General features: G+C 69.0%; 100 protein-coding genes, 1 rRNA gene and 1 pseudogene. 60 read left to right on the top strand and 42 right to left on the bottom strand.

Features of this window, described 5'->3' with window-relative positions; genetic code table 11:
- Nucleotides 1-2: 2 nt before the first annotated feature.
- From rrf to GVY39_RS14215, 3 genes are all read left to right on the top strand, one after another.
- Nucleotides 3-119, top strand: a 5S ribosomal RNA gene (rrf, locus tag GVY39_RS14225).
- A gap of 114 nt (nucleotides 120-233) precedes the next feature.
- Complete coding sequence (gene nucS, locus GVY39_RS14220) at nucleotides 234-923, top strand: endonuclease NucS (protein ID WP_159924411.1); 690 nt, start codon at nucleotides 234-236, stop codon at nucleotides 921-923.
- Between the two features lie 48 nt (nucleotides 924-971).
- A complete protein-coding gene (locus GVY39_RS14215; protein ID WP_159924409.1) occupies nucleotides 972-1,280 on the top strand; it encodes an ATP/GTP-binding protein in 309 nt (102 codons plus the stop codon).
- 184 nt (nucleotides 1,281-1,464) lie between these two features.
- Here GVY39_RS14215 and GVY39_RS14210 read toward each other — a convergent pair whose 3' ends face one another.
- Nucleotides 1,465-2,466 (bottom strand): hypothetical protein, encoded by a 1,002-nt coding sequence (locus GVY39_RS14210; protein ID WP_159924407.1) that lies wholly within the window; start codon nucleotides 2,464-2,466, stop codon nucleotides 1,465-1,467.
- A gap of 86 nt (nucleotides 2,467-2,552) precedes the next feature.
- Nucleotides 2,553-3,026 (bottom strand): methylmalonyl-CoA epimerase, encoded by a 474-nt coding sequence (gene mce / locus GVY39_RS14205; protein ID WP_249644899.1) that lies wholly within the window; start codon nucleotides 3,024-3,026, stop codon nucleotides 2,553-2,555.
- 139 nt (nucleotides 3,027-3,165) lie between these two features.
- On the opposite strand from mce, the gene GVY39_RS14200 reads away from it, so the two are divergent.
- The 3 genes from GVY39_RS14200 (at nucleotide 3,166) to GVY39_RS14190 (ending at nucleotide 5,973) form a co-directional block, all read left to right on the top strand.
- The gene (locus GVY39_RS14200; protein ID WP_159924403.1) at nucleotides 3,166-4,344 is read left to right on the top strand and encodes an acetyl-CoA C-acetyltransferase; all 1,179 of its coding nucleotides are present in this window, start codon (nucleotides 3,166-3,168) and stop codon (nucleotides 4,342-4,344) included.
- A gap of 350 nt (nucleotides 4,345-4,694) precedes the next feature.
- Nucleotides 4,695-5,063, top strand: a complete 369-nt coding sequence (locus GVY39_RS14195; RefSeq protein WP_321210005.1) for a DUF3817 domain-containing protein — start codon at nucleotides 4,695-4,697, stop codon at nucleotides 5,061-5,063.
- A gap of 61 nt (nucleotides 5,064-5,124) precedes the next feature.
- Nucleotides 5,125-5,973, top strand: a complete 849-nt coding sequence (locus tag GVY39_RS14190; protein ID WP_159924451.1) for a tetratricopeptide repeat protein — start codon at nucleotides 5,125-5,127, stop codon at nucleotides 5,971-5,973.
- A gap of 84 nt (nucleotides 5,974-6,057) precedes the next feature.
- Here the strand turns inward: GVY39_RS14190 and glgB are convergent, their stop codons facing one another.
- The 4 genes from glgB to GVY39_RS14170 form a co-directional block, all read right to left on the bottom strand.
- Nucleotides 6,058-8,211 carry a 1,4-alpha-glucan branching protein GlgB gene (gene glgB / locus GVY39_RS14185; protein WP_159924399.1) on the bottom strand — a complete coding sequence of 718 codons (2,154 nt, stop codon included), beginning with the start codon at nucleotides 8,209-8,211 and terminating at the stop codon, nucleotides 6,058-6,060.
- Nucleotides 8,208-10,211, bottom strand: coding sequence for an alpha-1,4-glucan--maltose-1-phosphate maltosyltransferase (locus GVY39_RS14180; protein WP_159924397.1), 2,004 nt, complete (start codon nucleotides 10,209-10,211; stop codon nucleotides 8,208-8,210). Before GVY39_RS14180 ends, glgB begins: the two co-directional genes overlap by 4 nt.
- Before the next feature lie 99 nt (nucleotides 10,212-10,310).
- The gene (locus GVY39_RS14175) at nucleotides 10,311-10,952 is read right to left on the bottom strand and encodes a LysE family translocator (RefSeq protein ID WP_159924395.1); all 642 of its coding nucleotides are present in this window, start codon (nucleotides 10,950-10,952) and stop codon (nucleotides 10,311-10,313) included.
- Between the two features lie 152 nt (nucleotides 10,953-11,104).
- Nucleotides 11,105-11,491: a hypothetical protein gene (locus GVY39_RS14170; protein WP_159924393.1), complete on the bottom strand. Its 387-nt coding sequence runs from the start codon at nucleotides 11,489-11,491 to the stop codon at nucleotides 11,105-11,107.
- 351 nt (nucleotides 11,492-11,842) lie between these two features.
- Here GVY39_RS14170 and glgP point away from each other — a divergent pair, with 351 nt between their 5' ends.
- From glgP to GVY39_RS14150, 4 genes are all read left to right on the top strand, one after another.
- Nucleotides 11,843-14,416, top strand: coding sequence for an alpha-glucan family phosphorylase (glgP, locus tag GVY39_RS14165; protein WP_159924391.1), 2,574 nt, complete (start codon nucleotides 11,843-11,845; stop codon nucleotides 14,414-14,416).
- Nucleotides 14,417-14,523: 107 nt separating this feature from the next.
- Nucleotides 14,524-15,885 carry an NCS2 family permease gene (locus tag GVY39_RS14160; protein WP_159924389.1) on the top strand — a complete coding sequence of 454 codons (1,362 nt, stop codon included), beginning with the start codon at nucleotides 14,524-14,526 and terminating at the stop codon, nucleotides 15,883-15,885.
- 162 nt (nucleotides 15,886-16,047) lie between these two features.
- A complete protein-coding gene (locus GVY39_RS14155) occupies nucleotides 16,048-16,581 on the top strand; it encodes a DoxX family protein (RefSeq protein WP_159924387.1) in 534 nt (177 codons plus the stop codon).
- A 141-nt stretch (nucleotides 16,582-16,722) separates the two neighbouring features.
- On the top strand, nucleotides 16,723-17,118 hold the full coding sequence (locus GVY39_RS14150) for a RidA family protein (protein WP_159924385.1): 396 nt from the start codon (nucleotides 16,723-16,725) through the stop codon (nucleotides 17,116-17,118).
- Nucleotides 17,119-17,280: 162 nt separating this feature from the next.
- On the opposite strand, the gene GVY39_RS14145 is transcribed toward GVY39_RS14150, so the two are convergent.
- The 3 genes from GVY39_RS14145 to GVY39_RS14135 form a co-directional block, all read right to left on the bottom strand.
- A complete protein-coding gene (locus GVY39_RS14145; protein WP_159924383.1) occupies nucleotides 17,281-19,329 on the bottom strand; it encodes an ATP-dependent DNA helicase in 2,049 nt (682 codons plus the stop codon).
- Nucleotides 19,330-19,386: 57 nt separating this feature from the next.
- Nucleotides 19,387-19,953 carry an isochorismatase family protein gene (locus tag GVY39_RS14140; protein WP_159924381.1) on the bottom strand — a complete coding sequence of 189 codons (567 nt, stop codon included), beginning with the start codon at nucleotides 19,951-19,953 and terminating at the stop codon, nucleotides 19,387-19,389.
- A 230-nt stretch (nucleotides 19,954-20,183) separates the two neighbouring features.
- Nucleotides 20,184-21,494: a nicotinate phosphoribosyltransferase gene (locus tag GVY39_RS14135; protein WP_159924379.1), complete on the bottom strand. Its 1,311-nt coding sequence runs from the start codon at nucleotides 21,492-21,494 to the stop codon at nucleotides 20,184-20,186.
- 122 nt (nucleotides 21,495-21,616) lie between these two features.
- Between GVY39_RS14135 and clpS the strand changes: the two genes are divergently transcribed.
- The 10 genes from clpS to rdgB all read left to right on the top strand — a co-directional run bounded on the left by clpS (nucleotide 21,617) and on the right by rdgB (nucleotide 28,727).
- Nucleotides 21,617-21,967: an ATP-dependent Clp protease adapter ClpS gene (gene clpS / locus GVY39_RS14130; RefSeq protein WP_159924377.1), complete on the top strand. Its 351-nt coding sequence runs from the start codon at nucleotides 21,617-21,619 to the stop codon at nucleotides 21,965-21,967.
- A 22-nt stretch (nucleotides 21,968-21,989) separates the two neighbouring features.
- On the top strand, nucleotides 21,990-22,559 hold the full coding sequence (locus GVY39_RS14125; RefSeq protein WP_159924375.1) for a DUF2017 domain-containing protein: 570 nt from the start codon (nucleotides 21,990-21,992) through the stop codon (nucleotides 22,557-22,559).
- A 61-nt stretch (nucleotides 22,560-22,620) separates the two neighbouring features.
- A complete protein-coding gene (locus GVY39_RS14120; protein WP_159924373.1) occupies nucleotides 22,621-23,685 on the top strand; it encodes a P1 family peptidase in 1,065 nt (354 codons plus the stop codon).
- 152 nt (nucleotides 23,686-23,837) lie between these two features.
- Nucleotides 23,838-24,257 carry a Mov34/MPN/PAD-1 family protein gene (locus tag GVY39_RS14115; RefSeq protein WP_159924371.1) on the top strand — a complete coding sequence of 140 codons (420 nt, stop codon included), beginning with the start codon at nucleotides 23,838-23,840 and terminating at the stop codon, nucleotides 24,255-24,257.
- Between the two features lie 33 nt (nucleotides 24,258-24,290).
- Nucleotides 24,291-24,563 carry a MoaD/ThiS family protein gene (locus GVY39_RS14110; RefSeq protein WP_159924369.1) on the top strand — a complete coding sequence of 91 codons (273 nt, stop codon included), beginning with the start codon at nucleotides 24,291-24,293 and terminating at the stop codon, nucleotides 24,561-24,563.
- A gap of 8 nt (nucleotides 24,564-24,571) precedes the next feature.
- Nucleotides 24,572-25,534 (top strand): cysteine synthase, encoded by a 963-nt coding sequence (locus tag GVY39_RS14105; protein WP_159924367.1) that lies wholly within the window; start codon nucleotides 24,572-24,574, stop codon nucleotides 25,532-25,534.
- A gap of 59 nt (nucleotides 25,535-25,593) precedes the next feature.
- Complete coding sequence (locus GVY39_RS14100) at nucleotides 25,594-26,325, top strand: rhomboid family intramembrane serine protease (protein WP_370523789.1); 732 nt, start codon at nucleotides 25,594-25,596, stop codon at nucleotides 26,323-26,325.
- Nucleotides 26,326-26,393: 68 nt separating this feature from the next.
- Nucleotides 26,394-27,158 (top strand): cyclic nucleotide-degrading phosphodiesterase, encoded by a 765-nt coding sequence (locus GVY39_RS14095; protein WP_159924363.1) that lies wholly within the window; start codon nucleotides 26,394-26,396, stop codon nucleotides 27,156-27,158.
- 187 nt (nucleotides 27,159-27,345) lie between these two features.
- Nucleotides 27,346-28,116, top strand: a complete 771-nt coding sequence (gene rph / locus GVY39_RS14090) for a ribonuclease PH (protein WP_159924361.1) — start codon at nucleotides 27,346-27,348, stop codon at nucleotides 28,114-28,116.
- Nucleotides 28,116-28,727, top strand: coding sequence for an RdgB/HAM1 family non-canonical purine NTP pyrophosphatase (rdgB, locus tag GVY39_RS14085; protein WP_159924359.1), 612 nt, complete (start codon nucleotides 28,116-28,118; stop codon nucleotides 28,725-28,727). Before rph ends, rdgB begins: the two co-directional genes overlap by 1 nt.
- Nucleotides 28,728-28,741: 14 nt before the next feature.
- Here the strand turns inward: rdgB and GVY39_RS14080 are convergent, their stop codons facing one another.
- The 3 genes from GVY39_RS14080 to GVY39_RS14070 form a co-directional block, all read right to left on the bottom strand.
- A complete protein-coding gene (locus tag GVY39_RS14080) occupies nucleotides 28,742-29,041 on the bottom strand; it encodes a DUF3817 domain-containing protein (RefSeq protein ID WP_223522154.1) in 300 nt (99 codons plus the stop codon).
- 71 nt (nucleotides 29,042-29,112) lie between these two features.
- A complete protein-coding gene (locus tag GVY39_RS14075; protein WP_159924355.1) occupies nucleotides 29,113-29,571 on the bottom strand; it encodes a transcriptional regulator in 459 nt (152 codons plus the stop codon).
- A 274-nt stretch (nucleotides 29,572-29,845) separates the two neighbouring features.
- Complete coding sequence (locus GVY39_RS14070) at nucleotides 29,846-30,721, bottom strand: oxidoreductase (protein ID WP_159924353.1); 876 nt, start codon at nucleotides 30,719-30,721, stop codon at nucleotides 29,846-29,848.
- A 264-nt stretch (nucleotides 30,722-30,985) separates the two neighbouring features.
- On the opposite strand from GVY39_RS14070, the gene GVY39_RS14065 reads away from it, so the two are divergent.
- Nucleotides 30,986-31,627, top strand: a complete 642-nt coding sequence (locus GVY39_RS14065; protein WP_223518389.1) for a TetR/AcrR family transcriptional regulator — start codon at nucleotides 30,986-30,988, stop codon at nucleotides 31,625-31,627.
- Here GVY39_RS14065 and GVY39_RS14060 read toward each other — a convergent pair.
- Nucleotides 31,624-32,262 (bottom strand): TetR/AcrR family transcriptional regulator, encoded by a 639-nt coding sequence (locus GVY39_RS14060; protein WP_159924349.1) that lies wholly within the window; start codon nucleotides 32,260-32,262, stop codon nucleotides 31,624-31,626. The genes GVY39_RS14065 and GVY39_RS14060 overlap by 4 nt on opposite strands.
- A gap of 100 nt (nucleotides 32,263-32,362) precedes the next feature.
- On the opposite strand from GVY39_RS14060, the gene GVY39_RS14055 reads away from it, so the two are divergent.
- From GVY39_RS14055 to GVY39_RS14030, 6 genes are all read left to right on the top strand, one after another.
- Nucleotides 32,363-32,671, top strand: a complete 309-nt coding sequence (locus GVY39_RS14055; RefSeq protein WP_159924347.1) for a hypothetical protein — start codon at nucleotides 32,363-32,365, stop codon at nucleotides 32,669-32,671.
- 73 nt (nucleotides 32,672-32,744) lie between these two features.
- Nucleotides 32,745-33,692: a sigma-70 family RNA polymerase sigma factor gene (locus tag GVY39_RS14050; RefSeq protein WP_159924345.1), complete on the top strand. Its 948-nt coding sequence runs from the start codon at nucleotides 32,745-32,747 to the stop codon at nucleotides 33,690-33,692.
- A gap of 55 nt (nucleotides 33,693-33,747) precedes the next feature.
- Nucleotides 33,748-35,781 (top strand): DHA2 family efflux MFS transporter permease subunit, encoded by a 2,034-nt coding sequence (locus tag GVY39_RS14045; RefSeq protein ID WP_369412152.1) that lies wholly within the window; start codon nucleotides 33,748-33,750, stop codon nucleotides 35,779-35,781.
- Between the two features lie 58 nt (nucleotides 35,782-35,839).
- The gene (locus GVY39_RS14040; RefSeq protein ID WP_159924343.1) at nucleotides 35,840-36,484 is read left to right on the top strand and encodes a PadR family transcriptional regulator; all 645 of its coding nucleotides are present in this window, start codon (nucleotides 35,840-35,842) and stop codon (nucleotides 36,482-36,484) included.
- 184 nt (nucleotides 36,485-36,668) lie between these two features.
- The gene (locus GVY39_RS14035; RefSeq protein ID WP_159924341.1) at nucleotides 36,669-37,871 is read left to right on the top strand and encodes an NAD(P)/FAD-dependent oxidoreductase; all 1,203 of its coding nucleotides are present in this window, start codon (nucleotides 36,669-36,671) and stop codon (nucleotides 37,869-37,871) included.
- Between the two features lie 88 nt (nucleotides 37,872-37,959).
- Nucleotides 37,960-38,883 carry a LysR family transcriptional regulator gene (locus tag GVY39_RS14030; protein WP_159924339.1) on the top strand — a complete coding sequence of 308 codons (924 nt, stop codon included), beginning with the start codon at nucleotides 37,960-37,962 and terminating at the stop codon, nucleotides 38,881-38,883.
- Nucleotides 38,884-38,895: 12 nt separating this feature from the next.
- Here the strand turns inward: GVY39_RS14030 and GVY39_RS14025 are convergent, their stop codons facing one another.
- Entirely contained in the window at nucleotides 38,896-39,687 is a 792-nt protein-coding gene (locus GVY39_RS14025) for a helix-turn-helix domain-containing protein (RefSeq protein ID WP_159924337.1), read from the bottom strand.
- An 85-nt stretch (nucleotides 39,688-39,772) separates the two neighbouring features.
- On the opposite strand from GVY39_RS14025, the gene GVY39_RS14020 reads away from it, so the two are divergent.
- The gene (locus GVY39_RS14020; protein WP_159924336.1) at nucleotides 39,773-40,216 is read left to right on the top strand and encodes a hypothetical protein; all 444 of its coding nucleotides are present in this window, start codon (nucleotides 39,773-39,775) and stop codon (nucleotides 40,214-40,216) included.
- 104 nt (nucleotides 40,217-40,320) lie between these two features.
- Here GVY39_RS14020 and GVY39_RS14015 read toward each other — a convergent pair whose 3' ends face one another.
- Nucleotides 40,321-41,043: an HNH endonuclease family protein gene (locus GVY39_RS14015; protein WP_159924334.1), complete on the bottom strand. Its 723-nt coding sequence runs from the start codon at nucleotides 41,041-41,043 to the stop codon at nucleotides 40,321-40,323.
- 668 nt (nucleotides 41,044-41,711) lie between these two features.
- Here GVY39_RS14015 and GVY39_RS14010 point away from each other — a divergent pair.
- Both GVY39_RS14010 and GVY39_RS14005 read left to right on the top strand, forming a co-directional pair.
- Entirely contained in the window at nucleotides 41,712-42,584 is an 873-nt protein-coding gene (locus tag GVY39_RS14010; protein WP_159924332.1) for a haloalkane dehalogenase, read from the top strand.
- Between the two features lie 64 nt (nucleotides 42,585-42,648).
- Nucleotides 42,649-43,509, top strand: coding sequence for an RNA polymerase sigma factor (locus tag GVY39_RS14005; RefSeq protein WP_159924330.1), 861 nt, complete (start codon nucleotides 42,649-42,651; stop codon nucleotides 43,507-43,509).
- A gap of 18 nt (nucleotides 43,510-43,527) precedes the next feature.
- Here the strand turns inward: GVY39_RS14005 and GVY39_RS14000 are convergent, their stop codons facing one another.
- Nucleotides 43,528-44,187: a PhoU domain-containing protein gene (locus tag GVY39_RS14000; protein ID WP_236565449.1), complete on the bottom strand. Its 660-nt coding sequence runs from the start codon at nucleotides 44,185-44,187 to the stop codon at nucleotides 43,528-43,530.
- 510 nt (nucleotides 44,188-44,697) lie between these two features.
- On the opposite strand from GVY39_RS14000, the gene GVY39_RS13995 reads away from it, so the two are divergent.
- On the top strand, nucleotides 44,698-45,093 hold the full coding sequence (locus tag GVY39_RS13995; protein ID WP_159924328.1) for a nitroreductase/quinone reductase family protein: 396 nt from the start codon (nucleotides 44,698-44,700) through the stop codon (nucleotides 45,091-45,093).
- Nucleotides 45,094-45,163: 70 nt separating this feature from the next.
- Nucleotides 45,164-46,255 carry a calcium:proton antiporter gene (locus GVY39_RS13990; protein ID WP_201295220.1) on the top strand — a complete coding sequence of 364 codons (1,092 nt, stop codon included), beginning with the start codon at nucleotides 45,164-45,166 and terminating at the stop codon, nucleotides 46,253-46,255.
- A gap of 41 nt (nucleotides 46,256-46,296) precedes the next feature.
- Here GVY39_RS13990 and GVY39_RS13985 read toward each other — a convergent pair whose 3' ends face one another.
- Together GVY39_RS13985 and GVY39_RS13980 are read right to left on the bottom strand one after the other, a co-directional pair.
- Entirely contained in the window at nucleotides 46,297-46,677 is a 381-nt protein-coding gene (locus tag GVY39_RS13985) for a DUF5313 family protein (protein WP_159924324.1), read from the bottom strand.
- On the bottom strand, nucleotides 46,674-47,165 hold the full coding sequence (locus tag GVY39_RS13980; RefSeq protein ID WP_159924322.1) for a MarR family winged helix-turn-helix transcriptional regulator: 492 nt from the start codon (nucleotides 47,163-47,165) through the stop codon (nucleotides 46,674-46,676). Before GVY39_RS13980 ends, GVY39_RS13985 begins: the two co-directional genes overlap by 4 nt.
- Before the next feature lie 119 nt (nucleotides 47,166-47,284).
- Between GVY39_RS13980 and GVY39_RS13975 the strand changes: the two genes are divergently transcribed.
- Nucleotides 47,285-48,286: a DUF418 domain-containing protein gene (locus tag GVY39_RS13975; RefSeq protein WP_159924320.1), complete on the top strand. Its 1,002-nt coding sequence runs from the start codon at nucleotides 47,285-47,287 to the stop codon at nucleotides 48,284-48,286.
- Nucleotides 48,287-48,442: 156 nt separating this feature from the next.
- Here the strand turns inward: GVY39_RS13975 and GVY39_RS13970 are convergent, their stop codons facing one another.
- Complete coding sequence (locus tag GVY39_RS13970; protein ID WP_159924318.1) at nucleotides 48,443-48,892, bottom strand: hypothetical protein; 450 nt, start codon at nucleotides 48,890-48,892, stop codon at nucleotides 48,443-48,445.
- A gap of 626 nt (nucleotides 48,893-49,518) precedes the next feature.
- Nucleotides 49,519-49,713: a hypothetical protein gene (locus GVY39_RS13965; protein ID WP_159924316.1), complete on the bottom strand. Its 195-nt coding sequence runs from the start codon at nucleotides 49,711-49,713 to the stop codon at nucleotides 49,519-49,521.
- A 113-nt stretch (nucleotides 49,714-49,826) separates the two neighbouring features.
- Between GVY39_RS13965 and GVY39_RS13960 the strand changes: the two genes are divergently transcribed.
- Genes GVY39_RS13960 through GVY39_RS13955 form a run of 3 tightly spaced genes read left to right on the top strand, consistent with a single transcriptional unit; the run spans nucleotide 49,827 to nucleotide 50,627 of the window.
- A complete protein-coding gene (locus GVY39_RS13960) occupies nucleotides 49,827-50,264 on the top strand; it encodes a hypothetical protein (protein ID WP_159924314.1) in 438 nt (145 codons plus the stop codon).
- Between the two features lie 22 nt (nucleotides 50,265-50,286).
- Nucleotides 50,287-50,442, top strand: a complete 156-nt coding sequence (locus tag GVY39_RS33900; protein WP_085994835.1) for a DUF6131 family protein — start codon at nucleotides 50,287-50,289, stop codon at nucleotides 50,440-50,442.
- 11 nt (nucleotides 50,443-50,453) lie between these two features.
- Nucleotides 50,454-50,627: a CsbD family protein gene (locus GVY39_RS13955; protein WP_159924312.1), complete on the top strand. Its 174-nt coding sequence runs from the start codon at nucleotides 50,454-50,456 to the stop codon at nucleotides 50,625-50,627.
- Between the two features lie 100 nt (nucleotides 50,628-50,727).
- Here the strand turns inward: GVY39_RS13955 and GVY39_RS13950 are convergent, their stop codons facing one another.
- The 3 genes from GVY39_RS13950 to GVY39_RS13940 all read right to left on the bottom strand — a co-directional run bounded on the left by GVY39_RS13950 (nucleotide 50,728) and on the right by GVY39_RS13940 (nucleotide 52,352).
- Nucleotides 50,728-51,456, bottom strand: coding sequence for a VIT family protein (locus GVY39_RS13950; RefSeq protein WP_159924310.1), 729 nt, complete (start codon nucleotides 51,454-51,456; stop codon nucleotides 50,728-50,730).
- 67 nt (nucleotides 51,457-51,523) lie between these two features.
- A complete protein-coding gene (locus GVY39_RS13945; RefSeq protein ID WP_159924308.1) occupies nucleotides 51,524-51,898 on the bottom strand; it encodes a hypothetical protein in 375 nt (124 codons plus the stop codon).
- Nucleotides 51,899-51,962: 64 nt separating this feature from the next.
- Nucleotides 51,963-52,352, bottom strand: a complete 390-nt coding sequence (locus GVY39_RS13940) for a PPOX class F420-dependent oxidoreductase (protein ID WP_159924306.1) — start codon at nucleotides 52,350-52,352, stop codon at nucleotides 51,963-51,965.
- A 158-nt stretch (nucleotides 52,353-52,510) separates the two neighbouring features.
- Here GVY39_RS13940 and GVY39_RS13935 point away from each other — a divergent pair, with 158 nt between their 5' ends.
- Entirely contained in the window at nucleotides 52,511-53,494 is a 984-nt protein-coding gene (locus tag GVY39_RS13935; RefSeq protein WP_159924304.1) for a sigma-70 family RNA polymerase sigma factor, read from the top strand.
- A gap of 72 nt (nucleotides 53,495-53,566) precedes the next feature.
- Here the strand turns inward: GVY39_RS13935 and GVY39_RS13930 are convergent, their stop codons facing one another.
- Nucleotides 53,567-55,516 carry a UvrD-helicase domain-containing protein gene (locus GVY39_RS13930; RefSeq protein WP_159924302.1) on the bottom strand — a complete coding sequence of 650 codons (1,950 nt, stop codon included), beginning with the start codon at nucleotides 55,514-55,516 and terminating at the stop codon, nucleotides 53,567-53,569.
- Between the two features lie 135 nt (nucleotides 55,517-55,651).
- Nucleotides 55,652-56,725, bottom strand: a complete 1,074-nt coding sequence (locus GVY39_RS13925) for an AraC family transcriptional regulator (protein ID WP_236565448.1) — start codon at nucleotides 56,723-56,725, stop codon at nucleotides 55,652-55,654.
- Nucleotides 56,726-56,758: 33 nt separating this feature from the next.
- On the opposite strand from GVY39_RS13925, the gene GVY39_RS13920 reads away from it, so the two are divergent.
- Nucleotides 56,759-58,264 (top strand): NAD(P)/FAD-dependent oxidoreductase, encoded by a 1,506-nt coding sequence (locus GVY39_RS13920; protein WP_159924300.1) that lies wholly within the window; start codon nucleotides 56,759-56,761, stop codon nucleotides 58,262-58,264.
- A gap of 33 nt (nucleotides 58,265-58,297) precedes the next feature.
- On the opposite strand, the gene GVY39_RS13915 is transcribed toward GVY39_RS13920, so the two are convergent.
- Nucleotides 58,298-59,110, bottom strand: a complete 813-nt coding sequence (locus GVY39_RS13915) for a DUF1460 domain-containing protein (RefSeq protein ID WP_159924298.1) — start codon at nucleotides 59,108-59,110, stop codon at nucleotides 58,298-58,300.
- A gap of 135 nt (nucleotides 59,111-59,245) precedes the next feature.
- On the opposite strand from GVY39_RS13915, the gene GVY39_RS13910 reads away from it, so the two are divergent.
- Nucleotides 59,246-59,656 (top strand): nitroreductase family deazaflavin-dependent oxidoreductase, encoded by a 411-nt coding sequence (locus GVY39_RS13910; RefSeq protein WP_159924296.1) that lies wholly within the window; start codon nucleotides 59,246-59,248, stop codon nucleotides 59,654-59,656.
- A 108-nt stretch (nucleotides 59,657-59,764) separates the two neighbouring features.
- Here the strand turns inward: GVY39_RS13910 and GVY39_RS13905 are convergent, their stop codons facing one another.
- The 4 genes from GVY39_RS13905 to GVY39_RS13890 all read right to left on the bottom strand — a co-directional run bounded on the left by GVY39_RS13905 (nucleotide 59,765) and on the right by GVY39_RS13890 (nucleotide 63,474).
- A complete protein-coding gene (locus tag GVY39_RS13905; protein WP_159924294.1) occupies nucleotides 59,765-60,703 on the bottom strand; it encodes an alpha/beta hydrolase family protein in 939 nt (312 codons plus the stop codon).
- Nucleotides 60,704-60,870: 167 nt separating this feature from the next.
- Nucleotides 60,871-61,851, bottom strand: a complete 981-nt coding sequence (locus GVY39_RS13900; protein WP_159924292.1) for a hypothetical protein — start codon at nucleotides 61,849-61,851, stop codon at nucleotides 60,871-60,873.
- Nucleotides 61,838-63,154, bottom strand: a complete 1,317-nt coding sequence (locus GVY39_RS13895) for a hypothetical protein (RefSeq protein WP_159924290.1) — start codon at nucleotides 63,152-63,154, stop codon at nucleotides 61,838-61,840. Before GVY39_RS13895 ends, GVY39_RS13900 begins: the two co-directional genes overlap by 14 nt.
- The gene (locus GVY39_RS13890; protein ID WP_159924288.1) at nucleotides 63,151-63,474 is read right to left on the bottom strand and encodes a hypothetical protein; all 324 of its coding nucleotides are present in this window, start codon (nucleotides 63,472-63,474) and stop codon (nucleotides 63,151-63,153) included. The genes GVY39_RS13895 and GVY39_RS13890 overlap by 4 nt, the downstream gene beginning before the upstream one ends.
- 414 nt (nucleotides 63,475-63,888) lie before the next feature.
- Here GVY39_RS13890 and GVY39_RS13885 point away from each other — a divergent pair, with 414 nt between their 5' ends.
- Nucleotides 63,889-64,083, top strand: coding sequence for a hypothetical protein (locus GVY39_RS13885; protein WP_159924286.1), 195 nt, complete (start codon nucleotides 63,889-63,891; stop codon nucleotides 64,081-64,083).
- A 264-nt stretch (nucleotides 64,084-64,347) separates the two neighbouring features.
- The gene (locus GVY39_RS13875) at nucleotides 64,348-65,574 is read left to right on the top strand and encodes an ROK family transcriptional regulator (protein ID WP_159924284.1); all 1,227 of its coding nucleotides are present in this window, start codon (nucleotides 64,348-64,350) and stop codon (nucleotides 65,572-65,574) included.
- Here the strand turns inward: GVY39_RS13875 and GVY39_RS13870 are convergent.
- Nucleotides 65,552-66,799, bottom strand: a complete 1,248-nt coding sequence (locus GVY39_RS13870) for an acyltransferase (protein ID WP_159924282.1) — start codon at nucleotides 66,797-66,799, stop codon at nucleotides 65,552-65,554. The genes GVY39_RS13875 and GVY39_RS13870 overlap by 23 nt on opposite strands.
- 227 nt (nucleotides 66,800-67,026) lie before the next feature.
- Here GVY39_RS13870 and GVY39_RS13865 point away from each other — a divergent pair, with 227 nt between their 5' ends.
- From GVY39_RS13865 to GVY39_RS13835, 7 genes are all read left to right on the top strand, one after another.
- Entirely contained in the window at nucleotides 67,027-67,713 is a 687-nt protein-coding gene (locus GVY39_RS13865) for a crotonase/enoyl-CoA hydratase family protein (RefSeq protein ID WP_159924280.1), read from the top strand.
- Between the two features lie 6 nt (nucleotides 67,714-67,719).
- A complete protein-coding gene (locus tag GVY39_RS13860) occupies nucleotides 67,720-68,301 on the top strand; it encodes a TetR/AcrR family transcriptional regulator (RefSeq protein WP_159924278.1) in 582 nt (193 codons plus the stop codon).
- 317 nt (nucleotides 68,302-68,618) lie between these two features.
- Nucleotides 68,619-69,971, top strand: a complete 1,353-nt coding sequence (locus tag GVY39_RS13855; RefSeq protein ID WP_159924276.1) for an FAD-dependent oxidoreductase — start codon at nucleotides 68,619-68,621, stop codon at nucleotides 69,969-69,971.
- Nucleotides 69,972-70,029: 58 nt separating this feature from the next.
- Entirely contained in the window at nucleotides 70,030-70,479 is a 450-nt protein-coding gene (locus GVY39_RS34365) for a universal stress protein (protein WP_159924274.1), read from the top strand.
- Between the two features lie 61 nt (nucleotides 70,480-70,540).
- Nucleotides 70,541-71,029: a CrcB family protein gene (locus GVY39_RS34360; RefSeq protein ID WP_369412151.1), complete on the top strand. Its 489-nt coding sequence runs from the start codon at nucleotides 70,541-70,543 to the stop codon at nucleotides 71,027-71,029.
- Nucleotides 71,026-71,394 (top strand): fluoride efflux transporter CrcB, encoded by a 369-nt coding sequence (gene crcB / locus GVY39_RS13840; protein ID WP_159924270.1) that lies wholly within the window; start codon nucleotides 71,026-71,028, stop codon nucleotides 71,392-71,394. Before GVY39_RS34360 ends, crcB begins: the two co-directional genes overlap by 4 nt.
- Nucleotides 71,395-71,532: 138 nt before the next feature.
- The gene (locus GVY39_RS13835; protein ID WP_201295219.1) at nucleotides 71,533-72,540 is read left to right on the top strand and encodes a cation diffusion facilitator family transporter; all 1,008 of its coding nucleotides are present in this window, start codon (nucleotides 71,533-71,535) and stop codon (nucleotides 72,538-72,540) included.
- A gap of 1 nt (nucleotide 72,541) precedes the next feature.
- Here GVY39_RS13835 and GVY39_RS13830 read toward each other — a convergent pair whose 3' ends face one another.
- Both GVY39_RS13830 and GVY39_RS13825 read right to left on the bottom strand, forming a co-directional pair.
- Nucleotides 72,542-73,351, bottom strand: a complete 810-nt coding sequence (locus GVY39_RS13830) for a class I SAM-dependent methyltransferase (protein ID WP_159924268.1) — start codon at nucleotides 73,349-73,351, stop codon at nucleotides 72,542-72,544.
- 85 nt (nucleotides 73,352-73,436) lie between these two features.
- Nucleotides 73,437-74,855: an amidase gene (locus GVY39_RS13825; RefSeq protein ID WP_159924266.1), complete on the bottom strand. Its 1,419-nt coding sequence runs from the start codon at nucleotides 74,853-74,855 to the stop codon at nucleotides 73,437-73,439.
- Nucleotides 74,856-75,144: 289 nt separating this feature from the next.
- Between GVY39_RS13825 and GVY39_RS35255 the strand changes: the two are divergent.
- From GVY39_RS35255 to GVY39_RS34975, 4 genes and pseudogenes are all read left to right on the top strand, one after another.
- Nucleotides 75,145-76,254 (top strand): annotated as a pseudogene (locus tag GVY39_RS35255) (FUSC family protein); the annotation flags it as partial.
- 399 nt (nucleotides 76,255-76,653) lie between these two features.
- The gene (locus GVY39_RS35250; protein WP_159924439.1) at nucleotides 76,654-77,106 is read left to right on the top strand and encodes an SRPBCC family protein; all 453 of its coding nucleotides are present in this window, start codon (nucleotides 76,654-76,656) and stop codon (nucleotides 77,104-77,106) included.
- A gap of 46 nt (nucleotides 77,107-77,152) precedes the next feature.
- Nucleotides 77,153-77,464: an SDR family NAD(P)-dependent oxidoreductase gene (locus GVY39_RS34980; RefSeq protein ID WP_255466156.1), complete on the top strand. Its 312-nt coding sequence runs from the start codon at nucleotides 77,153-77,155 to the stop codon at nucleotides 77,462-77,464.
- A gap of 32 nt (nucleotides 77,465-77,496) precedes the next feature.
- Nucleotides 77,497-77,805, top strand: a complete 309-nt coding sequence (locus GVY39_RS34975; protein WP_255466155.1) for an SDR family oxidoreductase — start codon at nucleotides 77,497-77,499, stop codon at nucleotides 77,803-77,805.
- A gap of 9 nt (nucleotides 77,806-77,814) precedes the next feature.
- Here the strand turns inward: GVY39_RS34975 and GVY39_RS13805 are convergent, their stop codons facing one another.
- Entirely contained in the window at nucleotides 77,815-79,068 is a 1,254-nt protein-coding gene (locus GVY39_RS13805) for a cytochrome P450 (RefSeq protein WP_159924264.1), read from the bottom strand.
- A 104-nt stretch (nucleotides 79,069-79,172) separates the two neighbouring features.
- Between GVY39_RS13805 and GVY39_RS13800 the strand changes: the two genes are divergently transcribed.
- Entirely contained in the window at nucleotides 79,173-79,643 is a 471-nt protein-coding gene (locus GVY39_RS13800) for a helix-turn-helix domain-containing protein (protein ID WP_159924262.1), read from the top strand.
- A gap of 85 nt (nucleotides 79,644-79,728) precedes the next feature.
- Here GVY39_RS13800 and GVY39_RS13795 read toward each other — a convergent pair whose 3' ends face one another.
- A complete protein-coding gene (locus tag GVY39_RS13795) occupies nucleotides 79,729-81,297 on the bottom strand; it encodes a serine/threonine-protein kinase (protein ID WP_159924260.1) in 1,569 nt (522 codons plus the stop codon).
- A gap of 435 nt (nucleotides 81,298-81,732) precedes the next feature.
- Here GVY39_RS13795 and GVY39_RS13790 point away from each other — a divergent pair, with 435 nt between their 5' ends.
- The 3 genes from GVY39_RS13790 to GVY39_RS13780 are packed head-to-tail and all read left to right on the top strand — an operon-like array spanning nucleotide 81,733 to nucleotide 84,295.
- Entirely contained in the window at nucleotides 81,733-82,029 is a 297-nt protein-coding gene (locus tag GVY39_RS13790; RefSeq protein WP_159924258.1) for a DUF6285 domain-containing protein, read from the top strand.
- Nucleotides 82,026-83,024: a phosphotransferase family protein gene (locus GVY39_RS13785; protein WP_159924256.1), complete on the top strand. Its 999-nt coding sequence runs from the start codon at nucleotides 82,026-82,028 to the stop codon at nucleotides 83,022-83,024. The genes GVY39_RS13790 and GVY39_RS13785 overlap by 4 nt, the downstream gene beginning before the upstream one ends.
- Before the next feature lie 8 nt (nucleotides 83,025-83,032).
- The gene (locus tag GVY39_RS13780) at nucleotides 83,033-84,295 is read left to right on the top strand and encodes an acyl-CoA dehydrogenase family protein (protein ID WP_159924254.1); all 1,263 of its coding nucleotides are present in this window, start codon (nucleotides 83,033-83,035) and stop codon (nucleotides 84,293-84,295) included.
- Nucleotides 84,296-84,305: 10 nt separating this feature from the next.
- Here the strand turns inward: GVY39_RS13780 and GVY39_RS13775 are convergent, their stop codons facing one another.
- A complete protein-coding gene (locus GVY39_RS13775; protein ID WP_159924252.1) occupies nucleotides 84,306-84,980 on the bottom strand; it encodes a class I SAM-dependent methyltransferase in 675 nt (224 codons plus the stop codon).
- Nucleotides 84,981-85,118: 138 nt separating this feature from the next.
- On the opposite strand from GVY39_RS13775, the gene GVY39_RS33895 reads away from it, so the two are divergent.
- Entirely contained in the window at nucleotides 85,119-85,283 is a 165-nt protein-coding gene (locus GVY39_RS33895; protein WP_195071544.1) for a hypothetical protein, read from the top strand.
- 47 nt (nucleotides 85,284-85,330) lie between these two features.
- Here the strand turns inward: GVY39_RS33895 and glpD are convergent, their stop codons facing one another.
- The 3 genes from glpD to GVY39_RS13760 are packed head-to-tail and all read right to left on the bottom strand — an operon-like array spanning nucleotide 85,331 to nucleotide 89,432.
- On the bottom strand, nucleotides 85,331-87,010 hold the full coding sequence (gene glpD, locus GVY39_RS13770) for a glycerol-3-phosphate dehydrogenase (RefSeq protein WP_159924250.1): 1,680 nt from the start codon (nucleotides 87,008-87,010) through the stop codon (nucleotides 85,331-85,333).
- A gap of 49 nt (nucleotides 87,011-87,059) precedes the next feature.
- Nucleotides 87,060-88,580, bottom strand: a complete 1,521-nt coding sequence (gene glpK / locus GVY39_RS13765; protein WP_159924248.1) for a glycerol kinase GlpK — start codon at nucleotides 88,578-88,580, stop codon at nucleotides 87,060-87,062.
- Nucleotides 88,581-88,616: 36 nt separating this feature from the next.
- Nucleotides 88,617-89,432 carry an MIP/aquaporin family protein gene (locus tag GVY39_RS13760; protein ID WP_159924246.1) on the bottom strand — a complete coding sequence of 272 codons (816 nt, stop codon included), beginning with the start codon at nucleotides 89,430-89,432 and terminating at the stop codon, nucleotides 88,617-88,619.
- A gap of 260 nt (nucleotides 89,433-89,692) precedes the next feature.
- Here GVY39_RS13760 and GVY39_RS13755 point away from each other — a divergent pair, with 260 nt between their 5' ends.
- From GVY39_RS13755 to GVY39_RS13745, 3 genes are all read left to right on the top strand, one after another.
- Complete coding sequence (locus GVY39_RS13755; RefSeq protein ID WP_159924244.1) at nucleotides 89,693-90,457, top strand: IclR family transcriptional regulator; 765 nt, start codon at nucleotides 89,693-89,695, stop codon at nucleotides 90,455-90,457.
- 48 nt (nucleotides 90,458-90,505) lie between these two features.
- On the top strand, nucleotides 90,506-92,023 hold the full coding sequence (gene glpK, locus GVY39_RS13750; RefSeq protein WP_159924242.1) for a glycerol kinase GlpK: 1,518 nt from the start codon (nucleotides 90,506-90,508) through the stop codon (nucleotides 92,021-92,023).
- Between the two features lie 75 nt (nucleotides 92,024-92,098).
- Complete coding sequence (locus tag GVY39_RS13745; protein WP_236565446.1) at nucleotides 92,099-92,938, top strand: DUF72 domain-containing protein; 840 nt, start codon at nucleotides 92,099-92,101, stop codon at nucleotides 92,936-92,938.
- A gap of 52 nt (nucleotides 92,939-92,990) precedes the next feature.
- Here the strand turns inward: GVY39_RS13745 and GVY39_RS13740 are convergent, their stop codons facing one another.
- The 3 genes from GVY39_RS13740 to GVY39_RS13730 form a co-directional block, all read right to left on the bottom strand.
- The gene (locus GVY39_RS13740; RefSeq protein WP_159924240.1) at nucleotides 92,991-93,539 is read right to left on the bottom strand and encodes a YceI family protein; all 549 of its coding nucleotides are present in this window, start codon (nucleotides 93,537-93,539) and stop codon (nucleotides 92,991-92,993) included.
- A gap of 69 nt (nucleotides 93,540-93,608) precedes the next feature.
- A complete protein-coding gene (locus GVY39_RS13735; protein ID WP_159924238.1) occupies nucleotides 93,609-94,214 on the bottom strand; it encodes an FMN reductase in 606 nt (201 codons plus the stop codon).
- Nucleotides 94,211-95,305 carry an LLM class flavin-dependent oxidoreductase gene (locus tag GVY39_RS13730; protein ID WP_159924236.1) on the bottom strand — a complete coding sequence of 365 codons (1,095 nt, stop codon included), beginning with the start codon at nucleotides 95,303-95,305 and terminating at the stop codon, nucleotides 94,211-94,213. The genes GVY39_RS13735 and GVY39_RS13730 overlap by 4 nt, the downstream gene beginning before the upstream one ends.
- Between the last annotated feature and the right edge of the window lie 39 nt (nucleotides 95,306-95,344).

The raw sequence follows: 95,344 nt of genomic DNA, 5'->3' as shown, positions 1-95,344 counted from the left end.
GTTACGGCGGCCATAGCGGTAGGGAAACGCCCGGTCCCATTCCGAACCCGGAAGCTAAGCCTGCCAGCGCCGATGGTACTGCACTCGACAGGGTGTGGGAGAGTAGGACACCGCCGGAACATCCTTCACGAAAGGCCCTCAACACTGTTGAGGGCCTTTCGTCGTTTCTAGGTAAGAAACGCAATTGATGGGCTGATCGCATCCGTCGTGCGGCGCTCGCCTACAGTGCTTGGGTGCGCCTAGTGATTGCTCGCTGTCAGGTCGACTACGTGGGGCGACTCACCGCCCATCTCCCGATGGCCCGCAGGCTACTGCTGATGAAAGCGGACGGCTCGGTGCTCGTGCACTCCGACGGCGGCTCGTACAAGCCGCTGAACTGGATGAGCCCGCCGTGCTGGTTGGAGGAACGCAACGGCGACTCGCAGCTCCCCGACGGAGCGAAGGGGCTGTGGGTCGTCACCAACAAGGCCGGCGAAGAACTCCGCATCACCATCGAGGACATCGAGCACGACTCCTCTCACGAGCTGGGCGTCGACCCGGGGCTGGTGAAAGACGGAGTGGAGGCCCATCTGCAAGAGCTGCTCGCCGAGCACGTGCACACGCTCGGCGCGGGCTATACACTCATCCGCCGCGAGTACATGACCGCGATCGGGCCCGTCGACCTGCTGTGCCGGGACGCCACGGGAGCGACGGTGGCGGTGGAGATCAAGCGGCGCGGCGAGATCGACGGCGTCGAACAGCTCACGCGCTACCTCGAGTTGCTGAACCGGGATCCGCTGCTGGCCCCGGTCGCGGGGGTGTTCGCCGCCCAGCAGATCAAGCCGCAGGCTCGTACGCTCGCCGAGGATCGCGGCATCCGCTGCCTGACACTGGATTACGACGCCCTACGTGGCACGGAGAGCAACGAATTCCGCTTGTTCTGACCATCGGGGCCATGCGTGCCGCGCAGGGGCGAGTAATAGGCTTGTCGAATGCCCCGCCGTAAGCCGCGTACGGGTCGGCCCGCTGATCGCTCACGAGCGGGTGGCTACCCGCTCACGGACGTCTTCGGCCGGACCGATTCCGGACCGCATGGTGACGAGACGTATGTGGTTCGCGCCATCCCGGGCAGCCGCGCGGTCAAGACCTACCGCTGCCCCGGCTGTGACCACGAGATCCCGCCCGGGATTCCCCACATCGTCGCCTGGCCCGCTTACGGAGGAGAGGACGACCGCAGGCACTGGCACAGCGGATGCTGGAACGGCCGCCACACCCGCAGAATCACGCGTCGGTGGTCCTGACCTACGCGGTCGCGTCATCGGGCGTAGTTGGATGCCCCTGCAAGGCCTCTAGGGGCCGGACGTCTACGTTGGATCTTCTACGCAGTAGGCGTCTTCAGGGCCAGAATTAAGGAAGGCCGCCCTGATGGGGCGGCCTTCGGTGAATCGGTTCAGGTATTGCTCGCAGTCGCCGTGGGGCCCGACGTCAGTTGCTGATGTCGGCGCTCTCGCGCTCGTCCGAGTCGATGTCCTCGTCATCGGTGGCGACCTCGGGGATCGCCTTCTGGCGCGAACCGGCGACGGACTTGGTGTTGCCGCCGATCGACTTGCGCTGATCGGGAACCCCGTCGAGCAATTCGCTTTCCCGGTTGACCGCGGCGAGCATCGCGGGCACCGAGTCGAGCTGACCGCGGATACCGAGCAGTTGGGCGAGCACGCGGCCGCGCAGCACGCGCATCTCCTCGGCCAGTTCCTTCGCGTGCGCGATCTTGCGCTCGGAGGTCTGGGTGGCGGAGGTGATGAGGCGGTTGGCCTCGTCGGTCGCGTCCTTGATCCGCTGGGCGGCTTCGGCGCGGCTGGTGGCTTCCAGCTCTTCCATGGCGCGGGTGAGCTTGGTGCGACGCTCGGCCATGGTGGCCTCGAAGTCCTGCTGGGTGGCCTTGCGCTTCGCGTCGGCTTCCTTCGCGATGCGGTCGGCCTCGGCCTGGGCGGCCTCGATGATCTTGGCGGACTCGGTGCGTGCGTTCGCGAGGGTCTGCTCGAATTCGATCTCGAGCGCCTCGCGCTTCTCCTTGGTCTCCGCGAGCAGCGACTCGTACTTGCCACGCATCTCGGTGGCCTGCTGCTCGGCGATCGACACCATCTCCGCTGCCTCGGCCTGAGCCAGGGCACGGACCTCGGACGCCTCGTCGGAGGCGAGCCGGAGCATGCGGGAAATGCGGTCGGACATGCCTTCCGCGGTGGTCGGCGGCACCGAGAGTCGGTCGACCTCCTTACGGAGTTCGTCGATCTCGTCGCGCGCGTCTTCCAGCTGACTGGCGAGGTTACGTGCTTGTGCCGCAGCGGCATCGCGGTCGGTGGCGGTGACTCTCAGTTCCGCGTCGAAGCGGTCGAAGTAATTACGCACCTCGTCTTGCGCATAACCCTTGCGCACAACGGTGAAGGGCAGTGCAACGAAGCGATTGCGATCGGACTCGGGTGACGACATGGCACACAAACTACAGCCTGAAGACAGCCGATGGTGACTCGACTGCGAATGTCATTCCAACGAGTTTTCCCGACTTGACGTCGATACTAGTGCGTAACATGAGCGCTCGGTTCGACCAACTCGATCAGCACACCTCCAGCATCCTTCGGGTGGATGAAATTGATGCGGGAATCCGCCGTTCCATGCCGTGGAGCCTCGTACAGCAAACGCAGACCCTTGGCGCGCAGGTACGCGGAGACGGCCTCGATGTCGGTCACCCGGTAGGCCAGTTGCTGCAAGCCGGGACCGCTGCGGTCGATGAACTTCGCGATGGTCGACTCCGCGTCGAGCGGGGCCAGCAACTGCAGGGCTGTGGCGCGATCCGGTGCGCCGGGCAGCGACAGCATCGCCTCGTGCACGCCTTGTGCCTCGTTGACCTCGCGGTGGGTCTCGACCATGCCCAGGTTCTCGGCGTACCAGGCCACCGCCGCGTCCAGGTCCGGCACCGCGATGCCGACATGGTCGACCGCGGTCACGTAGTCCGCGGGGATGAAAGGTGACTGTTCGATAACATTGCTCACCATTCGAAAGTAGCGCGACCTGGCACGGGGTGCGCGGGCCGCACCCGCTACCGTTGAGTAGAACACCTGCTCTCGCGCTGCCCCTGGCTGCCCTCGGCGTCGGCGCGGGCAGGTCCGATCTACGAATGCGAGGCTCGTCGTGACCACTTCCGTGATCGTTTCCGGTGCGCGAACCCCGGTCGGCAGGCTGCTCGGAGGTCTGAAGGACTTCAGCGGCTCCGATCTGGGCGGGTTCGCCATCAAGGCGGCGCTGGAGAAGGGCGGTGTCGCGCCCGACCAGGTCGAGTACGTGATCATGGGCCAGGTGCTCACCGCGGGCGCGGGGCAGATCCCGGCCCGTCAGGCGGCGGTCGCCGCGGGTATCCCGATGGACGTGCCCGCGTTGACGCTGAACAAGGTCTGCCTGTCCGGCATCAACGCGATCGCCCTCGCCGACCAGCTGATCCGGGCGGGCGAGTACGAGATCGTCGTCGCGGGCGGTCAGGAATCCATGAGCCAGGCGCCGCACCTGCTCGAGAAGAGCAGGGAAGGCTTCAAGTACGGCGATGTGACCTTGCGTGATCACATGGCCTACGACGGTCTGCACGACATCTTCACCGATCAGCCGATGGGCGCGCTCACCGAGCAGCGCAACGAGACCGACCGGGTCAGCCGGGAGGACCAGGACGCGTTCGCGGCGGCTTCGCACCAGCGTGCGGCGGCGGCGTGGAAGAACGGCGTTTTCGACGACGAAGTGGTCCCGGTCGCGGTGCCGCAGCGCAAGGGCGATCCGGTGCTGGTGAGCACCGATGAGGGGATTCGCGCCGACACCACGGCGGAGTCGCTGGCCAAGCTGCGGCCCGCGTTCCGCAAGGACGGCACGATCACCGCGGGCACCGCCTCGCAGATCTCCGACGGCGCCGCCGCGGTCGTGGTGATGAGCAAGGCGAAGGCGCAGGCGCTGGGTCTGAGCTGGATCGCCGAGATCGGCGCCGCCGGTGTGGTCGCCGGTCCGGACTCCACACTGCAGGACCAGCCCGCCAACGCGATCGCCAAAGCCTGCGCGCGCGAGGGTATCTCGCCCGCCGACTTGGACCTGGTGGAGATCAACGAGGCGTTCGCCGCGGTCGGCGTCGCGTCCACCCGCAAGTTGGGCATCGACCCGGAAAAGGTGAATGTCAACGGCGGCGCCATCGCCATCGGCCACCCGCTGGGCATGTCCGGTGCGCGCATCCTGCTGCACCTGGCCCTGGAACTGAAGCGCCGCGGCGGCGGCGTGGGCGCTGCCGCGCTCTGCGGTGGCGGCGGCCAGGGCGACGCGCTGATCGTCCGAGTCTGACCGTAGGCGGGCGACACCCGCACCGAACACCGACCGATGGCCGTCTCGAGTGGGCGGCCATCGGTCGTTCCCGACGCCCCTGCGCCTGCCCGGACGAACACGCGACGACGTCGGCGTGGCCGCCGTGCCACCGGCGTTCGGCCGCGACGGTGATCTCGCGTGCTCTCGGTCTGTGGCGTTGTAGCTCGCGTGACCACTTCGGCGCAACACCCGGTTCGAGCGAAGCGAGACCGAGCATCGCTCCGTTCGCGGCGAGCCACCACGGGGGCGCGAGCACGCCGCGCCGCAGGCGCGGCAATTAGACACAGCTCACTACGACAGGTTGTAGTGCATCCGGCACAATGGGGCGCATGGGCAATGTCTTCGACCTGAGCACGGTGGCCAAGCGGTTTCGTTTCATCGCGGTGCTCGAGGCGATCTCGTGGGTTCTGCTGATCATCGGCATGGTGTTCAAGCGGATTCCCGAACCGGTGATGTGGCCGGTCAAGGTGTTCGGCATGACGCACGGCATCGTGTTCGTGCTGTTCGTGATCAGCGCGATCGTGGCGGCGCGCGAGCTGGGCTGGAACGCCAAGACCACCGGTCTCGCGCTGCTGTCCAGCCTGCCGCCGTTCTGCACGGTGCTGTTCGAGATCTGGGCGGTGCGCACGGGGCAGCTGGGTGAGCTGAGCAACGCCGATTCGGCCGAGTCCGGGGCGCCCGCATCCGCTACGTCGTGACAAACTGGAAGTCGTGAATCGACCAGCCGCACGCCGTCCTTCGCCCGCTGTCGCCGCCGCCATGTCCGGGGCGGTCGATCTGTCCAGTCTGAAGCAGCCCGCCGGGAGTGCCGGCGGTGCGGCCGGTGGCGATCATGCGGTGTCGGAGGCCGAGTTCGAGACCAAGGTGCTGCGTCGTTCGATGCAGGTGCCCGTGGTGGTGGTGCTGTACTCGCAGCGCAGCCCGGGCAGTATCGAATTGGTCCGGACGCTGGAGCGTCTGGTGGCCGCCGACGGCGGCGCCTGGGACCTGGCCACGGTGGAAGCCGAGGCCAATATGCGTATCGCGCAGGCGCTGCGGGTGCAGGGTATCCCGACGGTCATCGCGATCGCGGCCGGGCAGCCGCTGGCCGATTTCGAGGGCGCCCAGCCGGAGCCGCAGGTGCGGCAGTGGCTGAACGCGGTGGTAGACGCGGTGGCGGGCAAGCTCGAGGGCGGCGGGCAGCCGCAGCAGCCTGCCGAGGACCCGCGTTTCGCGGCGGCGGAGGCGGCGCTGGAGCAGGGCGATCTGGCCGGAGCCGAGGCCGCCTACCAAGCGATCATCGACGCCGAGCCGACGAATGAGGAGGCCAAGGGCGCGCTGCGGCAGCTCCGCTTCCTGGCTCGGGCCCAGGACCTTCCGGAGTCGGCCATCGCGACCGCCGACGCCGACCCGTCGAATGTCGACGCCGCGATCGATGCCGCCGACCTCGAACTGTTCCAGCAGCGGCCCGAAGCGGCATTCGACCGGCTGATCGACGTCGTCAAGCGGACCTCCGGTGACGAGCGCACCAAAGCACGCACCCGTTTGCTGGAACTGTTCGAGTTGTTCGACCAAGCCGAGCCGTTCGTCGTGGCCGCGCGCCGCAAGCTCGCCGCCGCGCTGTACTGATCGCACCGCGTGGCGCGGCCGCGAACCGGGGCGTGACGCCCGCCCCGGGCCATGCGGTCGGGTCGCCTCGAGCGGCCAGGTTCGCTAGGCGGGACGCAGCCAGACCGCGCCGTGCGGGGCCAGGGTCACCGTGGCCGAGGCGGGACGATCGTGCCACGGCTCGTCGGTCGCCGTCAGCTCGCCCAGATTGCCGAGGCCGGAGCCGCCGTAGTCCACGGCGTCGGTGTTGAGGATCTCGAGCCAGCGGCCGGCGTGCGGCAGGCCGACTCGGTACGCGTCGTGCGTCGCCCCGGAGAAGTTGTAGACGCAGGCCACCACGGAGCCGTCGGAGCCGTAGCGTAGGAACGCCAGCACGTTGTTCGTGTGGTCGTTCGCCTCGATCCAGGCGTGGCCGCCCGGGGTGGTGTCCTGGCTCCACAGGGCGGGATGGGCGCGGTAGACCGCGTTCAGGTCGCGCACCAGCGTGCTGATGCCCTGGTGCAGCGGATTGTCCCGTTCGTGCCAGTCCAGGCCGCGATCGTGCGACCACTCCCGGTACTGGCCGAAATCCTGGCCCATGAACAGCAGTTGCTTACCGGGATGGGCCCACATGTAGGCCAGCAGCGCCCGTACGCCGGCGGCTCTGGCGAAATCGTCGCCCGGCATCCTGGTCCAGAGCGTTCCTTTACCGTGCACGACCTCGTCGTGGCTGATCGGCAGCACGTAATTCTCGCTCCAGGCATACACCAGCGAGAAGGTGATCTCGTTGTGGTGCCAGGAGCGGTGCACGGGGTCGCGGCCCAGGAACCCCAGGGTGTCGTGCATCCAGCCCATGTTCCACTTCATGGTGAAGCCGAGACCGCCGACATCGGTGCCGCGGGTGACGCCGGGCCAGGTGGTCGACTCCTCGGCGATCGTCACGACGTCGGGGTGGTGCCGGTGCAGGGTCTCGTTGAGCTCCTGCAGGAAGTCGACGGCCTCCAGGTTTTCCCGGCCGCCGTGCACGTTGGGTTCCCACGAACCTTCGGTGCGGGAATAGTCCAGGTAGAGCATGGAGGCGACCGCGTCGACGCGCAGGCCGTCGATATGGAATTCCTCGATCCAGTAGCGGGCGTTGGCGACGAGGAAGTTGCGCACCTCGTGCCTGCCGAAGTCGAACACGTAGGTGCCCCAGTCGAGTTGCTCGCCGCGGCGGGGGTCTGGGTGTTCGTAGAGCGGGGTGCCGTCGAATCGGGCCAGCGCCCACTCGTCGCGCGGGAAGTGCGCGGGCACCCAGTCCAGCAGGACGCCGATGCCCGCCGCGTGCATGTGGTCGACGAAGGCGCGGAAATCGTCCGGGGAACCGAATCGAGCTGTCGGCGCGTAATAGGAGGTGACCTGGTACCCCCACGAGCCGCCGAACGGATGCTCGGCGACGGGGAGCAGTTCGATGTGGGTGTATCCGGCCGCCTGCACGTACTCGGCGAGCTGCTCGGCCATATCGCGGTACCCGAGGCCGGGCCGCCACGAACCGAGATGCACCTCGTAGACGCTCATAGGTGCGCGGGTCGGGTCGGTGGCCGCGCGCGTGTCCAGCCATGCGCGGTCATTCCACACGTGATGGCTCTCGGTGACCACCGACGCCGTCGCCGGGGGTTTCTCGGTGGCGAAAGCCAACGGGTCGGCGTGATCGACGGTTCGCCCGTCGGCGCCGTGCACGCGGTATTTGTACTTGGTACCCGGCACGACACCCGGCACGAAGACTTCCCAGATCCCGGACGACCCCAGCGCGCGCATCGGCGCGGTATTGCCGCTCCAACCGTCGAAATCGCCTATCACGGTGACGCCGCGCGCGTTGGGCGCCCACACCGCGAACGACGTGCCCGTCACGTCACCGTCGAGGGTGGCGTAGCGGCGGGGGTGGGCGCCGAGCACCTCCCACAGGCGCTCGTGACGGCCTTCGCCGATGAGGTGCAGATCGAGTTCGCCGAGCGTGGGCAGGAAGCGGTAACCGTCGGCACCGATGATCGTCTGGCCGCCGGGATAGGCCGTCACGACGCGGTAGTCCATGATCTCCGGATACGGCAGCGCCGCGGCGAAGACGCCGTGCCCCAGGGGCTCGAGCGCATGGTCGACGCCGCCGACCCGCACCGACACGGTTTCCGCGTGCGGGCGCAGGACCCGGACGGCCGTGCCGTCGGGATGGGGATGCGCGCCGAGCACGGTGTGCGGGTCGGGGTGGGTGCCTGCCGCGAGCAGCATGAGGTCGCGTCGTTTCATCGCAGCGTCCTGCGGTAGGCCAGCTCGGTGCGCGCCTGCTGTGACACCGGGGGCAAGGTGATGATGTGCGCGACGGCGTGTGCGGGGTCCAATCGCACGTAATTGGTTTGGGCCCAGTGGTATTCCTCGCCGCTGACCTCGTCGTACACCACAGGATGGTCGTGCCATTCGCGGCCGATCGCGGGCAGGTCGAGCGAGAGCATGCCCCACTCGGCGCCGAACGGGTTGAGATTCACCACGACCAGCACCGCGTCACCACTGGCGGGGTCGATCTTGGAGTAGGCGAGCAACGCGTCGTTGTCCACGTGATGGAAATGCAGGCAGCGCAACTGTTGCAACGCCGGGTGCGCCCGGCGGATCTCGTTGAGCCGGGTCAGCCACGGCTCCAGCGACTCTCCGCGCGCGAGCGCCTCGGCGAACGGACGCGGGCGCAGCTCGTACTTCTCCGAATCGAGGTACTCCTCGCTGTCCGGTCGCACCGCCTGGTGCTCGAACAGCTCGAAACCGGAGTAGACGCCCCAGGTCGGCGCGAGGGTCGCGGCCAGGACGGCGCGGATGGCGAACATTCCCGGTCCGCCGTGCTGAAGACTCTCGTGCAGGATGTCCGGGGTGTTGACGAACAGATTCGGGCGGGCCTCGTCGGCCTTCGCGGCCAGTTCGTTGCCGAACTCGGTGAGTTCCCACTTGGCCACTCGCCAGGTGAAATACGTATAGGACTGGCTGAATCCGCGCCGGGCGAGCCCGTAGAGCCGCGCCGGGCGGGTGAACGCCTCGGACAGGAAGATGACGTCCGGGTCGGTGCGCCGCACGTTCGCGATCAGCCACTCCCAGAAGTCGGCGGGCTTGGTGTGCGGGTTGTCGACACGGAAGATGTAGACGCCCAGCCCGATCCAGTGCCGAACCACGCGCAGCACTTCGGCGTAGAGACCGTCGGGATCGTTGTCGAAGTTGACCGGGTAGATGTCCTGGTACTTCTTCGGCGGGTTCTCCGCATAGGCGATGGTGCCGTCGGGCAGGGTCGTGAACCACTCGGGATGCGCCGACACCCACGGATGATCGGGCGCGCATTGCAAGGCGAGGTCGAGCGCCACCTCCAGGCCGAGTCGCCGCGCCTGCGCGACGAACTCGGCGAAATCGGCTTCGGTGCCCAACTCCGGGTGCACGGCATCGTGCCCGCCGTGCTTCGAGCCGATCGCCCACGGGGAGCCGACGTCGCCCGGCTCCGCGGTGAGCGCGTTGTTGCGGCCTTTGCGGTTGACCTCGCCGATCGGGTGGATGGGTGGCAGGTAGACCACGTCGAAGCCCATGGCGGCGATGCGCGGCAGTTCCTCGGCCGCGGTGGCGAAGGTGCCGTGCACCGGCTTGCCGGTCGCGTCGCGACCGCCGGTCGAGCGGGGGAAGAACTCGTACCAGGAGCCGTAGAGGGCGCGTTGCCGCTCGACCTGGACGGTGTGCTGCGGGCCGCGGGTGACCAGGTCACGCAACGGCGCGGCCCGCAGGATCTCGGCGACCTCCTCGGCGAAGGCCGGGGCCACCCGTGCGGGCAGTTGCTCGTCGCCGCGCAGCGCCGCCGCGACCGCGCGCAGGCGCTCGAACTGTTTTTTCGGTACGGCTTGGGCCGCGCGCTCGAACAGGCGGGCGCCCAGCTCCAGGTCGTTGGCCAGATCGGCGGCGCTCTGCCCGACGGCCAGCTTCGCCTCGATCGCCGAGCGCCAGGTCGCGATCGGGTCGCTCCAGCCTTCGATCCGGTAGGTCCACGCTCCCGGCGCGTTCGGGGTGAACGTCGCGTTGAAGACGTCGGGCTCGTAATCCGGCGTCATGCGGATGCGGGTCGGTCGCGACACACCCGGGGCGCGGACGACGAGTGTGGCGGCGACGGCCTCGTGCCCCTCCCGCCACACCACGGTGCGCACGGGAAAAACCTCGCCGACCACCGCTTTGGCGGGCCGGCCGCCGGGGATGGACGGTGCAGTGTCATCGATAGCGATGCGGCCGGTCACGGGACCAACCTACCGGTAGCCGGCCGTCCGGACCGGATCGGCGGAGTTTTCCTCCGCCGTCCCGGCTCGGCGCGGCGGCGGCTGAGCTGGGCTGATCGGTCAGCGTGCGTCGGCGGCGAGGCCGAGGCCCAGCGCGACCAGCACCGCGCCGAGCGCCCGTTCCACCCGCTGCCGGATGCCGCTGCGGCGCAGCCACGCACCCGCGTGGTCGGCGGCCAGCACCACGCCGACGCACCACGCGGTGTCGATCACCAACTGGATCAGCGCCAGGATCACCACGGTCGGCAGCACCGGCCCGCTGGACGGAAGGAACTGGGGAAGGATCGTCAACCCGAAGACGGCCGCCTTGGGGTTGGCCGCGATCGAGAGCAGCGAGGCGCGGAAGGCGGCGGCGGGCGAGCGGCCCGCCGGAAGCATCTTCGTCATCGCACTGCCGAACTCGTCGCCACCCCGTGCGCCCCGCCAGGCCTGCACGCCGAGCCAGATCAGCACCAGCGCCCCGACGATGTGCACCGCCGTGTTCATGGCCCGGTTCGCGACGAGCAGGACCGACAGCCCCGCTCCACCCGCCAAGGTCCAGCCGAGCACGCCGATCTCGTTTCCGGCTACCGCCGCCAAACCCGCGGTGCGGCCGTCACGCACGGCGCGCTGCAGGAACAGCGCGGTCGCAGGCCCGGGTAGCGCGGCGAGGAGCAGGCAGGCGAGCAGGAATTGCGGCAGAACATCGACCCAGTGCGGCATCCGCCGATGCTGTCACCTCTACGCGGCTCCGGCTACGGATTTCCCGGTCCGCGAGGGGGCCGAGAGGTGCCCAGGAGGCCACGACCAGGAATCCATGGCAGTGGCCGCCCGGGCGCTCACCTGACACTCCGGATGCGCGAAGAGCGCGGCGCTTACGGCAGAACCACGCACCCGACGCCGAGGTTGATCCCGTTGTCCACGTTCATCACCGGTGAAGTCCAAGCGGGACCGGCGGCGCCCTGTGTAGCCGAGATGGTGTGCGGCCCGGTCGCGTCAGGTACCCACGTGGTGGTGGCCTGGTTGCCGACCACCGGTGCGGGATTCGGCGTGAAGCTTCCGCCCGCGCTGTCGACGAACTGGACGGCGTCGGACGAAGGAACGTTGTCCACCGTGGCCGTCACCCGGTATTGGCAGTTGGTTCCGTAGTTTCCGAACCCGAGACTCATTCCTTGGGCCGTTGCCGTCGCCGTTGTGACCGCGGCCCCGGCGGCGGGTGCGACGAGAACGAGAGCCGCCGTGCAAGCTACGAACCCCGTCATCGCCGATCCGGCGCGCGACCAGCGCCGATCGCGGGCGCGATTTGGGTGTGCTTTCATCCACATCTCGATCACTCCCGTACTGATTCGGTTGGTGCGGCCGGTTGGTCCGCACAGCTTGTGGGTTTGCCCCGCGTTCGGGAGTTCACAAGGAAACGGGGGTCTCGATCGGGTAGCGGGCCAGGGGGCTCGGTGCGCGTGATGTGTTCGTTCTGTGACGGTAGAGGGCGTTACGCGAGTGCGCGCGCAGGGTGCGCGCCACCGAGCCACGTCACGAAAGACGCAGGTCGGAAGGTTGTTCCGGCTCGTAGGCGCGCACGGCGCGAGCGGTGGGCTCCGTGTAGTTTCTACCCAATGAAGGCATTGCGTCGTTTCACCGTCCGTGCCCATCTGCCCGAGCGCCTGGCGGCCCTGGGCGAGCTCGCCACGAATCTGCGCTGGTCGTGGCACCCGCCGACACAGGACCTGTTCGCCGCGCTCGATCCGCGGCGGTGGCAGGAGATGGGCCACGATCCGGTCCGGATGCTCGGCGAGGTACCCGCGGCGCGGCTGGACGAGCTGGCCGCCGACCCCGCCTATGTCGCCCGCGTCGACGCCGCGGCGGCGGATCTGCGGGAATACCTCGCGGCGCCGGGCTGGTTCCAGCGCCGGGCAGGTGAGGAGGGCGTGCGGGGCATCGCCTACTTCTCGATGGAGTTCGGCGTCACCGAGGTGTTGCCGAACTATTCGGGTGGTCTGGGCATCCTGGCCGGCGACCACCTCAAGGCCGCTTCCGACCTGGGTCTGCCGCTGATCGGCGTGGGCCTTCTCTACCGCTCGGGCTACTTCCGGCAGTCCCTGACGGCGGACGGCTGGCAGGCCGAGCACTACCCGGCGCTGGACCCGCAGGGCTTGCCGCTGCGGGCGCTCACCTCGGACGGGTCGCCGGTGCTCATCCACGTGGCGATGCCCGACCGCAGGGTGCTGCGCGCGCGGGTGTGGATCGCGCAGGTCGGCCGGGTTCCGCTGTTGCTGCTGGACTCGGATATCGCCGAGAACGACCCGGAGCTGCGCGCGGTCACCGACCGGCTCTACGGCGGCGACCAGGAACATCGCATCCGCCAGGAGATCCTGGCGGGCATCGGCGGCGTGCGCGCGGTGCGCGCGTATACGGCGTCGGCCGGCCTGCCCGATCCCGACGTGTTCCACATGAACGAAGGGCACGCGGGCTTCCTCGGTGTCGAGCGCATCCGCGAATTCGTCGCGGAGGGGCGGGATTTCGATTCCGCGCTCGCCGCTGTGCGGGCGGGCACGGTGTTCACCACACACACACCGGTCCCGGCGGGCATCGACCGTTTCCCGATGCCGATGGTGCGCCGTTACTTCGGCGGTGCGCACGGCGAATCCGAATCCGCCCTGCTGCCAGGACTTCCCGTGGACCGGATCGTGGCGCTCGGACGAGAAGCCGATCCCGCTGTATTCAACATGGCGCACATGGGGCTGCGCCTGGCGCAGCGCGCCAACGGCGTCTCGCGCCTGCACGGCGAGGTGAGCCGGTCCATGTTCGCCTCGTTGTGGCCGGGCTTCGACCCGGCGGAGGTGCCGATCGGTTCGGTCACCAACGGTGTGCACGCCACGACCTGGGCCGCGCGGGAATGGGTGGACAAGGCGCGCGAGCACATCGGCGCGGAACTGGTCGAGGAGGGGCGCGGCTGGGAACGACTGCGTGAGATCGACCTCACCGAGCTGTGGTCGACGCGCAACACCCTGCGCGGCATTCTCGTCGACGAGGTGCGCCGCAGGGTGCGCGCGTCATGGTTGCAGCGCGGCGCCGCGGAGGCCGAACTCGGCTGGGTGAACGGCGTTTTCGATCCGAATGTGCTGACCGTCGGTTTCGCGCGCCGGGTGCCGACCTACAAGCGCCTCACCCTCATGCTGCGCGACCCGCAGCGGCTGCGCGCCCTGCTGCTGGACCCGCGCCGGCCGATGCAGTTGGTCGTCGCGGGCAAGAGCCACCCCGCCGACGACGGAGGCAAGGCGCTCATCCAGCAGGTGGTCCGCTTCGCCGACGATCCCGAGGTGCGGCACCGGATCGTCTTCCTGCCCGACTACGACATGTCGATGGCCCGCTACCTGTACTGGGGCTGCGATGTCTGGCTGAACAACCCGCTGCGACCGTTGGAGGCGTGCGGCACCTCCGGCATGAAATCCGCGCTGAACGGCGGGCTCAATCTCTCCATCCGGGACGGCTGGTGGGACGAGATGTACGACGGCGAGAACGGGTGGGCCATCCCGACCGCAGAGGGCGTCCGGGACGAGCATCGCCGCGACGACCTGGAGGCCACCGCGCTCTACGACCTGTTCGAGCGCACGGTGGCGCCCCGCTTCTACGAACGCGACGCGTCCGGGATGCCGGTGCGCTGGGTCGAGATGGTCCGCCACACCCTCCAGACCTTGGGGCCGAAGGTGCTGGCTTCCCGCATGGTCCGCGACTACGCGGTGGAGTACTACGCTCCCGCCGCCGCGGCGTATCAGCGGGCGACGGCCGACGAGTTCGCGGTGGCGCGCGCCATCGCCGAGTACCGTCACCGGGTCGAGTCGGCGTGGCCCTCGGTCAAGGTGATCCAGGTGGACAGCGCGGGTCTGCCGGATACGCCGGTCATCGGGGCGCGGCTGTCGCTCACCGCGCGGGTCGAGCTCGGCGGATTGAGCGTGTCGGACGTGGTGGTGCAGGCGGTGCTCGGCCGGGTGTCGGCGTCCGACGACCTCTCCGACACCACGGCGGTCCCGATGACGCACAGCGGGTCGGACGGCGGGGCCGAGCTGTTCACCGTCGACACCCCCGTGCCGCTGTCCGGAGCGGTCGGCTACACGGTGCGCGTGCTGCCGCACAACGACCTGCTGGCCTCCGACGCCGAGCTGGGCCTGGTCTCCGCCCCCAACGCCTAGCCGGGTGGCGCTGGTCACGGTGGGGCCGCCGCGAGTTGCCCCGGCCGGTGAATCGTCGGCTACCGTGCCTGGCAGCCCGAGCATTGTTTCCCCGACTGGAGTCACCCATGGTCACCGACGTTCTGAACCGGACCCGAGGACGCCTCGACGGGTACTTCGGGGTCCGGTCGACCGGCTCGACCGTCCGGCGGGAACTCATGGCGGGAACGATCACGTTCCTCGCCATGTCGTACGTCCTCGCGGTGAACCCCGCGATACTCGGCGACCAGGGCGCGCTGGGTGACAAGGGCATCCCGATGCAGGCGGTGTTCACCGCCACCGCCGTCGCCGCGGTGTTCGGCACGTTGGTCATGGGGCTGTGGGCACGGTATCCGATCGCGCTCGCGCCGGGTATGGGACTCAACGCGTTCTTCGCCTACACCGTGGTGCTCGGCATGGGCATTCCATGGCAGGTCGCGCTCTCGGGCACGTTGCTGTCGGGCGTCATCTTCTTCGTCCTGGCCGTGACGAAGATCCGGGAACGCATCCTCGACGCGATCCCGATGCAGTTGAAGCTCGCGGTCGGCGCGGGCATCGGACTGTTCGTGGCCTTCCTCGGCCTGAAGAACGCCGGGATCGTGGTGAACAGCGAGGCGACCCTGGTCGCGCTGGGCGACTTCACCGAGGGCACCACGTTGCTCGCGCTGTTCGGGTTGCTGGTGACCGTGGTGTTCCTCGCGCGGGGCTGGCACGGAGCGGTGCTCTACGGCATCGTGCTGACCACGATCGTGGGCATCGTCAGCGGTTTGGTCGACCTGCCCAAGGGGGTGTTCGCCGCGCCGAAGGGCCTCGAGCACACCTTCGGCCAGGCGATCATCCATCTGCCCGACGCCTTCACCGGCCAGATGGCTGTGGTGGTGCTGACCATGCTGTTCGTCGACTTCTTCGACGCCTCGGGAACCCTGATCGGCGTCGCGAACCAAGCCGGTCTGCTGGACGAGGACGGCAAGCTGCCGCGCGCGTCGAGCGCGCTGGCGGCGGACTCGGTGGGCACCATGGCGGGCGCCGTCATCGGCACCTCGACCACCACCGCCTACGTGGAATCGACCGCGGGCGTCTCGGCGGGCGGCCGGACCGGCCTGACCGCCGTCACCACGGCGGGCTGGTTCCTGCTCGCGATGTTCTGCTATCCGATCTTCGCGGTGGTCGCGGGCTCCGGCGAGGTGACCGCCGCTGCGCTCATCGTGGTCGGCATCCTGATGGCCCGCTCGCTCGGGCAGATCGACTGGAACCGCCTGGAGTACTCGGTGCCCGCGTTCGTCACCATCGTGATGATGCCGCTGACTTACTCCATTGCCAACGGCCTGGCCATGGGCATGCTGCTGTATCCGATCGTCATGGCGGCCAAGGGCCGGATCAAGGACGTACACCCGGCGATGTGGGCGCTGATGCTGGTGTTCCTCGGCTACTTCTTCTTCCTCGCGGAGTAACTTCCCGCTCGCCTTCGCGCTGAACCTTCCTTGCCTGCCGGTCGTGGAATAGGACCGAGGGGTTGGACAGTTGAGCTCTTCATGCGAGAATCGGACCGTAGTCCGGTTATTCGCCGAGGTAACGAACATACCGAAGACGACAGCGCAGGGATGAGGACCAGCATGACCATCAAATCCGTACTCGAACGAAACGGCGCCACTACCGAACTGGACGGAATCGCCACCGACATCGGCCTGCTGATCCTCCGGGTCGTCTTCGGCGGCTTGCTCGCGGCACACGGCGCGCAGAAACTGTTCGGCTGGTGGGGCGGACCGGGCCTACAGGCCAACGCGGACAGCTTCGAGCAGATGGGCTACAACCCGGGCAAGCTGTTCGGGACGCTGGCCGGCCTGACCGAACTCGGCGGTGGCCTGCTGCTGCTGCTCGGTCTGCTGACGCCGCTGGCCGGGGCGATCGTGGTGGGCACGATGATCAACGCGATCAACGTCACCTGGTCCGGTGGACTGTTGGGCGGTTGGGAGATGGGCCTGCTGTTCGCGGTGGTCGGCGCGGCGCTTCCCTTCACCGGACCCGGCAAGTTCTCGTTGGACGCCGGGCGGCCGTGGGGGCGTCACGGCTTCGTGTGGGGTGTCGGTGCGCTGATCGTGGCGGTCGTGGCGGGCGTGCTCACGCTGATCCTGAAGTGGGTGCTCTGACTTTGCGGCACAGCCGGATTCGCGGCGCGGTGGCCTCGGCCGCCGCGCCGCGGTCGTTTGTGGGCATCGTCATGTCACAGTGTGGCATTCCGGATCGTCGTCGTGGTGTTGCAGCGCGTGACGATCGAGCAAGGAGAAACCATGGCCGTCGAAATCAGCAATCCCGGTGCACTGCACGATCCGACCGGGTTCGGCTACAGCCACGTGGCGGTGGCGCGTGGAGAACTGGTGTTCATCGCCGGGCAGTACGACTCGGACGGGCAAGGGCACACCACGAGCACGGAATTCGCCGTGCAGGTGGACAATGCGTTCGCCAACCTGGGCATCGCGCTGCGCTCGGCGGGAGTGGACTTCGGCGATGTCGCGCAGTTGCGGACGCACATCGTCGACCACGACCTCGACAAGTTGGCGGTGCTGGGCAAGAAGATCGCGGAGATCTGGGGTGACCGCCCGCCCGCGCAGACACTGACCGGGGTGGCGGCGCTCGCGCTGCCGGGCATGCTGTTCGAGGTCGACGCGGTGGCCGTGCGCGGCTGAGTAGCCGCTGTGCGGAGTTGAATTCGGTGAGGTCCCCGCGCCGCGTGCAGGGCTTGGCGCGGGGACGAGCCGATACATTCGGTGTGGGAATTGGGGGTCACCGAAGTACCGACCAACAATCTACTTCCGAATGGAATTAGATGCCGAGCGGTGTGTTCGGTATCACACCGTGGCCGCTGCGGCCAGTCGGTGCAACGCCTTCACCACGACCTCCGGGTCCGCGGTCTCCCAGTACGGCGGCAGCGACGCGCGCAGGTACCCGCCGTAGCGTGCGGTGGCCAGGCGGGAATCGAGGATGGCGACCACGCCGCGATCGTCGACGCTGCGCAGCAGGCGCCCGGTACCCTGCGCGAGCAGGAGAGCCGCGTGATTGGCGGCGACGGTCATGAACCCGTTTCCGCCCCGCATCTCCACCGCGCGTTGCCTGGCGGCCAGCAGCGGATCGTCCGGGCGCGGAAACGGGATGCGATCGAGAATCACCAGGCTCAGCGACGGCCCCGGCACGTCGACGCCCTGCCACAGCGACAAGGTGCCGAACAGGGAAGTCTCCGGGTCGTCGGCGAACTTGCGGACCAGCGCGCCCGTCGCGTCGTCACCCTGGCACAGCACGGGCGTTCGCAACCGGTCGCGCAGGGCGTCGGTGGCCGCGCGGGCCGCGCGCATGGAGGAGAACAAACCGAGGGTGCGCCCACCCGCCGCCGTGATGAGCCGTTCGATCTCGTCCAGATAGGCCGGTGCGAGCCCGTCCCGGCCCGGCGGGGGCAGGTGTTTGGCGACGTAGAGGATGCCGGACTTGGCGTGGTCGAACGGTGATCCGACGTCGAGCGAACTCCAGCGCACGGTGTCGGCGTCCGACGGCGCCTCCGCGCCGTTCGCGGTGGCCGCATCGGTGCGACTGCCCGACTGCGCGGGCAGGCCCCAGGTGACCGCGAGGCCGTCGAACGAGCCGCCGATCTGCAACGTCGCGGAGGTCAGCACGACGGTGGCGGTGCCGAAAAGCCTGCTGCGCAGCAGGCCACCCACCGACAGCGGCGCCATCCGCAGCGATCGGCGCACGACACCGCGGATCTCGTCGGCGGCCAGCCAGATGACGTCGCGCCGGGCGGCCGGGTCGGGCTCGTCGAAGGCCGTCAGCGCGCGGACCGCGCTGTCATGCACCTCATCGATCGCGGCCAACGCCATGGTGCGGGCGGCGGCGTTCTCCGGGTCGCCCTGCGCGGTGGTGCTGCCCGGTGGCGCCAGCGCGGTGCGCGCGTTCCACGCGGCGTCGCGGATCAGAGCCAGCACCGGGGCGACGCCGTCGGGCAGTCTGTCCCACCGGGCGGCGGGCAGTTCCTCCAGCACCTCGTGCCATGCCTCGGCGGCGCCCTCCAGACGGTCCAGCTCCTGCTCGTCGACCAGCTTGGCGCAGCGCCGTGCGGCCGCGCTGATCGCGGCGGAAGCCAGTTCGGCGGTGGCCACGCCGGTGACCCGGTCGACCAGCTCGTGCGCCTCGTCGATGACCACCACGTCGTGTTCGGGCAGCACCTGGATGCCGCTGATGGCGTCGATGGCCAGCAGCGCGTGGTTGGTCACCACCACATCGGCCTGCGCGGACTCGGTCCTGGCGCGCTCGGCGAAGCAGTCCTGGCCGAAGGAGCAGCGCGACTTGCCGAGGCATTCCCGCGACGACACGCTGACCTGCCGCCAGGCGCGGTCGCTCACCCCGGGGGCGAGTTCGTCGCGGTCGCCGGTCTCGGTGTCGGAGGCCCAGTCGTTGAGCCGTTGCACTTCGCGCCCTAGGCGGGAGATCGCGAACGCGTCGAACAGCTCCGCTTCGGCGGGCTCGTCCGGAACGGCGCTGTTGATCTTGTTCAAGCACAGATAGTTGTTGCGTCCCTTGAGGATCGCGAACTTCGGGGTGCGCCCCAGCGGTGCGCTCAGCGCCTCGGCCAGCCGGGGGAGGTCACGGTCGACCAGCTGACGCTGCAGCGCGATCGTCGCCGTGGAGACCACGACCGTACGGCCGGTGCGCACCGCGTGACGCAGGCTGGGCACCAGATAGGCCAGCGACTTGCCGGTACCCGTCCCGGCCTGCACCGCGAGGTGCTCCTTGGTGTCGATCGCGTGGTCCACCGCCGCGGCCATCGTCACCTGCCCGGCGCGCTCCTTGCCGCCGAGCGCCTGCACGGCGGTGGCCAAAAGGTCGGAAACGGGCGGCAGTTCGGGCACGCGAGCAGCCTACTCGGCACCGCCGACAAGGCAGGACGGTCGCCGAGACCGGACGGTCTACCGGCTGATGCTGCCCTCGAGATCGACGCCCGCTCCGCGCATACGGTCCAGCGCGGCGGTGATGGTGTCGGGCGCGACACCGGCGGTGAGGTCGAGCAGGACGCGGGTGTCGAAACCCTCGATGCGCGCGTCCAGCGCGGTAGCGCGCACGCAGTGGTCGGTCGCGATGCCGACGACGTCGACGGCGTCGACGCCGCGGTCACGCAGCCAGTCGGCCAGCGCGGCTCCCTCGTCGGTCGTGCCCTCGAACCCGGAGTAGGCCGCCGAGTACGTCCCCTTGGAGAAGATCGCCTGAATGGGTCCGGTGGACAGCGCGGGGTGGAAATCGGCGCCCGGCGTGCCGACCCGGCAGTGTGGCGGCCAGCTGTCGATGTAGTCGGGCTCGTCGGAGAAGTGCGCACCGGGATCGATGTGATAGTCGCGAGTCGCGACGATCGCGCCGTAGTTCGTCGCCACGAGGTGCTCGCTGATCCGGGCCGCCACGGCGGCGCCGCCGGTGACCGCGAGTGAACCGCCCTCGCAGAAATCGTTCTGGACGTCGACGATGATCAGTGCCCGGGTCATGGCGACCTCCCGCGGTGTGGCTGGATGACTGCCCCAGATTCTGCCGCCCGGTCGGACACTCGGTTCACCGACTCGCGGGAAATCAGTCGCCCGCGATGTAAACGCGGACACCGCCCACGGTGATTACCGAGTGCCCCTTCGCTTCCCGGCCGAGTTCGCCGCCTTCTCGCGCTGCTTTTCGCCGCCGGACTGCTGCTGGTCTGCCGGGTCGATGAGCGTAGGCACCACCCTCAGACGAACGTGGTCACCACGGCCGGCTCACCTGCCGACAGCTTGAGACCCTCCCAAGGCAGGCTGATCAGTCCGCGCGCGACCAGGTCGCGGCTCTCGGCGAGGGTCGGCAAGTCCTCGACCTGCTCACCGCGGCGCAGCAGCGGGACCAGCGGCTCACGGGCTTGGAAGCCGTTGGCGGGCGGCACCGGCCCGGCCGCCGGATAGACGATCTCCTCGACGATGGTGCCGGTCTCCCGGGCCAAGCGGATCACCTTCTTGGTGCCGCCGCGGGACTGCTTGTGGCTGCTGCGTTTGGCGACCGGCACCCCGTCGACCTCGACCAGCTTGTAGACCATGCCCGCCGTGGGCGCCCCCGAGCCGGTGACCAGTGCGGTGCCGACGCCGTAGACGTCGACCGGCTCGGCGCGCAACGCGGCGATGGCGTACTCGTCGAGATCGCCGGAGACCACGATGCGGGTCTTGGTGGCGCCGAGCGCGTCGAGCTGGTCGCGCACCTGCCTGGCCAGGACGCCGAGATCACCGGAGTCGATCCGCACCCCGCCCAGCTCGGTGCCCGCCACCTCGATGGCGGTCGCGACGCCCGCGGCGATGTCGAAGGTGTCCACCAGCAGTGTTGTCCCGACCCCGAGCGTCTGCACCTGGCTGCGGAACGCTTCGGCTTCGTGCGCACCGTCGGGGCCGCTGTGCAGCAGGACGAACGCGTGTGCGCTGGTACCCGCGCCCGGGATCCCGTAGCGGCGCACCGCCTCCAGATTCGAGGTGGCGTCGAAACCGGCCAGATACGCGGCGCGGGCGCAGTCGGGGGCGGCCAGCTCGTGGGTGCGCCGGGAACCCATCTCGATCATCCGCCGCCCACTCGCGGCGCTGACCATGCGTGCGGCGGCGGCCGCGATCGCGCTGTCGTGGTTGAGGATCGACAGGATCAGCGTCTCCAGGACGACGCATTCGGCGAAGCTGCCCCGCACCGAGAGGATGGGGGAGCCGGGAAAGTACAGCTCGCCTTCGGCGTAGCCGTCGATATCGCCGGTGAATCGGTAGTCGCGCAGCCAATCGAGCGTGCGCCGATCCGAGAACGAGGCGGCCACGGCGAGTTCCGCCTCGCCGAACCGGAACTGCCGCAGCGCGTCGAGCAGCCTGCCGGTACCCCCCACGACACCGTAACGACGACCATTTGGCAAACGTCTAGCAAACACCTCGAACGTGCATTGCCGATGCGCCGAACCGTCGGCCAGCGCCGCGGCGAGCATGGTCAGTTCGTACTGGTCGGTCAGCAGCGCCGTGCTGGAGACGCCGTCACGCAGATTCACGCAGTCACTGTAGACAGGACGGCTCGTCCACGGCGGCCGGCATCGGTCCGGTGAACCGGGGAATCGCGAATCGGGGCTGCGTGGGTGTTGTTTATCGGGAGTCGAGTCGTACCCTTGACCCTATGGCCTTGTGCAACATCGTCCGGGGTGACGTCGTTATGGACGCCGCGAACGCGACATTGTCGGCGGCACAGGCGACACCCGAAGCGGTCGAATACACCGAGATCCTGGAGGCGGAGGACCGCCCTTGGGTGACCGTGGTCTGGGACGATCCGGTCAACCTCATGCACTACGTCACCTACATCTTCCAGAAGCTGTTCGGCTACAGCAAAGCGAAGGCGACCGAACTGATGCTGAAGGTCCACAACGAAGGCAAGGCGGTGGTGTCGTCCGGTTCCCGGGACAAGATGGAACACGATGTCCAACGGCTGCATGCCGCTGGCCTGTGGGCCACCATGCAGCGGGACGACTGACCAGGACGACTACCCTGACGCCGTGCGCAAGTGGAGCAGGAAGAACTCGCTGAGCGGTCTCAAACTGCGATCCGAAATGGACGCACGTGAGGCCGATGTGCTTCGGTCGCTGGTGGGCGCGGTTTCCGGGCTGCTCACCGAGCGCGCCGAGTCCGCACCCGACGACGACTTGGCCGCCCTCACCGGCTTGCGATCCGGCAACACCGTGCCCCCGGACGACCCGAGGCTGCGCAGACTCCTTCCGGACTTCCACCGCAGCGAGCCCGGCTCGCCGGATGCCGAGCGCGCCGACCTCAACAGCGCGCTGCGCGGCCTGCACGAGCCCGACATCATCGACGCCAAGCTGGCGGCGGGTTCGGTCGTGCTGGACACCGTGCCGAGCGCGGGCGGCAAGATCGTCCTCACGCCCGAGCAGGCCGACGCGTGGCTGACCGCGCTCACCGACGTGCGGCTGGCGCTGGGCACGGTGCTCGACATCGACGCCGACACGCCCGACCAGCTCGCCCCCGACGACCCGCGCGCACCGCACCTGGACGTGTACCACTGGCTGACCTGGATGCAGGACTCACTGCTGCAGGCGCTGGCTCCCTGATCGGCCGCGATGCGAAGATCGGCGCGAGCCGACCCGCGGTTCCGCGTCGTGAGGAGTAGAGATGGCGAATGCCACCCCGGGGCAAGGTAATTCACTCACCGACGTGCCCGGAGTGCTGGTCGGTCATCACCACGTCCTCGACCCGGGTGCCACACTCGGCTCCGGGGCGGCGACGGGATGCACGGTCGTGCGCGTGCCGGGCGGTGCGGTGGCGGCCGTCGACGTGCGCGGCGGCGGACCGGGTACCCGCGAGACCGACCTGCTCGATCCGGCGAACACCGTACGCCAGATCGACGCGATCCTGCTCACCGGCGGCAGCGCTTTCGGTCTCGCCGCGGCCGACGGCGTGATGCGCTGGCTGGAGGAGAACGGCGCGGGCATCGTCATGGACCCGGCCGACGCGACCCGGGTGGTGCCCATCGTCCCCGGCGCGGTGATCTTCGATCTGCCCGTCGGCGCGTGGGACATCCGTCCCACCGCCGAGTTCGGCTATCGAGCGGCGGAGGCGGCGGGCGTCGACTTCGCCCGCGGTTCGGTGGGCGCGGGCGTCGGCGCACGCGCCGGATCGATCAAAGGCGGGGTGGGCACCGCGAGCATCGTGCTCGGCGAAGGCGCCGCCGCGGGAATCACCGTCGCCGCCCTGATCGTGGCGAATCCCGTCGGCTCGGTGTTCGATCCGCGCACCGGCTTGCCGTGGGGATGCGGCACCGACGGACCCGAATTCTTCGGTCTACGGCCGCCGACCGAAGCGCAGTTGGCGGCGGCGAACGAGCTGCCGGTGAAAGGCACCGTGCTCAATACCACGATCGGCGTCGTGGCCACCGACGCCCCGCTCGATCCGGCGGGATGCCGGCGGGTCGCGGCCACCGCGCACGACGGCTTGGCCCGTGCGATCCGCCCCGCGCACTCGCCGCTGGACGGGGACACGCTCTTCGCGCTCGCCACCGGGACGGCGGAGGAGGGCGCGGACCTGCCGCTGCCGCCCGCTTTCCCCGCCGATCTGCTCGTCTTGGACGCGATCTGCACGGCCGCCGCCGTCTGCGTCGAGCGCGCCATCGTCGATGCGATCCGCTCGGCGCGCGCGGTAGCGGGCATCCCGGCCTATTACGACCTCTTCGGTGTTTGACTTCCGGCCCTGCTGTGCCTCGTGTGCGAGTCGCCGCCACTCGATCTCCGGGCCGGCTCCGGGGGACCGGGCGGTGTCGTCGTGGGAATAGCCGAATATTCTGGCTCGTTGTCGACTGAGATGGGTCGGCGTTGTGGAAAGGTGTGCGACTCGTGCTGGTGATCAGGGCCGACCTCGTGAAGGCGATGGTGGCGCACGCGCGCGCCGATCACCCGGATGAGGCCTGCGGTGTCATCGCGGGGCCGGAGGGCTCGGATCGTCCGGAGCGCTTCATCGCCATGGTCAACGCCGAACGTTCGCCCACTTTCTACCGCTTCGACTCGGGTGAGCAGTTGAAGGTGTGGCGTGAAATGGACGATGCCGACGAGACGCCGGTGGTGATCTACCACTCGCACACCGCCACCGAGGCCTATCCGAGCCGGACCGACGTGTCCTACGCCTCCGAGCCGTTCGCGCACTACGTGCTGATCTCCACCCGGGATCCGGAGCAGCACGAGCTGCGCAGCTACCGGATCGTCGACGGCGAGGTCACCGAAGAGCCGGTGCGGATCGTCGACGCCTACGAGAACTAGACCGATGCCTGTTCGCGAAACCGAGGAGTACCCATGCCGGTAACCGTGTCCATCCCGACCATCATGCGCGGCCTCACCGGAGGTGAGAAGCGTGTGCAGGCCGAGGGCGCCACGCTGTCGGCGCTGATCGATGATCTGGAAGCCAACCACCCCGGGCTCGCCGAGCGCCTGCTGAAGGACGGCAAGCTGAACCGTTACGTCAACATCTACGTCGACGACGAGGACGTGCGTTTCGCCGGCGGGCTCGAGGCCGAGGTGCCGCAGGACGCCAGCGTCACGATCCTGCCCGCCGTGGCCGGAGGCTGACCCGTCCCGTGGCGCGTTACGAATCGCTGATCGCGACCCTCGGCAACACCCCGCTGGTCGGTCTGCGCACCTTGTCGCCCCAGTGGGACGGTGACAGTCACGTGCGGCTGTGGGCCAAGCTGGAGGATCGCAACCCGACCGGCTCGATCAAGGATCGGCCCGCCCTGCGGATGATCGAACAGGCCGAGGCCGACGGGTTGCTGCGACCCGGCTGCACCATCCTGGAGCCGACCAGCGGGAACACCGGCATTTCGCTGGCTATGGCCGCGAAGCTGAAGGGGTACCAGCTGATCTGCGTGATGCCGGAGAACACCTCGGTGGAGCGTCGGCAGCTGCTCACCATGTTCGGGGCGCGGATCATCGATTCGCCCGCGGCGGGCGGCTCCAATCAGGCCGTCGCGCTGGCCAAACAGATCGCGGCGCAGAACCCGGACTGGGTGATGCTCTACCAGTACGGCAATCCGGCGAACGCGGCGGCGCACTACGAGACGACCGGTCCGGAGATCCTGGCCGACCTGCCCGAGATCACGCATTTCGTCGCGGGCCTCGGCACCACGGGCACGCTGATGGGTACGGGCCGTTTCCTGCGCGAGAAGGTGCCCGGCATCGAGATCGTCGCCGCCGAGCCGCGCTACGGCGAACTGGTCTACGGCCTGCGCAACATCGATGAGGGATTCATCCCCGAGTTGTACGACGAGAGCGTGCTGACCACCCGTTTCTCGGTGGGTCCGTACGACGCGGTGAAACGCACCCGCGAACTGGTGCTCGAAGAAGGCATCTTCGCCGGGATCTCCACCGGAGCCATCCTGCACGCCGCGCTCGGCGTCGCCCGTAAGGCGGTGAAGGCGGGCACCCGCGCCGACATCGCGTTCGTGGTCGCCGACGGCGGATGGAAGTACCTGTCCACCGGGGCCTACGACGGCACCCTCGAAGAGGCGGAAGAGCGGCTCGACGGCCAGCTCTGGGCCTGATTCCCGGCCGCGCCGGTACCCTCGGTGAGGCGGGGCCACGCCCCCGCAACGGCGAGGAGGTGGCCATGACCGGCGCGGGAACCGGGTCGTCGTTCGACCCTGATCGGATCGCTGCGATCCGTGCGCGCCTGGGCAAGCCCGTCAGCGCGCCGGGGCCGTCCACGCCGCCCAACACCGCGGGTTTCGCCGCGGTCAAACAGTTGTGGCTGCGCGCGGGGATGCTGATCGTCTGCTTCGTCGCGGCGCTCTACGGGCTCGAAGGGGTCGACTCCGTGGTCGGCGGACGGCTCGACTACGCAGGCATCGAGCCGCGCCGCGCCGACGGCCTGTCCGGCATCCTGTTCGCGCCGTTGCTGCACGGCGGCTGGGGGCACCTGATCGGCAATACGCTTCCGGTGCTGGTGCTCGGTTTCCTCGTGCTGCTGGCGGGGATCGGCCGGGGGCTGGCCGCGACCGCGATCATCTGGCTGCTGGCCGGGCTCGGCGTCTGGCTCACCGGAGCGGCCGGCAGCGTGCATCTCGGTGCGTCCTCGCTGGTATTCGGCTGGTTGACCTTCCTGATCTCCCGTGGCTGGTTCGCCAAGAACGTGGGGCAGATCGCGCTCGGCCTCGTGGTGCTGGCCCTGTACGGATCGCTGCTGTGGGGGGTGCTGCCGGGACAGGACCGAATCTCTTGGCAGGGGCATCTATTCGGCGCGTTGAGTGGATTGCTGGCCGCCTGGGTACTCTCTGGAGATGCACGACGAAACCGCCGCGGGGACCGAGCCGGAATCGGCGCTTCGCCGCGGTGACGCGCGGCCCGCGGGAGAATGTGGGGGATCCTTTCTTGAGTGAGAATTCCGCGTGGCAGCATGGGGGAATGCGCCTTACCGTCCTCGGGTGCTCGGGCAGTGTGTCCGGCCCGGACTCTCCTGCGTCGGGTTATCTGCTGACCGGCCCGGACATGCGGCCGACGGTCATCGATTTCGGTCCGGGAGTGCTCGGCGCGTTGCAACGCCACGCCGACCCTGGTGAAGTCGACATCTTCCTGACCCATCTGCACGCGGACCACTGTCTGGACCTGCCCGGTTTGCTGGTGTGGCGTCGCTACCATCCGACTCCGCCCGAGGGCAAGGCGGTCGTGCGCGGCCCGTCGGACACGTCGTTGCGTATCGGCAACGCCTCCGCCGAGGTCGGCGGCGAATGCGACGACTGGTCCGACGTGATCGACATGCGGCCCTGGGCCGAAGGCGAGCCGATCTCGTTCGGGCCCGGGCACACGGTGACCGCACGCCGCATGTACCACCCGCCGGAGTCCTACGGGCTGCGGATCGTCACCGCCGCCGGACGCACCTTCGTCTACACCGGTGATACCGCGTTGTGCTCCCAGGTCCACGAGCTCGCGCAGGGCGCCGACGTCCTGATGGCGGAGGCGTCCTGGACGCATGACCCGGCGAACAGGCCACCGGGCATTCACCTTTCGGGTACCGAGGCAGGCCAGATCGCCGCCGAGGCGGGGGTGAAGGAACTGCTGCTCACTCACATCCCCCCGTGGACTTCCCGCGAGGACGTGATCGCCGAGGCCAAAGCCCAGTTCGCGGGTCCGGTACATGCTGTGGCCCCGGGCGAGACCTTCGATCTCTGATCGCATCCGGATCCGCCACCACCGGCGCGAACCGCCACCGCACTCGAGACTCGAGACGTCGAACCCTTGTGTGGCACCCGAGCGAAGCGAGACCGAGCATCCGCCGTTCGCGGCCCGCGAGCCACAAGGGGGGCCGCGAACACGCCGCGCGAAGGCGCGGCCGATCGGACACAGTAGGCTGTGCCCCGTGTCGAGACGAGCCGATGGCAGGGCGGACGATGAGCTCCGCGAGGTCCGGATCACCCGGGGATTCACCACGCATCCAGCCGGTTCGGTGCTGGTGGAGTTCGGTCAGACGCGGGTGATGTGCACCGCGAGCGTCACCGAGGGAGTGCCGCCGTGGCGGCGTGACTCCGGGTTGGGCTGGCTCACCGCCGAATACGCGATGTTGCCCGCCGCGACGCACACCCGCAGCGGGCGTGAATCGGTGAAGGGCAGAGTCGGCGGACGGACCCAGGAGATCAGCCGACTGGTCGGCCGTTCGCTGCGCGCCTGCATCGACCTGGCCGCGATCGGTGAGAACACCATCGCGATCGACTGCGATGTGCTCCAAGCCGATGGTGGTACCAGGACGGCCGCCATCACCGGCGCCTACGTGGCGCTGGCGGATGCCGTGACCTATCTCGGCGCGGCAGGCGCGCTGGCCGACCCGCAGCCGATCTCGTGCGCGATCGCCGCGGTGAGTGTGGGCGTGGTCGACGGCCGGGTGCGCTTGGACCTGCCCTACGAGGAGGATTCGCGCGCCGAGGTCGACATGAACGTGGTCGCGACCGACACCGGGACATTGGTGGAGATCCAGGGCACCGGCGAGGGCGCCACCTTCCCGCGCTCCACGCTGGACAAGTTGCTCGATTCCGCGCTCGCGGGCTGTGAGCAGCTGTTCGTCGTGCAGAAAGAGGCGCTGGCGCTGCCGTATCCCGGTGTGCTTCCGGAGCCGGCCGAGGCGAAGAAGAAGTGATGACCCGCCGTCTGCTGGTGGCCAGCCGCAACGCCAAGAAATTGAACGAGCTGCGCCGCATTCTCGATTCGGCGGGTATCACCGGTATCGAGATCGTCGGGTTGAACGACGTTCCCCCGTACGACGAAGCACCCGAAACCGGCGCGACGTTCGAGGAGAACGCACTGGCCAAAGCGCGCGACGGCGCCGCGGCCACCGGGTTGGCCTGTGTCGCCGACGACTCCGGTCTCGAGGTGGACGCGTTGAACGGGATGCCCGGCGTGCTGTCGGCGCGCTGGTCCGGCAAGCACGGCGACGACGCGACCAACAACGTGCTGCTGCTGGCACAACTGGCCGATGTGCCGGACGAGCGCCGCGGCGGGCGGTTCGTGTCGACCTGTGCGCTGGTTGTGCCCGGCGGCGTGGAGACCGTGGTGCGCGGCGAATGGCCCGGCGTGATCGGGCGGAAGCCGGTGGGCGACGGCGGTTTCGGCTACGACCCACTGTTCGTCCCGGAGGGCGGCGATGTCACCGCGGCCCAGTTGACGCCCGCGCAGAAGGACGCGATGTCGCATCGCGGCCGGGCGCTGGCCCAGTTGACGCCCGCGCTGGCTGCGCTGGCCGACGGCTGAGCGCGGGCCTGGGGTCAGACGCCGAAGTCCTGCTTGACCTGCTTGGCGTTGACGTGCTCGACGAAGAACGACAGCAGGGGGATGGTGCCCGCGAGCAGAGTGCCGACGGTGCGCAGGACCGGCCAGCGGACCTTGACCGCGAGGTCGGCGGTGAACAGCAGGTAGACGAAATACACCCAGCCGTGCACGACGGCGATCCAGCTGGGGGTCTGCACGTCGAAGCCGTACTTGGCGATCATCTCGCCGGTGAGCAGCAGCAGCCAGAGTCCGGTGATCCAGGCCAGCGCCCGGTAGCGCAGGAGCGCCGGACCGATTTTGGCGGCGTTCCCGGCAGCGGCCGGGGTCTCGGTGGTCTGGCTGGTCTCGGTGGAATTCTCGCTGGTGGTCAACCGGCGCTCCTCTCGCGGGTGGGCAGGCCTGCCGAACGGACCTGCTCATCGATGTCGTTGGCGTGCAGTTCGGCGAGGTACCGGTTGTACTCGGCGAGCACCGGGTCCTCGTCCCGAACGGCCTTGGGGCGCTCGGGCAGCAGACCCGCGGGCAGTTCTGTGGGAGCGATCGGTTTCGCGGCGCGCCCGGCTGCGGTGGGAGTGCGCCGGGGGGTCTCGTCCTCCGTTTCGTTCGCTTCACGCTCGAGCCGGACGAACCGGAAGTAGGCGAAGACGGCGAATCCCGCGAACAGCGGCCACTGCAGCGCGTATCCGAGATTCTGGCCGGTGCCGCTGGAGGACTCGTACCGTTCCCACTGCCACCAGGCCAGCGCCAGGCAGCCCAGCGCGGCCACGATCACCAACGCGATCAGGGCCGGGCGGTTGTGTGCCGAGCGGCGGGGTGAGGCGGACACGGCTTCTACGGTACCCGTTCTACTACGCGGGCCGTAGAACCAGGTACGTCGTCTCGCGCGCGCTGTGGCCACGATCATCGCGACGCGCGAGCGGACTGCGTCGGAGCAGGTCTTCAGCCGGTGCCGTCGAGCGCGCCACGCGCGGCGCTCACGCTCAGGAGTTCGGGCGTGCACAGCGGGCCGGGCACACGGTTGACGGGCACGGCAGCCTCCGTCGGCCTGGATGCCCGCGCCGGACGGGTCGAGTCCGGACCGCGCCCGAGCGGCGTCCGGCTCAGAACGAGTAGACGACGCCGGTCTTGCGTTCGGACTCGGCCCACAGTCGCTGCCAGAGCTCCCTGTTCTGCGACAGGCGGGTGGACGGCGCGGCCTTGACCGGCCCTTGGGTTCCGAACAGCCAGGTGGGCCCCCAGTAGACCTCGGGGTCGGCATCGGGCATGGTCGCGGCGAACAGCGTCGAGTGCGCTGCCTTGGCGGGTGAGTGTCCGATCAGCCGGATGAACGGTTTGGAGATGTAGTCGAGCGGGGTCTCGGTGTGGGCGAAGAGGTCGGTGGCCGAGACGCCGGGGTGCACACCGTAGGAGCGCTTGCGCGAGCCGGATTCGGCCAGTCGGCGCTGTAGTTCCCGCGCGAACATCAGATTGCACAGCTTGGACTGGGCGTAGGCGAGATTGCGCTGGTAGCGGCGGTTCTGGTAGTCGAGGTCGTCGATCCGCAGCTTCGGGGTCTGCTTGTGCGCGATGCTGGAGAGCGTGACCACCCGATCGGTGATCCGGTCCAGCAGCAGTCCGGTGAGCGCGAAGTGTCCGAGGTGGTTGACGCCCCATTGGGTTTCGAAACCGTCCTTGGTCCGCGAGAACGGGAGGTTCATCAGGCCCGCGTTGTTGACCAGGACGTCGATCTCGTCGCTGTCGTCGGCGAACTTGCGCACCGAGGCCAGGTCGGCCAGGTCCAGTTCGGCCACCCGGACGTCGCCGTCGATGGCCCCGGCGACCTCTTTCGCCTTGACCGGGTTGCGGCAGGCCATGATCACGGTCGCGCCCTTGGACGCCAGGACTTTCGTGGCGACGGCGCCCAGGCCGCCGTTCGCGCCGGTGATGACAAAGGTGCGTCCCGTCTGATCCGGGATCTCACTTGGTTTCCACGCCATGGGCCAACCTTACTTTGGAGTAAGTTTCGGGGGAAGGTTTCGACGGCATTCGGCATCGATCGTCTCAGACGCGAGAGTTCACGCCCCGGAACGCAGCCGCGACACGAGCTTCGCATCGTGCTCTGAGCCGCATATGTGATCCCTGTCGGTCTCAGATTTGCCATAAGTATGCGGGGTCCTGGTGGAGACCGCAAGAACGAAGTCGTTCGGTCTCCGCCTATGGGAATAGTCCGTGGTCGCCGGGATTTCGCTACGGTGAGAGATGTGACGGCGACAGCGGGTAGACAGTACGGCGGGCGTGCTGTCGCGGAGCGGAAGGCCGAGCGGCGCCTGCGGTTCCTCGACGCGGCCACCCGGATCTTCGCCGAACGCGGCTACGCGAACTGCTCGCTGGCCGACGTCTGCGCGGCCGCGGGCCTGTCCAAGCGGCAGTTCTACGAGGAGTTCCAGACCAGGGAAGACGTTCTGGTCGCCGCGTACGACCGGATCCAGGACGAGGCCGCCGCCGCCGTGCTCGCCCGGATCGGTGAACTCGACCCGCGGTTCGACCTGCCCGCCGCGATGACCGCCGTGGTGACGGCCTACCTCGAATCGATCGGTTCCGATCCCTATCGCGCGAAGGTCGCCTTCATCGAAGTGGTCGGGGTGAGCGACGGGATGGAGCGCCACCGTCGCGAACGCCGCCACGGCTGGGCGTCGGTGCTGGAGTCTCATGTGGTGCCGGTCGTAGCGCCGGGCTCGAGGGTGCGCGGCGCGCCGGGGTGGGGTGCGAGCGCTTTGATCGGCGCGATCAACGGCTTGGCGCACGAGTGGGTACTCGCCGATCCGCGTCCGACGGCGGCCGAGCTCGTCGATCTGCTCGTCCCGATCGCCATGGCGTTGATCGAGCGGCCGCGGGAGAGCTAATCGCGGACGGCGTAGTCGCCGATCGCTTGCTCCAGCGTGTCGAACGCGCTGCCGATGTATTCGGTGAGGGCGGTGGCGATGCGGTCGCCGGATTCGCCGTCGAGCGTGCGGCGCAGGGTCTCATCGAACAGGACGCGATGCACGCCGCCGAGCAGCGCGGCCGCGACGCGAGGTGTGATGTCGGTGGCCGCGGCGCTCGTTTCCGCCGCGAGGGTGGTGGCCAGCGCCTGTTCACGCTCGTCGTGGAACTCGCGCAGCCGGGCCGTCAGCGCGGGGCTGTCGGTGATCATGCGGGCGAATTCGGGCCCGGAGAAGCCCACCACCGGATCTTGCCGGGCCACGGCGGCCAGGTAGTCCCGCCGTAGCGCGGCGAGCGCCGACTCGCCGGACGCGCGCTCGCGCACGACGCGGGCGAGCTGGTCGACGAACACCTCGTGCAGGTCCAGTGCGAGATCTTCCTTGCGAGGGAAGTAGTTGGTGACCGTCATCTTCGCGACCTGCGCGGCGGCGGCGACGTCGGCGATCGTCACCTTGTCGAAGCCGTGTTCCAGGAACAGCGCGGTCGCGTGATGGGAGATGTTCTCCCTGGTCTGCTGCTTTTTCTTGGCCCGGAGCCCGAGGTCGGCTGTGCTCATGTCATCACCATAGCTGAATCCGACATAAAAATGCTCTTGACATATTTTTATGCTCATTCTAAGTTTGTGTTCGTCATCGGAACGAAGGAGCGGCAGCACCATGAACCACGGACTTGTCGAAGCGACCCCGACCCGCATCAGCTCCACCCTCGACCGAAAGGGATCAGCCACCATGGCCGACAAGACCACCGCGCATTCCGTCCTCGAAACCGCGATTCGCCTGCTCCGCACCGAAGGGGACGACATGAGCGGTGCTGCCCGCGACGTGGCCGCGGCCCGCGTCACCCCGCCCGTTCGGCCCTACCCGAGCGCAGTGCGCCGAGGGCGACGGGACACCGAGCCGATTCGGTCCACCACGGGTTATCGCGCCAAGCCGCAACGCCCGCTGCGCATCCCGGGGCGCGGCTGACCTCCCCTCATCCCCGTTCGGCGGCGTGTTCGCCGCGCCGCCGAACGGTCCGCTTCACCAGGAAGGACGTTCCGTGACCGAACTGTGCACCCGCCCTACCCGCTTCCCCGGCGCCGTCAGCGCCGACCCGATCAAGGATTACCTGCGGCTCATCGGCCGCACCCCACTGCTCACCGCCGCGCAGGAGTTCGAGCTCGGCGAGCGGATCGAGGCCGGCGAGCAAGCCGCTGCGCGCCTGGCGGCCGGTACCGAGGTCGATGCGCTGGAGCGCGGCCGATTGCGTCGCCGGATCGCGGACGGCGAACGCGCCAGAGCGCACATGGTCGAGGCCAACTTGCGCTTGGTCGTCTCGATCGCCAAGCGGTATCCGACGCCCACGGGCATGTCGCTGCTGGACTTGGTGCAGGAAGGCACGCTCGGCATGATGCGCGCGGTGGAGAAGTTCGACCACCGGCGCGGGCTGAAGTTCTCCACGTACGCGACCTGGTGGATCAAGCAGTCGATCGGTCGAGCACTGGCCGATCAGAGTCGCACGATCCGGATACCGGTGCACGTCGTCGAGATGCTCAACCGGCTGAACCGCACGCAGCGGGCGCTGGCTCAGCGGCTGGGGCGCGCGGGGACGGTCGCGGAGCTCGCCGCGGAGCTGGAACTGCCGGCGGGAAAGGTGCGCGACCTGCTCGACCTCGCCCGCGAACCGCTGTCGCTGCACACCCCGATCGGCGACGATGCCACCGAGTTCGGTGAGCTCATCGCCGACACCGCGCCGGACCCCTCCGATTCGGTGGCCGCGTCGGCGCTGCGCGCCCAGCTCGACCGGGCGCTCGGCACGTTGACGGCACGGGAGGCCGAAGTGCTCGCGTCGCGCTACGGCCTGGCCGGCGCGGAACCGAAGACACTCGAAGAGGTCGGCAAGACCTACGGCGTGTCTCGCGAACGTGCTCGGCAAATCGAGGCCAAGGGCCTGGCGAAACTGCGGCAGCCTGCGCGGCTCGAGGCGCTGGAGGGCCTTCTCGGCTGATTCGCTGTTGTGTCGCTGGATATCCATCCAAGCGGCAGAGTCCCATACTGGGCTGATGGCTGGTTCGGTAGCTGTGGCCGCGGACCCGGTTGCCCCGATGGGCAGGGCCAAGACCAACATCGTCTTCGGCACGATCGTGCTCGGCATGCTGATGGCGGCGTTGGACCAGACCATCGTGTCCACCGCGCTGCCCACCATCGTGGCCGATCTCGGCGGTGCGGGGCACATGGCCTGGGTGGTCACGTCGTATCTGCTCGCCGAGGCGGTGGCGACGGCGCTGGCGGGCAAGCTCGGCGATCTGTTCGGCCGCAAGCTGGTATTCCAGGTCAGCGCGGTGATCTTCATCGTCGGGTCGATGATCGCGGGCTTGGCGAACGGCATGCTGTTGCTGGTCGCCGCCCGCGGCATCCAGGGCTTCGGCGCCGGTGGACTGATGGTCACCTCGATGGCGCTGATCGCCGACATCATTCCGCTGCGGCAGCGTGGCAAGTACCAGGGCGCACTCGGGGCGGTGTTCGGCGTGACCACGGTGATCGGTCCGACGCTGGGCGGCCTGTTCACCGACCACGCCAGTTGGCGCTGGTGCTTCTACATCAACGTGCCGGTCGCCGTTGTCATGATCGCGTTGGCGGCGCGCACCATCCCCCGGGTGCGGGCCGCGGCCAGGCCGATCATCGACTACGCGGGCATCGGTCTGGTGGCGCTGGGCGTCTCCTGCTTGATCCTCGGATTGGAATGGGGTGGGGAGCAATACGCGTGGGGTTCGCCGACAATCATCGGCCTGTTCGCCGGGGCGGTGATCCTGCTGGCCGGGTTCGTGGCGGTGGAGTCGCGAGCCGCCGAACCGATGCTGCCGATGGGGTTGTTCCGCAGCCGGGTATTCACGGTGTGCTCGATCCTCAGCTTCATCGTCGGCTTCGCGATGCTCGGCTCGCTGACCTACCTACCCGCCTATCTGCAATACGTGGACGGGGTTTCGGCCACCATGTCCGGCGTGCGCACCCTGCCGCTGGTGGCAGGCCTGTTCGCCACGTCGATCCTGTCCGGACAGGTGGTCGGCAAGACCGGACGCTACCGGTACTTCCCGATCGCGGGCACGCTGGTCATGGCACTCGGGCTGTACCTGATGTCGACCATGGGCCGGACCACCAGCACCTGGCTGGAGTCGCTGTACATGCTGATCCTGGGTCTCGGCATCGGCCTGGCCATGCAGGTGCTCACCATCGTCGTGCAGAACACCGTGCCCTACGCCCAGCTGGGCACCGCCACCTCCGGGGTCACCTTCTTCCGCACGCTCGGGAGCGCCTTCGGCACAGCCGTTTTCGGCACCCTGTACAGCAACGAGATCGGTCCCGCGCTCGCCGATGCCCTGACTCGCTCGCGTGTGGTGCCGCCGGAGGTCGCGGCGGACCCGCAGGCGTTGCGCGCACTGCCCGCCGAGCAGTCGGCTCCCCTCATCGACGCGTACGCGGACTCCATCGCTCACGTGTTCTTCTGGGTCGTACCGGTCGCGCTGGCCGGATTCGTGATCGCGTGGCTGCTGCCCGAAGTGCCGCTGCGCGACAGCGCGCGAGCGGGCGCGGGCGATGTGGGCGAAGGGTTCTCGGTGCCCGACTCACCGGATCGGTTGGTGCAACTGGAACGGGCTATCGCGGGCACCATGCGCGGGGCGGGAGCCGAGCACCCGATCGGCCCGCGCATCCTCGCCGAGGCCGACAGCGACCTGACGCGTGGGGAGGCATGGGCGCTGGGACAGGTGTATCTGCGCGACCGGGTGATCGGTGCGGCGACGCTGGCCGAGATAGCGCGGGCGCACCGGTTGCCCGACGAGGTGATCGAACCGATCTACGACCAGGTCGGCGCGGAGGGGTATCTGACGCGCGAGGGCGAACGGTTGCGGCTCACCGACTCCGGCGCGGCCGAGATCGATCGGATCAAGACCGCTTGGCGGCGCTGGCTCGACAGCAGGCTCGACGATTGGAACGAAGCCGATCCCGCCGACCGCGCCCTGCTGGAACAGGCGCTGACGAACATCGCCACGAAATTGCTGGAAGACCACACGCGCGAGCAGGAAACGGTGCCCGCCTGAGCGCTTGCGCCCGAATACTCGCACACGTATATTCGTGAACGAGTAGGGAGGCGCCGCTATGAAGAAACGCAAGGTGGACAACCTGCTGGCGCTCGCGGTGCTGTCGGTGATCATCGAGCGTCCGATGCACCGCTACGAGATCGCGCAGACCTTGCGCGAGCGGGGCAAGGACCAGGACATGGCGATCAAGTGGGGCTCGCTCTACACGGTCGTGCAGAACATGGCCAAGGTCGGTTTCCTCGAAGTGGTCGGCAGCGAACGGGCCGGTGCGCGGCCGGAGCGGGTGATCTACCGGATCACCGACGCGGGCCGCGCCGAGATGGCCGATTGGACCAGGGAACTGCTGTCGACTCCCGAGCAGGAACATCATCGGTTCGTCGCGGGCCTGTCCATTCTCGCGGTGCTCCCGCCCGCCGAAGTGGTCGACCTGCTCGGCACGCGCCTCGAAGCGCTGAAACGGACGATCGAGCGCCTGCGCGGTGAACTCGACGGCTTGGCGGGCACGCTGCCTCGCCTGTTCATCGTCGAGTCCGAGTTCGCGCTCACGATGCTGGAAGCCGAGGCGGCATGGACGCGTTCGCTGCGCGACGAGCTGACCGGGGGCACCTTCCCGGGGCTGGAGCAGTGGCGCGCGTGGCACGACCGCGGCATGCCGCCATCCGAGGTCACCGAACTGGTGGAGAGGGGGATGGCCGAGAACTAATCCCGGAAATCGGGCCCGGGGAGGTGCGGCAACACCGCCGCCGGGCCCGATCGAAACAGTCTCGAACCGCGCCCGCGAACGCGCACCCGGCTACAAGGCTGGCAACCACAGGATAACCGGGTGGGTGACGCGCGCGTCGGTTCGGGAACCGAAACCCCGTATCGCACGAATCCTGGAGACACCCATGTCCGAAACACGTACCGCCCTGGTGATCGGTGGCGGAATCGCCGGCCCCGTGGTCGCGACCGCCCTGCGCAAAGCGGGCATCGAAGCTCGCGTCTACGAGGCTTATCCCGGCCCTTCCTATGGCATAGGCAGCGGACTCGCCCTCGCGCCCAACGGCATCGCCGCCCTCGACATCATCGGAGCGGGCGACCCCGTCCGTGCGATCGCGCAACCGGTGTCGCAGATGAACATGGCGGTTGGAGACAAGGTGCTCGCATTGCCCGGCCTCGCCGATGTGCCTCCCCTGCAACTGGTCGATCGCAGCGAATTGCACCAAACGCTGCATCGGCACGCGGTCGCCGCGGGGGTGCCGTTCGAGTACGACAAGCGCCTGGTCGATGTAGGTGAGCGGGAGACGGGCATCGTCGCCCGGTTCGCCGACGGCAGCACGGCCACCGCCGACGTGCTGATCGGCGCGGACGGCATCCGCTCGACGGTGCGCACGTTGATCGACCCGGACGCGCCGGGCCCCGCCTACACCGGCATGCTGGGTTTCGGTGCGATCACCGAGTGCGCCGCAGACCTCGCGCCCGACACGATGACTTTCGCGTTCGGCAAGCGGGCGTACTACCTGTACTGGCCGGTCGGCGACGGCCGTGTCGCGTGGGGAGCGAACCTGCCGTACAAGGAGTATCTGTCGCTCACCGCGGCGCGGGCGATCCCGAACACACACTGGTTGGAGATCCTGCGCGCGACCTACCGCGATGACACCCCTGGCGGCGAGTTGGCCCGCCGTACCACCGAGGAAGAGCTGGAAGTGACCGGCGCGCTGCACATCATGCCGCCGGTGCCGCACTGGTATCGCGGACGGATGGTACTGGTGGGCGACGCGGTGCACGCCCCGTCCAACAGTTCCGGCCAAGGCGCGTCGCTGGCGATCGAGAGCGCCGTGCAGCTGGCCCGCTGCCTGCGTGATCTGCCCGCCCCGGAGGCGTTCGCCGTCTACGAGCGCTTGCGGCGCGACCGTGTGGAGGGTATCGCCGCTCGCGCCGCGAAGATCAATCACAGCAAGACGCCGGGGCCGGTGGCGCGCAGAGTAATGCGGCTGCTCATGCCGCTCATGGCCAAGACCGTGATGAAACCGGAGAAGACCATGGGACCCGAGCAGCGCTACCGCATCGATTGGGACGCGCCGGCCGACAGCGAGCTCGCGGCGGCCTAGGAGCACCGAGAACGCCCGCCGGTCCGGCCGATCGGCTGGACGGCCCGTTCCTGCGCGACTCGCATCAGCGGAAGAATAGAATTTCGCTGTGAGCGATAGGGATTCCGATGGGAATGTCGATCTGAACCAACTGCGCACGTTCTTGGCCGTACACCGGGCCGGATCGATCACCGCGGGAGCGCGGCTGGTCGGGCTGTCCCAGCCGACGGTAACCGGGCAATTGCAGGCGTTGGAGAAGCGGCTCGGCGCGCGACTGTTCGAGCGACTGCCGCGCGGCGTGTCGCCGACCGCGGCGGCGACCGAGTTGGCGGCGCGCGTCGCCGCGCCCCTGGACGCGCTGGACACCGTAGCGGGCCCGGACCACCGTGCCGAGCCCACGCCCCAGCCCGCCGTGCGGCTGGCCGGGCCCGCCGAGTTCCTCGCGGTCCACGCGCTCCCGGCGCTCGCGCCGCTGGTCGATCGGGGCGTGCGGCTGGCGGTCGCCGCCGGGCTGTCCGACGATCTGCTCGGCGGCCTGCGCGCGGGACACTTCGACCTGGTGGTGTCGACCGTCCGCCCTCGAGGCCGGACAGTGGTCGCCGAACCACTGTGCGACGAGGAATTCGTGCTCGTCGCCGCGCCGCCGATCGCCGCGCGAGTAGACGGCGAGCTGTCGCGGGCCAGGGTCTCGGCCGCACTGTCCGGTATCCCACTGGTCAGCTACGCCCCAGACCTGCCGATCCTGCGGCGGTACTGGCGGCACGTCTTCGGTGTCCGGCTCGTCGCCGAGGCCGCGGTCGTCGTCTCCGACCTACGCGCGGTGGCTTCGGCGGTCGCGGCGGGCGCGGGGATCAGCGTGCTGCCGCGCTATCTCTGTGCCGCCGAACTGGATTCCGGAGCGCTTGTCACGCTGCTGCAACCGGACGACCCGCCGATCAACACGGCGTTCCTGGTGCGTCGTCCCGGTCCCACCGCCCGCTCGCACGTCGAGCTGGTCTATCGCCGGCTGCTCGCGGCGGCGCGGGGCTGGTGAGCGCCATCCCGCTCAGCGCCGTGCCGCGCGGTCGCGCAGGATGCGCGCGGTCTGCTCGTCACCGGGCAGGAACGCCTCGAGCTGCAACTCCGCGAGCGTGACGTCGACGGCGGTCGCGAACGAAGTGAGTGTGGTGATCAAACGCAATTCGCCTTCAGCGCAGCGCAGGCGCAACGGCACCGCGAAACCGAGGTGGTCCGGACCGGGATCGGCCTGCGGAAGATAGGTTTCCAGCTCTTCGACGAGTTCGTCCAAGGCTGGATCGGGGCTGCGTGCCATCCGGTTGCGCAGCGCCTCGGTGATGTGTTTCCCCCATTCCGGCAGGTTCAGCACGCGGGCGGCCAAGCCGTCCGGGTGCAGCGCGAGCCGGAGCACGTTGACCGGCGGCTCCAGCAACCAGGGGGCGGCCCCCTCGGTCAGCACGTCGAAGGCGGCGTTGGCGGCGACCAGGATGCCGTAGGGCTGTACGACCAGCGCCGGGTAGGGCTGATGGCCGTCCAGGATGGCGCGCAACGCCTCCAGAACCGGCGCCAATTCCCGGGTGTCGAGTTCCGTTTCGGGAAAGATCGGCGCGAATCCCGCGGCCAGCAATAGTCCGTTGCGCTCACGCAGCGACAACTCCAGTGATTCGGCCAGTCGCACCACCATGGTGCGTCCCGGACGTGAGCGGCCCTGCTCCAGGAAGCTCAGATGCCGCTGCGTGGTGTCGGCGCGGATCGCGAGGTCGAGCTGGCTGACCCGGCGCAGCGTCCGCCAATGCTTGAGCTGCCGGGCGAACCCGGTGGACTCGGTCGCCGTCGTCATAGCAGCAGTATCGGGCGCTGCGCTGTCGCTCGCCATACCCTGCGGGGAATCGCACACGCTTCGGACGAGGACGAAACTCTGCCGCATGAGCAATGAACTCGATGAGCAGGAACTCGCGCGTTTCGCCGAACAGTACGTCGCGTTGTGGAACGAGCCCGACGCCGCGGCCAGGCGCGAGCGGATCCGGCGGCTGTGGTCCGAAGACGGGGCGCAAGTACTGGTGGACCCACCGGAGGCGATGCGTGAGGCGCTGGCCGCGCTGTCCTTCCCGATCCCGACCGTGGAGATCCGGGGTCACGAGGCGCTCGCCAAGCGCGTCGACCGCGCGTACGACGAGTTCGTCGCCCCCGGCGAGCACCTGTTCGCGTCGAAGGAGCCTGCGGTGCTGCTGTCGGTGAACCTGATCGGGCTCTCCTGGCACATGGTGACCCATGCCGACGGCGCCGTCGTCGGCGGTGGTTACGACGTCATCGCGCTCGACGACGACGGCCGGATCCGATGGGACCACCAGTACATCGGCGTCGCGTGACGAACGCCGTCACTTACCGTTCGGAGCCGTGACGTCGCAAATCCGTGCGGCCGGGCGCGTACGGCATGATCCGTTCGGAAGGTGGCGTTCGAGTTCCGTGCGGCTCAGGGGCAGGCGGTCAGAACTCGCACCATGGCGTCTTTCTCCGCCGGGGTGACCCAGAGCTGGTAGGCCGCCTTCACCTGGATTTGCCTCGTCAGATACGCGCAGTGGTAACCCTTGACCGGTGGCAGCCACTCGGCCGCGTCGGAGTCGCTCTTGGACTGGTTGGTGGGCCCGTCGACGGCTTGCAGGTTCAGCGGATCGTTGGCCAGGTCACGGCGGCGCTCGGCGGAAAGTTGTTGTGCGCCTTTCTGCCAGGCGTCCGAGAGCGCGACGACGTGATCGATCTGCACGTCGTCGGAAGACCTTGTGCCGCGCTTGAAGTTGATGGTCTTACCGGTATAGGGGTCGGCGAGCGTACCGGTGGAGACGATGCACTTGCCCGATTTGAAGGTCACGTCGGTGAGGTCGCGCTGGAGAATGTCGTTGCGGGTGTCGCAGCCGTTGTTGCCCCCGGGCACCGACACATTGTCCGACCAGGGCGGCCCGAATTCGTCGCGGCTGTAGCCGGTTCTGGGCGCGCGCTCGGCGACGCGCAGGGAGTTCAAGAGGGCGAGGGCGTCGCGACCGGGGATCGGGGCGGGCGCGTCGGCGCAGGCCCGGCCGCCGGGACCACATTCCACCGCCGTCGATTCGCTGGGCCGAATGGAAGAGCAGGAGAGCAGTCCGACGGAAGCCGCGACCGTTACGCCGATCAGAGCCAACCGCTGCGCTGTGGACTTCATCGCACTTCCTAACGCCGAACCCCAGTGAAACTGTAACCGGCGTCAACGTATCCAGTGCCGGGGTTCGCACAACCGAACGGCGCGTATGAGATTCGGCACAGCTGTGGGATAGCGGGCGGTAGGCCGGGGCTGGTGGGCAGAAGAGTGGGGCCGCCCCCGAATCGCCGTGCCGGCGCCGATTCGGGGGCGGTTTATCACGAGGAGGCCTGGGGAGCCGCGCGGTTGTGCGGATGGTTGTCCACTCCGAAAACCGCACTGGGACGACACCACGGGGCTGATGAGGGGGAGGTCCCGAGGTGTCGAGCCGCGCCTGCTCCGGACTCACTCGTGATGATCAGGGGTGATCGGGATCCGGTCCCGGTGACCAGGGGAGATCCCTCTCCGTGGACGTCGGCACGAGTCTCGATCACGCTTGGTTCTACGTATCAGAACAGTAGATATGTGCGGTGTAGATTGGCAAGTTCGTTCCCAGGGTCCGGAAAATTTCTCAGCCGATCTTCAGTTTCGGCCATGCAACTACTGCATGAGTACGGATGTTTCCGTGGGATGACGGCGCGGTCGGGACCGAAAGATGTGACCATGCTCACGGGGGGACCGGTCACAGGCAGCGGAGATCGCGTGTCGAAACGGATACAGGCGAGCAATCCGCCACCCGAAAGGACCGCATCATGCCCACCGTCGACGTACTCGACTCGTTCCTCAGCTACCGCGACACCGGCGTGGGGGAGACCCCCGTGGTGTTCCTGCACGGCAATCCGACCTCGTCCTATCTATGGCGCAATGTGATTCCGCATGTCGCGGACCGGACCAGAGCACTGGCGCCGGACCTGATCGGGATGGGGGAGTCGGGTAAGCCGGACAGCGGCTACCGATTTACCGATCACGCCGCCTACCTGGACGGCTGGTTCGACGCGCTCGGCTTGGACCAGGTGGTGCTGGTCGGGCACGACTGGGGCGGCGCGCTCGGCATGGATTGGGCCGCTCGGCATCCGGATCGCGTGCGCGGCATCGCGCTGATCGAGACGTTCCTGCGGCCGATGCGCTGGGAGGAGTTGCCTTCGCTGGGCGCCGAACTGTTCCGGAAGTTCCGCTCCGCCGAAGGAGAGCGAATGATATTGGAGGAGAACACTTTCATCGAGTTCAACCTGCCGAAGGGCGTCGCCGACCTGGCGGCCGAGGACCACGACGTGTACCGGGCGCCGTATCCGACTCCGGCATCGCGCAAGCCGCTGCTGGTATGGCCGCGGGAGTTCCCCCTGGACGGAGAACCCGCCGACGTGGTGGCACTGGTCCGGAACTACGGCGTGTGGGCCGCCGCGACACCGGACGTGCCCAAACTGTTGATGGCGCTGGAGAACGGCGTAGGGCTGGGATCGGCGGAAGTGATCGACTGGGCCGCGAACGCCTTCGCGAGCGCCGAGGTCGCGCCGATCGGCCCGGCGGGCCACCACGCGCCGGAGGACCGGCCGGAGGAGATCGGCCGGGCGGTCGCGCGGTGGCTCGACCGGCACGCCCTGATCGCAGCGGCTGCCCGGTCGTGACCGCGCCCGCGGTGTGACCCGGCGGCGCTTGCGCCGACCGTGACGCGGGCCGAATGATGGCCGGATGAGCACTGAGCACGACCGGGTCGCGGCGGAGGAGAAGGCCATGGTCGCCCGCGCGGTCGCGGGCGACCGGGACGCCGTCACCCAGGTGGTGCGCCTGCTACAGGACCCGCTCTACCGGCTGGCCCTGCGCATGGTCTGGCGGCCCGCGGAGGCCGAGGACGCGACGCAGGACATCATGGTGCGCGTCCTCGACCATCTGCACACCTGGCGCGCCGAGGCTCGGCTGCTCACCTGGGCCTACCGCATCGGCGTCAACTATCTGCTGAATCTGCGGCGGCAGACCCCGCAGGAGGCCGCGCAACTGAGCCTGGACGCCTACCGGGACGGGCTGGCGGACGGATTGTCCGAGGCGGACTATCGCGGACCGGAAGCGGTGCTTCTGACCGCCGAGGTGCGGCTCACCTGTAGTCAGGGCATGCTGCAATGCCTGGCCCGCGACGAACGGATCGCCTTCGTGCTCGGCGACGTGTTCGAACTGAGCTCGACCGAAGCCGCCTGGATCCTCGGCATCACCTCCGCCGCCTATCGAAAGCGATTGCAGCGAGCGAAGAAACGACTCGGGAACTTCCTGAACGCGACCTGCGGCCTGGTCGACCCGGCGGCGTTCTGCCGCTGTTCGCGCCGAGTGGACCGAGCACTCGCTCTCGGGCGCGTCGACCGGCCTACACCGGTGTACGCGCGCCATCCGGTCAGCGTGGGCGGCCGCACCGCGGCCGAGGCAGAACAGCAGATGATCCGGTTGCACGACGCCGCTTCGGTGCTGCGTGCCCATCCGGATTACGCCGCACCGCAGGCGAAGATGGACGCGATCGCGGGGCTGCTCGGTTCCGGACGCTTCCCCTTGCTCGACGGGGCCTGACCCGCGCTCGGCTGCGGCTCATTCCTCGTCGGCGGGCTGGGCGGTCGGGGGAATTCCGGTGTCGAGGAAGCGGATGAGCCGATCGATGCGTGCCGTGTGGTCGACACAGCGCTCCAAGTGGTGCCCCAGCAACGCGATATCCATCGCCACTTCGGTGGACGGCTGGGACGCTTGGTCGCGCAGCGCGGAATCGAGTTGCTCGTGCAGGGTTTCCATCGGGCGTCCGGGGGGTGTCTGCTCGGACAGCGCTTGGTGACCCGCGACCGCCTGCCCCGCCAACGCCGTGCGCTCGGCCGCCAGCTTGCCCATCGCGGCCAGGATGTCCAGGATGGGTTGCCGCGCCACGTGTCCGGGATGACTCTGGTACACCTTGTCGGCGACCCGGCTGACGAGCCAGCCGATGCGGGACAGTTCACCGGCGATCTGGATCGCGGTCACCACGTGCCGTAGGTCGCGCGCCACCGGCGCCTGTAACGCCAGCAGCACCACGGTGCGCGCCTCGCACGCGCCGTACATCTTCTGCAACTGCTCGTCGAGTGCGAAGACCTCGTAGGTCGCGGTGAGGTCGGCGTCGACGAGCGCGTCGGTAACACGCTCGACGGCGTCGTGGGCGAGCGTGCACATCAGCGTCAGATCATTCGTCAACGCGATGAGCTCGGCAGTGAACTGGGTGCGCACCGCCAAATTCTCACCTATCGACGGGCACGGGGTCGATTCCTTGCCGGATGTTCTTCCATAACGACATCGACTCGGCGCCCGCGGCGATCGACTACGCCGCGCGGAGGATCGAGTCTTTGCGGCCGCTGCGCGTAAAACGCAGTTCCGCCCGTGGTTTCGCGCCCTCACACCGGTCGGGCCGACGCGCGAATGCGACGTCTCCGCTCGGGCCCGGCTCTCGGAATCGTGCTGGTCGCCGCATAGTCAGGCGGAGCCTCGAGAGATATTGCCGCGCTGCATATCAGTGTCGAAGATCACAGAGATGTTGGTGTGCATGGCAACTCGCCTATCTGCTCGAGCAGGTCTCCCGAGCCCGGCGCGGTCGCTCGGACGGCCGATACCGCGTGATACCGCGGGCGTCGCGTTCGGTGTTCGGCGCCTGTACATGCGCGTGCCGGTGCCCTGCTCGACGCCCGAATCGCCCAGGCCGCGAAGCCCACCCACCAGTGCCGCCGGTGTTACCGTCGCGGCATGCCGAACTTGCGCGATATGCAGCATCGGGTGGTGACGGCGTTGCAGCGCCGGGTCGGCAACCCGATCCTCCGCACACTGCCCGGACAGACCCTGTTGGAAACCACCGGCCGGATCAGCGGGCAGCCGCGGATCACCCCGATCGGCGGACGAAAGGTCGGGCGGGAATTCTGGCTGGTCTCGGAGTTCGGCGAGCGGTCGCAGTACGTCCGGAACATCAAGGCCGACAATCGGGTCCGGCTGCGGCTGCACGGCCGCTGGCACACGGGCACCGCGCACCTGTTGCCGGACGACGATCCGCGTGCCCGCCTGGTCGCGTTGCCGCGCGCCAACAGCGCGGCCGTCCGGTTGGTCGGCACCGATCTGCTCAGCTTGCGCATCGATCTGGACGATTGAGCCCGCGGCCGGGTGGCGGAGATTGATCACCCGACCAGGATGCGGATCATTTGCTGGGACGATGGTGGGCATGATCCGTGTGTTGCTTGCCCGCTGGACCGTACTCGTACCACTCCTCGCAGTCCTCGCCCTCGCGGCGACGTGGGGCCGAAGTCTGCCCGGTGTGACGGTGACGATCGTGGTGCTGGCGTTGATCGGGGCGGTGCTCGCCGCGGTGCACCACGCGGAGGTGGTCGCGTTCCGGGTCGGTGAACCGTTCGGCTCCCTGGTACTCGCGGTCGCGGTGACAGTGATCGAGGTCGCGCTCATCCTCACACTGATGAGCCAGGGCGGCGACAAGACCGCCACTCTGGCTCGCGACACGGTCTTCGCCGCGGTGATGATCACCTGCAACGGCATCTTCGGTCTTTGCCTGCTCGTGGGAGCCCTGCGGCGGCGAGTAGCCGTGTTCAACGCCGAAGGCACCGGAGCGGCGCTGGCCACCGTGGCGACGCTGGCCACGCTCAGCCTGGTGCTGCCGACCTTCACCACGAGCAAGCCTGGTCCGGAGTTCTCGCCCGCGCAGCTGGCCTTCGCCGCGGTGGCCTCGCTCGCGCTGTACGGGTTGTTCGTGATGGTGCAGACCGTGCGTCATCCGGACGACTTCCTGCCGGTCGAGGCGGACGGCGTGGTCACCGAGAGTGACGAGCACGCCGAGTCCCCCAGCGTGCGCGCAGCGGTGGCCGCTCTCGCTCTGCTGCTGATCGCCTTGATCTGCGTGGTGGGTCTGGCGAAGGTGGTCTCGCCCGCCGTCGAGACGGCCGTCGAGTCGGCGGGTCTACCGCAATCGGCGGTCGGGGTGGTGATCGCGCTGCTGGTGCTGCTGCCAGAGACGCTGGCCGCGGTACGGGCAGCGCGCCGCGATCAGGTGCAGATCGGTCTCAATCTGGCGCTGGGTTCGGCCATGGCCAGCATCGGCCTGACCATCCCGGCGATCGCCGTGGCGAGCATCTGGCTGGAGGGCCCTCTGGTACTGGGTCTCGGCTCGACCCAGATGGTTCTGCTGGCCCTCACCGTCGTGGTGGGCGGGCTGACGGTGGTTCCGGGGCGGGCGACACTGCTGCAAGGCGGCGTCCATCTGGCGGTGTTCGCGGCGTTCGTGGGTCTCGCCGCCAGCCCCTAGGTGGAAACCACCATCACCGGACCCGCTGCGGAGCGCGACAGTCAGCGCGGGTGCTGGGCCGCGTACCTCGCGCGCTCCCGGGCTCGGCGCTGGGCTCGCCGCGCATTCTCCAGATCGGCGGGCAACCCGTGCTTCGCGAGCCGGTGCGCGCGGTTCATCGGCATGAAAGCGACGGTGTAGAACAGGGCCAGCAGCAGCGCGAGCAGGACCATGGCGCCGCGCAGCCACAGTTCGCCGGGGAACAGCAGGAATGCCGCGAACAGCGGTGTGAAGGGCACCATCCCGCGCAGAACGTGCCTGGCGGCGGCGAATCTGCCGGTCAAGTCGTCGCGTACCCATTCGCGCATCGAATCGGGCAGACGTCGTCCGAGGGCATAGCCGATCCACTGGATCGGACCGGGCCGTCGCCGCTCTCGGGTCATGCCTGGGCTCCTCGGTGAGGGGACAGGGCGTCGGGCTCGGTGAGCACCGACCGGCGGGCCGCCTCGTTCACCCGGGTGAGGGCTTCGCGCAACTCCTCGAGGTCGGCCAGGGTGACGCCGAGGCGGCGCACGACGGCGGGCGGGATGCGCTCGGCTCGCGCGCGCAGTTCGGCCCCGGCCGGGGTCAGATTCACCACCAGGTTGCGCTCGTCGCGGTTGTCTCGTTCGCGGCTGATCAGCCCGGCGGCTTCGAGGCGTTTGAGCAGCGGCGACAGGGTGGGTGAGTCCAGCTGGACGGCCTCGGCGATCGCTTTGACCGACATCGGCGCCTCGCCCCACAGCGCGAGCATCACCAGATATTGCGGGTGGGTGAGGCCGAGCGGCTCCAGCAGCGGCCGGTAGACGGCCAGCACCGCGCGGTTCGCCACCGCCAGCGCGAAGCAAACCTGCCGATCCAAACGCAGGGGATCGTCGATCTCGCTCTCCATCGAGCCTCCTTGGTCCGCATTCAAGTTATCGCATGAACAGTTAGTGCGTTAATCAATGTGTGCGACATCTCGGCCGCGAGAACCCGGTTCCGGGGCGGCTGCTCGATACCGTGAAGTTCATGCACAACGACGCGGATCCGCTACGCATCGAGGAATTGGACGCGGTCCGTGGTTTCGCCCTGTGCGGAATCCTGGTGGTGAACATCTGGCGGATCACCGGGATGGCGGCGACGGATGGGTCGGGGGTGATGCATCCGATCCGGCATGTGCTGTCGGTGGTGTTCGAGGGGCGGTTCTTCCCGATGTTGGCGTTCTTGTTCGGGATCGGCTTCGCCTTGCTCTTGGACAAGGCGGCGGAGTGCGGCGAGCGCCCGCGATTGGTCCTGATCCGGCGCCTGCTCGCGCTCGGGGTCATCGGCCTGGTCCATCAGTATTTCCAGCCGGGGGAGGCGCTGCTGCCGTACGCGCTGGCCGGGCTGGTGGTCCTGTTGCCCGCGTCGGCGCTGCCGAACTGGGTGGTGCTGGTGGCGGGCCTGGCCGGCACCTTCGGCGTAGCGCTGGCACTGGGCGGTGGGCTGGCCCTGGCGCCCGGGTTGTTCCTGCTCGGCCTCGCCACCGCTCGCGCCGGGATTGTGGACACTCTGGACGAGCGGGGGCTGCAGATCGCTGTGGTCTTCGCCCTCGCCTTGCCCGCCGCGATACTGGCGGGCAGGTGGGAGTACCGCACGCCGTATCTCGAATTGTGGTCCACCCCGGCCATCGCGGTGGCGGGCCTATTGGGCGCGCTGGCCTATTCCACCGGGCTGCTGCTGTTGCTGCGCATCGAGCCGGGTCAGGTGCTGGCGGAGGTGTTGCGGCCGCTGGGGCGCATGGCTTTGAGCAATTACGTCGGCGCAACCGCTGTGATCCTGCTCGCCGCACCGCGTCTGGGGTTGTCCGGCTCCGACGACTACGCGACGGTTCTGGGGTCGGCGGTCGCGATCATCGTGGTGCAGGCGGCGCTGAGTGCCCTCTGGCTGCGGCTGTTCGAGTACGGCCCACTGGAATGGGTGTGGCGCTGCGTCACCTGGTGGACGGTGGTGCCGATCCGGCGGGTGCGAATGCCGAGCCGTCCGTACTGATCTCGAGGTCGCGGGACCACCTGTGTCCTGGCGAACGCGGCACGCGTCACGAAACAGTGGCTAGCAGTCGTCTCGCTCCCGTGCCGCGGCCTGCGGTTCGGCGAGCAGGTGGCCGAACTCGTGTCAGAGTGTGCGCCCGGCCGCGATCGCCATCGCTCACTGGCACTGTTCGTTCTCGATGCGCCGCAGGACATCCAGCATCGCCAGTACCGAATCCGCGCGGACCGTGCCCTGTCGTAAACCATCACGCAGCACCAGCTCGAGCACCTCTTGCTCGACATTTCCCCTGAGCGCGTTGATCAATGCCAGCTCGCTGCCCCGCGCCGCCGCCAGCTGCGGATCGGTGAACGGATCCAGGCTGTCGAGCCCGAAGTAGCCGCGGAACACCTCCAGCGTCTCGTAGGACGGGTTCACCGCCTGCCCGGTACGCAGCTTCCAGAGGTAGTTGGCGGACAGGCGCGCTCCGGTGGCGCGGTGGATGTCCGCGGCCAGCGCTCGGTGGGTGATCTGCTGCGCGCGTCCGTCTTTGCCCACGGGCGGGTGCATTCCGTTGATGAGCTTGTTGAGAGCCCGCGTGAACGGGTGCGTAGCGTGAACCTCCCCCATGATCAGCATGTCTCCTGTAGTTGACAGGCTATGTGGCGTAGATCATACTCGTCGTGCTCCGCCCGCGGTTGCCGATGCGGTCGCCCCGAAGGCTCGGGGGACCATGAAAGCCTGGCGCTTGGAGCGGCAGCAGGTGGGGCGATCATCGTCGCTCGCCCCATTTCATCGGTGTACACGACAGGGCGAGTGGTTCTCGATGCCGGGAATCGAAGCGCCGGAAGGTCGCTCACGCAGCGATTCTGCTCGACCCCGATCCCAGCGTGCGGCCGAGAACCATCGGCGGGCGGGCCGGGGCCGACATGCGCGGCCGTTCAGCGGCCGAGCGCCGTATCGGTGCTCCGTGCGTGCGCACTGGTGTCGGCGATGACTGCCGACCTGGTGGCCAGGGTGGCGCGAGCGCGTGCCGCGACGGTGTCGGCGTCGAATCCGACCAGCTCGGAAGCCGTTCCATGACCGGAGGCCGAGACCGAGCCACTTCTCCCCGGAACCTCTACGGGTAGCGGCACCGCCAGCCGTTCGACGAGTGAGGTCGCTGGATGCCGGGCGGACTGCCCGCCACGGGACGGAGGCGGTCCCGCCGGTGCCCGCGCAGATCGGTCAGGTAGCCGGGCGGCGGAACGATCCGATCAGGAGGCGGAGGCTCCGGTCCGGCGGATCGCGTCGAGGACTTCGCCGTAGGTGAGGTCGGTCGAGTTCACGAGCGCGCGCTCCGACGGGACGTCGATGTCGACGGAATCGATGCCGTTGACGCCGCGCAGCGCGGATTCGATCGCCGACGCGGACTCACGCGTAACGTTGTGCAGAGTAACTGTGTAGGTCATGCATTTCGCATTGACCGATTCGGCCCGCTCAAACTTTCCTTTTCGTCGCGTTTGACCGCCCGTACGCCGGGAATAGCGGAGTTGTCAAACGACTCGACGCAACAAGGATTGCCATGATCATCATCATCGGGCTCGTCGCCTTGATCGCGGCCGTGATTATCGGAGTTGCCGCCGTGGTGGGCAACACCGGCCCCGCTCAGCAACTGACGAGCGATTTCGCGGTATTCGACTACCACTTCCACGGTTCCACCGGAGCGCTGTTCGGTTACGGCGTCGTGCTAGGCGCGGTCGGCATGCTCGGACTGGCACTGGTCCTCTCCGGCGCCTGGCGGGTGAGCCGCCGCAGCGCGGCCGCGCGTCGGGAACTCAAGCAGTCACGTCGCGAGATGGCGGCGGTGCGGCGTGATCTGGCGGCGGGCACCCCTGCTCCGGCCGACCGGACTGCCAACGAGCCGGCCTGGCGCCAGTGGCTGCGCACACCCCGTTCGGGCGCTGCCCGAACCGATCGCGGCGCGACGGTGTCGACTTCGAAACCTGTGACCGCGAAATAGTCAAGAGAAAAGGAACACGACAATGATTATCCTCGGCCTCATCCTCCTGGTCCTGGGCTGGCTGCTCGGTATTTCACTGCTCACCACGGCGGGCATCATCGTCCTGATCATCGGGCTCGTCCTGCTGGTGGCCGGCTCGGTCGGCCGTCCGGTGGGTGGCCGCCGCTGGTACTACTAGAGGAATTCGTCATGAAGTTCGAAGATCGCCTCGCGCATCAGGTACAAGCGACTCGGGGCAACGTGAAGAAATTCCTCGGCAGAGCGACGGGAAATTCCCGGTTGGAGGCCGAGGGGCGGGGTGAGCAGACTCGCGGCAACGTCAAGCGCGCCGCGGACAAACTGCGCAACGCGTTCAAGCGCTGACCGCCCGACCGATCGACCCGGTGCCGGGCGGAGGCCGATGGCCTCCGCCCGGCACCGGCGTGCTCCGGGGACGGATGCGTCCGGAATTACGGCTTCCGGCTCAGATTCCGGCGACGTCGGCGGCCTGCCCTATTCCGTAAGTGACGGCCATGGCCAGCGCACCGCCGAGCACGACCCGGACCACGGCCCGGCCACGCGGGCTTCCACCCAGCCGGGCGCTGACCGACCCGGTGAGCGCGAGCGCCGCGAGCACGGCCGCGAAGGTCACCGGAATGCGCGCGGTGACCGGCGGCAGCAGGATGGCCAGCAATGGCAGCAGCGCCCCGAGGGTGAAGGCCACCGCCGAGGAGAACGCCGCCTGCCAGGGGTTGGTCAGCTCGGCGGGGTTCAGGCCGAGTTCGGCCTCCGCGTGTGCGGTGAAGGCGTCGTGCGCGGTGAGTTCTTCGGCTACCTTGCGCGCCGTTTCGGGCGTCAGCCCCTTGGCCTGATAGATCCCCTCGAGTTCGGCCAGCTCGTAGTCCGGCTCTTCGCTGAGCTCCCTGCGTTCTTTCGCCAGTAGTGCCCGTTCGGAGTCACGCTGGGTGCTGACCGACACGTATTCGCCCACCGCCATCGAGATCGCGCCCGCCGAGAGACCCGCGATGCCCGCGGTGAACAACGCCGCCGTCTCCGTCGTCGCCGCGGCGACGCCAACGACCAATCCCGCCGTCGACACGATGCCGTCGTTCGCGCCGAGCACACCCGCTCGCAGCCAGTTGAGCTTGGCGGCGAAGCCGTTGCTGTGCGGTTCGTACGGATGGGCGCCGGAGGCGCTGGTCGTGCGATCCATGCAACGCACACTAATCACCGCCGCGACGCGCGGACGGCAACCGCCGCAGGGCCTCCGGGACGCCCGGCTAGGTGTGGGGTTGGCGGGGAACCGCCAGTGGATGCGGAAGCATCGTGCGGTGGATGATCTGCAGAATCATCAGGAACAGCACCGAAAGCCCGGCAGTGGTGTAATCCCCGAGCAGCACCGCCAGAACTGCGAACCCGCCGAACACGGGAAGCTCCAGCAGCGCGCACCAGCGCAGGATCCGCAGCCGCCTGGCGTTGGCGGCCAGCCGTTGTACGCCGTCGTCGATGATGGTCAGCGCCGTCTCGTACCGCACCATACCGTCACCGACCTGGACGAACATGTGCACCGCTTGGTCGCGGCTGAGTTCGCCGAGCCAAGCCCGGTCGATCAGCCGCTTGCCCTCCTCGGCGACCTCCTTGATAACCGCGTCCATGCGGCCCCCTTCCCAGTCGATCCCGGAGAGTCTAGCGGCCGAATCGAGCCTTCCCAGTGGCGATTCAAGCGGGCGGGAAGAGGTAGAGACGCTCGGGCACGATGCGCACGATCAGCCGCTGCGCCTCGGGTTCCGGTGGGGGAGTCGCGCCACCCATGTACTTGGCGTACATCGCGGTCAGCAGGGTCTTGTCCGGGTCGTCGGTGATCTCGACCCGGCCGCGCACCTCCGCGTACCGGCCGTCGGCGCGGCTGAGCACCAGCAGGCTCACCCGCGGATCGCGCCTCATGTTGCGGGTTTTCAGCCGTCCTTCGATCGTGCTGAACAGCAGGGTGTCGCCGTCGTAGTCGACGAAGATCACCGAGGACTGCGGACGGCCGTCCGCGTTCGCGGTGGCCAGGACGGCGGCGTGTGGGCGGTCGATCAGGGTGCGCACGGTGTCGTCGAGTTGCATCGGAAGTCTCCTCGGTCGGTGCGGGAATCGCGGTGATCCCCGTAATGCCGACCACCCCAGCGACGCGAAGGAATCGGGGGGCGAGCGATTCTTTTTGGCGTCCCGCTCGGTCATATCTGCGACGGCTCACGTTCTGTGGACCGGGAAAGGACCTGCGGATGACCTCGACCAGTGCGCTGCCCGGCGCCGAATTCAGCCGCCGCACCCAGCCGTATCGCCGGGAATTGCTCGCCTACTGCTACCGCATGCTCGGCTCGATCCACGACGCCGAAGACCTGGTGCAGGAGACCTATCTGCGCGCCTGGCGCTCCTACGACACCTTCGAGGGCCGCTCCTCGGTGCGGACCTGGCTGTACCGGATCGCCACGAACGCATGCCTGACCGCGCTGCGGCACCACGGGCGGCGGGTGCTGCCGTCCGGCCTCGGGGCCCCCGGCACGGACCCGACCGCGCCGCCGGTCCTCGCTCCTGCGGACGTCCGATGGTTGCAGCCCTTGCCGGATGCCCTGGTGACGCGGGAGTCGGCGGACCCGGCCGGTGTCGCGGTGGCTCGCGACAGCCTGCGCTTGGCGCTCATCGCCTGCCTGCAACATCTGAACGGCAGGCAGCGCGCGGTGCTGCTGCTGCGCGACGTCCTCGGCCTGCCCGCGGCCGATGTCGCCGACTCGCTGGACACCAGCATCGCGGCGGTGAAGAGCACCTTGCAGCGCGCCCGGGCACGGCTCACGGAGGTCTCGGCGGCCGCGGAGCAGGCGGTGCCGCCGAGCGAGCCCGCTCAACGCGCGTTGCTCGAGGAGTACATGATCGCCTTCCGCCGCGCCGACCCCGCGGCCATCGAACGCCTGCTACACCGCGACGCCGTGCTCGAAATGCCGCCTTCGGGCACCTGGTTCGAGGGCAAGCGCACGTGTGTCGCCTACCTGGCCGAGCAGGTCCTCGGCGCTCCCGGCGAGTGGTTGATGTTCCCGGCGACGGCCAACGGGCAACTCGCCGCAGTGGCCTATCGCCGGGAAACCGACTGCTTCTACCGAGCTTTCGGCATCGCGGTGCTGACCACGACGAAGGACTCCATCATCCGGATCACCGCCTTCGGCGACCCCGGCTTGGTCACCGCCTTCGGCTTCGCCCCTGTCCTCGGGTGAATCGGTACGCGCCGGGCCGCCGACTCCGTGCACGACGCGGGGCGTCGGAAGGCCTGACGACCGCGGGTTCCGCTATGCCCGGTCGGCCCCCGAACGATCGTCTCGGATGCCGATCCACGCGTAGTCGCGCGCCCTGGTGACCGCGACGAGTTTCTGCCGCTCGGCGAGTTCGGCTCGTTCGCGGCTCGCGCCGGTGCGCGGTTGCGCGCCGCTGGACCAGGTCGGATGGAAGACCGCTGCGAAGTCGAGCCCCTTGGCGCGATGTATCGTCCCGACTTTGACCGCAGCGCACAGTGTCCCGTCGTAGTCCTCCAGGGGCAGCGTGGCGATGCCGACGGCGTCCAGTGCCCCGGCGAGCCGGCTGGACTCCTGGCGCGTGCGGGTGAGTACGGCGATGTCCGACAGCGGTTTCCCGCATCCGAGGATGCCGCTCACGAGCGCGGACTCCAGGTACTGATCCGGCCCACGCCAGATGTGCACCACACCGTCGGGCAGGGTGACGTCGGCGTCGCGCAACAGCACACCGGCCGCCTCGTCGAAATCGCCGAGCGCGTTCACCGCGTCGATCCCGGCGGCGTTCTCCCAGACGCGGCGGCGATTGCGGTAGTTCACCCGCAGGATCTCGCCGCGGCCGCGCAGGTCGATGCCCGCGTCGGCCATGCGCCAGCCTCCGGCGTACACCTGCTGCTGGCCGTCGCCGAGCAGCAGCAGCGGACTGGACCCGTTGCCCCCGGCGATGGCGTGGGCCAGCCGCAGCCCGGCCGGCGTCATGTCCTGCACCTCGTCGACGACGACAGCGTCATAGGGTTCGGCCAGCGGTTCGTTACGGATCTCGGCCAGCGCGACGGCGATCACGTCGCTGTAGTCGGAGATGCCCCGCTCACGCATCTCGTTCACGTACGGGACGTACAGCTTGTGCCACACGTCGGCACGTCGGTCGTCGCCGAGGCGAACGCCGTGGCGTCCGTGCCGCTCCGTGCGCTGGTAGACGTCGAGATCGTTGATCTCGCGCCCCTTGATGACGCGGTCGATCTCCTCCCGCCAATAGCTCTCGTGCGGCTCGATGTCCTCGAAGTCGGATCGCGCTTGCTCCCAGACCCGGCCGAATACTTCGTCGGCTCCGCGCGGATCGAGTTTCGGTGCCGCGATCCGCTGCCCGAGGAAATCCAGGGCCCAGGAATGCAATCCGGCGAACTGGACGCTTCCCTCGGTTCCCGGTGCCAGGCGCCGGAAGTAGGTTTCCTGGCAGTGGACGAGCGTCTTGACGAACGTGGTGTACAACTGACGCCCGGTTGATCGTTTCGCCTGCCTGGCCATGCGGTGCAGGGCCACGACGGTCTTGCCGGTGCCCGCCGGACCGGCCAGCCGGGCGGGACCGGTGTACGTGCGCGAGACCAGCGATTCTTGTTCGGGATCCAGGAAGGTCATCCAATGCTGGAACGACATGCCCAGTGCCGCGTCACGCTGGGGGGCGAGCACTTGCGCCCGTTCGAGCAGGGCGAGATCCGGTGGGTCTTGCGTCGCCTCCTCGATCTCCAGCAGATCGTAGTCGCGGGCCGATTGGTGGGCGACGGTGTTCGCGATGGCCCGCACCCGTTTGTGCTTCAACTGCCGGTGCCGTGCACGGACCACTCGATCGAGCTCGCCCGGCTCGGCGACGGCGAACCGGCCGTCCACGCGCGGGCCGAACCCGGCGGGCACGAGCAGGACGATCTGCGTATCGTGGGCGACGACCTTCTCGCGCCCGAACTGCACTCTGCCGAAACGAGCCTCGACGTCGCGGCGCAGCTCGTCGAGCTCCCCCGGCACGCTCTCGGCGAAGCGCAACGCGAAAAGTCCGTTGCCGCAGACCAGCAGCGCATGGGCGCGGCCGTCGGGCGTGCGGGCCGGATCCCGGTGGACGAGCAGGTAGCGCCCCGGCTCCGCCAGCGCGTCGGCGAGGAAAGTCCGCTGCTGCGAGGTGAAGCCGGGAAGGCGGGTCAATGTGTCCGTGACCCGGGAGAGCCAGGCATCGGTGTTCATGGAGTCCCCCTTCCGTTGACACCTACCCCGTCATCGACGGTAAAGACACGGCGTCGAAGAGGGAATGGGCGCAGAGCTTTCGGAGGCAACCGTTACCGAAACGGGCGAATCGGACACCGGACCGTTGTCGAGCTGTCACCCGAACGTATTGTGCGAGTGCGCCGTTGTCTGCGCCCCGGTGCGTCGCACTGTGGTAGGCGTTGTGCCCCACCATCTTCGGGCGCACCGGGTGAACGTCGCCTGCTCGGACAGCCCGATCAGCGAGGCGACCTGACTCATCGGCATATCCGTCGTGGTCAGATACCGGCGCGCCGCGTCCCTGCGGACCTCGTCGAGGATCTCGGCGAACGATGTGCGCTCGGCGGCGAGACGTCGTTGCAGGGTGCGCGGGTGCACGGTCAGCAGCCTTGCCACCGCGCCTATCTCGGGTGCGGCCGTGCCGAGCAGTTGCCGGACGGCGGCGCGCACCTGCGGGCCGATCGCCGCGTCCGCGTCGCCGGACTGCTCGGCGAGGAACGCCATGGCCAGCCGGTGCAGGTTCTCGTCACCACCGGTCAGCGGGCGGCTGGCCAGACTGCTCGGCACCCGCAGCGCCGCGAACGGCCGCCCCACGCGAACCGGGGCGCCGAAGAACTCCTCGTAATCGGCGACCGGGGCCTCCGGCCGGTAGGGCAGCTCGACCGAGCGCAGTCCGTAGCGGTCGTCCACCAAGCGCTGGATGGTGCGATGCACGAAGGCCAGCCCCAGATCGGTGCCTTGGACCGGTGTCGGTAGTCCCGGCCGCACGCCGTAGCGCAGCGCGATCACGCCGCGGTCCCCATAGGGGTCGGGCTCCAGCGTCAAACTGAGCGACCGCGCGTGCAGGAACAGATACCGCGCCGAGCATTCGAGCACGTCGGCCAGCGACGGCGAATTCCGGATGGCCAGCGCGAGCGGACCGAGCATGTCCAAATCCTGCCGGTGGGATATCCGCAAGCCCAGGTCGGGGCAGCGCAGCCGGTGCGCTGCCAGTTCCAGCACGGCCGCGACCCGCTCGTCGGGCACCAGTAAGTCGTCGGCGTCCAGGGCGGCCACCGGCAGGCCGCACGCGATGGCCATTGCCTCGGCGTCGCCGCCCAGTTCGGCCACGGTCGCGCGGAAACCGCGTAAGCCCGCCGACCGGATCACCGACATGTCGTCCAGAATCAAATAGTTGTCGCGCGAAGTCAAGAATGCGGTCCGCTCGGCTCGCACACTGGAGGGATGAGCGAGACCGCCGTAGCACCGGAACACCTCGATGTCGTCATCGTCGGCGCCGGACTGTCCGGCATCGGCGCGGCCTACCGGCTGCAGACCGAGTGCCGCGGCAAGACCTACGCCGTCCTCGAGGCCCGCGACACGCTGGGCGGCACCTGGGACCTGTTCCGCTACCCCGGCATTCGTTCGGACTCCGACATGTTCACCCTCGGCTATCCGTTCAAGCCGTGGCGCGCCGCCAAGTCGATCGCGGACGGTCCCTCGATCCTGCGCTACATCACCGAGACCGCCGCCGAACACGGCATCGACCGGCACATCCGCTATCGCACCAAGGTGATCGCCGCCGACTGGGACAGCGGCGCCGCGCGCTGGACGTTGACCCTCGAGCACCGCGACGAGTCGGGCGTCGCCGAGAAGCGCACGCTGACCTGCGGCTTCCTCTACGCCTGCGCCGGGTACTACAACTACGACCAGCCGTACGCGCCTGAGTTTCCCGGCGCAGCCTCGTTCACCGGCCGCGTGGTGCACCCGCAGTTCTGGCCCGAGGACCTCGACTACCGCGGCAAGCGCGTCGTCGTGATCGGCAGCGGCGCGACCGCGGTCACGCTGGTTCCGGCCATGGCGGAGCAGGCGCAGCTGGTGACGATGCTGCAGCGGTCGCCGACCTGGATCAGCCCCGTGCCGGGCCGGGACAAAATCGCCGACAGAGTCCGCGAGCTGCTTCCGCCGGGGCTGGCGCATCGCGTGATCCGCACCAAGAACATCCTGTTCGGCATCGGCTTCTACCAGTACTGCAGGCGTCGTCCGGAAGCGGCGCGCAAGCTGCTCACCGGCCTCACCACGCGCATCCTGAAGGACGACAAGGCCGTCGCCGAGCACTTCACGCCCACCTACAACCCCTGGGACCAGCGTCTGTGCGCCGTCCCGGACGCGGACTTCTTCAAGGCGATGAAGAAAGGCAAGGCCGAGGTCGTCACCGATCACATCGACAGCTTCGTGCCGGAGGGAATCCGGCTGAAGTCCGGCCGAGTGCTGGAGGCGGACGTCGTGATCACCGCGACCGGGCTGCAACTGCTCGCGTTCGGCGGTATCGCTCCCAGCGTCGACGGTGCGCGGGTCGATCTGTCCGAGCAGTTCGTCTGGCAAGGGGCCATGCTCACCGGCGTCCCCAACTTCGCCGTGTGCATCGGGTACACCAACGCGTCCTGGACGCTGCGCGCCGATCTCACCTCCCGGCTGGTCTGCAAGGTGCTCAATCACATGGATCGCAAGGGCTACGCCGCCGTGGTGCCCGCGCCGCGAGGCGACCTCGGGGAGCACCCGCTGCTGGATCTGGCCTCCGGCTACATCCAGCGCTCCATCGGCGACTTCCCTCGACAAGGCGACCGTCATCCGTGGAAGGTGCGGCAGAACTACTTGCTCGACTCGGCCACCACCCTGCGCACGGACCTGGACAAGACACTCGCCGCGACGCCGAAATCGGCGGTCCGGCAGCCCGCGCCCGTTTCCTGACTCGCAACGAGGGCTCGACAACCGAGCCCGCGCTTACCGCGCCCGGAGTACGACGATGCCCGGAGTGGACCGGACATACTCGGCGAAAGGCTTGTCCACCACCTTGTTGTCGGCCGCCAGCGAGGACGCGTTGCGGAAGACCGGCCCCGCGGGGGTCGTCACGAAGATGCCGACGTGGGTGACGTCCAGGCCGGGCTGGTCGGTGTAGGCGCCTACGTAGTCGCCGGTGCGCAGCCTGCTCACGACATCCTGGTCGACGGCAGCGCTGGGGATGTAGGTGATCGCGCGATCGACCACGGGCAACCCGGGAAGATAACTGCCGCCGCCGGCTTTCGCGTTGAGCTGCTTGGCGACGGTGACCGCCCCGGCGCTCAATGTCGCCGTGACGTCGGTGGCAGCGACCTTGGCGGTGTGCGCCCAATCGCTGAAGAAGTGTTTGCGCTGCCGGAAATCGACTCGTCCACCGGCATAGCGTGTTTCGATCAGGTTCGTCGTGAACTGGGTTCGGTCGGTGTATCTGCTGAGCGCCTCGACATAGTCGAGGTAGGTGAAGCAATCCACCCTGCGGAAGTCGATGACCAGCTGTTCGGGCTCGGTCGCCGACCCGACGAGCATGTTCGCGCCGTACGGCGTGCCGAGGAACGGACGCGACAGCAACTCGATCAGCTCCGCCCGGGTCGCCGAGGCGGGCGCCTGAGCGCGCAGCGACAGCAATTCGTCGAGTTTCCTCGTGGTGAGGTCGTCGAGCTGCACGGTTTCCGGCGCACCGAGGGCCGCGGGCGGTAGCGACACCGCGGCGCAGACGAGGGCCGTCAGGACGAGCAGTACGCGAGCGATGGTGCGCAAGGCGCCTCCAGCAGAGGTGATCGGTAGACGAACGGCGATACCCACCGTAGCCCGGCGGCGGGCGAGCGGCCTCTGCGATGACTTGGGTAGGCTCGCCCACGACCCGGCGCACCCGACCCTCCAGGAGAACAGGCCATGGCAGGCGACTGGAACACCAAGATCATCGAGGAATTCCGCGCCAACGAGGGCAAGGTCGGCGGCCCCTTCGCCGGTCGCGAACTGCTGCTGCTCACCAGCATCGGCGCCAAATCCGGTCTTCCGCGCACCAATCCTCTGGCCTTCATCCGCGACGGCGACGACCTCGTGGTCATCGCGTCCAAGGCGGGAGCTCCCACCAATCCCGACTGGTTTCACAACGTGCGCGCCAACCCCGAGGTCACCCTCGAAATCGGCACCGAAACCCTCCTGGCCACGGCGACTCCCGTCACCGAAGGCCCGGAACGCGATCGCCTCTACGCCGCCATGGTCGAGATCATGCCCGGCTTCGCCGAGTACCAGGAGAAGACCGAACGGGTGATCCCGGTCGTCAAACTGACCCCACACTGAGGCAACAGGCGCACGTCGTTCCGACGACCACTGCGGCCGCGGCGGACGACATCGCTCGACGACGGATCGGCGGACCGACGGCGCGGCAGGGCCTGGACGGCCGGTGGGTTACGCGGCTCCCACCGAGGACAGCAGCATCGGCAAAGCGTTTTGCATCTGGATCTTCCAGGCATCCCAGTTGTGGCCTTGGGCGGGAACGTAGCGTTCGTCGACCCGCGCTCCGAGTTGTTGCAGCCGGTCCACGAAGCGGAAATTCTGTTCGTAGGCGGCGGATTCCACGGGGTCGGCCTTGCCGTAGGAGACGAACAGTGGGATGCCGGTGAGGTCGTCGGCCTGGCTGTAGGGGTTGTTGGCGACCCAGACATCGCGGTTGACGATGTAATCGCCCCAGACCCGTTGCCACTCGGCGCCGCAGCCTCGGCCGGGCTTGTCGGGCTCGCCGGGAGCGCCGGAATCGTGCAGTGGATCGACGTTGCCGCTGAAGGAAGCCGCGGAGTTGAACCAACCCTGGTGTGCGGCGGCGAATTTCATGGCGCCGAGACCGCCCATGGAGTTGCCCGCGATGGCACGCGTCGTATTGGCTCGATAGCTGGTTTCCAGCAGGGTGCGCACGTCGTCCAGGAGGTAACTCTCCCAGGCTGGGGGACCGCCGCGCCCCTCGTTGTACCAATTGGAATACGCGCTGCACCAGCTGGTCTCGGGCAGCACGAAGATCGCCTCTTTGCCCGCTGTGAGCGCCTCGAGGTTGCCCTTGTCGGTCCAGGACTTGTGGTCGTCGAAGCCGCCGTGCAGCACCCACACGGTCGGCCAGGTGCGGGCGGAGTCCTTGGACCACCCCGGCGGGAGCAGCAGCCGGACCACCTTGACCGACCAGTCCGGACCCTCGAGGTTGGGCGAGGAGACTCCGATGTCGAGGATCCGGTCGCTGACCCGGGTCTCCCAGCGCACCGTCGGCGCCGCCTGTGCCGGGTGCGCGGACAGGAAGGGCACGGTGAGGCCCGCGATCACGGCGACGATGGCGAGGGCTATCCGGAACGGACGACGCAACGGTCGGACCTTTCGCTCTGCGGTCGTGCGAAATACGCACTCTCACAGAGGAATCTAGAGCACCGCGCACTCTGTGAATAGAGGTGTTCGCAAATAGATTCCGCGCGGGCGGCGGTATGGGGCGCTACGGGAGCGTTTCGGCTCGACATCGCGCGGAGCAGCGCGGGTCAGCCCGCCATGATCCCGGTGATCAGCGTTTGATCCGTTCCGGTCCGGGTCGTGATGAACTGCGTGAAAGTGTACGGCTCCTCGTCGGGAAACTGCTGGGTCAACCGGACTTCCCACCGTGCTTGACCGTCGGGACCGTCCCCCGCCCGGGAGATATGCACGCAGTAACGAGTGCCGACGGGCACCTGGTTGATACCGCGCTGGATCTGATCGGCGGAGGCCACCGCCGCGTCGGGGGCGACCACCGCGCGGGCCCGGTACCCGGACCGTTCGGCGTAATAGGCGTACTCGAAAGCGAAGATGGCGTCGGGACCGCTACCCGTGCCGCCGGGATCGGTACCGGAAACGACGTCGGCGGTGCGCTTTTGCTCGCACCCCGGCGTCGCGATCGCCCACGGTGGCTTGAGCCGGGAGGTGGATACCGAGGTGGCCGGCGCGGGTCCGGCCGCACGCGACTGCGACGTCGCCGCCGTTTTGCGCGAATCGGCCTCGGAACCGTAGATCATGGCCACGCCGATCGAGACGGTGGCGACCACGATGGCGAGCACGATCAGGGCGGTCAGTGTGCGGTTGCCGCGCTGTTGATCCGTGCGACGCGGATGGCGCACCGGGGTGCCGGGATGGACTCCGGACCGATTGACGATGCCGGGCGCCTTGACGGGGCTGTCCTCGGCCTTGGCCGGCTCGGGCTCGGCGGGCGTGCGGCGTTGCTGCGCGGCCGCCGGTTGCGGCGGGCGCGCGGCCGGAGGCGCCGGATCGAGCCACTGCTCCCACTCGCCGAGACGCGGCCGCTGCGGGGTTCGCGGGGGTTCGGCGGCCTCGTGCTGCGGCTCGCGGCGGCGAATCTGCTTGCGGCGACCGGCCGAACGGCGGCGCTTCGAGGGCTTGCTCGCGGGAATGCGCAGCATCGGCAGACCCGTGTCGAACGGATTACCTTGACCGGCGGCCTGACTGGGATGCTCCCGGTCAGGGGGTGTCATCGTCGAATTCGCCCAGCACCGGTACGACCGCTGTCACAGCGGACGGGATGGTCACGCCGAGCTGTCCGTCGCGCGGCTTGTGCTCGTGGTCGTTGCCACCCGGCGGCGGGGCGGGCGGCAGTACCATGCCGCCGGTCGTGCCGGGATGACCGGGATGATCCGGGCGGCCCGCGGGCGCGGGCGGCGTCGAGTCGGCGAAGGGCGGCCCCACCGCGGGCGCGGGCCTGCTCTCCGGCTTCGGCACGTCCGCCCTCCCGGCGGGCGCAGAATTGCCCGGCGGGGCCACCGAGCCGGGGCCGGTCGAGGACTTGTGGTCCTGCGATCCGCCGAAGTCGAACAGCTTCGAGGAGTTCTTCGAGTCGTCGCCGTTCGTGCCGGAGTTGGTGGTGGAACCCGGGTTGATCAGTTCCGGGATCGCCTTGTCCGCGGCCGCCGCCACGGTGTCGATGCTGTGGATGCCGACTTCGGCGATCTTGTCGATGATGTGCGTGCCGATGTCGACGCCCGCGTTGATGGCCGTGGTGCCCAGTTGCACGCCCGCGGAGATCAGCTGCTGCTGCAACTGCAGTTGCGCGGCCTGTGCGGGGTCCAAGGGCTGCGTGGTGCCGGGCGTCGTGGTGGCGGGCGTCGTGGTGCCGGGCACGACTTGTCCGGTGCTACCGGGGTAGACGGCCTGGCCTTGCGTGACGCCGGACGGTGAGGTGACCGTGAGCGGTCCCATCGCGTCGAGTTTCCTGGTGTGATCGTCCATCTCGGTACGCGCGGCCGTCACCGTGGTGAGCGCGTCGCGCAGCGCCTGGGTGGCCCGTGCGATGACGGCGTCGGTCTCCGGCGCGGAGGTCGCGTTGCCCAGGATCTCCCGCGCGTCGCGCCGGAAGTCGGCGATGATCTGGTCGACTTGCCGCGCCGCGCGCCCGGAGGTGGCGTGCGCGTCGGCGAGGACGGACAGATAGGCGGGTCCCCGGTCGGAGATGTCGCCGATCTGGGTCTGGGTGGTGCGCATCGCGGGCACCGCGCTGTCGGCGGCGCGGGAGGTCCAGGTCGATTCCAGCGCGTGCAGGCCTTCGCGGTGCGGACCTTCGGTATCGGCCACCTGTGTGGAGGCGGCCGAGAGTGCGCCGGTGGCTGCCGCGCTCGGCACGCCGACACCGGTACCGAGCGAGGAACGCAGCGTCAACAGCGGTTTGACCAGCGCGGCGACGATCGGCGGGTCGACACCGGGTTCGGTGCTCAGCGGCCGGGGGGTCTCGGTGGCGGGCTGGGTGGCGTGTGACCGTTTGCGCAGTCCCATCAGGCTTCTCATGCCAGTTCCTCCCCTGACCGGGTGATCGCCGTCGCCGTCGCGGCGTCGACACCCTGCGCCTCCTCGCTGTAACCACGCAGGACCTGGCCGTAGGCGCCGACCAGCTGTCCCGCGGTCGACAACGCCTCCGCGTGTTCGGAGACGGCCGCGGAGAAACGCGCCGCGAATTCCGCGCCGACGAGCCCGAGATCGGCGGCCAGCCGGTCCGGATCCACCGCGCCGGAGGCGACCGCGGCCGCCGACGCCAATTGTTTGGACACCGCGTCCGCTATCGCGGTGTAGGCGGCCATCGCCGCCGGGTCGAGCTTGAGCGTGTCCACTGTTCCCCTCCCGGATCCCAGTCTGTCGCTACCGCGCCATGATTCATTGCCAAGGGTACTGTGCCGGAGGCCCGCTATGCGCCCGATCCCCGGTGGTCTGTTTCGCGCGGACGCCTTCCTCGCGCGCGTCAGATGCCGGGCGCGGGGCCGCCCGGGCCTGGTGGCGTCCGCGCGCGTGGCGGTCGGCGCTGGTCCGACACCCCTGTTCACGCCTTCTCCGCACGTCTTCCCTGCGGTGGCGCAACGGCTTCCACCCGAGCGAACGTACGCGTGGCGAGATTGCCATCCGGAACAACAGAACAGGTGTTGTGCGCTGCATCACAGTCTAATATGTTGCTGTGAACAACATTCGGTCCGCTCCGACCGGCCGGAGACTTCTCCGGCCGGAGATGAGAGACCCGCTCATGCGAAAGCATGTTCAGCGCGGCGGCGCTGTTGTTCGCGCTGCTTGCCGCCACGCTCACGGCGTGCGGCGACGATACGGCGGAGTCCGCGGGTAGAACCCGGACTGGCGTGATCCTTCCCGACAGCAAGACCTCCGCTCGCTGGGGCATGGTGGACCGCAAGTACTTGGAGCAGGTGTTCGAGGCGCTGGACAACGGGATCTGATACCGCACGCCCCTTCCGCGATTCGATGAGGGGATTGCGGAAGGGGCTCCATTCCTTCGAAGGAGCGGATGCTGGAGGCGGTGCTCGGCGCCGCGGTGGGTCGCGGTGATCGACAACGGGATGGGGCTGATGGACTACAGCGCGGGCACGAGATGCGTTGTGACCAGGATTTGTCCTGCTCTCGGCCGCCGGAGTGGACGCCATGTCCCGTAAACGTGCGCTCCTGCTTCGATGAATGTCAGCCCCGTGACGAAAGCCCGGTGAATGCGAGCAGCACCTTCTCCCGAGGAGATCCGCACGCGCAACCTCGCCGGGTTGCTGCGGCACGTCCACCGTGACGGGGCGGTGTCGCGCGCCGCGCTCGCCGAGCGGATGGGGTTGAACCGCAGCACGATCCTCGCGCTCACCACGGACCTGGCGGCGGCAGGCCTGGTGAGCGAGGAACTGCCCGGGCAGACCGGACGGGCGGGCAGGCCGTCACTGGTGGTGCGGCCGCGGTCGGAGCGGGTCTACGTCGTCGCGCTGGACGTCGGCGCGGACCGCCTCATCGCGGCACGGGTCGGGCTGGGCGGTTCGGTGCTCGATCGCATCGAGACCACCCGTCCGGGTGGGACGTTCGACCCGGGCGACGTGATCGCCGCCTTGGTGACGATGGCCAGGGAGGTGATCGGTGCGGCTGCCGCGGACGCCGTGTGCGTGGGCGTCGGCGTCGCGTTCTGCGGCATGGTCCGGGAGGAGGACGGCGTGGTGCGCTACGGGCCGAACCTCGGCTGGGTGGACGTCCCCTTCGGCGCAGAGATGACACGGGAACTCGATCTCGGCCTCCGTGTCGCGGTCGGCAACAACGCCAATCTCGGAGCGCTGGCCGAGCGTGAACGCGGTGCGGGAGAAGGCTCGGCGAACCTGATCTACCTGCACGGCGACGTGGGTATCGGCGGCGGCATCATCGTCAACGGTGAACTGCTCAGCGGGGAAGGCGGCTACGGCGGGGAAGTCGGGCACATGATCGTCAATCCGGCCGGGCGGCCGTGCGCCTGCGGTTCCCGGGGCTGCCTGGAGGTCGAAACGGGCGAACTCGGGTTGATCGCGGCGGCGGGACGGACCGAACCCTCGGGGCAGGCGGCGGTCGACGCGATCATCGAGGCGGCTGCCCGCGGCGACGCGGCGGCACGGGACGCCTTGCACCAGGTCGGCGAATGGCTCGGCCGCGGCGTCGCCAATCTGGTGAACATCTTCAATCCGTCGATGGTGGTGTTCGGTGGCGTGCTGCGCGAGATCTACCTGGCGTCCGCGGCGCAGGTGCGCAGCCGGGTGGCGGTGAACGGCCTTCGAGCCGTCCGCGAACGGGTCCGGTTGCGCACCAGCGCACTCGGCGGTGACGCGACCTTGATCGGGGCCGCGGAACTGGCTTTCACCGACTTGCTCACCGATCCGTTGCAGACGTTGTCCCGTACGTCCGCGGCGCGCGCTATGCGGCGCCTGCCGCGCTGAAACCCGACAGGTGGGTGGTGAGCAGCCGGACGCGCAGCCGCTGTTCATCGGTGGTTTCCTCGGGGTGGTGGATCTCGATGCTCAGCCGGTCGTCGAAGGTGCTGATGATGATGGTGCCGCTCGGCTGTTGCAGCCGGTGCCCGGTCTTGTCCGGCTTGCCGAGCATGATCGAGCGGAAGTCGGTGATTCGCAGGTCCTCCGGCACGCGCGGTCTGGGCACCCGTCCCCAGTTGGTGGCGAGCACGATGCCCGGTGCGCGTGGCGGAGGGCCCGCGGCGATCTCGGGAATGTGCAGCGGGGTCTGTTGCACCATGCCCGTGTCGAGTCCGGCGCGCAGCGAGTCGCTGATGGCGCGGGCCAGTTCGACGAGCGTCGCGCCGGTCCGTGGGCCCGGCACGAAGTTCTCGAAGCCGAGTACGTTGGTGCCTTCTGTCGCCCCGATCGGCGGCCGCACCCGGGTGCGCAGGTCGACGGAATAGGTGTAGGCCAGGTCGGTCAGCGGCAGCCCGCGCAACTCGGCCTCGGTGAGCAGGATCGCGGCGGAGGCGATGCCGTTGATCGTGGTGCCCTCCCGGTGCCCGAGCTCGATCAGCGCGGCGGTCTGCGCGCGGGTCAGCCTGCAGCGCGCGGTGCGGGGGAGGAGGTAGTCGGGATCTTCTGGGCCGGAGAAGGTCCGAGCGACGCCCATCGGACGGTACGGCAGAACCGGTGTGCCGATCTTCCGCACGCCGCGTTCGTGTAGCAGGTCTTCCACCGATCGCGGGAAGCCGTGTGGCTCCGATTCGGCCGACTGCCCGCGGACGAGGTCGGTATAGCAGGACCACAGCTCCGCGAACACGGCCAGCGAATGATAGGCATCCGCGACGCTGTGGTGAGTCACCAAAGTGACGCCCGCGGAGTCGCGGTCGCGGACTACGCACAGCGAGGCGAGCGCTCTGCGCTGATCCAGCCGGGCGCCGGTCAGCAACTGCTCGGGATCACCCTCGGTGACCGTCATCTCGGGTGCGGCGCTCGGCGATTCGAGCAGGAAATGCCCACCGCACCCGTCCGGCTCCAAGCGGGCGCCGAGGATCGGGCGGGAGCGCACCACGGCTTCGAATGCCGCCGATAGGGCAGCGAGATCCAACCGACCCGCGATCCGAATCGAATAGCCGACGAGGACTTCACTGTTGGCGAAGATCGCCTCACTCGGCGCCAGCGGACGGATGACGGTTGCTGCGGTCATGTCGCTTCCTCCACCTGAGCCTGTCCCGAGGCTAGTCCGAAGCCCGCGCGCGCCAGGCTCTTTCGGCAGCATCGTGTGTGTCCTGTATCGGTCGATCCGCGGTCGCCGTTTCGGATCGTTGCCACAACGACACCTTGTCCGAAACTGGCTCCGTGACCGGGAGCCCGTGGATAGCTGCCAGCCCCTCTGGAGTGATACTCTAGAGCATCGCTCTAGAGGAGGCTGCCATGACCGAACTCGCCACCTACCAGCTCGAAGACGGGGTCGCCACGATCACGCTTGACGACGGTAAGGCCAACGTGATGTCGGAGGACATGATCGGTTCCATCGCCGCCGCCCTGGACCGAGCCGAGGCCGACCGCGCCGTCGTCCTGCTGACCGGGCGCCCACGCGTATTCTCCGCGGGCTACGACCTGGCGACGTTCTCGCGTTCCGCCGACGACATCCGCCGAACCCTGCGTGCCGGCGGCAACCTCGTCCATCGGCTGCTGGGGTTCCCGTATCCCGTCGTCGCGGCATGCCCGGGGCACGCGATCGCCCAGGGCGCGTTCACGCTGCTGGCCACGGACGTGCGGTTCGGCGTCGTGGGGGATTTCAAAGTGGGTCTCAACGAGGTCGCGATCGGGCTGACCATCCCGCATTACGGCGTGGAGCTGGCACGGCATCGGCTCACCGCCCCCGGATTCGACCGCGCGGCGAACACCGGGATCCTGGTCGGACCCGAAGAGGCCAGAGAGCTCGGCTTCCTCGACGTGCTCGCCGCCGACGCGGACGACCTGCGCACGCGCGCGACGGCCGAAGCGCACCGGTTGACCGGAATCGACTTCGCCGCGCACACCGGGACGAAGCTGCGGGTCCGTGCTCAGGTGCTCGCGGCGGTGCGGTCCGGCATCGATGCCGAGTTCGACGGCTAGACGGCCGTGGGCACCCGCGAGCGGATCTTGGCCGAAGCGACGCGGCAGTTGCTGGCCAAGGGCTATCCGGCGTTCACGGTGGCGGGCGTGCGCGATCGTCTCGGTTTGTCCAGCGGCAGCATGTTCCACGCGTTCGGCTCGAAGGCCGAATTGGCCGCCGCCGTCTACGTCTTCGGCATGCTCGACTATCAGCGGACGGTGCTGGAGGTTCTCGACACGTCCGACGTCGGCGCCGAGCAGGCGATCCGCGCGATGCTCGCGGCCCATCTCGGCTGGGTGGAAGATCATCGTGATCTCGCCCGTTTCCTGTTCGCCACGCTGCCGGACGAGGTCGCGCGGGCTGCGGAGCCGGAACTGGCACAACACAATCGGGTCTTCTTCGGTGCGCTGGAGCGTCGGTATCGAGAGCTGCGGGCAACCGCGGACGTGGGCGAGGACGGCTATCCGGTCGCCCACGCGATCTGTGTCGGACCAGCGCAGGAGTACTGCAGGCAGTGGGTACGCGGACGTGTCACGGCCCCGCCGCGCACGCTGGCCGCGACATTTCAGGAGGCCGCCCTCGCCGCCCTCGCCACCTTGACGCGATAGCCGCCGCGCCGGGAGTCATGCTGCCGGGCGGAGGATGGGCAGCCGCGCAGTGCCTTCGGCGATCGGTTCGTTTCCGGCCGCGGTTTCGGCGGCCGTCGCCGAGCGCCTTCTGGGCTTACGCGGCGGACAGGCGGGTGAGCGGTCGGTTGCGCTGGAACAGCGGATCGGACGTTGTGGCAATCGGACGCCTCGCGCCGGATCGGGATCGTGGCAGCGATGCGCAGTCCCTGCGGCCCGGATCACCGTGCCGGTTGCGGATCGGCGATGCGTGATCGACAGTGGTTGTCGAGTTACGGTGCGGCGACGGGAGGCCACCAATGGACCGTGCGGACGTCGTTGTCGTCGGCGCCGGATACGCCGGACTGTGCGCGGCGCGGACGTTGCGAGCGGCCGGCCGGGACGTCGTCGTCCTGGAGGCGAGCGATCGTGCGGGCGGTCGCACCTTGACCGCGCGGGTCGGTGACGGATGGGCCGTCGACCTCGGCGGACAGTGGATCTCGGGTGCGCACGGCAGGCTCGCCGCGCTGGCCGAGGAGTACGGCGCCGCGATATACGCGCCACCCGAAGGGGTCGACCTGATGGTCGAGGGAGTGGTCCGGCGGCCGTTCAACGGCGCGCGCCCGCCATTGCCGACGCTCGTGCTCGTCGTGCTCGCCCAGGCCATGTGGCGGCTGGAACGGATGGCCGCCCGGGTCGACCTCGCGCGCCCGTGGACCACGCCGGGCGCCGACCGGCTGGACGCGATGACCGCGGCGACCTGGTTGCGCCGGAATGTGCCCCAGCGGCGCGCCCGGAACCTGGCCGAGGTGATGATCGGCGAGGAACTGTGCGTCGACGTCGGCAGCATCTCCATGCTCGGTCTGCTGACTACGATCCGCTCGGCGGGCGGCGTCGAGGCGGGGATCACCGCCGAAACGGTGACGCGACTGTTCGTCGACGGCGCCGACGGGCCCGCGCTGGCCATGGCCGCGGAGATGGGTGACGCGCTGCGTCTCGGCGCGCCGGTCACGACGATTCGGCGCCGACCAGGCGGTGTGCGGGTGGAGTCGGCCGCCGGTGACGTGCGGGCCGAGCGTGTGATCGTGGCGGTGCCGCCCGCGCTCGCCGGACGCATCGCCTACGATCCGCCGCTGCCCGCCGCGCGCGACCAATTGACCCAGCGCATGCCGATGGGCTCGGTGCTGAAATCGTTCGCGGTGTACGAGCGGCCGTTCTGGCGTGACGACCGGCTCACCGGGCAGTCGCTGAACCTGCGCGATCCCGTGCCGGTGACCTTCGACGCCACCCGCCCCGGTGGTCCCGGTGTGCTCGGCGCGCTGGTGCCGGGCCGGGCCGCGCAGCGGTTGGCCGCCCTTCCCGCGAGCGAGCGACGCGCCATGATCATCGGTTCACTGGTACGGGCCTTCGGGCACGCTGCCCGCGAACCGCTCGAATGGCACGAAAAGGTCTGGGCCGACGACCCATACGCCCGCGGCGGCTACGGCGCCTTCTACCCGCCGGGCGTCTTGACCACCCTGGGCTCGGCCTTGCGCCACCCGGTCGGCGCGATCCACTGGGCCGGGAGCGAAACCGCCACGGAATGGTCGGGCTACATCGAGGGAGCGATCCGTTCCGGGGAGCGTGCGGCCGCCGAAGTGCTCGCGGCGGAGCGATCCACGGCCACCGCATGATTGCCAAAGGGTTGCCCGAGTGCTGGCTCCGGCCCACCCGAGGGATCACAATGAAGAGGTGTTCCAGCGGATCGTGGTCGGCTACGACGACTCTCCCGGCGCAAGGGCCGCCCTGACGATGGCGCTCGACTTGGCGGCGGTGCAGCACTGCACGCTCACGGTCGTGGCCGTCGAAGAGCATCTGCCGCACTACGGTCCGGTGGTCGGCGAGATGGAGGACGAACGCTCGCTCGGGGAGCGGACCTGTCGCCGCTGGCTCGCCACCGCCGCCGAGGCCGCCGACCGGCGCGGCATCGTGGTGCGGGCCGAACTGCGCGCCGGTCAGGCCGCGCGGGAACTGGCCACCGCCGCCGCCGACCACGATGCCGACCTGCTGGTGGTGGGGCGCAGCGGGCACTCGGGCATCTGGGGCCGCTTCATGGGCAGCACCGCGGAGAAGGCCGCACGCCACGTCGGCTGCTCGGTACTCGTCGCGCACGACGGTGCCGGACAGGCCGGGGACCGATGAGCGCGGCCGCGTCGTGACCTGGGGTGGCGCTGCTCCGGACACCTCGGGTAAGAGATGCGCGGTGGGCGGGGAACCGACCGACGAACCGATCGACACCGCGGGCCGCGCGCGTAACCCCGCGCGGGAGTTCTGGCGTACGCACGGCCCGGTGTCGGTGGTCGTCGCCGCGGGCGGAGCGCTCGGAGCGCTCGCTCGCTACGGGCTCGCTCAGTGGCTGCCCGCACAGCCGGGACACTTCCCGTCGGCCACCTTTCTCACCAATGTGGCGGGCTGCTTCGCGATCGGCGTGCTGATGGTGGCGGTGACCGAGATCTGGGCCGCCCATCGGTTGCTGCGCCCCTTCCTCGGCGTCGGCGTGCTGGGCGGATTCACGACCTTCTCCACCTATGTCAATGAAATTCGCGAGCTGCTGCGGACAGGCGCGATCCTCGTCGCGACCTGCTATCTGGCGGGCACGCTGATCTGCGCTCTGCTCGCCACGCTCACCGCCATGTGGCTCACCAGGGCGGGGTATGAGCGCCTGCGGCAGACACGGGAAGGAGCGCGATGAACGTGCTGCTGGTCCTCGTGGGCGGCGCGATCGGCGCGCCGCTGCGGTATCTGATCGACCGGGCGGTGCAAGATCGCCGTGACAGCTTGTTCCCTTGGGGCACCTTCCTGGTCAACCTGCTCGGTTGTCTCGTGCTCGGCGCGCTCGCCGGGGCCGGGACCGCACTGCCCTCCTCGCTGTTCGTTCTGCTCGGCACCGGGTTCTGCGGAGCGCTGACCACCTACAGCACCTTCGGTTACGAGACCGTGCGGCTTGCCGACCGGGGAGCGTATCTGTTCGCGGCGGTGAACGTGGTCGCAAGTGTTTCCGCAGGGCTGATCGCCACTGTGTCGACATACGCGGCAGTGCACGCCCTGCTCGGCTGACCCCGCCGCCGAACCCCTATGCAACGTGATCCAGCTCACTTGGCTGCGCTATCGCGCGCCGCGCAGGGTCAGCTAAGCTGACATGACAGATGCAAACATGCGCATATATTTCGGTGATTGATGGAAGGGGCTGGGTCGATGGGGCACGAACATGGTCACGCGCACGGGCACGGGCTGTCCGGTGAGGCCGACCGCAAGTGGCTGACCATCGCGCTGGCCCTGATCGTCGGGTTCATGTCGGTCGAGGTCGTGATCGGCGTGCTGGCGAACTCGCTGGCCTTGCTGTCGGACGCGGCGCACATGCTCACCGACGCCGCGTCCATTGTGCTCGCGCTCATCGCGATCCGATTCGCGGCCCGCCCCGCGAACGGCAAGTACACCTACGGCTACAAGCGCGCCGAGATCCTCTCGGCGCAGGCCAACGGCGTCACGCTGCTCGTGCTGGCGGGCTGGCTCACCTACGAGGCCGTGCGCCGTTTGCTGGAGCCGCCCGAGGTGACCGGCGGGCTCGTCCTGGTGACCGCGTTGGCCGGTGTCGTGGTCAACATCGTGGCCACCTGGGCGATCAGCAAGGCCAACCGTTCCAGCCTCAACGTCGAGGGCGCCTTCCAGCATGTGCTCAACGACCTGTACGGGTTCATCGCGACCGCCGTGGCCGGCCTCGTCGTGCTGACCACCGGCTTCGCCAGGGCGGACGCGATCGCCACGCTGATCGTCGTCGCGCTGATGGTCAAGGCGGGGCTCGGGCTGGTGCGCGAATCCGGCCGGATCTTCCTGGAGGCGGCGCCGGCGGGCGTCGATCCGGACGCGCTCGGGCGCAGGCTGGTGGACATCGACGGCGTCGACGAGGTGCACGATCTGCACGTCTGGCAGATCACCTCCGGTGACATCGCCTTGTCGGCGCACGTGCTGGTCCGGGCCGGCGCCGACTGTCACGGGCTGCGTCAGCGAATCGAGCATCTGCTTCACGACGCCTACGGCATCACCCACACCACGTTGCAGGTCGACCATACCCATGTCGTCGGCCCGTCGGCGGCCGTGCACGAGCAGCGCCTGCTGCCGGTGCTGGAGGATCACTGCGACGACGCCCACGGTCCGGTGCACCGCGACCGCCCGTCGTCCGGGGCGAATGTCGGCGCCCCCTGACCTACTCGGCGCCACGCGCACGGACGATGGCGGGCGGGATGTCGCGCAGCACCGGAAGGCGCTCGAATATCGGAAGACTCGCCGCGAGCGGGCCGCGGGAAGGTCCGTAGGACGACACGCTCACCTCGGCCACCCGCGGGCTCCACTCGCGCAGCAGTGCCGCCACCCGGCTGCGCTTGACGCCCCAGGGCATGGGGGGAGCGGTGTAGTGCGGTGTTTTACGGAAGCCTCGCATGGTCTTGCGGGAGAACCATGGCGGGATGATGTCGAACAGGAATTCCGCGCCAGGCAGTCGGTCGAAGATCGCGATGCACAGGCGCCGCACCTCGTCGGGCTCGAAGTACATGAGCAGCCCCTGCGCCGTGACGAAGACGCCGCGGTCGGCCTCCACCTCGTCCAGCCAGGCTGTGTCCAACGCGCTGATCGGCAGGTGACGGCAGCGCTCGCTCGGTGGAAGGAACCGTTCGCGCAGCGCGATGCCTTCGGGCACATCGACACACAGCCAGCGCACCTGTCCGTCGTCGCACCGCTGGAACTGGGTCTCCAGTCCCGAGGCGAGTTCGACCACGGTCCCGCCGGGGTGTTCGGCCAGCCACGGCCGCAGTGCGAGGTCGAACCGCAGCGATCGCACCGCGTGCGTGCCGTCGGGTGCGCCGAAGGCTCGCGCATAGTCGTACTCGAGCGCGTCGAAGATCCGGACGCAGTCCGGGTCGCGCAGAATGCCATCCGCCCGTTTCGCTTCCGACGCCCGGTTGTAGAGCGTCCACAGCATGGTTTCCGGGACTCCCGTCAGATCGACGTTCGCGCCCATGATCTCGTCCTCTCCGGCCTGCGGCCGAGTCCGTCCGAATCCCCCGGAAAAGAACTTAGCCTAACCTAAGTCGAGTGGGAAGGGCTCAGGGGAGAAGGCGTGGGAACGGCTGTTCCGCTTCGATCAGATAGGCCAGCTCCAGCAAGGTGCGCTCGTTGCCGCGTGTGGCGGCGAATTGGACTCCTATGGGCACCCCGGCGGCGGTGAGGCCCGCCGGAACCGTGATGGCAGGCGTTCCGGTGATGTTGTTGATCGGGGTGAAACAGACGTAGGCGCGCAGCCGCTGGATGAGTTCGTCGAACGGCACGGTCGGGCTGAGATAGCCGAGCTCCGGTGTGGTGTGGCCCAGAGTGGGAAGCAGCACCGCGTCGTAGGGGCCGAGTTCCCGTTCGTAGGTGGCCGTCGCCGCCCGTAACCGGCGAATCGTAAGCGGGGCGTGCAGGGCCCGGCGCAGGAAGAGGGCGCGGAGACCGACCGTGAGGTCGTCCACGCGCCGTGCGTCGAACCTCCGGTCGACGAGCCGTCCCGTCGTGGTGGCCAGGGCTGCGAGCAGGCCCCAGTAGTGCAGGAAAGCGTTCTCGATCGTGGCGTCGAACGGCAGGGGCACCGGTTCGACCGAGTGGCCGCAGGCTTCGAGCGTGCGCGCAACCCTTTCGACGGCATCCCGGGTCGGGCCGGCGGCGAGCGGTCCCGCGATGTTGTCGAGCACGAGCGCTATCCGCATGCGGCGGTTCGCGGGACCGTCGACGCGGCCGATCGGCTTCAGCGCGGGATTGCGCCAATAGCGTTCCGCCGCCGCGGCATAGGCCGCCGTATCGCGCACGGTCCTGGTCAGCACTCCTTCGCTGACGATATCCACCGGCAGCGTGCGAGCCAGCCCGGATACCACGTGCCGTCCCCGCGTCGGTTTCAAGCCGACCAGCCCGGCGCACGCGGCCGGAATCCGGATCGATCCGCCGCCGTCGTTGCCGTGCGCGATCGGTACGACACCCGCCGCCACCAGCGCGGCCGCCCCGCCCGACGAGCCGCCCACCGAGTAGTCGGTGTGCCACGGGTTGCGGGTGGGCGCGACGTGCGGCGACTCGCTGCTGGCATTGAAGCCGAATTCGGGCATGGCGCTCTTGCCGAGGACGGTGAGGCCGGTGCTGAGGAATTGCCGGGTGTAGCCGCTGTGCGCGCGAGCGGGCGTCGCGTGGAACGCGGCCGTGCCCTGGTTCGTCGGCATGCCCGCCACGTCCAGGTTGTCTTTCACGAAGCTGGGCACGCCGTAGAAAGTGCCGGTCCGGTCGGCGGGCAGCAGAGGTTTCCCGTAGCTCGGGTAGGCGACGGCCGCCAGCTTTTCCACCTGCTCGGCGCGCGCCACGGCGGCAGCGGCGAGTTCGCGTGGCGAGACCGTCCCGTCGCGCACCAGCGAAGCCAGGGTGACGGCGTCGTGATCACCGAGCGCGTCGTCGCCGAAGGCGTGGACGCGCGTGGGTAGGGGAATATGAGCGTCGGCGGTCATGCCACGAATCTAAGGTGTGCACCAGGCAGTCCGTCCAGACCGGATTTGTCCGCACCGGATTTGTCCGCACCGGATTCGTCCGGACCGGATTCGTCCTGACCAGAGAGGACAGCAGGTGGCCGCGACATACCCGGATCCGGTGCCACCGAGGGGCCGCGTCGGCTCGCTGTTGTTCGCGTTGCCGCCCGCGGGCCGGCGGTGGAGCGTGGCGCTGCGCGCTGCGGTGGCGTTCGCTGTCCCCGCCGCGATCATCACCGGTCTGGGCCGTCCGGACACGGCGGTGTTCGTCATGTTCGGCGCCTTCGCTGTGCTCTATGGCGAGGGGCGCCCGTTCCGGGTGCGCGGCAGGGTCGTGCTGGCCGCCGGTGTGGCGTTGCTCGCCGCGAGCGGCGTCGGCGCGCTCATCGGCGGCCTGCTGGATACGGGACTCGGTGCGTCGTTGCTGATGGTGGCCGTGGTGTCGGCGATCGCGGTGGTGGCGGTCTTCGTCATCGACGCATTGCGGCTCGGGCCGCCGGGCGCGCTGTTCTTCGCACTGGTCTGTGCGGGGTCGATGAAAGCCGTCGAGACCGGGACGGCGATGGCGACGCTGTTGTTGTGCGCCGCCTGCGGTGTCGTCGCGTCGGTCGTCGTTTCGATGGCCGGAGTGCTGCGGGATCGCCGCAAGCCCGAACGCGTGGCGGTGGACGCCGCGGTCCGCGCGGTCGACGCCTATGTGGCGGCGCGGGAGGCGGGGACGCCCGCGATCGAGCTGCGCCACCGGGCCGGCTCGGCGATGGCGGACGCGTGGGCCGCGGTCTACGACGCGGGTCCGCCCTCGGATCCCGGGGAAGCCGAGCTGCTGGCCACCCTGCAAACCGCCCGGCGCAGGCTGGCCGGGCACGTTCCCGACGACGACACCGACGATCTGCTTGTCGATCCCTTGGTCTCGTTCGCCCGTCCCGGAGTCGGCTTCCGGCTGCGGCGTTCCCTGTCGTTCTCCTCGCACGCGACGATCAGCGCGATGCGCGTTGCCGCGGGCTGCCTGGGCGCGGGCGGCCTGAGCGCGCTGCTCGGTCTGGAGCGGCCGCACTGGGCGGTGCTCAGCGCCCTGATCGTGTTGCAAACCGGGCCCGATCGAGTGCGCGGGCAGGTGCGCGCGATCCACCGGTTCGTCGGCACGATCGCGGGCCTCGGTCTGTTCGCGCTCATCTATCAGCTCGGGCCGACCGGTTACGCGCTGGTCGTTCTGATCGCCGCGCTGCAGTTCTGTATCGAGCTGTTCGTGCCGCGCAACTACGCGCTGGCCGTCGTCTTCATCACCCCGGTCGCGCTGATCGCGGGCGGGGTCGCCACCACGGGCGGACCGATCGGACCGGTGATCCGGGATCGGCTGGTTGAGACGGTGCTCGGCGTCGCCGTCGCCGTGCTCGCGCTGTACGGGGTGGCGCCGTACGGGCATCGGCGCACCTTCCGCTGGATGGATCGCCGGGGGCGCGCCGCCGCCCACGCCCTGCTCGACCGGCTGCGTCGCAAGCCGATGGACGCTCGAGCGTGGGTGTTGGTCCAGCATCTGCAGTTCGAGCTGGTCGGTGTGGTCCGCAGTGGCATCGACTCGGCGACCGACGACCCCGAGTGGACGCGGGACTACTGGCCGGAACACGCGGCCCTCGCGCACCTCGGCCACGATCTACTCGCCACGTGCTGGGTGCTGCAGCCTGGCCAGTGGCTGGCCGACGTGGACGGCTGGGCGGCACGCGTGGCCGCGGCTGGGCTCGGCCCGGAAGCGGGGGCGGTACCGCCTGCTAGCGTTCGCCGCATGCATGACAGCGTGACGGTGCGCATGGCCGCCCCCGCCGACAAGATCTGGGAATTGGTCAGCGACATCGAGAACACCGGGCGATTCAGTCCCGAGACGTTCGCCGCGGAGTGGCTCGGCGGCGCCACCGGTCCCGCGGTCGGCGTGAAGTTCCGCGGACATGTCAACCGCAACGGCTGGGGGCTGAAGTACGCGACGGTGTGCCGCATCGTCGCCTGCGAGCCGGGGCGGGAGTTCGCGTTCACCGTGCTCGGACCGCGCGGCATGCCGGTCAATACGTGGCGCTACGTCTTCGAGCCGGTCGAGGGCGGCACCGACGTCACCGAGTCGTTCCAGCTGCACAGCAATCCGGTGCTGCGGCTGTACTGGTCGCTGGCCGGGTGGGCGCGCCGCAAGACCAACGTCGAGGGGATGCGCGAGACGCTGAACCGGATCAAGGCCGTCGTCGAATAGTCCCGGCACACAACGCCGCTCGGCGGCGCACCTAGGCTCGGGACCCATGACTGCTCCTGTGCTCCTCGTGCTCGGCGCCGGTCCCGGCATCGGGCTGTCGGTCGCCCGCCTGTTCGCCGTCGACGGTTTCGCCACGGTGCTGGCCTGCCGGATTCCCGAGGAGGCCGAGCCGATGGCCGAGAAACTGCGCGGGGAGGGGTTCGACGCGGAGGGTGTCGGGGTGGATCTGAGCGACCCCGCCGACGTGGGCGAGGTCGTCACGGGAGTGGGCGAGCGCCACGGCCGTATCGACGTGTTGCACTTCAACCCAGCGTCTTCCGAGAGGCCGATCCGCTACAGCTCTCGATTCCCGAACTGATCGAGGACTTCACCGTCGGCGCCGCTGCGCTGTTGCCCGCCGTCCAGGCGGCGCGGCCCTTCCTGTCCGAGGGCGCCCGCGTGCTGCTCACCGGCAGCGCGGCCGCGGATAAACCGTGGCACCGAGCCGCCTCGCTCGGCATCCAGAAGGCGGCGGTGCGCAACCTGGTCACCAGCTTGGACGCCACACTCGCGCCCGCGGGGATCCGGGCGGTCGCCGTCCAGGTCGAAGGAGTGCTGGGGGAGGGCGCTTTCACGCGGGACCGGGTCGCCGCGGCGTTGCACGCGGCAGCCGTCCGCCCCGCCGACGGATGGACGCCGCACGTCTCCTACGACGGCTGACCGGCGGGACTACCTGGGCCGGATCGCAGCGAATTCGATGGGCAGGTGCGCGGGGCCGCGCAGGTTGACGTGTTCTCGATACGGTGGCGGGTCAACGGGCAGCGAGGGGGATTCGACGCGTTGCGCGAACCGGGTCAACGCCACTCGCGTCTCCAAGCGGGCCAGGGCAGCCCCGACGCAGAAGTGCGCCCCGAGGCCGAAGGCCAGGTGGCGGTCCTCGCGCGCCGGGTCGAATCGGCCGGGGTCGCCGAACACCGAGGGATCGCGTTGCGCGGCCGCGATCAGCAGCACCACCAGGTCGCCGCGCTCGATGCTCGTGCCGCCGATGGTCAGGTCGTCGGCGGCGACGCGCGGGATCAGCTGGACCGGCGGGTCGAAGCGCAGCGTCTCCTCGACCACGCCCGCCGCCCGGTCCGGATCCGCGCGCAGGGCCGCGAGTTCCTCCGGCCTGCGCAGCAGGGCCAGGGTCGCGTTGGCGATCAGGTTGACGGTGGTCTCGTGGCCGGCGACCAGCAGCAGTGCGCAGGTCGAGATCAATTCGGCATGGGTGAGCGTGTCGCCGGAGTCTTCCGCAGCGATGAGTTCGGACAGTAGATCCGGGCCCGGTGTGTGGCGGCGTCGATCGATGAGATCTTCGAAGTAAGCGTGCAGTTCGGTCCCGGCGCGCTGGATCCGCGCCGGGTCGGCGCGGAATCGGGCGGCCGCGCGGGAGGTCGGGTCCAGCGTGCGCGACAGCAGCGCGGACCAGGCGCTCAGCCGTGCTTCGTCCGCGAGCGGGACGCCGAGCAGTTCACAGATGACGGTCACCGGCAGCGGATAGGCGAAGTGGTCGACGGCGTCGAACCCGCCCTCGCGGGCGCGCTGGTCGAGCAAGTCGTCCACGATCTCGGTGATCCGCGGCTCCAATCGCCGTACCACCCGCGGGGTGAACGCCGCGGACACGAGGCGGCGCAGGCGAGTGTGATCCGGCGGATCGAGGAACAGGAACGAGGGCTTCGCACGCGCCGCACCGTCCTCCCGCGTCCCGTCATAGATCGGCATCGAGCCGAGTTGCAACCGGGCCAGTGACCGGTCGACGCTCGCGCGCGGATCGCGCAGCATGGCGGCGCAATCCGCGTAGCGCGTCAGCACGACTACCGGAGCCGTCCCCATCCGGAACGCACCGGCGTCGCGTAGTCGCGCGAGCAGGGGATACGGATCCGGTCGCACCGCTGGGTCGAGCAGGCGCACGTAGTCGTCGGTCGGGTGGTTCGTGGTCGTCATCGACACTCCCAACTGTCCGGCCGGAGCGGGCGCCGGTCTACTTAGTATTATTCAGATACTGTTAGTAGGAAAGCAATACCGAGCAGGGATGCGAAAATACCGTCATGACATTGCGGCGCCCGGCCGACGATTCGGTCACCCGCGTCGTCGAACTGCTCGGCGACCGGTGGACCATCCTGCTCATCGCCGAGGCGTTCTTCGGGGTGCACCGCTTCAGCGATTTCGCTCGCAATATCGGCATCACCAACCGCAACCTGCTCACCAGCCGCCTGCGCATGCTGATCGACGCGGGCATCTTCACCCGCACCGATCACGGCGGCGGGCGCGTCGACTACCACCTCACCGCCGCGGGCCGCGAGCTGTATCCGATCGTCACGGCGATGATGGTCTGGGGCGACCATCATCTGGTCGGGCCGGAGGGCAAGCCCATCGTCCTCGAGCATCGCACCTGCGGGCACGAGACCTCGCCGATGCTCGTCTGCGACCACTGCCGCGAACCGATCGACCCGCGCGACGTCGAACCCAAGGCGGGCCCCGGCTTCCACCAGCCGCCGGGCGCCAAGCAAGCCGGGTGAAGTTCAGACAGCCGTTGTCGCTGTCGCCGAAGCACCTCCGACTCCCAGTCGACTGGGCGAATTCGATTGCGCTGATATCGGTCGGTCAGCGGACCGGCAGGCTGACGCCGGGGGACGAGGGCGCGCCGTACAGGACCAATTCTCTCGGGACGTCGTCCTTCTTGTCATTCTTCTTGTCGTTCTTCTTCCCGTCCTTGTCATGGCCGGGTAGGTAGAAGGCCAGTCGAATCGTGCGAGTACTGCCGGGATCGATCCGGTCGACGCTGTTGCGGGACGCGTTCAGTTCGGTGGTCGCGGTGGCGTCGGGGGCGAGGGAGCGACCCGCGGTGGTGATAAGGCGTTGATCGGCGATGACGAAGGCTTGCTGGCGCTGGGAGACGTTGGTGACTGTCAGCGTCACGACGGTGTAGGAACCGCCTGCGGCCGACTCGGACACCACCCCGGGAACGGTAAAAGCGAAGTCTCCGTCCTGTACCGCACCAGCCGGACCCGACGGTTGTCCGCCGGTCGCGGGAGGCAGGTCGTCCGTGCGGGCCTCGGCGGAAGTCTCGCGTGTCACAGTGCCTGGAGCGGAGTCGGATCCGAGATCGCCGCCCAGCCACAGAGCTGCCGCGGCGACGAGTACTGCCCCTGCGGCGATCGGTAACGATCGGCGGACCGGAGGCTTTCGTGGAGAATCCGGGTTCGCGGTTGAAGCTGGTGAGAACGTTCGGGGCTCGGGCGAGCGCGGCGTCGGTCGGGTCGCGGCCGACCGAGGGGCGGTCATGACGCGGGTAGGTGGGTGACTGCCCAATTGTGCGGTATCCGGGCCCGTAGAGGCGGATTCCGCCGACACGGGCTGTTCCAAAGCCGCGCGTGCCGCTGCGGCGAATTCGCCCGCGCTGGCATAACGTTCCAGCGGTTGCTTGGCCATGCCGCGAGCGATGACAGCGTCCAGCGCAGGCGGGCCGCCGCGTGCGGTCACCGATGCGCGCGGCGGTGGCGACATCAGATGCGCGCGCATCTGTCGCGCCGGATCTCCGTCGCCGAAGGGCAGGCTTCCGGTGAGGACTTCGTAGAGCACGCAGGCCAGCGAGTAGACATCCGAGCGCGCCTCGGCCGTGCCGGTGAACCGCTCCGGGGCCATATAGCCCAACGTGCCCACCACCTGACCGGTCGCTGTGAGCGCGGTGGCGTCGACGGCCCGGGCGATACCGAAGTCGATCAGATACACGAAACCGCTGGTGTGCTCGAGAATGTTGCCCGGTTTCACATCCCGATGAACGAGCCCGGCCGCGTGCGCGGCGTCCAGCGCCTCGGCGGCTTGGGCGATCACCTCCACCGCCCGTACCGGCGCCAGCGCCCCCGACCGTAGCCGTGTAGCCAAATCGACGCCCTCGATGTAGGCCATCTCCAAGAACAGATGACCATCGACCTCACCGAAGGAACGAATCGGCACGATGTGGGGGTTGCGCACCCGAGCGCCCGCCTGTGCCTCCCGCTCGAAACGGAGCCGGTAGCCCGGGTCGGCGGAATACGCGGCGGACAACACCTTCAATGCGACGGCGGCGCCGGTGCGGTCGCGTGCCAACCAGACCTCACCCATACCGCCACGACCCAGCAAGCGTTCGAGGCGGTATGTCCCGAACGAACCGCTGGCGTTGTGCACCGACATACCTCGACCGTATCGCCCGGGGTGTGCCGCCACCTCGACCGGAGGACTCACGCGACGACAAGTGAGGCGGCGCTCAATCCAGCAGGTCGACGAAAGCCTCTGCCAGGTACAGCGGTAGGAGTAGGTAGTACAGCAGCATCGCCATCGAGCCGGCTCCGATCGTCAACGCGGGTCCCACGCTGTGCCGTCGCGGGTACGTCGCGCAGGGATTGGAGACCGAGTGGTCTCGCGATCGCAGGAATGTAGTGCAGCTTCCCGGCATCGGCAAGGCCGTCCAGCGTGTCGAACCCGCCGTTCTACTTCGCCGCCTGCGGTTTCCGCTCGACGACCGCGGGGCTGTTGCGGCTCGACGACCGGGAGTGACGGCCGAAAGTACCGATCGGGACGGCGACGGCGCGTGCCATGCTGAGGGCCGGGATCGACCGAGGGGAACGAATGCAGAATCGCCCATCGGCAGCGGAGTTGCTGGAATCGCTCGCCGAGTTGCTCGAGGAGACGCTGCTGCCCGCCCTGCCCGCGGGGTTGCAGCACAAGGCGCGTGTGGGCGCCAATCTCGCCAGGATCGTGCGCAGGGAGATCGAATCCGGCCCCGCCGCGGCCGAGCAGGAGCGTGAGTTGCTTGCCGCGGTACCCGAAGGAGACGACGAACAGCTCTGGGCGGCGTTGGTTTCCGTGGTGCGGGCCGATCTCGCGATCGCCAAGCCGGGGTACGACGCGTGGGCGGGCGAGTGAGTTCCGACCTGGCACGTGGCCTGGCGGAGTTCCTCGGGTCGGGCAGCGGCCACGCGGTGACGGTGTCGAACGTCGAATACCTCTCCGCGGGCGCCCGCCGTCGTAACGTCGCCTTCGACGCCGATATGGGAGGCGCGAAGCGGCGCTTGGTCGCGACCATCGTGCCGAACGCGATCGAGCTCGTCCCCGTGGACGTGGAGGCCGCGGTCCGGGAGCTGGCGCGCGGCAACGGTGTCCCGGTTCCGCCCGTGGTGGCGATCTGCACCGACAGCGCCTACGCCGACGGGCCGTTCGTGGTTTCCGAACGGGTGGACGGAGAGACGGTGCCGCGCAAGGTGCTACGGCTGACGGAGTCGGCGGGTCTCGGCGAACGAGTCGCCGAACAGCTCGGCGAGGCCATGGGCCGCCTGCATGCCATCGATCCGGCGACCGCCCCCGCTCGGCTGCCCGAGGCCGCCGCCGATCCCGAGCACCAGCTGATCGAGGCGGGCGAGCACGTGCGCGCGCTCTTGGCGGACCGGCCGGTGTTCGCCCTCGCGCTGCGCTGGCTGGAACGCCGCTGCCCGCCCGCGCCGCCGCGTACCGCGCTGCTGCACACCGACATGCGCAACGGCAACATCGTCGTCGGTCCCGAGGGACTGCGGGCGGTGCTCGACTGGGAAGGCGCGCAGCGTCACGGCGATCCGATGCGCGATGTGGCCTGGCCCGCGCTGCGCATGTGGCGCTTCCGCGCCGACGACCGGGAATTCGGCGGATTCGCGGGCCGCGGCGCGTTCGCGCGCGGCTACCGCCGTGCGGGCGGCGAGTTCGACGAAGACCGTTTCCGCTGGTGGAAGGTGATGTGCACGCTCGCATGGGGGGTCGGGCTGGCCGGGCAGGCCGCGGCGCACTCGGACGGCAGCGTGCGCGACATCGTGATGGCGGCCAGCGGGCGCCGGGTTTCGGAAATCGAATGGGACCTGCTGATGCAGATCCGACCCACTGCGAAAGGCTAGAGACTTCGATGGATTTCGAGCTACCTGCCGAACTGGTCGATTACCTCGCCGAACTGGACCGGTTCATCGACCGGGAGATCGCGCCGCTCGAGCAGATCGATGACAACATCCGCTTCTTCGACCACCGTCGTGAGGACGCCCGCACCGACTGGGAGCGCGGCGGCCTGCCGAACGCGCGATGGGAAGCGCTGCTGGCCGAGGTCCGCAGGCGCGCCGACGCCGCGGGTCACCTGCGGTACGCCTTCCCGGCGCAGTACGGCGGCCGGGACGGCACCAACCTGGGCATGGCCGTGATCCGCGAGCACCTGGCCCGGCGCGGCCTGGGGCTGCACTGTGATCTGCAGAACGAGCACGCCATCGTCGCCAACAACGTCGGTTTGCTGCTCATGCTCGAATACGGCACACCCGCGCAGCGAGCGGAGTGGGTGGACGGGCTGGCTTCGGGGACGAAGTTCTTCGCCTTCGGCATCACCGAGCCCGAGCACGGCTCCGACGCGACCCACATGGAGACCTCAGCGGTCCGCGACGGCGACGGCTGGGTGATCACCGGACAGAAGACCTGGAACACCGGCGTGCACATCGCCGACGCCGACCTGATCTTCGCGCGCACCTCCGGCGGCCCCGGCGACGCGACGGGCATCACCGCGTTCCTGGTGCCCACCGACGCTCCGGGGTTCGTCGTCGAGGAATACCTCTGGACCTTCAACATGCCCACCGATCACGCCCGCGTCGCGCTCAACGGCGTTCGCGTCCCCGACACCGCCGTCTTCGGCGGTGAAGGACGCGGCTTGGCGGTGGTCCAGCACTTCTTCAACGAGAACCGGATCCGCCAAGCCGCGTCCAGCCTGGGTGCGGCGCAATACTGCATCGACGAGTCGGTGGCCTACGCCAAGCAGCGCAAGCCCTTCGGCAAGCCGCTGGCCGCCAACCAGGCGATCCAGTTCCCTCTTGTGGAACTGCACACGCAGTGCGCGATGTTGCGCACGCTCATCCACAAGACCGCTTGGTCGATGGACACCTACGGCACGTTCGCCGCCTCCGAGCAGGTCTCGATGTGCAACTACTGGGCCAACCGGTTGTGCTGCGAGGCCGCCGACCGCGCCATGCAGGTGCACGGCGGCCTCGGCTATTCCCGGCACAAGCCGTTCGAGCACATCTACCGCCACCACCGGCGCTACCGGATCACCGAGGGCGCCGAGGAGATCCAGATGCGTCGCGTCGCGGGCTATCTGTTCGGTTTCATGGGCGGCAAAGCTCCCAAAGGGGTGTGAGCGGCGCGGCTCAGAGGCGGCGGATGCGGGCCAGCCACGCGGCGGCGTCGACCCGGCCCGTCTCGGAAACCTCCAGGGCCGCCGCGTCCTGGGCCACCAGGTCGGTGACCCGGCCGCGGTACCGTGCCGGTCGCAGGTCCGCTACTGTCCAGCCCTCGCGGAAGGACTCCAGGATCAGCGTGTCGCTGATTCGCGGGCCGAATCCCGGCTCGGCATCGGAGAGGGCGAGGACATACACCGTGCCGCCCGGCTTGCAGACCGCGTGCAGACTGCGGACGTACGCGGCGCGCGCCTCGTCCTCGGTCCCGAAGACATGGAACAGCGCGCTGTCGACGACGGTGTCGAACGCGGGCGCGGAGCCCGGCGGGTCACCGGCGAAATCCGGCCGGTCACCGAGCGCGAGCGCGTCGGCCACCTCGAACGCGGCGGCGGGCACACCCTGCGCGGCCGCATTGGCGCGCGCGTAGGCCACCGCGCTCGGCGACATATCGATCCCACGCACGTCGTAACCGAGCCTGGTCAGCAAAATGGTGTGCTCACCGGCGCCGCAGCCGGGATCGAGGACGCGGCCGCTGATACCCCCTTCGCGCTCCAAGGCCACGATGGCGGGTTGCGGTTCACCGATCACCCAAGGTGCGGTGTCGTTGTCGTAGACGGTATTCCAGAAATCCGCTGGACGAGTCATGGAACCACTGTCCATCCTCAACCCCACTCGAGGTCAACCGCCACGCCCTCGAAGTGCGCTTTTCGCGTGAGGTGCGCGACCGGACGTGCGTGTGGATCAGGTCTGCGTCGCGGCGGCGTGGGTGGGTACGCGCGCGGTATGAGCACACCGAATCTCGATCCGACGACGGCGGAGTCGATGCAGCAGGACGCGGATTTCGCCGACGAGCACACCAAGCCGACGCATGCCGACGAGCACCCCACCGGAGAAGAGCTCGAGACCGACGAATCGACCCCGCGCGGGCACAGCGGATCGGACGAGTAGCCCGGCGTGGCACGGTTGCGCGCGGGAACCGTGCCACGCCGGCGGGCTCAGACGACGGCGACCAGCCGTGCGGCGTTGGCGGACACGTCGTCGGCGGCCTGGTTGGCGGCCAGTTCGGCGTGCACCCGGTGGCCGTACCGGGTGATCTCGCGTTCGGTCGCCGCGCCGTCCCAGCCGAGGTGGGCGCCGATCAGCCAGGCCACCTCGGCGGCGGCGGCCAAGCCGCGGTCGGCCGCTTCGATGGAGATGCGGGTGCGGCGGGTGAGCACGTCGTCCAGATGCAGAGCTCCCTCGTGCGTCACCGCGTACACCGCCTCCGCGCCCAGGTACTCCGGAGCGCCGGTGAGCGGCTTGCCCAGTTCCGGTTCGCGGGCGATCAGGTCGAACAGGTCGGTGATCGCCGAGCCGTAACGGCCGAGCAGACGCTCGACCGTCGCCCGGGGCAGGCCCGCGCGCTGCGCCAAGCTGTCCAGGTCGGCGGCGAGTTCGTGGTAGCCCACCGCGCCGAGGATCGGCAGGTGCTCGGTCACCGAAGGGGCGACCGCACGGCCGAGCCCGGCCACCGCAGCGTCCACGACGTCGGCGGCCATCACCCGATAGGTGGTGTACTTACCGCCCGCTACCACGAACAGACCGGGCGCCGGTTCGGCGACCGCGTGCTCGCGGGAGAGCGTGGCGGTGTCGGCCGACGCGCCGGACAGCAGCGGCCGCAGCCCCGCGTAGGTCCCGACGATGTCGTCGCGGGTGAGCGGTTCGCGCAGCACTCGGTTGACATGGTCGAGCAGGTACCGCACGTCGGCGTTGCTGGCGGCGGGGTGGTCCTTGTCCAGCGACCAATCCGTGTCGGTGGTGCCGATGATCCAGTGCCCGCCCCACGGGATGACGAACAGCACGCTCTTCTCGGTGCGCATGATCAGGCCGGTGTCCAGATTCAGGCGGTGGCGCGGCACCAGGATGTGCACGCCCTTGGACATCCGGACGTGGAACGGGAACTCGACGCCGGTCATCCGGTTCATCTCGTCGGTCCACACCCCCGTGGCGCTGATCACCCGGCGCGCGCGGACGGTGTGCACCCGGCCGGTCTCCAGGTCGGTGACCTCCGCGCCGACGACGCGCTCGCCGTCGCGCAGCAGCCCCGTCACTCTGGTGCGGGTGAGCACGGTGGCGCCGTGCTGGGCCGCGGTGCGGGCGATCATCATCGTGTGCCTGGCGTCGTCGACCTGCGCGTCGTAGTACCGGATGGCCCCGGTCAGCGCGTCCTCGCGCAGCGCGGGTGCCAGCTCCAGCGCGCGTGTGCGCGACAGGTGCCGGTGCATCGGCAGCGCGCGTGCGCCGCCGATGGTGTCGTACAGGGCGACGCCCGCGCCGATGTAGGCGCGTTCCCACACCCGGTGCCGCAGCGGCAGCAGGAACGACACCGGGCGCACCAGGTGCGGTGCGAGCCGATGCAGCAGCAGGCCGCGTTCCTTCAGCGCTTCTCGCACCAGCCAGAAATCGAGCTGCTCCAGGTAGCGCAGCCCGCCGTGGATGAGCTTGCTGGAGCGGCTCGAGGTGCCCGCGGCGAAGTCCCTGGCCTCCACCAGGGTCACGGTCAGGCCGCGGGAGGCGGCGTCGAGGGCCGCGCCCGCTCCGACCACCCCGCCACCGATGACGAGCACGTCGATCTCGGCGTCGCCGAGGGAGTTCACCGCGCGGGCGCGGTAACGGGAGTCCAATCGTGCGGACACAGCGGTATCTCTCCTTGTTTCGGTGTTACGGGTAGGTCGGCGTCGCCCCTCATTCGTCGACGTCGATCCAATCGAGGGTGCGGGCGACGGCCTTCTTCCAGCGCGCGTAGCCGCGCTCGCGCTGCTGCTCCGACCAGGTCGGGCTCCAGCGTTTGGCTTCGTTCCAGTTCTGTTCCAGTTCGTCGGTGTCGTTCCAGAAGCCGACCGCCAGGCCCGCCGCGTAGGCCGCGCCGAGCGCGGTGGTCTCCGCGACCACCGGACGCGACACCGGCACGCCGAGGAAGTCGGCCTGCAACTGCATGCACAGCTCGTTGGCGGTGACGCCGCCGTCCACCCGCAGCACATCCAGTCGCACGCCGGAGTCGGCCTGCATCGCCTCGACCACGTCGCGGGTCTGATAGCAGATCGATTCCAGCGTCGCCCGCGCCAGATGGGCGTTGGTGCTGTAGCGGGACAGGCCGACGATCGCGCCGCGCGCGTCCGAACGCCAGTACGGCGCGAACAACCCGGAGAACGCCGGGACGAAGTACACCCCGCCGTTGTCCTCGGCCTGCCGGGCCAGCGATTCACTCTGTGCCGCGCCGGAGATGATGCCCAGCTGGTCACGCAGCCACTGCACCGCCGAGCCGGTCACCGCGATCGAACCTTCCAGCGCGTACACCGGCTTCTCCGCACCGAACTGGTAGGCGACCGTGGTCAGCAGCCCGTGCTGCGACCGAACGATCTCGGTTCCGGTGTTGAGCAGCAGGAAGTTTCCGGTGCCGTAGGTGTTCTTCGCCTCGCCGGGCCGGAAGCAGACCTGCCCCACGGTGGCGGCCTGCTGGTCGCCGAGCACGCCGGACAGCGGGACCGCGCCGCCGAACGGGCCGTCGGGGCGCGTGGTGCCGAACAGATCCGAGTTCGCCGACGGCGCGATCCGCGGCAGCATCGCGCGCGGCACCCCGAACAGCGACAGCAGCTCCTCGTCCCAGTCCAGCGTCTCCAGGTTCATCAGCATGGTGCGGCTGGCGTTGGTCGGATCGGTGACGTGCACGCCGCCGTCGACTCCGCCGGTCAACTGCCACAGCAGCCAGGTGTCGGTGGTGCCGAAGAGCGCGTCACCGCGTTCGGCGTCCGCGGCCACCCCGGGGACGTTGTCCAGAATCCAGCGCAGCTTGCCGCCGGAGAAATAGGTGGCCGGCGGCAGGCCCGCCTTGCGCCGGATGGTGTCACCGTGCCCGGCCCGCTCCAGCTCGGCGGCGATGCGATCGGTGCGGGTGTCCTGCCAGACGATCGCGTTGCAGTACGGCCGCCCGGTCCTGCGGTTCCACACAACCGTGGTCTCGCGCTGATTGGTGACGCCGACTGCGGCCAGATCGCTCGCGTCGAGATCGGCTTTGGTCAGCGTGCTCTGGATGACCGCACGGGTGCGCTCCCAGATCTCGGTCGGATTGTGCTCGACCCAGCCGGGGCGCGGCAGAATCTGCTCGTGTTCGAGCTGATGGCGGGCGATCTCGTTGCCACTGTGGTCGAACACCATGAAACGGGTGCTCGTGGTGCCCTGGTCGATGGCGCCGACGAACTTGCTCATCGAGGTCCTTTCGGAACGTGCTGTCGCGGAGGAGGATCAGAACAGGAATTGGGCGGCCAGACCGGCGAGCGCACCGCCCACCAGCGGCCCGAGCACCGGCACCCAGGCGTATCCCCAGTCGGAGTCCTTGCCGTGTGTCGTCGCGTCGGCCTCGGGAGATGCGACCGGTCCGGAGTCGCCCGCGCCCACCGGCACCAGGACCGCATCCGCGGGGGCGGGCTTGCGCACCGGCAGCAGCGCGTGTGCCAAGCGCGGACCCAGGTCGCGCGCGGGGTTGACGGCGTACCCGGTCGGGCCGCCCAGCGAAGCGCCGATGCCGACGACCAACAGTGCCGCGGCGGCCGGGCCGAGCCCGCTCGGCGTGTGGCCGAAAGTCAGGATGACCAGGACGAGCGTGAACGTGCCGATCACTTCGGTGGCGAAATTCCAGCGCAGGGCGCGGATCGCGGGTCCGGTGGCGAAAACGGCGAGCTTCTTCTCCGCGTCGGTCTCCGCGTCGAAGTGGCGTTTGTAGGCGACGTAGGCGATCGTCGCGCCGACGAACGCGCCGGAGAATTGGCCGCTCAGATAGGCGAGCGTCGTGGAGCCGGAGATCGCGATGCCGGGGGCGAACTCCTCCGCGCCGCTGAACAGGATGCCGATGGTGACCGCGGGATTGAGGTGGCCGCCGGTCTTGTAGGCGACGTAGACGCCGGCCAGGACGGCGAACCCCCATCCCACGTTGATCAGCAGCCAGCCGCCGTCCAGTCCTTTGGACTTGGTCAGCAATACGTTCGCGACCACGCCGACCCCGAGCAGCACCAGCACTCCTGTGCCGAGTGCTTCGCTGAGAAAGATCGAGCCGAAGTTCATCGTTGAGCCTCCGTTCACCCCGCTGGCCGCGGACGCGACCGTGCGTGTCACTGGAAATTACGGCGGAATGCCGGGCCCGGATACTGTCGGCGTTCGACAATGTCGAACGCCTCGACTGGTTGCCGTAAGGCTGGGCCGCTACCGTCCGACCGGTCAGGAGGATGTATGGCGCAGCTCACACCTGGTTTCACTGATGTTGCCCAGGTATTACCAACCGTTCGACATTGTCGAATCGCCACCTGGAGGATAGGTTTCCCGACATGCCGGGTGCGATCCAATCGATCGAGCGGGCGGCGGCCGTCCTACGGCTGCTGGCCCGAGGTTCCGGCCGTCTCGGCGTCGCCGACATCGCGGGTGCGCTCGAGCTGCCGAAACCGACCGCGCACGGCATCCTGCGGACGCTCCAGGGTGTCGGCTTCGTCGAGCAGGACCCGGCGACCGGCAAGTATCAGCTCGGAGCGGCGCTACTGCATCTGGGCACCAGCTACCTCGACGCGAACGAATTGCGCTCCCGCGCGATCAACTGGGCCGACGCGCTGGCGGCTCGCACGGGCGAGTCGGTGCGGATCGGCGCGCCGATGGACGGCGCTGTGGTCGTGGTCCATCACGTATTCCGGCCGGACAACACCGAACAGGCGCTCGAACTCGGCGAGCTCCTGCCGCCGCACGCCACCGCGCTGGGCAAGGTCCTGCTCGCCTACGACATCGACTTGGCCGCGGCGGTCCGCCGCGGCGAACTGGCCCCGCTCACACACCGCACTCTCATCGACCGTGTCGCGCTCACCAGGGCGCTCGCCGGTGTGCGGCAGGCCGGATGGGCGGGCGATACCGGGGAATTCCGGACGGGCGAGGCGGGTATCGCGGCGCCGATCCGGGCGCCCGGTGGCCTGGTGGTCGGCGCCATCGGCATCACCGGTGCGGTGGACCGGCTCTGTGACGCCCAATTGCGGCACCGGCCCGCACTGGTCGGTCAGGTGCTCGACGCCGCTCGCGCGGTATCGCGGGATCTCGGTGCGGGCCACTGAGATCGGTCCGGCCGGCGACCGGCGGATTTCGACGAGGAGCGGGCGAGCGTGAAGCAGCGTTACGTGCTGGCGATCGATCAGGGCACCACCTCGACCCGGTGCATCCTGTTCGATCAGCGCGCCCGGCTGGTCGGCGTGGCCCAGCGGCCGCACCGGCAGCATCACCCGCGGCCGGGGTGGGCCGAGCAGGACGCGCTGGAGATCTGGCGCAACGTCGAGCGGATCGTGCCGCAGGCGTTGCGGGATTCCGGCGTCGCCGCCGACCGGATCGCCGCGCTCGGCATCGCGAACCAGCGCGAGACCACCGTGGTGTGGGATCGCCGCACCGGCACGCCGATCGGGCGCGCCATCGTATGGCAGGACGTGCGGACCGACGAACTGGTCCGGGAACTGGAGCGCGAGCCGGGCGCCGACCGGATCCGCGAGCGCTGCGGTCTGCCGCTGGCCGGCTACTTCGCGGCGCCGCGGCTGCGCTGGATGCTGGATTCCGTACCCGGTCTGCGCGAGCGCGCCGAGCGGGGCGAGGTGCTCTTCGGCACCATGGAGACCTGGCTGATCTGGAACCTCACCGGAGGTCCCGACGGTGGCCTGCACCTCACCGACGTCACCAATGCCAGCCGCACCCTTCTGATGAACCTCAGCACCCTGACGTGGGACGACGAACTGCTGAATTTCTTCGGTATTCCCGCTCGGATGTTGCCGCGCATCCAGCCTTCGACCGCGTCCTACGGCATGACCCGCCGGGTGGTCCCCGGCATCCCGATCGCCGCCGCCCTGGGTGACCAGCATGCCGCGTTGTTCGGCCAGACCTGCTTCGCGCGCGGCGAAACCAAGTGCACCTACGGCACCGGCGGGTTCTTGATGATGAACACCGGAAGCGAGCTGGTGCGGTCCGAGCACGGCCTGCTCACCACGATCGGCTACCAGATCGGACCGGAGCCGGTCTACGCGCTGGAGGGGCCGATCGCGGTCACCGGTTCGCTCGTGCAATGGGTGCGCGACAACATCGGGCTGGTCACCAGCGCGCCGGAAATCGAAACCCTCGCGCGCACAGTCGAAGACAACGGCGGCTGCTACGTCGTGCCCGCGTTCTCCGGCCTGTACGCGCCGCATTGGCGCGGCGACGCCCGCGGCCTGATCGCCGGACTGACCTCCTATGTCACCAAGGGGCACATCGCCCGAGCCGTGCTGGAGGCAACCGCCTGGCAGACCCGTGACGTGGTGGAGGCGATGAACGCCGACTCCGGCCTCCAGGCCGCGACCCTGCGCGTGGACGGCGGCATGACCTCGAACAACCTGCTCATGCAGATCGTGGCCGATGTCCTGGACGTTCCGGTGCTGCGTCCGTTCGTCGCCGAAACCGTGTCGCTCGGCGCCGCGTACGCCGCGGGCCTGGCCGTCGGCTACTGGCCGGATCTGGAAGGGCTGCGCAACAATTGGCGACTGGCCGCGCAATGGGTTCCGCGAATGGACGCGCAGTTGCGCCAGGACGAGTACGAGAACTGGAAGCGCGCCGTCGAGCTGACCTTCGGCTGGGTTCGGCCGCGGAAGCGTGCGCGGCGGTGAGCCCGGAGCAGGGCCGGGTGCCGCCGGAGTGAGCGACCGGCTCCGGTGTCGGGAGGGTGGGTTAGCGTCGAGAACATGCGGCTGAACGTGGGATGTGCGATGTGGACGCACGCGGCTTGGCAGGAACGGCACCTTCCGCCGGGGGAGCGACTGCGCTGGTACGCCACCTGGTGCAACGCCGTCGAGGGCAATACGACCTTCTACGCGACGCCGTCGCGGCGAACGGTGGAATCCTGGGCGGCTCAATGCGATCCGTCGTTCCGCTTCGTACTGAAGCTGCCCAAGCCGATCACCCATGAACGCAGGCTGTCCGGCGTCGAGGAGGAGCTGAGGTCTTTCCTCGCCGCGATGGAGCCGCTCGGGGAGCGCATCCACGCGCTGTGGGTGCAGCTGCCCGGCTCGTTCGGCCCGACGGATCTCGGTGCGCTTGCCGGATTCCTGCGTCAGGCGCCGCGCGCCTACCGGCTCGCCGTAGAGGTCCGGCATCCCGCGTTCTTCGCCGACGAGCAGGCGGTACACCGGCTCGAACACGTGTTGTCCCGGGTCGGCGCCGAATGGGTTCCGTTCGACACCACCGTGCTCTTCGACGGTCCGCCCACCAGCGCGGCCGAACAGGAAGCGGCGTCGAAGAAGCCGCGGGTGCAGCGCCGGATGCGCGCACTGACCGAATACCCGATCGTGCGCTACCACGGCCGCGACGACGTCGAGCGGACCGTCGAGGGTTGGCGCCCGTGGGTCGGCATGGTCGCCGAATGGTTGCGCGAAGGCCGGTCGCCCACGGTGTTCGTGCACACGCCGGACAATGCCGGTTCGCTCGAGCTGGCCCGTCGCTTCCACGACGAAGTCCGCGCCCGGCTGCCCGAGATCGACCGGCTGCCCGACCCCGCTCCGGCCGAACCGATGACCCTGTTCTGAGGAAAAGGACGGTCCCGCAGGAGCACCGAACTCCTGCGGGACCGTCGAGAACTCAGGACCGCAGACCGACCTCGACCTCGAGGGTGAGCGTGATCTTGTCGCCGATCACGGCGCCGCCGTCGGGCAGCGGCATGTCGATGGTGATGCCGAAGTCGCGGCGATTGATCACGGTCTTGGCTTCGAAGCCCGCGACCGGCCCTTGGCCCATGCCGGGGTTCACACCGAGGAATTCCACGTCCAGCGACACCGGCTTGGTGACGCCGCGGATGGTGAATTCGCCGTCCACCACGAAGTCCTCGCCCTTGACCCGGAATCCGGTGGACTTGAACGTGGCCACCGGGAACTGCTCGGCCTGGAAGAAGTCCGCGGTGCGCAGGTGGGCGTCACGCTGTTCGTTGTCGGTGGTGACCGAGTCGACCCGGATCTCGGCCTCGGCCGAGGCGCTGCCGTCCTCGGCGATGACCAACCGGCCGGAGAAGTCGGTGAACCGGCCGCGCACCTTGCTCACCATCAGGTGACGTACCGAGAAGCCGAGGGTGGAGTGGGCGGGGTCGATGACCCAGGTGCCCGCGGTCAGGGTGTTCGTGGTCGTGGTCGACATGGCGTTCTCCTCAAATGGTTGATTTTTGAACTAGTTGGGTAGGGATGGCGCCGGGTGATCGCGAAAAGCTCAGTGGGTGCCGAGCATTTGCGCGAACGGTACCGGCTCGTCGTACGGATCGGCGGCGCGCGCTCGTGGGGTGGTGGTCAGCATGGCGGCGAACTCCCCGGCGGCGCGGTCGATTCTGCTACGCAATCCGCCCGCCGCCGCGGACGCCCAGTCCTCGGACGCCGCGTACACGGAGGTGGGCGCGACCACCGCGTGCAGATAGCTGAACATCGGACGCAGTGCGTGCTCCAACGCCAGCGAGTGGCGTGCCGAGCCGCCGGTCGCGCCGAGCAGCACCGGCATCCCTGCCAGCGCGTCCGGTTCCAGTACGTCGAAGAACGTCTTGAACAGGCCGCTGTAGGAGGCGTTGAAGATCGGCGTGACGGCGATCAACCCGTCGGCGCTGGACACGCTGTCGATCGTCGCGCGCAGAGTACCGGGGGCGAATCCGGTGAGCAGGTTGTCGGCCAGATCGCGGGCGTGCTCACGTACTTCGACGACGTCGAATGTCACATCCGCACCGGACGCGGTCAGTGCCTCGCCGGTGGCGGCGGCGAGCCGATCGGCGAGCAGCCGGGTCGACGAGGGCTGGGACAGGCCCGCGGAAACGATCGCGATGCGGGTCATCGGGTCGCCTCCAGGGCGGCGTCGCGGGCGGCGACCAGGCTCGCGTGCGTCGGCGCGTCCGGAACATGCGCCGGGCGCAGCGCCGCGAATTCCTTGCGCAGCACCGGGACCACCTCTCCGCCGAGTAGGTCCAGTTGTTCCAGCACGGTCTTCAGCGGCAGCCCCGCGTGGTCCATCAGGAACAGTTGGCGCTGGTAGTCGCCGAAAGACTCCCGGAAGGTGAGCGTCTTGTCGATGACCTCCTGTGGGCTGCCGACGGTGAGCGGTGTCTGCTCGGTGAACTCCTCCAGCGAGGGGCCGTGCCCGTACACCGGCGCGTTGTCGAAGTAGGGACGGAACTCGCGTACCGCGTCCTGTGAGTTCTTGCGCATGAACACCTGTCCGCCGAGCCCGACGATCGCCTGGTCGGCCGACCCGTGACCGTAGTGCTCGTAGCGCTGCCGATACAGCGCGATCAGCCGCTGGAAGTGTTCTTTCGGCCAGAAGATGTTGTTGGCGAAGAATCCGTCGCCGTAGTAGGCCGCCTGCTCGGCGATCTCCGGGCTGCGGATCGAGCCGTGCCACACGAACGGCGCTACGTCGTCCAGCGGGCGCGGCGTCGAGGTGAACGACTGCAACGGCGTGCGGAACTTGCCCTCCCAGTCGACCACGTCCTCGCGCCAGAGCCGGTGCAACAGGTGGTAGTTCTCGATCGCCAGCGCGATGCCGTCGCGGATGTCCTTGCCGAACCAAGGGTAGACCGGTCCGGTGTTGCCACGGCCGAGCATCAGGTCCACCCGTCCCTCGGACAGGTGCTGGAGCATGGCGAAGTCCTCGGCGATCTTCACCGGATCGTTCGTCGTGATCAGCGTCGTCGCGGTGGAGAGTTGGAGCCGCTCGGTGCGCGCCGCGATGTAGCCGAGCATCGTCGTCGGCGACGACGGCACGAACGGCCGGTTGTGGTGCTCGCCGGTGGCGAACACGTCCAGCCCGACCTCTTCGGCCTTGCGCGCGATCGTCACCATGGCCGTGATGCGCTCGTGCTCACGCGGCGTCCGGCCGGTCGTCGGGTCGGTCGTCACATCACCGACCGTGAAGATTCCGAACTGCACGACGCCTCCTTCGTTCCCAGTCTGACTCATTTTGGTGGA

Source organism: Nocardia sp. CY15 (assembly GCF_009829295.1).
GTDB classification, from domain to species: domain Bacteria; phylum Actinomycetota; class Actinomycetes; order Mycobacteriales; family Mycobacteriaceae; genus Nocardia; species Nocardia sputi.
This window is presented reverse-complemented; position numbering and strand designations above follow the sequence as displayed.

Bases quoted from the DNA above. Each gene is read 5' to 3' on its own strand.
- GVY39_RS14215 (WP_159924409.1), top strand. From the start codon at position 972: ATGCCCCGCCGTAAGCCGCGTACGGGTCGGCCCGCTGATCGCTCACGA.
- GVY39_RS14210 (WP_159924407.1), bottom strand. From the start codon at position 2,466: ATGTCGTCACCCGAGTCCGATCGCAATCGCTTCGTTGCACTGCCCTTC.
- GVY39_RS14195 (WP_321210005.1), top strand. From the start codon at position 4,695: ATGGGCAATGTCTTCGACCTGAGCACGGTGGCCAAGCGGTTTCGTTTC.
- GVY39_RS14190 (WP_159924451.1), top strand. From the start codon at position 5,125: ATGTCCGGGGCGGTCGATCTGTCCAGTCTGAAGCAGCCCGCCGGGAGT.
- glgB (WP_159924399.1), bottom strand. From the start codon at position 8,211: ATGAAACGACGCGACCTCATGCTGCTCGCGGCAGGCACCCACCCCGAC.
- GVY39_RS14175 (WP_159924395.1), bottom strand. From the start codon at position 10,952: ATGCCGCACTGGGTCGATGTTCTGCCGCAATTCCTGCTCGCCTGCCTG.
- GVY39_RS14170 (WP_159924393.1), bottom strand. From the start codon at position 11,491: ATGACGGGGTTCGTAGCTTGCACGGCGGCTCTCGTTCTCGTCGCACCC.
- glgP (WP_159924391.1), top strand. From the start codon at position 11,843: ATGAAGGCATTGCGTCGTTTCACCGTCCGTGCCCATCTGCCCGAGCGC.
- GVY39_RS14160 (WP_159924389.1), top strand. From the start codon at position 14,524: ATGGTCACCGACGTTCTGAACCGGACCCGAGGACGCCTCGACGGGTAC.
- GVY39_RS14155 (WP_159924387.1), top strand. From the start codon at position 16,048: ATGACCATCAAATCCGTACTCGAACGAAACGGCGCCACTACCGAACTG.
- GVY39_RS14150 (WP_159924385.1), top strand. From the start codon at position 16,723: ATGGCCGTCGAAATCAGCAATCCCGGTGCACTGCACGATCCGACCGGG.
- GVY39_RS14140 (WP_159924381.1), bottom strand. From the start codon at position 19,953: ATGACCCGGGCACTGATCATCGTCGACGTCCAGAACGATTTCTGCGAG.
- clpS (WP_159924377.1), top strand. From the start codon at position 21,617: ATGGCCTTGTGCAACATCGTCCGGGGTGACGTCGTTATGGACGCCGCG.
- GVY39_RS14120 (WP_159924373.1), top strand. From the start codon at position 22,621: ATGGCGAATGCCACCCCGGGGCAAGGTAATTCACTCACCGACGTGCCC.
- GVY39_RS14110 (WP_159924369.1), top strand. From the start codon at position 24,291: ATGCCGGTAACCGTGTCCATCCCGACCATCATGCGCGGCCTCACCGGA.
- GVY39_RS14095 (WP_159924363.1), top strand. From the start codon at position 26,394: ATGCGCCTTACCGTCCTCGGGTGCTCGGGCAGTGTGTCCGGCCCGGAC.
- rdgB (WP_159924359.1), top strand. From the start codon at position 28,116: ATGACCCGCCGTCTGCTGGTGGCCAGCCGCAACGCCAAGAAATTGAAC.
- GVY39_RS14070 (WP_159924353.1), bottom strand. From the start codon at position 30,721: ATGGCGTGGAAACCAAGTGAGATCCCGGATCAGACGGGACGCACCTTT.
- GVY39_RS14060 (WP_159924349.1), bottom strand. From the start codon at position 32,262: ATGAGCACAGCCGACCTCGGGCTCCGGGCCAAGAAAAAGCAGCAGACC.
- GVY39_RS14055 (WP_159924347.1), top strand. From the start codon at position 32,363: ATGAACCACGGACTTGTCGAAGCGACCCCGACCCGCATCAGCTCCACC.
- GVY39_RS14045 (WP_369412152.1), top strand. From the start codon at position 33,748: ATGGCTGGTTCGGTAGCTGTGGCCGCGGACCCGGTTGCCCCGATGGGC.
- GVY39_RS14040 (WP_159924343.1), top strand. From the start codon at position 35,840: ATGAAGAAACGCAAGGTGGACAACCTGCTGGCGCTCGCGGTGCTGTCG.
- GVY39_RS14035 (WP_159924341.1), top strand. From the start codon at position 36,669: ATGTCCGAAACACGTACCGCCCTGGTGATCGGTGGCGGAATCGCCGGC.
- GVY39_RS14025 (WP_159924337.1), bottom strand. From the start codon at position 39,687: ATGACGACGGCGACCGAGTCCACCGGGTTCGCCCGGCAGCTCAAGCAT.
- GVY39_RS14020 (WP_159924336.1), top strand. From the start codon at position 39,773: ATGAGCAATGAACTCGATGAGCAGGAACTCGCGCGTTTCGCCGAACAG.
- GVY39_RS14015 (WP_159924334.1), bottom strand. From the start codon at position 41,043: ATGAAGTCCACAGCGCAGCGGTTGGCTCTGATCGGCGTAACGGTCGCG.
- GVY39_RS14010 (WP_159924332.1), top strand. From the start codon at position 41,712: ATGCCCACCGTCGACGTACTCGACTCGTTCCTCAGCTACCGCGACACC.
- GVY39_RS14005 (WP_159924330.1), top strand. From the start codon at position 42,649: ATGAGCACTGAGCACGACCGGGTCGCGGCGGAGGAGAAGGCCATGGTC.
- GVY39_RS13995 (WP_159924328.1), top strand. From the start codon at position 44,698: ATGCCGAACTTGCGCGATATGCAGCATCGGGTGGTGACGGCGTTGCAG.
- GVY39_RS13990 (WP_201295220.1), top strand. From the start codon at position 45,164: ATGATCCGTGTGTTGCTTGCCCGCTGGACCGTACTCGTACCACTCCTC.
- GVY39_RS13985 (WP_159924324.1), bottom strand. From the start codon at position 46,677: ATGACCCGAGAGCGGCGACGGCCCGGTCCGATCCAGTGGATCGGCTAT.
- GVY39_RS13980 (WP_159924322.1), bottom strand. From the start codon at position 47,165: ATGGAGAGCGAGATCGACGATCCCCTGCGTTTGGATCGGCAGGTTTGC.
- GVY39_RS13975 (WP_159924320.1), top strand. From the start codon at position 47,285: ATGCACAACGACGCGGATCCGCTACGCATCGAGGAATTGGACGCGGTC.
- GVY39_RS13970 (WP_159924318.1), bottom strand. From the start codon at position 48,892: ATGGGGGAGGTTCACGCTACGCACCCGTTCACGCGGGCTCTCAACAAG.
- GVY39_RS13965 (WP_159924316.1), bottom strand. From the start codon at position 49,713: ATGACCTACACAGTTACTCTGCACAACGTTACGCGTGAGTCCGCGTCG.
- GVY39_RS13960 (WP_159924314.1), top strand. From the start codon at position 49,827: ATGATCATCATCATCGGGCTCGTCGCCTTGATCGCGGCCGTGATTATC.
- GVY39_RS33900 (WP_085994835.1), top strand. From the start codon at position 50,287: ATGATTATCCTCGGCCTCATCCTCCTGGTCCTGGGCTGGCTGCTCGGT.
- GVY39_RS13955 (WP_159924312.1), top strand. From the start codon at position 50,454: ATGAAGTTCGAAGATCGCCTCGCGCATCAGGTACAAGCGACTCGGGGC.
- GVY39_RS13950 (WP_159924310.1), bottom strand. From the start codon at position 51,456: ATGGATCGCACGACCAGCGCCTCCGGCGCCCATCCGTACGAACCGCAC.
- GVY39_RS13945 (WP_159924308.1), bottom strand. From the start codon at position 51,898: ATGGACGCGGTTATCAAGGAGGTCGCCGAGGAGGGCAAGCGGCTGATC.
- GVY39_RS13940 (WP_159924306.1), bottom strand. From the start codon at position 52,352: ATGCAACTCGACGACACCGTGCGCACCCTGATCGACCGCCCACACGCC.
- GVY39_RS13935 (WP_159924304.1), top strand. From the start codon at position 52,511: ATGACCTCGACCAGTGCGCTGCCCGGCGCCGAATTCAGCCGCCGCACC.
- GVY39_RS13930 (WP_159924302.1), bottom strand. From the start codon at position 55,516: ATGAACACCGATGCCTGGCTCTCCCGGGTCACGGACACATTGACCCGC.
- GVY39_RS13920 (WP_159924300.1), top strand. From the start codon at position 56,759: ATGAGCGAGACCGCCGTAGCACCGGAACACCTCGATGTCGTCATCGTC.
- GVY39_RS13910 (WP_159924296.1), top strand. From the start codon at position 59,246: ATGGCAGGCGACTGGAACACCAAGATCATCGAGGAATTCCGCGCCAAC.
- GVY39_RS13900 (WP_159924292.1), bottom strand. From the start codon at position 61,851: ATGACACCCCCTGACCGGGAGCATCCCAGTCAGGCCGCCGGTCAAGGT.
- GVY39_RS13895 (WP_159924290.1), bottom strand. From the start codon at position 63,154: ATGAGAAGCCTGATGGGACTGCGCAAACGGTCACACGCCACCCAGCCC.
- GVY39_RS13885 (WP_159924286.1), top strand. From the start codon at position 63,889: ATGTTCAGCGCGGCGGCGCTGTTGTTCGCGCTGCTTGCCGCCACGCTC.
- GVY39_RS13875 (WP_159924284.1), top strand. From the start codon at position 64,348: ATGCGAGCAGCACCTTCTCCCGAGGAGATCCGCACGCGCAACCTCGCC.
- GVY39_RS13870 (WP_159924282.1), bottom strand. From the start codon at position 66,799: ATGACCGCAGCAACCGTCATCCGTCCGCTGGCGCCGAGTGAGGCGATC.
- GVY39_RS13865 (WP_159924280.1), top strand. From the start codon at position 67,027: ATGACCGAACTCGCCACCTACCAGCTCGAAGACGGGGTCGCCACGATC.
- GVY39_RS13855 (WP_159924276.1), top strand. From the start codon at position 68,619: ATGGACCGTGCGGACGTCGTTGTCGTCGGCGCCGGATACGCCGGACTG.
- crcB (WP_159924270.1), top strand. From the start codon at position 71,026: ATGAACGTGCTGCTGGTCCTCGTGGGCGGCGCGATCGGCGCGCCGCTG.
- GVY39_RS13835 (WP_201295219.1), top strand. From the start codon at position 71,533: ATGGGGCACGAACATGGTCACGCGCACGGGCACGGGCTGTCCGGTGAG.
- GVY39_RS13830 (WP_159924268.1), bottom strand. From the start codon at position 73,351: ATGGGCGCGAACGTCGATCTGACGGGAGTCCCGGAAACCATGCTGTGG.
- GVY39_RS13825 (WP_159924266.1), bottom strand. From the start codon at position 74,855: ATGACCGCCGACGCTCATATTCCCCTACCCACGCGCGTCCACGCCTTC.
- GVY39_RS35250 (WP_159924439.1), top strand. From the start codon at position 76,654: ATGCATGACAGCGTGACGGTGCGCATGGCCGCCCCCGCCGACAAGATC.
- GVY39_RS34980 (WP_255466156.1), top strand. From the start codon at position 77,153: ATGACTGCTCCTGTGCTCCTCGTGCTCGGCGCCGGTCCCGGCATCGGG.
- GVY39_RS13805 (WP_159924264.1), bottom strand. From the start codon at position 79,068: ATGACGACCACGAACCACCCGACCGACGACTACGTGCGCCTGCTCGAC.
- GVY39_RS13800 (WP_159924262.1), top strand. From the start codon at position 79,173: ATGACATTGCGGCGCCCGGCCGACGATTCGGTCACCCGCGTCGTCGAA.
- GVY39_RS13795 (WP_159924260.1), bottom strand. From the start codon at position 81,297: ATGTCGGTGCACAACGCCAGCGGTTCGTTCGGGACATACCGCCTCGAA.
- GVY39_RS13790 (WP_159924258.1), top strand. From the start codon at position 81,733: ATGCAGAATCGCCCATCGGCAGCGGAGTTGCTGGAATCGCTCGCCGAG.
- GVY39_RS13780 (WP_159924254.1), top strand. From the start codon at position 83,033: ATGGATTTCGAGCTACCTGCCGAACTGGTCGATTACCTCGCCGAACTG.
- GVY39_RS13775 (WP_159924252.1), bottom strand. From the start codon at position 84,980: ATGACTCGTCCAGCGGATTTCTGGAATACCGTCTACGACAACGACACC.
- GVY39_RS33895 (WP_195071544.1), top strand. From the start codon at position 85,119: ATGAGCACACCGAATCTCGATCCGACGACGGCGGAGTCGATGCAGCAG.
- glpK (WP_159924248.1), bottom strand. From the start codon at position 88,580: ATGAGCAAGTTCGTCGGCGCCATCGACCAGGGCACCACGAGCACCCGT.
- GVY39_RS13760 (WP_159924246.1), bottom strand. From the start codon at position 89,432: ATGAACTTCGGCTCGATCTTTCTCAGCGAAGCACTCGGCACAGGAGTG.
- GVY39_RS13755 (WP_159924244.1), top strand. From the start codon at position 89,693: ATGCCGGGTGCGATCCAATCGATCGAGCGGGCGGCGGCCGTCCTACGG.
- GVY39_RS13745 (WP_236565446.1), top strand. From the start codon at position 92,099: ATGCGGCTGAACGTGGGATGTGCGATGTGGACGCACGCGGCTTGGCAG.
- GVY39_RS13740 (WP_159924240.1), bottom strand. From the start codon at position 93,539: ATGTCGACCACGACCACGAACACCCTGACCGCGGGCACCTGGGTCATC.
- GVY39_RS13735 (WP_159924238.1), bottom strand. From the start codon at position 94,214: ATGACCCGCATCGCGATCGTTTCCGCGGGCCTGTCCCAGCCCTCGTCG.